Here is a 90,324-nt window from a genome sequence, read left to right on the forward strand (position 1 = left end):
AACAACGAATCGGTCAGCGTCGGCAAGAACCGCAAGACGAAGGTCGGAGCGGATGAAACCGTGCGCATCGGTGCATCGCGCAAGAGCACGGTTTCACGTAACGACACCTCCACCGTAGGGCTGACTGCCATCGACTCGACCGGACTGCTCCACATCACCAACGTGGGCGCCCTGTATTCGATCAACGTGGGCGGGGTCATGAACACCGCCGTATTGGGCATGTCGATGGAAACCGTCGGCACGGCCAAGCAGATTCAGGCTGGAAAAGAACTGAACCTCAATGCCGGGGAGCGGGTGCAGATCACCTGCGGCAAATCGATGATTTCCATGGACAGCGACGGCACGATCAAGATCGTCGGGGTGCAGGTGCATATCCAGGGACAAGATATCGTGCATGCCGAAGGCGCCATCAGCACGCCTCCGCCGCCGGCACCGGCGGCCGACAACGGCCTTTCCCTGCTCTCCGGCCTGGCTTCGGGAGGCGCGGGAGACGTATTTCGTGCTGCAAGCCAGTTGCTGGGAACGGCCCAGCAGGTGGCGAGCATGGCGGGCGCCCTGTCCAGCGGCGACGTAGCGGGGATGCTCGGGGGGGCCAGCAGCATGCTCGGCCTGGGCAGCCGCGTCCTGAACGGGCCGGACGCCAGTCAACTGGAAAAAGCCTTGATCCTGTCGTTTTGAAGAGACGATCCATTTCGCGCACCTGAGCATGGCCTCGCTTCCATTCCCCCCGCCTGCCGAATTCATGCCATACGAAGAATGGCTCGCCCAGCTCCAGTACCTCGGCGTACCGGCCGCGCTGGCGGCCTATCTGGTCGCCATGCTGCCCTCTCACGGCACACCCTCCTGGCGGATCCGCCCGGATGGCCCATGCCAGCGCGAGATCGTCCATGCCTGCCTGGCGCAGTGCAAGCACCCCGGCTGGCACCGTGCAGTGCACGACGACCCCTTGCTTGAAAGTGTCGAAACGGCGCTTACCGACCTGCTTGCAAGCCCGCATATGGACACCCCTCGCGCAGCCCATCAGCCGGCCGATTTCATCGTCCGGCGCTTGGCGGACGAACTGGGATCTACGCTGATCAGCTCGGCACTCATCCATAGGCAGGCCGAATCCATTGCGCGTCTGGCCGGCTGGCTGCGCCAGCTGGAGGACGATTCGCCAGAGGCGTATCCATGAACGGCACACTCCTGCCCTTGCCGCAGTGGCTGTCCGGGTATGCCGAACTGCGCCCGCAAGGCACTCACCCACATGCCGGCCGTTTCACCTTCATCGTCTCCCAGCTGCTTCCTGGCGCCGCACAAGGCCTGGAGCAGGAAGAGCAGCCCTGCGTGGAGGCCCTGCTCATTGCCCGCTTGATGCTCGACGCTGGCGGGCTGCCCGCGCGCAGCGGCCTGCTCGATCAGCTCGACGCCTGGCTGGCCGCGAGCCTGCTGCGCCTGGCCGGATGGGCGCCTGTCCAGCGCCGCGCCTGGTGGCAGGCGGAAACCCTCTCCATCATCGCCGAGGTGCTGTCGCGCTGGACGCGCCAGCACGTGTTGCTGCCGGTATCGCACGGGCAGCCCGCCCCGGCCAACCCGGACATCGTCCGCCTGTGCGGCCACTGGGCGGAATTCCACAGCCTGGCCCAGGCCGCCGGCCCGCAACTGAGCAATCTGTATGCGGTGGAGATTTCCGAAAGCCTGCTCGACTGCGCGTTCGCCCTGGGTTTCACCCAGGCTCAAAGCCTGCGCGGCGCGGCCCTGCGCCGCCGCCTCCACCATGCCCATTCTCCGGAGCCGTCCCATGCCGCACGTAGCCCGCAACGGTGACCGGGGCCCCAAGGGCTTCATCCAGACCCGGCCCCGCAGCCACCGCAACCTCTCCGACACACAGCCCACCGCCATCGTGGGCGATCCTTACGAGTGTGAGAAGAAAGGCCACTCGGGCGCCACGCTCAAGAACGGCTGCTTCTTCTTCAAGATCGACGGCCAGCCGGTGGCCATGCAGTACGCCACGGTGGCCACCTGCGGCTGCCGCATCCTCCAAGGTTCGCCGGTGCACCGCTGCTGCCCGCATCTGGACGCCAAGGCCCGGCGGCTGGCCGAGCGCGAGATGAAGATCGAAGCCGCGCGCGACCTGCTTGCCGATGCCGAACGCAGGCCGGGCGAGAGCGTGGCGGACTGGCGCAAGCGCACCGGCCTGCCGGCCAACCAGATGCGCCACGACGCGCTGGCCGGGGCGGCCGACGAACTGGAGCGCCTGAACCGCGACGTGCGCCGCGCCGAGGCCAGCCTGGCCGTGTATGGCGCCAAGGCGGACGACCCCCGGACCTTCGGCGGCAACGCCGGCCTGGACGGCGACCCCGCGCACAACGCCCCCGAGGCCATGCTCAACCTGCGCCGGGAGGAGTTCCGCGATCTGGGCCTGCTGCCGGAAGAAATGCTCAACGATGACGAACTCTGGATCAACAACGATACCAACTACTACGCCGCCCCCTACTACGACGAACTGACCGGGGAAGTCACCATCGCCTTTCGCGGCACCGAGCTGGACGGCAGCCTGAACGACCCGGAAAGCAAGGCGCACAAGGACATGGTGCTGACCAATGTGCCGCAGGGCGTGGGCGAACAGACCGCCCAGTACGATGCCGCGATGACCCTGGGCGAGAGCATCCAGGAGAGTGGGGACAAATACGCCGAGCGCGTCACCTTCGCCGGCCACAGCAAGGGCGGCGGCCAGGCCGGCGCGGCGGGCATCATCGGCAATCGCCCCTTCGTCTCCTTCAACCCGGCCACGCTGTCGCCGATGACGCCTTACCGCTTCAGCGAGGGCGAGCGCACCATCGAACATGGCGGCCCGCTGGGCACCCGCTACCGCACCCATTTCGACTACGTCAGCGGGCCTCTGGATGCGGCTTCGCGCAACTTCAGGCTCGGCCTCCTGGACCGTCTCCATCAGTGGGTGCAGGGGGAGCCGGTCAGGCGTGTCGCCCGCCCGGTGGGCGACACCGTGTTCGAACTGCCGCCCCGATCTGCAAACACCCATTCGATGGGCGAACTCATCGACGCCATCGAAGCGCGCAAGGCCGCCGCGCTGGCCGTCATCGACCGCGAACTGGGCGCGGACCGGCCGGGCAGCCGGCTGCCGCCGCTCGGGGGCGGCCGATGAGCCTGCTCGCCCGCCTGCTCGCCGCCCTGCTGGCCCTGGGCCTCTTGACCGCCTGCGAACGCCCCGCCTGGGACAAGGACAGAAACATGGACATCATGCACTTTGGCGCCTTCAAGGTCGAACTGCCCCTGGAGTTTCCCGACCCCGAACAGCGCGCCTTCGTGCTCGCCGTGCTCGAAGGGCGCGTCCACGTGCTCGATCCCGATTCGGTTCGCCACCTGATCGACCGGCCCGGCGCCACCTACCACCTGACGCCGCTGATCCTGGCCGTGCGCAACAAGCAGCACACGTCGGCACGATGGCTGCTGGAGCACGGGGCCGATCCCAACTATCACGTTCCTGCGTGGCCACGCGGACGCAATCCGCTCCAGAAAAGATCGCCTTTGTTCTACGCTGTCAATCTCGGCGACCTCAGGATGGCCACGCTGCTGTTCGACTTCGGCGCCGATCCCAACCAGAAGGGGCTGGTCTATCCGATCTTCTTCGAGACCATGGACCTGGGCCGCGGCGACGGGCCGCTGTTCCGCCTGTTCATCGAGCGCGGCGCGGACATCGACCTCAGGGACAAGCCTCCCTATGGGCGCTCTGTTCTGACGTATGCGGGTACGCGCGGCCACTGCGAAGCCGCGCTACACCTGATCGGGCTGGGCGCCGACGTGCATGCAAGAACCCGGATACGCCTGGGCGGACGCTTCCGCATGAACAACCCGGTCGAGGACGACTGGATGTACATCCATCTTCTTGCGGCCGCACTCAACGGCATCGACCTGAAGGAGACGCGCAACGAAGGCCGCTGCTATGCCCGCCTCAAACGCGCGTTCATCGAGCGCGGCATCCGCTTTCCTCAATTTGATGATCGCCTTCTCAGCCGCTGGCTGCGCGCCAAGACCGACATCACCGAAGCGTTGCTGCGCGAGCACGGCGCGGACGACGATACCGTGCGCCGCGTGCTCAAGTGGTATGACGAGGAAGTCCTGCCGCCGATGCCCGGCCGCCAGATCGGCCGCTGGCTCAACGATGGCGTGCCTTTCACCGAACAGATGCTGCGCGAGATCGGCGCCAATGACGAACAGGTCCTCCAGGCTCTGGACCGGCAGGAGATATGGAAACTGCCCGAGCATGGGCGTCGCAAGTACTGGAAGATCGACGACTGGCTGCGCGACGGGGTGCCGATCACCGAGCAGATGCTGCGCGAGATCGGCGCCGATCAGCAGCAGATCGACAACGCGCTGGCACGCCAGGAAATCCATCGGCGCTACCGGCCGCCTTCCCCGCGGGAATGAGCCTGTCCGTTTCCGTTCCGGCCATCGAAGCGCGCAAGGCCGCCGCACAGGCGGCAAATTCGCATCCGCCGGCCTGCCGAAGAGGCTAACCGGCCGCTGCCCGCTCCTTGGCGGCAACGAGTTCGGCCAGACAGGCCGGGCAGTAGCACGCCCCGGTGTCGGGCACGGTCTCCACCGCCGGCACCGCAAAAGCCGGCGGAAAAGCGACGCACCAGCACACCTCCTCGCCGGCCCGCATCCCACAGCTGAAAACGGCCCCGCAGCGCGGGCAGACATTGCCCGGCGGCGTCTCATTCACAACGTGCTCCATGAAGCTCGAACCTCTCTCCGTCAGTCGTGGCCCGCATGATAGACCGGAGTCCGCCAATCCCTTCGTGTCTCCCTCTTGAATCATGGCCGCGTGCTCCCATATTCGTATCGAGACCGGAAAGACTGCCGGCCAACTCAAGCAGAAGGAGAGCAAGCGATGAGCAACAATCTGACCCGTCGTGTCGATCCGCTGGAAGATTTCTTCCGCGGCTTCTTCGTCCGCCCGGTGGACTTCGGTGGTGGCGCACTCGCCAGCGCCGGCAGCGAAGCGCCGCAGATGCGTGTCGACGTCAAGGAAACCAATACTGGTTACGAAGTCCATGCCGAACTGCCCGGCATGAAAAAGGAGGACATCCACGTCCACATCGACGGCCCGGTGGTATCGATCAGTGCCGAACGCAAGCAGGAGAAGGAAGTCAAGGAAGGCGAGAAAGTCCTGCGCACCGAGCGCTACTTCGGCAAGGTGTCGCGCAGCTTCCAGCTCGGCCAGGAAATCGATGAGGAGAAGGCGTCCGCCAGATTCAACGACGGCGTCCTCGAACTGTCGCTGCCGAAGAAGGCCGAAGCCCAGGCCAAGCGGCTGAGCATCGACTGAGGGCGCGCGCGCGGGCAGACAGGCCCGTTTCCCCTGTGCCAAGGCAGGGGAACGGGCCTGTCGGCTTTCCTGCAACAGCCATCGGTGATCACGCGCCAAACGACGGGGAGCGCAGTAAACTGGCGGCCTTCATCCGCACTGCAACCGAGGACGCCCCATGACCGACACCCAAGCCGCCGACACCGTCAGCCCCGCCCGCAAGGCCGAAATCCTCGCCGAGGCCCTGCCCTACATCAAGCGCTTCTTCGACAAGACCATCGTCATCAAATACGGCGGCAACGCGATGACGGATCCGAAGCTGAAGGACTGCTTCGCCCGCGACGTCGTGCTGCTCAAGCTCGTCGGCCTCAATCCTGTCGTGGTGCACGGCGGCGGCCCGCAGATCGAGAACCTGCTGGCCCGCGTCGGCAAGAAGGGCGAGTTCGTCCAGGGCATGCGCGTCACCGACGCCGAGACCATGGAAGTGGTCGAGATGGTGCTGGGCGGCCAGGTCAACAAGGAAATCGTCAACCTGATCAACCAGGCCGGCGGCAAGGCGGTGGGCCTGACCGGCAAGGACGCCAGCTTCATCCGCGCCAAGAAGCTGCTGATGCAGAAACTCGACGCGCCGGCGGGCGATCTGGTCGACGTCGGCCAGGTCGGCGAGATCATCAGCATCGACCCGAGCCTGATTTCCTTCCTCGACAAGGGCGATTTCATCCCGGTGATCGCGCCGATCGGCGTCGGCGAAGAAGGCGAGACCTACAACATCAACGCCGACGTGGTCGCCGGCAAGCTGGCCGAGATCCTGAAGGCCGAGAAGCTGGTGCTGCTGACCAACACGCCGGGCGTGCTCGACAAGAGCGGCAGGCTGCTGACCGGCCTGACGCCGCGCGAGATCGACGAACTGGTCGCCGACGGCACGCTGTCCGGCGGCATGCTGCCCAAGATCGGCTCGGCGCTGGACGCGGCGCGCAACGGCGTGAAGTCGGTGCATATCATCGACGGCCGCGTCGAACACTGCCTGCTGCTCGAAATCCTCACCGACCACGGCGTCGGCACGATGATCAAGAGCAAGTAGCCCCAAAAGGAAAGCCCGCCCCCGCGGCAGGCACGGGTGGGCGGGCCTTCATCGTCCGGCGCGGGCGCTCAGACGCGATGGTAGTCGCGGTACCAGGCGACGAAGCGCCCCACCCCGTCCTTGACGCTGGTGGCCGGTGCGAAGCCGGTCCACTCGTTCAGCGCATCGGTGTCGGCATAGGTGGCCGGCACGTCGCCGTCCTGCAGCGGCATGAAGTTCTTCTGCGCCGTCGTGCCCAGCGCCTCTTCGATGGCCTCGACGAAAGCCATCAGCTCCACCGGATTGTTGTTGCCGATGTTGAACACCCGGAACGGCGCCTTGCCGCGGCCCGGATGGGGGGCGTCCGAATCGAACGCGGGATCCGGCTCGGCAGTGCGGTCCAGCGTGCGGATCACGCCTTCGACGATGTCATCGACGAAGGTGAAGTCGCGCTTCATCCTGCCGTGGTTGAAGACGTCGATCGGCCGCCCTTCGAGAATCGCCTTGGTGAACAGGAACAGCGCCATGTCCGGCCGGCCCCACGGGCCATACACGGTGAAGAAGCGCAGGCCGGTGGTCGGCAGGCCGTACAGGTGGCTGTAGGTGTGGGCCATCAGCTCGTTGGCCTTCTTGGTCGCGGCGTAGATGCTGACCGGATGGTCGACGCTGTCGGCCTCGGAGAACGGCATCCTGGTGTTGCCGCCATAGACGCTGGAGCTGGACGCGTAGACCAGGTGCCGCACCCTGGCGTGGCGGCAGCCTTCGAGGATGTTCATGAAGCCGACGACGTTGCTGTCGATGTAGGCATGGGGGTTCTGCAGCGAGTAGCGCACGCCGGCCTGGGCGGCGAGATGGATCACGCGGTCGAACCTTTCCTCGGCGAACAGCCGCTCCATGCCGGCGCGGTCGGCCACGTCCATCTTGACGAAGCGGAAACCCGCGTGCGGCGTCAGGCGGGCGAGACGTGCCTCCTTCAGCGTCGGGTCGTAGTAATCATTGAGATTGTCGAGGCCGACGACTTCGTCGCCACGCTCGAGCAGACGCAGGGAGGCGTGCATACCGATGAAGCCGGCGGCACCAGTGACAAGAACTCTCATGAGGCTCTCAGAAAAAAGCAGGAAATCCGAAGGGCTTCGATTATCGCATGCCGCCGTGCCATGCCGCGCCGTTGAAACACCGATGCCGTCATCCTTGCTTATACTTGCGTGACCGATTCATCACCCGATTCGATGCTGACCCGCCTTCCCTACACGCTGCTGTGGATTCTTGCCCTGCCTCTCGTGCTGTTGCGCTTCGTCTGGCGCGGACGGCGCCAGCCGGGCTATCTCAGGCACCTCCGCGAGCGCTTCGGCCACTACGCGGTGCGGGCGCCGACCCAGGTCATCTGGGTGCACGCAGTGTCGGTCGGCGAGACCCGTGCCGCCGAACCGCTGGTCAAGGCATTGCTGCAGCGCTGGCCCGAGCACAGCATCCTGCTCACCCACATGACGCCGACCGGGCGCGAAACCTCGCAGAACCTGTTCAACGGCAATGCGCGCGTGCTGCGCTGCTACCTGCCTTATGACCTCGGCTGCTTCGCGCACGCCTTCCTGCGCCACTTCCGCCCCCAGTTCGGCGTGATCATGGAAACCGAGCTGTGGCCCAACCTGCTCGCCGCCTGCCGGCAGCGCAGGATCCCGGTGATGCTCGCCAACGCCCGGCTTTCGGAACGCTCGGCGAAGCGCTACGCCCGCCTGCCGGCACTGAGCGCGCTGACGATGGGCGCACTGAGCGCGATCGGCGCCCAGACCGCAGCCGATGCGGCGCGCCTGTCCGCGCTCGGCGCCCGCCGCGTGCTGGTCACCGGCAACATCAAGTTCGACATCACCCCGCCCGAGGATATCAGCGCTCGCACCAAGCTTTTCCGCACGCGCATCGGCAACCGGCCCGTGCTGCTCGCCGCCAGCACCCGCGACGGCGAAGAAGAACTGCTGCTCGGCGCCTTCGCCCGCCTCGCCCCGCCCGACGTGCTGCTCGTGCTCGTGCCACGCCACCCGCAGCGTTTCGACGACGCGGCACGGCTGGTGGCCCGCCACGGCCTGAAGCTGCAGCGACGCTCGGACGACGCGCCGGTCGCCGGCGACACCCGCGTCTGGCTGGGCGACTCGATGGGCGAAATGTTCGTCTATTACGCGGCAGCCGACGTGGCGCTGATCGGCGGCAGTTGGCTGCCCTTCGGCGGCCAGAACCTGATCGAGGCCTGCGCCGTGGGCACGCCGGTCGTCGTCGGCCCGCACACTTTCAATTTCGCCGCTGCCGCCGAACAGGCGATCCGCGCGGGCGCGGCGCAGCGCGCCACGGATGCGGATGACGGCATCCGCATGGGGCTTGCACTGCTGGACGACGAAGCCTCGCGCCATGCCATGGCCGTTGCCGGCAAGGCTTTCGCCGCAGCCGACCGCGGCGCGACCGCGCGCACGCTGGAAATGCTCGAAGGATTGAAAGCCTGAATGGCGGCGCTCAAGGCGCCAGCAGGGCGTTGATGGCGCGGACGTCGTCCTCGCCAAGCGTGCCGGCCGCCGCCTTCAGCCGCAGTTGCGCCAGCAGCGTGTCGTAGCGCGCCCGCGACAAGCGCTGCAGCGTATCGGCAAGCTGGGTCTGGGCGTTCAGCACGTCGATGTTGATGCGCACCCCGACTTCGTAGCCGAGCTTGTTGGCTTCGAGCGCCGATGCCGACGAAATCCTGGCGGCCTCCAGCGCCCTCACCTCGGCCATGCCGCTGGTGACGCCGAGCCAGGACTGGCGGGCCGCCAGGGCTGCGCTGCGGCGGGCATCCTCCAGGTCGGCATCGGCCTTCATGCGCAGCGCAGCGGCCTCGCGCGTCACCGAAGACACGCGCCCGCCCGCATACAGCGGCATGTTGAGCTGCACGCCGATGGTCGTGCTTTCATTGCGGTCGGTCGCCAGTTGCGGCCGATGGATCACGCCATGCGAGGCGATCAGATCCACCGTGGGCAGATGCCCGGCCCGGGCATGCTCGACTTCGCGCGCGGCAATCTCGCGCACCAGTTGCTGCGCCTGCACGCCCAAGTTGCCCGCCTCGGCGGCATTCACCCAATCGGCGATGCTGTCCGGCTGCGGCCGCTGCAGCGCGACGCCTTCGCGCAGACCGGCAAGCGTGTCGGGCTGCCTGCCGATGATCTGCGCCAACACCTGGCGCGCCACTTCGAGCTGGTTCTGCGCAGCGATTTCCTGCGCCGAGGCGAGATCGAAGCGCGACTGCGCCTCATGCACATCGGTGATCGTCACCGTACCGACTTCGAAGCTGGTCCTGGCCAGTTCCAGCTGCTCACCCGCCGCGGTGCGCAGCTGGCTCACCGCTTCCACCGCATCCTGGGCGTTGAGCACGTCGAAATAGGCTTCGGCGACGCGCAGCACCAGTTCCTGCCGCTGCGCATCGAACTGGGCGCCGGCAAGCGCGGTCTGCAGTTCGCCCTGCTTGAACTGCACCCAGTTCTGCCAGCGGAACAATGGCTGGGTGAGCTGGACGCCGTAGCCACGACTGTCGTAGTCGCCGGACGTCCTGCCGGCGCGGGCCTCGATCTCGCTGTCGTTCCAGCTTGCATCGGCATTGAGGCCGATCTGCGGCAACAGGCCGGCGCGCCCCTGTGCCACCCTTTCCTGCCCTGCCTCGAACTGCGCGCGAGCAGCGGAAAATTTCGCGTCGTTCGCCAGCGCCTCCTGATACATCTGCATCAGATCGGCCGCCAGGGCGCCACCTGAAAACAGCACGGACAGACAGATTGCCAAGATGCGATTCACTCGAGCCTCCGGAGACAGGCTGCCGCTCAGTATTGCGGCATGCCCGGATCGACCTGTGCCGCCCAGCCGGCAACGCCGCCTGCCAAGTTGATGACCCTGGTGAAGCCCTGGTGCTCGAGGAACATGCACACCTGAGCGCTGCGCCCGCCGTGGTGGCAGATCACGATCGTCTCGCGCTCACGATCCAGTTCGGCAAGACGCGCAGGCACGCTGCCCATCGGCATCGGCACCGAACCGTCGACGCGGCACAGTTCGAACTCCCAGGGCTCGCGCACGTCGAGCAGCAGCGGCGCTTCCCGGGATGCATCATTCAGGCGCTCCGCCAGGTCGCGCGGGCCGATCTGTCGCATCGGCGGCAGCTCAGAAGCTGAAGCTGTCGCGGCGCGATGCGTTCTGCAGCATCGGCACGACGGTTTCGAAGATGTCTTCGGTGCGGAAGCGCCCTTCACCTTCGCAGGTGATCAGGCGGGCCTTCATCACCGGGGCCTCGCCGACGAAGGCGAACAGCCGGCCACCGACCTTGAGCTGCTCCAGCAGCGCCTGCGGCACATACTGCACGCCGCCCGAAACGACGATCACGTCGTAGGGCGCGCGCTCGGGCCAGCCGTCGATGCCGTCGCCCTGGGCGACGATGACGTTCTCGACGCCATTGCGCGCCAGGTTGGCGGAAGCGAGCCTGACCAGTTCGGGCTCGATTTCCATCGTCCGCACCCATTCGCAGCGCGCGGCCAGCAGGGCGGCGAAGAAGCCGGAGCCGGAGCCGATCTCGAGCGCGGAGTCGGACTTCGCCGGTTGCAGCGCCTGCAGCACCTTGCCTTCGATGACCGGCTTCAGCATCACCTGGCCACAGCCGATCGGGATCTCGACATCGGCGAATGCCAACGCACGTGCCTCCGCCGGCACGAATTCCTCGCGCTTGACCGTCATCAGGAGATCGAGCACGCCCTGATCCAGCACCTCCCAGGGGCGGATCTGCTGCTCGACCATGTTGAAGCGTGCTTTTTCGAAGTTCATCAAGTGCTCCCGGCGAAAATAGGCGGACTCTTGGCGGACGCTGATTTTAAACGCCGTCCATTGTGGCAAAACCGCGTCATTCTAACGCAGTTGATGCCCCACGACGGGAATGGATCGCGGACGAAGCACGGCAAGCGAAACCGCACATGCCAGGCACGCGAACTCAACGCGACTCGAGCACCAGGCGGCCGTTGGTCGGCTGGATCGGCCGCGTATTGCGCGCATAAAGGCGGCTGAAGATGGCGAGTTGATCGGCACTCATCTCCACCGGCGTCTTCATCACCACCCACACCACGTCCTCGGTGCAGGGCGGCGTCGGCAACGAGCCCAGGTAAAGGAAATGGGCTGGATCGGACGGCACGAAGGTGGCCAGATCGATGGCCGCATCGGGCACGTACTCGCGGCCGCGATCGAGTGGCAGGTTGTTCCACAGCGTCTGCAGCAGCGCGTTGGGCTCCGTGCCGACCGTCAGTTGCACGGCCAGCATCGCGATGTCGCCGCCGGCGCTGCGATGTTCGAGGTACATCGCCATGTCGTAGGCCATGCCGCCGATGCGCTCCTGCGACGGGCGGTGAAGCGTGAAGCGCTCGAGTTCGTAGCGGACGCCCCGCACCTCCATGCCCATGCCGCCGCCGACATCGACCTGCAGCAGGTTGCCCGTATCGCTGATGCGGAAGCCGCTGGCGTGGTAATGGAACTTGACCGGGGCCAGATCGACTGCCAGGCCTTCGCGCAGATCGATCGGCGACTGGCGCTGCCCCTCGCTGCAGATGCGCCAGTCGGGCCGCAGCCGCCCCCAGGCTTCGGGGCCGGTGTCGCCGTCGTAGCTCCAGCCCGGCCCAACCGGTTTGCTGCGCTGGGCCTGCAGCAGCGCCTCCAGTGGATCATCCTCTGCCACCTCGCCCGCCGGCTTCGCCGCGAGCGCCTGCCCCGTTCCCGCTGACGGCCGGGCCGGCGGCGTGGAGCCCGGCCTGGCCGTCTCGCTCACGGGCGCTTTGCGCGCAACGCCCGGCTTCGCTTTCTGCACGGCAGCTGCAGGCGCAGGACGCCCGGCCTGGCGCTGCGGCGCGGACTCCGGAGCGCTGGGCGCCTCCCGCTCCACGGCTTGCGGATCAGGCTTGGCCGGTTTGATGCTGGGCAAGCCTGGAACGATCGACGCCTGCGGTGGCTGCGCATCCATCGCACGGAGCGGCTGCGCCGAAACGTCGCGCGCCTCGATCGGGCCGGGACGGGCAGCCTCTCCGGCAGGCTGCGGCCGCTCGGCAGACTCGGCGGCGACTGCCTGCGGCCCGGCCTTCTCGGCCAGCTTCTGGATCTCGCCCGCCACCTTCCGGATGTCGGCGGAGGATGGAGGGCCGCACACTTCGCGCCACATCCGTTCATCCACCGAACCCGGCGTCACCTGCAGGGGCTTCGCATCCGCAACCGGCTCCTCGCGCACGATGTTGTCGTCGACGTCCAGATAGACACGCTTGACGGTGGCGAAAGTCCGGTTCTGGCAGTCATAGCGGTTCAGTGCCTTGATCGTGGCGTAACCGGAAGACACCGCCTCCGCCCTGCCCAGGACCACCCTGCCCCACGACACCTTGGTGCCGCGGTCGGACGAGAAGATGCTGGCGCGATCGATTTCGACACGCCGGCTGCGATCGCTCAGCACCAGTTGCCAGTCGGCGGCAAGTGCGTCCTGCAAGGGCACGGCGGCCAGCAAAGCCACCAGAAGGAGACGGAACGGTTTCATCGAAACAGCCGGATTCGGATCGGTACGATCCTAAACGACTTCGCCGCCGAAATCTTGAGACCCTTGCCACACGCGAGCACATGCAGTATCGTCTGCCGCTCTCGTTGGGGGTGCCCGTGGCGCATGGGCTGAGATACACCCTTGGAACCTGATCCGGCTCGCACCGGCGTAGGGAAACGGAATCATGAACTCACCTGCATCATCCGCGGCTGCGGCCGGCAGCCCATCCCACATTCCGAACGTCGTCTCGATCGCCGGCATCGACCCATCCGGCGGCGCAGGCGTCTTCGCCGACATCAAGACCTTCTCCGCGCTCGGCGCCTACGGCTGCGGCGTGGTCGCGGCACTGACCGCGCAGAATACGCAGGCCGTGACCGGTGTGCATGTACCGCCGACCGATTTCCTGCGCCTGCAGATCGACACCCTGTTCGCCGACGTCCGCTTGCACGCCACCAAGATCGGCATGCTCGGCAGCGCCGAAGTCACCGCCGCTGTCGCCGACCGCCTCGCCCACTGGCAGGCCGCCAGGGTCGTGCTCGACCCGGTCATGGTGGCCAAGAGCGGCGACAGCCTGCTGGCAAAAAGCGCGATCGCGATGATGCGCGAGGCGCTGTTCCCGCGGGCTTTCATGATCACCCCCAACCTGCCCGAGGCCGGCGTGCTGCTCGAACAGCGCGCCCCGGAATCGGTCAAGGAAATGTACCGCGCCGCCGAGCGCCTGCGCGAACTGCTGCCGCTGTCGTCCGAACGCTGGGTGCTGCTGAAGGGCGGCCACCTGCCGGGCGACGAGTTGACCGACCTGCTGTTCGACGGCGACCGCATGGTCGAACTGCCCGCCCGACGCATCGACACCCGCAACACCCACGGTACCGGCTGCACGCTGAGCTCGGCCATCGCCGCACTGCTGCCCCAGACGGCGGGCGGCTTCCGCCCGGTCGAAACCGCGGTACGCCATGCCCGCCAATGGCTGGTGAATGCGATCGCGCATGCAGACCAGTTGGCGGCAGGCAGCGGCCACGGACCGGTCCATCACTTCCACGCGCTGTGGCGCGCACGGAACGGCTCGGACTGAGCGCCTCCAGCGCCCCACACCGAGAAGGTCCGCAGCGCGCCCGCTGCCCTCCCCGCCGCACCGCCATATCGCCGCATTCCGCGCTGACGATGCAGCCTGTTTTCCCGGTTCCATCCTGCAGTACACGATTCAAACACCCAACACGGAGACACCCATCATGAACGCCCCGGAAAAATTCCTCGCCTCATCCGCCCACGTCGACGAAGCCGCCATTGCGCCGCTGCCCAACTCGCGCAAGATCTACGTCGAAGGTTCGCGCCCGGACATCCGCGTGCCGATGCGCGAGATCACCCAGAGCGACACCCCGGCTTCCTTCGGCGCCGAGCCCAACCCGCCGATCTTCGTCTATGACTGTTCCGGCCCCTACACCGACCCGGCCGCGAAGATCGACATCCGCTCCGGCCTGCCCGCGCTGCGCCAAGGCTGGATCGAGGAGCGCGGCGACACCGAAGTGCTGCCCGACCTGTCCTCCGAGTTCGGCCGCCAGCGCGCCGCCGACGAGGCGCTCGACGAATTGCGCTTTCCCGGCCTGCACCGCAAGCCACGCCGCGCCAAGGCGGGCGCCAATCTCAGTGGCAATGTGACCCAGATGCACTACGCCCGCCGCGGCATCATCACCCCCGAGATGGAATACATCGCCATCCGCGAGAACCTGAACCGCGCCCGCTACATCGAGTCGCTGCGCGCCACCGGCCCCAAGGGCCAGCGCATGGCCGAGATGCTGCTGCGCCAGCACCCGGGCCAGAGCTTCGGCGCCAGCCTGGTCGCCGAGATCACGCCCGAATTCGTCCGCGACGAAGTCGCCCGCGGCCGCGCCATCATCCCCAACAACATCAACCACCCCGAAACCGAGCCGATGATCATCGGCCGCAACTTCCTGGTGAAGATCAACGCCAACATCGGCAATTCGGCGCTGGGCTCCTCGATCAGCGAGGAAGTCGACAAGATGACCTGGGCGATCCGCTGGGGCGGCGACACCGTGATGGACCTGTCGACCGGCAAGAACATCCACGAAACCCGCGAGTGGATCATCCGCAACAGCCCGGTGCCGATCGGCACCGTGCCGATCTACCAGGCGCTGGAGAAGGTCAACGGCAAGGCCGAGGAACTCACTTGGGAAATCTTCCGCGACACCCTGATCGAGCAGGCCGAGCAAGGCGTGGATTACTTCACCATCCACGCCGGCGTGCGGCTGCGCTACGTGCCGCTGACCGCCAACCGCATGACCGGCATCGTCAGCCGCGGCGGCTCGATCATGGCCAAGTGGTGCCTGGCGCACCACAAGGAAAGCTTCCTGTACGAACGCTTCGAGGAAATCTGCGAGATCATGAAGGCCTACGACGTGGCCTTCAGCCTCGGCGACGGCCTGCGCCCTGGCTCGATCTACGACGCCAACGACGAAGCGCAGCTGGGCGAACTCAAGACCCTGGGCGAACTGACCCAGATCGCCTGGAAGCACGACGTGCAGGTGATGATCGAAGGCCCGGGCCACGTGCCGCTGCACCTGATCCGCGAGAACATGGACCTGCAGCTCGAGCAGTGCCACGAAGCGCCCTTCTACACCCTGGGGCCGCTGACCACCGACATCGCGCCGGGCTACGACCACATCACCAGCGGCATCGGCGCGGCCACCATCGGCTGGTACGGCACCGCGATGCTGTGCTACGTCACGCCCAAGGAGCACCTGGGCCTGCCCAACAAGCAGGACGTCAAGGAAGGCATCATCACCTACAAGCTCGCCGCCCACGCCGCCGACCTGGCCAAGGGCCATCCGGGCGCGCAGATCCGCGACAACGCCTTGAGCAAGGCACGCTTCGAGTTCCGCTGGGAAGACCAGTTCAACCTCGGCCTCGACCCCGACAAGGCGCGCGAGTTCCACGACGAGACCCTACCCAAGGATTCGGCCAAGGTCGCCCACTTCTGCTCGATGTGCGGACCGCACTTCTGCTCGATGAAGATCACCCAGGACGTGCGCGACTTCGCCGCCGCCCAGGGCATCGCCGAAGCCGACGCACTGAAGAAAGGCATGGAGGTCAAGGCAGTGGAGTTCGTGAAATCCGGTGCCGAGGTTTACCGGAACATCTGAACGCGGCGGCCGAACCCGCAAGGTCCAGCCGTCAACGGCAAAGGGGGCTGCGCGCCCTTTGCCGCGCCGCACCTTCTGGGGCAAATGCCGCCCCACCCTCCCTGCTGGCCCCGTCTGCTAACGGCCGCGCTCGCGCTTGACCTCATTTTCCAAGCCGTACTGCCGCAGCTTCTGGTACAGCGTGCTCTTCGCGATGTCCAGTTCGCGCGCCGCTTTCGTCAGATTGCCGCGCGTAGCGGAGATGGCGCTGCGGATCAGCTCCGCCTCGCCCGTGGCGATGCTGCGCACGGCAGGTGCCGGCAACGATGTCCTGTGCTCATCGGCCGGCTCGGCGCCGGCAGCCCTCAGTTCCGGCGGCAGGGCCTCGATACCGAGCACCTCGCTCTCGCTCATCAGCAGCATGCTCTCGATGACATTGCGCAGTTCGCGCACATTGCCCGGCCAGGCATAGACCTCCAGCGCGGCGAGTAGCGGCTCGCTGAGCCAGCGCGGCCCCAGCCCATGGCGCTCCCGGAACAACTCGACGAAGTGGGCAGCAAGCAGGCGCACGTCGCCGCCGCGCTCGCGCAGTGCCGGGATGCGGATCGAGGTCACCGCCACACGGTAGTAGAAATCCATGCGGAAGCGGCCGCCCGCCACTTCCTGGCGCAGATCGCGATGGGTCGCCGCGACCAGGCGGAATGTGACCTTGCGCGGCACGTTCTCGCCCAGGCGGTAGATCTCACCCTGTTCCAGCACGCGCAGCAGATGCGGCTGCAGGTCGAGCGGCATCTCGCCGATCTCGTCGAGGAACAGGGTGCCGCCGTTGGCCGCCTCGATCTTGCCCACCAGCCCACCCTTGCGCGCGCCGGTGAACGCGCCGTCGACATAGCCGAACAGTTCGCTTGCCAGCAGCTCGCGCGACAGGCCGCCGCAGTTCAAGGCCACATAGGGGCCGTCGCTGAAAGGGCTGGCCTTGTGCAGGCCCTGCGCGAACTCCTCCTTGCCTGCTCCGGTCTCGCCCAGCAGCAGCACCGGAACCCGCGAGCGCGCGAGCTGGCTGGCCTTGCGCAGGGCCTCGCGAAGCCCGGCATCGGCCGTGACGACGCCGCCGAAGCCGGCAGGCGTTTCCGTCGCGCGCGGGCTGCGCACGGTGGCCTCCCCGGCCAACTCACGCATCGGCCCGGCCGCCCGCGCCCGGCCGAGGCGCGGCAAGGGCACGATCATCAGGGTGCCCAGGCGTTCGCCACGGCGGCTCACCGGCTGCAACCATGCAGACTGCAGCCATGCCGGCAGCGCCTGGCCGCCGCCTTCCAGCGCAAGCGCCGGAATCCGCCGCGGCGCGGCAAGATCGAGATCGGCGCCCAAGGCGGCAATCGCCGCCTGCGCGTTTTCGTTGGCCTTGATCGGATAACCACGGTGGTCGAACAGCACGACGCCGTCGGTGCCGCCAGCCCAGTGCGGCAGCGCGGCCTCCAGCAGGTGGTAGCGCCGCTCCATTTCGAGCAGGGTCAGCCGGCTCTCGATGCGGCTCGCCGTGGTGACGACCAGCGCCAAGCTCTGGCGGCTGTAGGTCTCGGACAATCCCGACACGTCCACCACGCCCAGGATCTCGCCGTCCTGCGGGTGGCGGATCACGGTGGCCGAACAGGTCCAGCGCTTGATGCCCGCACAGTAGTGCTCCGCAGAGTGGATCTGCACCGGCTGGCCCACGGCGAGCGCGGTGCCGATGGCGTTGGTGCCGCAGATACGCTCGCTCCACGACACGCCGGGCAGCAGGTGGATGGATTCGGCCGAACCCATGGTGGGGTTGTCTCCCTCCATCGTCAGGATGGTCGAGCTGGTATCGGCAAGCGCCATCACGGTACCGGTCTCGGCGAGAAAATCACGCGCACAGGCCATCACCGGCGCGCTTGCCTGCAGCAGCCCGCTGTGGCGCTGGCAGAGCGAGGCCAGCGCGGACTCCGCCACCGGCGGCGGCGCACAGGACTTGTCCGGATCGACGTTGTGCCGCTGGCAGCGCTGCCAGGAGCCGTCGACCAGGCTGCGCAGCGCATCGGAGGGCACGGCGCTACCGCTGAGGAAGCGCTCCCACGCATCCATGACGTCAGCATCATTACAGGGATCGGAAAACTTCTGCCCGTCGGGCATGCGCAATGAGTTCAATGTCTCCTCCTCGCGAAACGCGACGCGGCGGGCCGCTGTATGCGGCCAGAGGGATGGGCCCCTTGTGGATTCTGCCGCCCCGGTTCCGGGTCTTGCCGTCGGAGTCGTCGGACGACGACGCGATGAGCCGCGCCGCAACCGTACCGGCGGCGGCGCGCGGCTCGTGCTGAAGCATAGCAAACCAGATGCCAGGAGCCATGTGCCGGGCGATCTCCCCCGGCAACACGCGCGGAAGCCCAGCAGTTCGGGCATCTCAAGCCGCAGGAGCGGACGGCGCAAGCCCGATGGACGGCGGGAACACCCTGCGGCGGGCGGACGGCCGTACGGAAATCGGACGGTCATCCGCCCGCCGGCGTTCGAATACCGTACGTTTCAGGCGTTCGGCGCGGACGGCGGAAGGCAGGCACGGATCGCCTCCAGCGCGGCCGGGTCCTCCAGCGAACTCAGGTCGCCCAGCGCCTCGCCGAGATAAACGGCGCGCACCAGGCGGCGCAGGATCTTGCCGTTGCGCGTACGCGGCAGTGCCGCCGCACGATGCACCCGGGCAGGCGCCAGCGGCTTGCCGAGGCGTTCGCCGACATGCGCGCGCAGGGCGCGCTCGGACGCGCCCCAGTCCTCCGCGCCTCCGGCTGCCGCCAGCGTCACGAAGCACACCACCGTCTCGCCCTTGAGCGGATCGGGCACGCCGACCGCGACCGCCTCCTTGACCAGCTCATGATCGACCAGGGCCGATTCGTACTCGGCCGGGCCCACGCGCTTGCCAGCGATCTTCAGCGTATCGTCGCTGCGGCCCTCGATGAACCAGTGGCCGCCGGCATCAACCCGCGCCCAGTCGCCATGCACCCACAGGCCGGGAAAGCGCGACCAGTAGGCATCGAGGTAGCGTGCCTCGTCCTGCCAGAAGCCGGCCGCCATGCCCGGCCAGGGCGCGCGCAGCACGAGTTCGCCGACCTCGGCGCCGGTGCCGCTGCCCGGCAGCGCGCGCAGGCTCCGCCCGGCGGCATCGACGACATCGGCGACCATTCCCGGAATCGGCCCGGCGAAGCCGCAAGGCTTCTGCGGCAGACCGGCGAAACAGCCGAGGATGCCGCCGCCGATCTCGGTGCCGCCGGAATAGTTGATGATCGGGCAGCGCCCTTCGCCGACGCGCTCGAAAAGCCAGCGCCAGGGCGCCTCGTTCCAGGGCTCGCCGGTGGAGCCGAACATCCGCAGGCCGGCGAGCGCGCCGGGTGCCGGCAGCCCCGCCTCACCTTCGGCCATCAGCAGCCGGACCAGCGTCGGCGACAGGCCAAGGTGGCTGAGGTGGTGGCGCTCGGCCAGTTGCCACAGGCGATCCGGCCGCGGATGGTCGGGCGTGCCTTCGAACAGCATCAGGGTGGCGCCGCGCAGCAGGCCGCCGAACACCAGCCAGGGGCCCATCATCCAGCCCATGTCGGTGATCCAGCAGATGCGGTCGCCCGCCCCCAGGTCGAAGGCCATCATCATGTCCTGCGCCGCCTTCAGCGGGAAACCGGCATGGGTGTGGATCACGCCCTTCGGCCGCCCCGTCGTGCCCGAGGTGTACAGGATCATCAGCGGCGTCTCGGCGGCGTGGGACGCTGCCCCCTGCTGCGGGGCGCTGCGCGCGATCAGCGCCCGGTAGCCGGTTTCGCGCCAGCGCCGCGCGCCCTGCGATGGCGCCACCCCGCCGCCCTTGCGGCCGACGACCAGCAGATCGGCGAGCGCCGGGCAGTCCGCTGCCGCCCTGCGCGCTTCGCCGAGCATGTCGACCCAGCGCCCGCGGCGCAGATAGGCATCGGCGCACACCAGCAGCCTCGCGCCGCTGTCCCGCAGCCGGCTCGCCACCGCGTCGGCGCCATAACCTGAAAACAGCGGCAGCGCGATGGCACCGAGGCGGGCGCAGGCAAGCAGCACGGCCGCCGTCTCCGGCACCATCGGCAGGTACATCGCCACACGCTCGCCGTGACCGACGCCGAGCGCCGCCAGCCCGGTCGCGAGCCGCCGCACTTCCTCGTCGAGCGCGGCATAGTCGAGCAGCCGCAGGCTGCCGTCGTCGCCTTCCCACGACAGCGCCGGGCGTCCTGGGTCGTCACGTGCTATACGGCCGAGCAGATTGTCGTGCAGGTCGAGTTCTCCGCCGACGAACCAGCGCGGCCAGGCCGGCCCGCCGTCCAGGTCGAGCACCTGCCGGTATGGCCGCGTCCAGCGCAGGCCGAGCGCCTCTTCGACCTCGGCCCAGAAGCGCGCCGGCTCTTCGGCGGCGCAGGCATGCAGGCCGGCGAGGTCGACGTGGCCATAGTGCCGGATGAAGCGTGCGAGTGCGGTGTCCTCGAAGTAGATGCCGCTGCCGACACAGGTTTCCATGCTGTCTCCTTTCGCGAAATCGAAAGCGGCACGGCGCCCCACCAGGCCCGCCGTGCCGCGACATGGACCTCAGTCGGCGCGTTCCGGCACCGGCAGGCCCACCCACTCCTCGTAGAAGGCCTCGATGTCCGGTTCGAAGTCGTGGATCACCGGGTACCACGGCGTCGGCGCCTCGACGTCGTGCATCGTGCCGCAGCTCGGGCAGTAGTACTCACGGTACACCTGCCACTGCGTGTCCGGCGCCATCAGCCTGGGATAGACCTCGGTCATCGCCTCCTCGGTGTCGCGCACGTAGATCGCCGCGTGCAGCTTCCAGTTCTCGCGGTAGTCGCAGAACGCGTGGCCGCAGTCGCACTGGGTGACCCACTGCTTGTTCGCGTTCTGCACGATGTGGAGGTGCGGACCCAGCGGCAGCACGATCCGCTCCTTGAAGCCCACCTTGGCCTGCAGCGCCTTCAGGTACTGCTCGAAGCGGCTGTTGTCCTTGGGCATCGACAGCATGCGGAAGGTGGTTTCCCAGTTCAGGGTGCCATCGACGAGATGGGCGACCTGTTCATCGGTATAGGTAGACATGTTCCAGCTCCTTGATTCGGTGATTACTCTTCGACCTGGACGACGGTGGTGACGTCCGGCAGCAGCGACAGGTCCATGCGGTGCTTGGCACCGTAGGACGGCACGCCCAGCTCGGATTCGAGCAGTTGCCAGTCGGCCGGCAGGCTCCAGAAGGCCTTGAACTCCCTGGTGAACTTCTCCGACAGCGCGAAGCTGGTGGCGAACATGTGCTGCACCTGGGGCGAAGCGCTCTTGTTGATGATCTTTTCCCGCTCGCCCCGCATCCAGTCGCGCACCGGCATCGCGCGGGCCAGGCGCTCCTTGCGGAGCGCGGCGCGGCGCGCCTGGGTCCTGGCCGCGTCCACCGTGAACACGCCCTTCGCATCCTGCGTGAACTCCGCGCCATAGACCTTTCGCGCGTACTCGGGCAGCAGGAACTTCTGGTTCAGGTCGTTCTCGATCGCCTTCGGGTCACGGTCGATCGGGTCGCCGAAACCGGGGCCGCCGCGCAGGTAGTTGAGGTAGAGGTCGTGGTTGCCGTAGCAGTCCTCGGTGGTGATGCACTGCTTGTCGCGCTTGACCGCCGCGGTCGCATCGATGTGGCGCTCGTAGTCCGGGTCCGAGGGGTCGAAGTCGCCGCCGAGCGGCAGCGAATCGCCGATCTCGATGCGCTTGTCGAGGCCGGTGCCGTGTGCCTCGAAGCGGTAGCCGGTGGCCGACGGATAGCCGCCCATCAGGCCCCAATCGCTGTTCATGAAGCCATTGCCCATGAAGAACATGGTCCAGTCCTGGGCGTTCCAGACCATGCGCAGCGTCTCGAAGCCGCAGCCGCCGCGGTACTTGCCGTAGCCGCCGGAGTTGGCCTTGACGTTGCGGCCGAGGTACAGCAGCGGCTCGGCCATCTCCCAGATCTCGATGTCGCCCATGTCGCCTTCGGGGTTCCAGATCGCCGCGGCGTGGTTCAGGCCGTCCTTGATGGCGCAGGCGCCGGTGCCGCAGCTCGAGGCTTCGAAACTATTCACCGCGTGGATCTCGCCGTCCTGGTTGATGCCGCCGCCCTGCAGCCAGTTCGAGGTGTTGGCGTTGCCGGCGTTGACCTCTTCCAGGTAGCCGCGGCTGAAGTAGGACTGGGACAGACCGCGCCACAGCGCCGCCCAGCCGGAGACGAGGAAGTGCCAGGCGTAGGCGTGGCCGGTGCGGCGGTCGTCCGGGTTGCACCAGGTGCCCTTGGGCAGGCGGAACTCGGTGGCGAAGTAGGCGCCGTCGTTGATGCGCTGGGTCGGCACCAGGGTCTGGCACATCATCACCCAGATACCGGAGGTGAAGGCCACCTGGTGGGCGTTGAAGGTATGCCAGCCCCAGCGGCTGGCACCCTCGAAGTCGAGCCGCCACTTGCCGTCCGGCCGGATCGTCATCTCGACCGGCGAGTGCATGATGGAGTCGAGCTTGGCGAAGGCGTTGGACACCTGCACGTCCTCGTGCTTGTAGGGCACGTCGACGAAGGACACCTTGCGGTAGGTGCCCGGCAGCGTCATCGCCTTGATCCGGCTCATCAGCCCGCGGCGGCCCTCCTCGATGACCTCGAAGGCGAACTTCTCGTAGGCCTCGATGCCGTCGGCGCGGATCACTTCCTCGACCAGCTCGCGGATCATGTGGCAGCCGGCGATGCGGGTCTTCTCGTCGAGGATCCAGTACTTGGGCGTGCGCACCGAGCGTTGCGATTCGTGCAGCCAGTCGCGCAGCGGCTCGTCGTTGATGCCGGTCTTGCGGCAGGTGATCATGTAGCCGTCGCCGAAGCGCTGGGTCTGGCCGGTGGACATCGAGCCCGGCGTCACCGCGCCGGTGTCGATCACGTGGGTCACGCCGCCGACCCAGCCGATCAGCCGGCCTTCCCAGAAGATCGGCACGATGGTGGCGATGTCGCAGGGGTGCACGTTGCCGATGGCGCAGTCGTTGGTCGTGAACATGTCACCGGGATTGATACCGGGGTTGGCCTCCCAGTTGTTCTCGATCATGTACTTGATCGCCGCGCCCATCGTGCCGACGTGGATGATGATGCCGGTCGAGGTCAGCACGCAGTCGCCGGCGGCGTTGTACAGCGTGAAGCACAGCTCGCCTTCCTGTTCGACGATCGGGCTGGCGGCGATCTTCTTGGCCGTTTCGCGGGCATGCACCAGGCCGCCGCGCAGCTTGGAGAACAGCTTCTCGTAGCCGATCGGGTCGCTGTCGCGGAGCGCGAGCTTCTCGAGGCCGTTGTAGTGGCCGGTCGCTTTCGTGCGTTCGATGATGCCGTCACGGTACTGCTTCAGCGTCTGGCCGTTCTTCAGCAGGTCGGCAAAGCCGACTTCCTTGCTTGTCATCATGTTCATGGCGCGTCTCCTCCTTATTTCACTTCTTTCAGATGGAACAGGCGGTGCTTGTCGACCGTCGTCTCGAAACCTTCTGGCACGACGAAGGTGGTGGCGTCGGATTCGATGATCGCGGGGCCGACGATGTGGTTGCCGGCCTTGAGCGACTCCATCTTCCACAGCGCGGCATCGACCCATTTCTTGTGGCGGTAGAACGGACGGGTGCCGAGAAAGGCCTCCTTCGGCGGCGTCGGCCCGGCATCGGCGTCCTCCGGCAGCACCGGCTTCTGCGTCACCACCATGCCGCGCAGGATCGCGCCGGTGATCGAGAAGCCCAGTTCCGGCGAACGCGCCGAGCTGGCATAGACGCGGCCGTAGGTGGTCTCGAAGGCGTCGACGATGCGGTCCCAGTCGGCGGCGGTCGCGGCCGTGGACACCGGCGAAACGATCTCGAGATCGTTCAACTGGCCCATGTACTGCATCTTGTAGCCGGGGATCAGGATCACGTCCTCGGCCTTGTAGCCGTTGATGACGAACTCGTCGATGACCTTCAGCGCCAGTTCTTCCCAGGCCTGCTGCAGCGTCGCGCAGGCCGCTGCCTTGTCGGTGCCGGGGGCGAGCTGGGCCACGCCGAGATCCACCGACTTGTCGTAGCGGTACTCGAAATCCGCGCAGGCGCAGCCGAAGGCCGAGAAGCCGGCGGCCCAGGCCGGCACGACGACGTCCTTGAAGCCGACGCCTTCGGTGTAGCCGTAGGTGTGCACCGGCCCCGCGCCGCCGTAGGAGAAGCAGGTGAACTCGGCCGGGTTGTAGCCCTTGGCGCTGATGTTGGCGCGCAGGTATTCCGACAGCGTCAGGTCGAGCAGCTCGATCACGCCGGCTGCGGCATCCTCGACCGACAGGCCGAGCGGGTCGGCGATCTGGGCCTTGATGTGGTCTCGCGCGCGCTGCACGTCGAGCTTGATCGCACCACCGAGGAAGTTGTCCGGGTTGAGGTAGCCGAGCACGACGTGGCAGTCGGTGACCGACACCGTATCCAGCCCGCTTTCCGGCCAGCTGGTGCCGACGCGGTAGCCGGCGCTGTCGGGGCCGAGCTTGATCGACTTGCTATAGGGGTCCAGCCGCACGAAGCTGCCAGCGCCCGAGCCGACCGAGTCCATCGCCACCAGCGGCAGCGACAGGACCAGGCGGGCCATGTCGGGGTCGGACTTGATCGCGAAGTTGCCCTTGGTGATCAGGGCGACGTCGAAGGAGGTGCCGCCGATGTCCGAGCAGGCGATGTTCTCGTCGCCCAGGCATTCGCCCAGCAGCCTGGAGCCGATCACGCCGCCGATCGGGCCGGAAACGATGGTGCGGGCCAGTTCCTTGGCCTTCCACGAGATCGTGCCGCCATGGGTCGCCATCACCCGCAGGTCGAACTTCGCGCCGTGCTTCTTGAAGCGGTCGCTGACCTTCTTCAGCGTCTGGCGCGAAGGCTCGGCGCCGTAGGCTTCGAGGATCGTCGTGTTCATGCGGTGGCTTTCCTTGCGCGACGGGTAGTAGTCCACCGACGCGAACACCGGGATGTCGACTTTCAGCTTCTTCAGTTCGTCGAGCACCAGATCGCGCGCGCGCTCCTCGTTGCTGCCGTTCTTGTGCGACTGCAGCAGACAGATCACGATCGCCTGGGCGCCGGCCTCGACCAGTTCGCGGGTCGCCTGGCGCACCTCCTCGGCACGCAGCGGGATCACGACCTTGCCCTGCACGTCGGTGCGCTCGGTCACGCCGCGGGTGCGCGACACCGGCACCAGCGGCTCGTCGTAGCGATGGGTGTTGAGATGGATGCGGTCTTCCAGCGCATAGCCGAGATAGCTCTGCAGGGCGCGGCCCATCGAATGAATCTGCTCGAAGCCGCGATTGCAGATCAGGCCGACGTCGAGGCCCTTTCGCATGAGGACGCGGTTGAGCATCGCCGTGCCGGAATAGACGCAGGTCGCAAGCTCGGGGTAGACATCGTCGACGCCCCGCCCCCAGTGGGCAAGCGCATCCTGGGATGAGTTGAAAATGGCGAGCGACTCGTCCGCCGGATTGCTCTGCGCCTTGCCGACGACGAAGCGGCCGTCGTCGCGCACGAAGAAAGTGTCGGTCATCGTGCCGCCGGCATCGATTCCCATCACCTGTACCCGTGATGCGGTCTGGACTTCCATGGTTGTCTCCGTTCCTTCTGGTTGGATGAACTGGTCGGTGCGTGGCACCGCTTCGTCCATTGCAACCCCCATGCCATGGCAGCGCCTCCGCAACGCAGCATCCAGACAGCCCGCTGCGGGACTGCCCCCTGGCCGCGCCCACCCCGCAGCGCAACATGGTGTACGAACGGAGTTGAGCGGCCGGATTCGGTATCGTCGTCCGGAATCCGGACGTTCGATGAATACGGAAACGCGTCCTGAAGCAGTCGCGGGCACACCGTACGCACAGGCAGGGCACGGCGCCCTTCGCCATGCGCCGAACCAGCGGCCATGGGCACGGTCACGCCCGGAGGCAGGGCGGCGCAGGCCCGAAGCGGGCGGCAGCAGCCGGGTGTTGATTCAGCTACGGAAGAAGCCCGCCCATCGGGAACGAAGACAGCGGCATCGGGGGCGGGATGGCCGAGGGCGCGAACGGCCCTGGCGGGTCCGGCGTTCAGACCGCACGTACCGTGTCTGAACGCCGCCTGCGGAATGGGAAAGGAAACGGGCGCCTATTTACTGCGCGGCTTCGCCGACGAAAATCTCGACGCGGCGGTTCATCGCGCGGCCGGACACGGTCGAGTTGTCGGCGATCGGCTGGCGCGAGCCGCGGCCGTCGATGGCGATGCGCTGCGCCGACACGCCGCGCGCCGTCAGGTAGTCCCGTACTGCGGCGGCGCGGTTGATCGACAGGGGATTATTGACCGCATCGCTGCCGGTACTGTCGGTGTGGCCGATGATGGTGACGGTGGTGACAGGGTGCTGATTCAGGCCGCCCGCCAGGCGGTCGAGCACCGGGCGCATGTTCGGCTTGATGTCGTAGCGGCCGGTGTCGAAAGAGACATCGCTCGGGATATCGACCTTGAGCTGGTTGTCGGCGGTCTGGCTGACGCCGATGCCGGTGCCCTGGGTCGCCTGCTCCATCTCGGCCTTCTGCTTCTGCATGTGCTGCGACCACAGATAGCCGCCCGCGGCACCCACCGCGGCGCCCACCGCCGCCCCGGTCGTGGTGCTCTTGCCCTTGTTGCCGCCGGCCGTCGCACGCCCGATCGCGGCACCGGCCACGGCGCCGATGCCGGCGCCGATGCCGGTATCGCGCTGGGTTTCGCTCATGTTGGCGCAGCCGACCAGGCCGCCGGCGGCAAAGGTGAGCGCAGCCAGGGAAACGATGATCTTCTTCATGATGTCCAGCCTCCAGATTTGTAACAGGCCCGGCGATTATCCACGCCCAACGCACGCGCCTCGCCAAGCGGGTGTGCAACAAAGGATGACCGGCTCCACGCCGGCCATCCGCGCAAATGGAAATCGAATCGATTGCCATGTTGCCAGAACCGCGCCGCATGCATGCGGGAAGAGGCGCAAGCCGGCGGACAGGCTCGCCGCCGGCGTGTCATGCGTCACACCCGAAAGATTGCCGCCTGGCGCTGCCGCATCCCCGGACGTCCGAAGCCGGCGAGCACAGGCAGCTTCATGCGTGTTCCCTGTCGATCACCGCCCGGCCGGCGTCGACGCCGAGCTGGAAGCCTTCCGATGCCCGCAGGCCGCGGCCGAGCGCACGCATGTCGGCGCCACTGGGATGCTGGAACACGCGCAGGCCGAACTCCGGCAGGATGGCCAGCAGATGGTCGAAGATGTCCGACTGCGTACCTTCGTATTCGGCCCACACGACGGTGTTGGAGAAGCAGTAGATCTCCAGCGGCAGGCCGTCCGAAGTCGGCGCCATCTGGCGCACCATCAGCATCATGCCCTGATGCACGCCGGGATGATGGCGCAGGTAGCGGTCCACATAGGCGCGGAAGGTGCCGATGTTGGTGACGCGGCGGCGGTTGACGATGTCACGCTCGCCGCCCGGCAGGCTGGCGTTCCAGGCTTCCAGTTCGGCCTCCTTGGCCGGCAGGTAGCCGTCGAGCAGCGCGAAGCGGTCGAGACGATGGCGCTCCTCGTCGGTCAGGAAGCGGATGCTGTGCTGGTCGATGTACAGGCTGCGCTTGATCCGCCGCCCGCCGGATTCGCGCATGCCGCGCCAGTTGCGGAACGAATCCGAGATCAGGCGCTTGGTCGGAATGGTCGTGATGGTCTTGTCGAAGTTCTGCACCTTCACCGTGTGCAGCGCAATGTCGACGACGTCGCCATCCGCATTCAGTTGCGGCATCTCGATCCAGTCGCCGATGCGCACCATGTCGTTGGACGCCAGCTGGATGCTGGCGACGAGCGACAGCAGGGTGTCCTGGAAGATCAGCATCAGCACCGCTGCCATCGCCCCCAGGCCGGACAGCAGGATCAGCGGCGAACGATCGACCAGGCTCGCTGCCATCAGGATCGCGGCGATGAAGTAGATGATGATCTTCGTCACCTCGACATAGCCCTTGATCGGCCGGATCCTGGCGCTGGGACGGCGCTGATAGCGCGCGCCGAGAATGTTCAGCAAGCCACCCAGCGCCAGCGCCACCGTCAGCACGATGAAGGCGCTGCACACGTTCTCGACCACCGCCACCAGCGCTTGCGGAAGATGCGGCACCATGCCGACGCCGATCATCAGCACCAGCGCGGGAACGGTATTCGACAGCCGCGACACCACCCTCATCGGCGTCGTGCCGCCCGGCTCGCCATCCCGGGCGAGCACGCTCGCGCCCAGCAGCTTGCGCAGGCCGCGCAGCAGGACGTGCTTGGTCAGCCAGTTCGCCAGCCAGGCGAGGGCCAGCAGGCTGCCGGCCGCGACCAGCGTGTACAGCAGCGGGTGCTGCTCCAGCACACCGACCGCAGCATCGAAATCCTCTTGCATTCCATCTCCACGAAAACGCGCCCCAGCGTATATCCGAACGCCGTCCGCCGGCGAACCGCATTTGGCGCAAATTATATCCAGCCGATTTCCTGCCCTTCCGTCTCCCCAACCCGACGGGTGGAACCAATCGGCTACAATCCACCCCAATCGCAAGCATCCACGGGCCATGCCGGCAGGCTGCCCGCAACTCTCCAGCTCCCTTGAATCCGATGAATCACCCCGACCACAAAGCCGGCGCCGAAGCCGCCGCACCGAGCAACTTCATTCGCAACATCATCGACGAGGACCTCCGCAGCAACAAATGGGGCGGCCGCGTCGAGACGCGCTTCCCGCCCGAACCGAACGGCTACCTGCACTACGGCCACGCCAAGTCGATCTGCCTGAACTTCGGCCTGGCCGAAGCCTATGGCGGCGTCTGCCACATGCGTTTCGACGACACCAACCCCGAGAAGGAAGAGCAGGAATACGTCGACGCCATCATCGAGTCGGTGCGCTGGCTCGGCTTCGACTGGGGCGAACACCTGTATTTCGCCTCGGACTACTTCGACACCATGCACGCCTGCGCCGTCAGCCTGATCAAGGCCGGCAAGGCCTATGTCGACTCGCAGTCGGCCGAGGAAATGCGCGCCAACCGCGGCACGCTGACCGAAGCCGGCAAGAACAGCCCCTGGCGTGACCGCAGCGTGGCCGAGAACCTGGAGCTCTTCGAGCGCATGCGCGCCGGAGAGTTCGCCGAAGGCAGCCACGTCCTGCGTGCGAAGATCGACATGGCCAGCCCCAACATCAATCTGCGCGATCCGGCGATCTACCGCATCCGCCACGCCAGCCACCACCGCAGCGGCGACAAATGGTGCATCTACCCGATGTACACCTTCGCCCATCCGATCGAGGACGCGATCGAGAACATCACCCACTCGGTGTGCACGCTCGAATTCGAGGACCAGCGGCCCTTCTACGACTGGCTGCTCGACGCGCTGGCCACCGAAGGCCACTTCCCGCGCCCGCTGCCGCAGCAGATCGAGTTCTCCCGCCTCAACCTGACTTACGTCGTGCTGTCCAAGCGCAAGCTGATCCAGCTCGTCAACGAAGGCCACGTCGACGGCTGGGACGACCCGCGCCTTCCGACCCTGATCGGCGCACGCCGCCGCGGCTTCACGCCGGCCGGCTTCCGCCGCTTCGCCGAGCGCATCGGCGTCTCCAAGGCCGACGCCTGGATCGACATGAGCGTGCTCGAAGAGTGCATGCGCGACGACCTCAACGAAGCCGCCGAACGCCGCGTCGCCGTGCTCGACCCGCTGCGGCTGGTCATCACCAACTACCCGGAAGGCCAGTCCGAGCTGTGCGAAGCGCCCAAGCACCCGCTCAAGCCCGAGCTCGGCAAGCGCGAAATGCCTTTCGGCCGCGAGCTGTGGATCGAGCGCGAGGACTTCATGGAAGAACCCGTCAAGGGCTTCCGCCGCCTCTACCCCGGCAACATGGCGCGGCTGCGCTACGGCTTCGTCGTCAAATGCACCGGCTGCGAGAAGGACGCCGATGGCAATGTCACCGCGGTGCTGGCCGAATACATGCCCGACTCCAAGTCCGGCACGCCCGGCGCCGACGACTACAAGGTCAAGGGCAACCTGCACTGGGTCTCGGCCGCGCACGGCTACCAGGCCGAAGTGCGCCTGTACGACCGCCTGTTCGCCCACCCCCACCCCGGCCAGCGCCGCGAAGGCGACGCCCCGGACGCCGAGCGCGACTTCCTCGACGACATCAACCCGGACAGCAAGCGCACCGTCACCGCCTGGCTGGAACCGGCGCTGAAGGACGCCCAGGCCGAGGACCGCTTCCAGTTCGAGCGCCACGGTTACTTCGTCGCCGACCGCGTCGATTCGAAACCCGGCGCGCCGGTGTTCAACCGCACGGTCACGCTGAAGGATTCGTGGGCGAAGGGCGGGAAAGCTTGATCGAAAGCCTGCTAACCTGAGCCATTGAATGGCGAGCCAAGAGATGCACACCGACCCGATCACAGCCAGGGTAGGATGGGTAGAGCCGCAGGCGAAACCCATCGTTTGCGGGGAGCAGGGGTGATGGGTTTCGCTACGCTCTACCCATCCTGCTCGTGCTCAGCAACGAGGCATTCGAGCAAGAACGTAGCCTCCCCAACACACTTGCTTGGCGCGCTGCCCGTGAGGGGCAGGTTCATGAGTTCCAGCACTGATCCCGCCTCTCATACCGGTCGACAAGCTACGGCGGTTCCAGGAAGCGTGTGTGGTGTTCCTGGAGAAGCGAGGACTGTCCGAGCGCAGCGAGTTCCGCAGCCTCGGAAGGAATTCCACACACGCTTCCCCCGCACGAGCATCCAGAAACACGATTCCAGACAGCCGTCGAAAGTACCAAGCGTTTTACTTTCCATGCGCTCTACCGGCAAACACTGGCCATGAAGATCCTCCGCCGCCTCCTGCCCCTGATATTGATTGTCAGCCTCGTGGCGGCAGCCGGCTGGTGGCTGACGCGGCCCAAGCCGGTGGCGGTGGTGGTGCATGAAGTGGGGCGCGGGCTGGTCGAGGCGACGCTGTCGAACACGCGCGCCGGCGAAATCGAAGCCTGCCAGCGCAGCAAGATGGCAACCATCGTCGGCGGCCGCATCGACTATCTGGGCGTCAAGGAAGGCGACCGCGTCGAAGCGGGCCAGGTGCTGATGCGGCTGTGGCATGGCGACCTCGAAGCACGGCTGACGGTGGCCAGGGCCCAGCTTGCGACCGCGCGCCAGCGCGTGCGGGAAGCCTGTACCGTCGCCGACAACGCCGAACGCGAGGCGGCACGCCAGGCACAACTGGTCAAACGCGGCTTCGTCTCGGCCAGCGCCGAGGAAAGGGCCCGCACCGAAGCCCATGCCCGGCGCGCCGCCTGCGACACCGCGCGGGCCGACGTCCTCACCGCCCAGGCGCAGGTCGACGCCACCGAGATCGACCGCCAGCGCCTGGTGCTGGTCGCGCCCTTCGCCGGCACCGTGGCGCTGATCACCGGCGAACTCGGCGAGATTTCCATCCCCTCCCCGCCCGGCGTGCCGACACCGCCGGCGATCGACCTGATCGACGACACCTGTCTGTACGTCAAGGCACCGATGGACGAAATCGATGCCCCGCGGATCCGTCCCGGCCAGCCGGTGCGGATCACGCTCGAAGCGATGCCGGCCACCGTCTTCGAAGGCCGCGTCAAGCGCATCGCGCCTTACATCACCGCGGTCGAGAAGCAGGCGCGCACGGTGGAGGTGGACATCGACTTCGTCCGCCCCGACGAGGCGCGCGGCATGCTGGTGGGCTACAGTGCCGACGTCGAGATCGTGCTCGACACCCGCGCCGACGCGCTGCGCATTCCCACCGCGGCGCTGCGCGAAGGCCAGCGCGTGCTGGTGGAAACGAACGGCCGGCTGGTCGAACGCGAAGTGCGTACCGGATTGTCGAACTGGGAGCACACCGAGATCGTTGACGGCCTGAACGCCGGCGAGCGCATCGTCACCTCGCTGGAGCGCGCAGGTGTCGTGGCTGGCGCACGGGTCAGCGTCGAATCCACCGCCCGCTAGCCCGGAGCACGGCATGGCACAGATCGAACTGGAAGGCATCGAACGCATCTTCCGGCTCGGCGACAGCGAGGTGCATGCGCTGAACGACGTGTCGCTGCGCATCGAGGCCGGCGAATACGTCGCGGTCATGGGCCCTTCCGGTTCGGGCAAGTCCACGCTGCTGAACCTGCTCGGCCTGCTCGACCGCCCGAACAGCGGCCACTACCGGCTCGAAGGCCGCGACGTCACCACCTTGTCGGCCGACGAGCAGGCGGCGGTGCGCAGCGCGCGCATCGGCTTCGTGTTCCAGAGCTTCCATCTGGTACCGCGCCTGACCGCCGCCGAAAACGTTGCCCTGCCGCTGATGCTGGCCGGCGTCCCGGCGGCCGAGCGCGGCGTACGCGTGGAGCGGGCATTGAAGGATTTCGGCCTCGAATCGCGCGCCCACCACCGCCCGGACGAACTTTCCGGCGGCCAGCGCCAGCGCGTGGCGATCGCCCGCGCCACGATCATGCGCCCGGCCATGCTGCTGGCCGACGAACCCACCGGCAACCTCGACCGCGCCACCGGCCAGGAAGTCACGGCGCTGCTCGAAGCGCTGAACGCCGCCGGCACCACGCTGATCGTCGTCACCCACGACCCGGCGATGGGCGCACGCGCCCGCCGCCGCCTGCTGATGGAGGACGGCGCCATCCGCCAGGACGTGCGCAACACGCCGGCGGCAGCGCCGAATCCGCCATGAGCCCCGCCGATACGCTGCGCTTCGCCACCCGCGCCGCGCTCGGCTACCCGCAGCGCACCGCGCTGATGATGCTGGCGATGTCGATCGGCGTCGCCGCGGTGGTGATGCTGACCGCGCTCGGCGACGGCGCGCGGCGCTTCGTCGTCGAGGAGTTCTCCGCGCTCGGCGCCAACCTGCTGATCGTGCTGCCCGGCCGCACCGGCACCGGCGGCGTCAACCCGGGCAGCTTCGTCAGCAGCACGCCGCGCGATCTCACCACCGACGATGCCGCCGCGCTGCTGCGCGTGCCGCAGGTCAAGCGCGTCGCCCCGCTGGCGATGGGCAGCGCCGAAATTTCCTTCGGCGGCCGCCTGCGCGAAGTCATGGTGCTGGGCACCAGCGCCGACTATGTCGACATCCGCGGCTTCGGCGTCGCCCGCGGACAGTTCCTGCCGCGCGAGGACTTCCGCCGCGCTTCGGCAGTCGCCGTCATCGGCGAGACGATCCGTGCCGAACTGTTCGGCAACCAGAATGCCATCGGCCGCATGATCCGGCTGGGCGACCGCCGGCTGCGCGTGATCGGCGCCATGGGGCCGGCCGGCCGCGGGCTGGGCATGAACTCGGACGAACTGGTGCTGGTGCCGGTCGCCACCGCGCAGGCGATGTTCGACACCAACTCGCTGTTCCGCATCATGATCGAGACGCGCGACCGTGAATCCCTGTTGCCCGCCCAGCGCGAGGTCGAGAAGCTGCTGGGCGCACGCCGCCAGGGCGAGCTCGATTTCACCGTCATCACCCAGGACGCAGTGCTGGGCACTTTCGACCGCATCCTCGGCGCACTGACGCTGGGCGTCGCCGGCATCGCCGCGATCAGCCTGGCAGTGGCGGGCATCCTGGTCATGAACGTGATGCTGGTCGCCGTCACTCAGCGCACCGGCGAAATCGGCCTGCTGAAGGCACTGGGCGCCAGCCGCCGCGCCATCCGTTTCGCCTTCCTGGCCGAAGCCGCGCTTTTGTCGCTGGCAGGCGCACTGGCCGGCTTCATCCTCGGCCATGCCGGTGCGTGGGCGATCCGGCTCGCCTTTCCCGCCCTGCCCGCCTGGCCGCCGGACTGGGCGGTGAGCGCCGCGCTCGGCACCGCACTCGCCACCGGCCTGCTGTTCGGCGTCATGCCGGCACGCCGCGCCGCCGCGCTGGACCCGGTCCAGGCGCTGACGAAGCGATGAACACGGGGACGATGCCATGAGCTGGCGCGACCTCCTGCATCTGGCCCTGCGCTCGATCACCGCCCACCGCCTGCGCAGCATGCTGACGCTGGGCGGTATCGCGGTCGGCATCGCCGCAGTGATCCTGCTGACTTCGCTCGGCGAAGGCCTGCACCGCTTCGTGCTGCGGGAGTTCGGCCAGTTCGGCACCAACGTCATCGAAGTCGCCCCCGGCCGCGAAGGCGCACGCGGCGGCCCGCCGGGCCTGCCCTCCTCCGCGCGCGAACTGACGCTCGACGATGCCGCGGCGCTCGCCCGCCTGCCGCATGTCATCCATGTTTCCGGCAACGTCAGCGGCAACGCCGAAGTGCGCGCCAATGGCCGCGTGCGGCGCACCACGGTGCTGGCGGTGGGTTCCGGCATGCAGGACATCTACGCGATGCGGGTCCGCATCGGCCGCTTCCTGCCGCCGGACGACAGCGACAGCGCACGCGCCTTCGTCGTGCTCGGCGCCAAGCTCAAGCGCGAACTGTTCGATGCCGGCAACGCACTCGGCGCACGGGTGCAGATCGGCGACGAGCGCTACCGGGTCATCGGCATCATGGAAGAAAAGGGGCAGTTCCTCGGCTTCGATCTCGACGACACCGCCTTCATCCCCACCGCGCGCGGCATGGCGCTGTTCAAGCGCGACGGCCTGATGGAGATCGGCCTCAGCTACGACGAGAACGTGCCGGCCGCGCGCGTGGTCGATCAGGTCAAGCGCAGCCTGATGGCACGCCACGGCCGCGAGGACTTCACCGTGCGCACCCAGGAAGACATGCTGGCGACGCTGTCGAACATCCTCGGCATCCTCACCGCGGCGGTCGGCGCGCTGGGTGGCATTTCGCTGCTGGTCGGCGGCGTCGGCATCGCCACCATCATGACCATCGCCGTCACCGAACGTACCAGCGAAATCGGCCTGCTGGTCGCGCTCGGCGCGCGCCGCCGCACCATCCTCGGCCTGTTCCTGGGCGAAGCAGTGGTGCTTGCCGCCGCCGGAGGCCTGGCCGGCCTGGCCGCGGGCATGGGCCTCGCCCAGTCGATCGGCCTGCTGCTCCCCAACCTGCCGGTCAGCACGCCCTGGGCTTTCGTCCTCGCTGCTGAAAGCATGGCAGTGCTGATCGGCCTGCTGGCCGGCATCCTGCCCGCCAGCCGCGCCGCCCGCCTGAACCCCGTGGAGGCCCTGCATGCCGAATGAACTCGGCGGCACACGCCGCGCCGCGCTGCTCGCCATGCTGCTGCTGACGGCCTCTGCCGACGCCGCGCCGGCACCATGGCATGTCTGGCGCAGCAAGCTGGACGGGCAGGAATTCTGTGCCCAGACGTCGCCTGGCCCCGGCTGGACACACGAACGCGGCCCCTTCGCCGACCTCCATTGCCGCAAGCCCAGCAAGCCGGCAGGCCCGTCAGGCAAGGCGAATATCCCTCCCGCATCCCCTTCGGTTGACCCAGGTCAAGCTTTGCCCAGATTGCCCGGCAAACCCGCTTCGACCCGCTAGACTGGAATCAAGGATTCGCTGTGACGTATTTCACGCAACATTCCGGATGCTTTCGGAGCCGCAGCAAGCTTGACCAGCATAAAAAAGGAGACAGCCATGAGTATCCTCGATTCCCCGCTCGGTCGCTGCGAAGCCATCCGTGAAATGGTTCTTCTCGACGAAACGCAACAGGAATGCGCCTGTGAACACGGTTGTCCGCCGGGCTGCGATTGCCCGCTCGCCGGCTGCTTCGCCGAAGTGAGTGGCCTGAGCGCGGAGCACGCAGCCGAGCTGAAACAGGTCGACGAGCGCATCAGGCAGACGAAGGCTCGGGCGCGCGAACTCCTGGCTGCCTGAACACCCCGGTCCAGGCATCTGCGGCCATCATTCCGATGGCCGCATTCATTTTGCTGCGTTCCGCTCAGGCAGGCCGAATCAGAAGGATTCGTCCTCGCGCAGGTAGCGCCATTGTCCGAGCGGCAGGTCGCCAAGCTTCACCTTGCCGATGCGCACGCGCTTGAGGCCCACGACTTTCAAGCCGACCAGTTCGCACATGCGGCGGATCTGGCGCTTTCGCCCCTCGCGCAACTGGAAACGCAGCTGATCGTCGTTGATCCACTCGACTTTCGCCGGGCGCAGCCTGACTCCATCGAGTTCGAGGCCATGATTCAGCAAGGCCAAGCCATCCGCCTGAAGCCTGCCTTCGACACGGACCAGATACTCCTTGTCCACCCTGGAATCGTCGCCGATCAACTGGCGGGCAATGCGGCCATCCTGGGTCAGCACCAGCAGACCGGTCGAATCGATGTCGAGCCGCCCGGCAGGCGCAAGGTTCTTGAGCTGGCTGGGATGGAAGCGTTGCGCGATGTCGCGATCGAACTGGTTGGCCGCGCCGATCAGGCTCACCGCCGGCGCATAGCCCGGCTCCGGCTGGCCGGACACATAGCCGACCGGCTTGTGCAGCAGGATCGTGACGCGCTGGCGCTGGGCCCGGCTGGCTTCCGGCGCGAGATCGATGCGCACCTCCGGTTCGACGCGGATACCCAGCTCGGACACCCGCTTGCCATCGACGAAGACCCAGCCGCGCTCGATGAACTCATCGGCCTCGCGGCGCGAACAGATGCCGCGCTCGGCCATGATCTTGGACAGGCGCACGCCCTGGGGCGCGGGTTCTCCTCCCTGCTCCCGGTCGGCAGGCCCATCATCGGCTCGCGGTTTCCGCCCCGTCGAAGCCGGACGGGAGGCCGAGCCCGCCGCCTTGCCCCGTCCGCCAGGCCGCGCTGCGCCAGCGGCTGGTGCCCGGCGCCGGACGGCGGGCTCGGCCTCCCGGGGCCCGGCATCCTTGCGCTCTTCGCCATCGGCAACTTCCGCCGTACGCGGACGCAGCTTGAGCGTACCGCTGATCTGCGAAGGCGCAGGCGTGGGAGGGGTTCGGCGAATCGTGTTCAAGACGGCTCCCGGCTGAGGGGTCGATGGAGACAAGGCTGCATTATCGCCCACAATCGGGACGGCACGCGTGCCATGGGGTCGCACTTCATTTCATTAGGCGAAATCAAGGTGGGCGGGTAAGATTCGCACTCCTGACAATCCATCGAATGCTCGTATAGAGCACTGCCGTGTCCACCAAGAAGATCGACCCCGCTCCCGCTGCAACCGAAGGCAAGAACTCGATTCAGGTCATCGACCGCATGATGAAACTGCTGGACGTCCTCGCCCAGCATGCCGACCCGGTTCCACTCAAGCAGCTTGCCCTGGAAACCGAACTCCATCCCTCGACGGCCCACCGCATTCTCGGTGCGATGACCCAGAGCGGCTTCGTCGACCGCACGGATGCCGGCATCTACCGCCTGGGCATCCGCCTGCTGGAACTGGGCAGCCTGGTGAAGTCACGCATCTCGCTGCGCGAAACCGCCATGCCGATGATGGTGAAGCTGCATGCAGCCACCGGCGAGAGCGTAAACCTCGGTATCCGTGCAGGCGACGAGATCGTCTATGTGGATCGGACTTCGAGCGGGAGATCTTCGGTGCGCGTGGTACATATCGTCGGTGCCCGTGCGCCCCTGCACACGACGGCGACCGGCAAGCTGTTCCTGGTCGAAGACGGCCCCGAACGCATTCGGGAGTATGCCCGGCGCACCGGACTGCCGCCTTCGACACCGGCTTCCATCACCACCTTGCCGGCGCTCGAAAAGGAGCTCGAACGGGTCCGCCGCCACGGCGTGGGTTTCGACCTGGATGAGGTCGAGGCCGGCGTGCGCTGCATTGCCGCCGGCATCCGCAACGACAGCGGCGAGTTGATCGCCGGCCTGTCGCTGTCGACGCCGTCCGAGCGCTTCAACCCCGACTGGGCGCCGCTGGTGCGCGAAACCGCGGACGAAATCTCGCGTGCCCTGGGCTATGGCGCCGCACGCGCCGCCCGGGAGCATCGCTGACGCGAATCGATCAGCCTTCGCGGCGAACCGCCGCCGCCGCCATGCGCGGCGCGCTGTCGGCCTGCTCCAGCCATTTGCGCACGCGCTTGGCATCCGCCGTGCGGGTGTAGAGCCCGCTGGAATCCATCAGTACCATGACCACCGGCTGGTCATGCAGCCAGGTCTGCATGACCAGGCAGCGGCCGGCCTCGGAGATGTAGCCGGTCTTGGACACGCTGATCGACCACTCGGGACTCTTGACCAGGCCGTTGGTGTTGCCGAAGCGGGTCAGGCGGCCACGGACATCGACGTAGCGCTCGGCCGAGGTCGAGAACTCCCGGATCAGCGGATAGGACGCCGACGCCGACACCATCTTGGCCAGGTCGCGCGGGCTGGAGACGTTGGCCGGGTTCAGTCCGGTGCTGTCGTGGAAGCGGGTATTCCAGAGTCCGAGCAGGCGCGCCTTGACGTTCATCGCTTCGATGAAGGCCCTCTCGCCACCCGGGTAGTGGCGCGCGAGCGCCGAGGCAGCACGATTTTCGGACGACATCAATGCAAGGTGCAGCATTTCTTCGCGCGTCAGCGTGGTGCCGATGGCCAGGCGCGACCCCGTACCCTTGAGCGTATCGATGTCGGCGTTCGTGATCGTGATCGGTTCGGACAGGCTCTGCCCGGCATCGAGCACGACCATCGCGGTCATCAGCTTGGTGATGGAAGCGATCGGCACCACCACGGCGGCATTGCGCTCGAGCAGCACTTCGCCATTGGCCGGGTTGACGATGTAGAAGGCACTGGAGCCGAGCTGCGGGAAGCCGTTGGCATCCAGCGCCAGCGCAACCTCTTCCGCAGCGGCCGCTGCCGCGGCGGCCGTCGCAGCGGCAGCAGGTGCCATCCGCACCGAAACACGCTGGGCCTTTCCGGTCGGAACGGCCTTGCTCCTGGCATTCCGTGTCGTCTTGCCGGCAGACGGTTTCACTGCAGCCTTCTTCTTCGGTGCAGCCGTCTTCGCAGCAGGCTTCTTTGCCACGGACTTCTTGGCAACAGGCTTCTTCTGGGCGGCCTTGGCACTGGTTCGCGCGGGCTTGCTGGCTGCAGCCTCGGCAAGATTCGAAACCGGTTGCAACATGAACAGGCCGATCACGGCAGCGGCAAGCAGGAAACGTGGTTTCATGGCAGGGCGTGCAACAGGAAATTACCTTCCTTGAATCTGCAGTAAAAATAATCAGATAACAAGGCTATTTGAAGCAAATTCGCAGGCAGGTGCGAATTGTCACACGAACACAGCCACGCGGCATCGCCTGATACAAAAAATGCCGCCATGCCTGGCCGCTGCACGGCCGTAGACGGCGGCCTCACGCAGCCGAACCGTTCCGCTCCATGAAATCCATGCGCCGCCGGCGCCACTAGAGGCGAAGGAAATCGCTCACTTCGCCGCGCCGCGCCATCGTGTCCTCGTAACCCAGCCCGATCAGCGCATTCGTGAATGCCGGCTCGAACAACAGGTAGGACAGCAGCGCCGAACCCTCGCTGCGCATCGCGCCCAGGCTGCGCAGCACGGTACGCAGGGTACGCGGCAAGGCCAGGCGATGCTGGCCGGCGATGGTGTCGAGCCGGCGCGAAGGCAGCATCACCAGCGTTTCGATGGGCTTCAGGCCGGCCGAAGCTCTCCGCTCTTCGGCCGTCATCAGCGCCAGGCTCCGGTTGATCCGGTCGAGCCGCTCGAGATCGACCGCGAGCGTATCGAGAAAGATGCTCGACATCGCATGCCCGGCGATCTGGGCCGGCGATGGATAGTCCTCCCCCCGCTGGCGCACCTCCTCCGCGAGCCGCCCCGCACCGACCACCATGATCCGGTCGGCCCCCAGGTGGATTGCCGGACTGACCGGCGCCAGCTGGCGCATCGAGCCGTCACCGAAGAACTCGCGATGAATATGCACCGCCGGAAAGACGAAAGGCAGGGCACTGCTGGCCATCAGGTGATCGACGCCGATACAGCTGCGCACACCCATGCGATGCGTGCGCCGCCACGGCTGGATGTCGGGCGCGGCCTCGAAGAAGGCCAGGCTCTCGCCCGAGGAGTAGCCGGAGGCCGTGACGCTCAGCGCCCGCAGATGGCCACGCTCGATGGCTCGGCCGATTTCGGTGAAATCCAGCACCCGGCCCAACAACTCGCCCAAGGGCGCGTTGTCGAGCAGCGAACGGGGGGTCTGGCGCACGGCCCAGCCGGTCGTCAGCGCCAGGCCCCAGCGCCCGATGCTGCCGAGCACGGCAGGGGCATCGGCACGATAGATCTGATCTACGTGGAGATTGCGCCAGATGTACTCGAGCCGCGAGACGCCATACTTGAAGCTGCGTGAGAACACCGCCAGCGCAGTTGCGTTGATCGCGCCGGCCGAGGTGCCGCACAGGATGGGAAAGGGGTTGCCCGCGCGACGGCCGCGCAGTTCACTGACCGCGGCCAGCACGCCGACCTGATAGGCGGCGCGCGCGCCGCCGCCCGTCAGCACCAGCGCTGTCTGCGGCCTCCCCGCCGTCATCGTCCATCATGCCCACGTGTTGCCATGCGCAAAGGATGAACGATGAAGGCGGCAGGCGGCAAGCACATCAGTCTCGCTGGCCGGCTTCGACGACGGTCAGCGCCGTCATGTTGATGATGCGCCGGACGGTGGCGGAAGGCGTCAGGATATGGACCGGCTTGGACGCCCCCAGCAGGATCGGCCCCACGGTCATGCCTTCGCCCGCGGCGTTCTTGAGCAGGTTGAAGGCGATGTTGGCCGCATCCAGGGTCGGGAAGATCAGCAGGTTCGCATCCTCGCGCATCCTGGCGTTGGGGAAGATCTGCAGGCGATGCCTGGCATCCAGCGCCGAGTCGCCATGCATTTCGCCTTCGACGGCGAGATCGGGGTGCTGCTCGTGCAGCGTGTGCAGCGCGGCGCGCATCTTCCCGGCGGTCGGCGAATCGGCCGAACCGAAGGACGAATGCGACAGCAGGGCCACCTTTGGCTCGACACCGAAGCGCTTCATTTCCTCGGCCGCCAGCAAGGTCATCTCGACGATCTGCTCCGAGGTCGGGTCGTAATTGACGTAGGTGTCGGCCAGGAACAGGGTGCGGCCCGGCAGGCTGAGCAGGTTGACCGTGTAGAGATGCTCGACGCCTTCGCGACGGCCGAGCACGGATTCGACGAACTCGCGGTGCAGGCGGTGCATGCCGTAGGTGCCGCAGATCAGCCCGTCGCCGTAGCCGAACTTGAGCAGCAGCGTGCCGATCAGCGTCGTGCGGCGGCGGACTTCCTTCTTGGCGTACTCCACCGACACCCCGTGGCGTTCCATCAGTTCGTGGTAGTGCTGCCACAACTGGTTGAAGCGCGGGTCCGAATCGGGGTTGACCAGTTCGTAGTCGCGATCGGCCAGCATGCGCAGGCCGAAGCGTTCGATGTTGGACTTCACCACCTCGGGACGGCCGATCAGGATCGGCCGCGCCAGGCCTTCGTCGACCACCTGCTGCACCGCGCGCAGCACTTTCTCGGACTCGCCTTCGGCAAAGATGATGCGCTTCGGATTCGCGCGTGCGGCGGCGAACACCGGCTTCATGATCAGGCCGGACTGCCAGACGAAATTGTTGAGCTGGGCACGGTAGGCATCCCAGTCGGTGATCGGCCGCGTCGCCACGCCCGAGGTCATCGCCGCCTCGGCCACCGCGGGTGCGATCTTGACGATCAGGCGCGGGTCGAAGGGACGCGGAATGATGTAGTCGGGGCCGAAGCCGCCGACCTTCTCGCCGTAGGCGGCCGCGACGATGTCGCTCTGCTCGACGCGCGCCAGTTCGGCGATCGCCTTCACCGCGGCAAGCTGCATCTCGTCGGAAATCGTGGTGGCGCCGACGTCGAGCGCGCCACGGAAGATGAAGGGGAAGCACAGCACGTTGTTGACCTGGTTCGGGTAATCCGAACGGCCGGTGGCGATCAGCGCGTCGTCGCGCACTTCCTTGACCTGCTCCGGCAGGATCTCGGGCGTCGGGTTGGCCAGCGCCAGGATCATCGGCCGCGGCGCCATCTTCGCCACCATCTCCGGCTTGAGCACACCGCCCGCCGACAGGCCGAGGAAGACGTCGGCGCCTTCGATGATCTCGCCCAGCGTACGGGCATCGGTGCGCTTGGCGTAGCGCGCCTTGATCGGGTCCATCAGCGCCGTGCGGCCCTCATAGACCACGCCCTCGATGTCGGTGACCCAGATGTTGTCGACCGGCACGCCGAGCTTTTCGAGCAGGCCCAGGCAGGCCAGCGCCGCAGCGCCGGCGCCCGAGGTCACCACCTTGACCTGATTCAGCGCCTTGCCCTGCAGGTGCAGGCCGTTGAGGATGGCGGCGCCGACCACGATCGCGGTGCCGTGCTGGTCGTCGTGGAAGACCGGAATCTTCATGCGCTCGCGCAGCTTCTTCTCGATGTAGAAGCACTCCGGCGCCTTGATGTCCTCGAGGTTGATGCCGCCGAAAGTCGGCTCGAGCGCGGCGATCATGTCGATCAGCTTGTCGGCGTCGGGCTCGTCGATCTCGAGATCGAAGACGTCGATGCCGGCGAACTTCTTGAACAGCACGCCCTTGCCTTCCATGACCGGCTTGGACGCCAGCGGGCCGATGTTGCCCAGCCCCAGCACCGCCGTGCCGTTGGTGACGACACCGATCAGGTTCGAACGCGCGGTGAGCTCGGCCGCCTGCGCGGGATCCTCGACGATCGCGTCGCAGGCAGCCGCGACCCCGGGCGAATAGGCCAGCGACAGGTCCCGCTGGTTGGACAGCACCTTGGTCGGCGTGACCGAAATCTTGCCCGGGCGCGGATAGCGATGATAGTCGAGGGCGGCACTGCGGATCAGTTCATCCATGGTCTCTTTCCTGTCTCGTCTTCTGGTATGGAGCGCGCGACACGCGCCATCGACCGCTCCCGGCATCAGAGCAGGCAGGGCAGCACTCGCGCGGCTCTGCCGAGGATACCGCGATTACCAATTTTCCGCATTCCGAAAACGCGATTTGCGATGTGAAAGGAAACTGAAAGGGAAGCAATGCACCCCGCGGCATCATCATAAACGTCCCCGGACGAGCCAATCACTTACGAGCATATCCAATTCATGATCCGGCATCGGCCGTGGCATAATTATGGGCTTTCGCCGGTCGCGGCCCGCCTTCGCGAAACCGTGACCGGACATCGGGTGCCGCCGGCACCCACGCAGCCCGCCGGCCAGGCAGCAGACCGCCTCGACGATGGCCGACCGACGGGAATGGTTTCGCATCACAGCACGGGAGAGCTGTACACATGTCTCAGAACCACGCCCAGGCGGCCATTGCCGCTGCCCCCGAATACGTTCGCCACGAAGGCCTCAAGAAGTGGGTCGGCGAAATCGCCGCCCTCACCGAGCCCGACCAGGTGGTCTGGTGCGACGGCTCGCAGGAAGAATACGACCGCCTGTGCGCCGAAATGGTCGAATCCGGCATGCTGATCAAGCTCAACCCGGAAAAGCGCAAGAACTCCTACCTCGCCTGGTCCGACCCCTCCGACGTCGCCCGCGTCGAAGACCGCACCTTCATCTGCTCCCGTGACAAGGCCGACGCCGGCCCCACCAACAACTGGGAGGACCCGGCGGTGATGCGCGAGACCCTGAACGGGCTGTTCAAGGGTTCGATGCACGGCCGCACGATGTACGTGATCCCGTTCTCGATGGGCCCGCTCGGCAGCCCGATCGCCCACATCGGCATCGAGATCTCCGACAGCCCCTACGTCGTCACCAACATGCGCACGATGACGCGCATGGGCCGCGGCGCGCTCGACGTGCTCGGCGCCGACGGCGAGTTCGTGCCCTGCGTGCATAGCGTCGGCGCGCCGCTGGCGCACGGCGAGAAGGACAGCCGCTGGCCGTGCAACCCCACCACCAAGTACATCGTGCATTTCCCCGAAACGCGCGAGATCTGGTCCTACGGCTCGGGCTACGGCGGCAACGCGCTGCTGGGCAAGAAGTGCTTCGCGCTGCGCATCGCCTCCACCATGGCGCGCGACGAAGGCTGGCTGGCCGAGCACATGCTGATCCTCGGCGTCGAATCGCCCGACGGCGAGAAGAGCTACGTCGCCGCCGCCTTCCCATCGGCCTGCGGCAAGACCAACTTCGCCATGCTGATCCCGCCCAAGAGCTTCGACGGCTGGAAGATCACCACCGTGGGCGACGACATCGCCTGGATCAAGCCGCGCAAGGAAGCCGACGGCAGCACCCGCTTCTACGCCATCAACCCCGAAGCCGGCTTCTTCGGCGTCGCCCCCGGCACCTCCGAGAAGACCAACTTCAACGCCATGGCGACGCTGAAGGAAAACATCATCTTCACCAACGTCGCGCTGACCGACGACGGCGACGTGTGGTGGGAAGGCATGAGCAAGGAAGCCCCCGCCCACCTGATCGACTGGCAGGGCAAGGACTGGACGCCCGAGATCGCCAGGGAAACCGGCCGCAAGGCGGCGCACCCGAACTCGCGTTTCACCGCGCCGGCCGGCCAGTGCCCGTCGATCGACGCCGCCTGGGAAGAACCCGCCGGCGTGCCGATCTCGGCCTTCATCTTCGGCGGCCGCCGCGCCACCACGGTGCCGCTGGTGTACCAGGCCTTCAACTGGAACTTCGGCGTCTACATGGCCTCGACGCTGGGCTCCGAAACCACCGCCGCCGCCTTCGGCGCGCAGGGCGTGGTGCGCCGCGACCCGTTCGCGATGCTGCCCTTCTGCGGCTACCACATGGGCGACTACTTCAACCACTGGCTGCGCATGGGCCACGCCGTCGAAGACACGCCGAAGATCTTCTGCGTGAACTGGTTCCGCATGAACGAGAAGGGCGAATTCATGTGGCCCGGCTTCGGCGACAACATGCGTGTGCTGAAGTGGATCATCGACCGCTGCAAGGGCCGCATCTCCGCCAAGGAAACCGCACTGGGCTGGATGCCGCGCTTCGAGGACCTCGACTGGACCGGCACCGACATCAGCCGTGAAGAATTCGAGGCCCTGACCCAGGTCGACGCCGACGCCTGGCGCACCGAGCTGAACGCCCACAAGGAATGGTTCGACAAGCTGCAGGACCGCCTGCCGCGCCAACTGGCGCTGAAGCGCGAGCTGTTCGAGCTGGCGCTGAACGCCGACTGAACACCGGCCGGCTCCACGACGAAAAAGCGCCGCGGGTCGGCGCTTTTTCGCTTTCCGGGGAATGCCACCCCACCTTCACCAGGACGATCAAGCCATGCACCGCTCGAGCCGCCTCGACGACATCCAGCCCTTCCACGTCATGGAACTGCTGCGCCGCGCGCGCGAACTTGAAGCGCAGGGCCGCGACATCATCCACATGGAAGTCGGCGAACCGGACTTCCCCACTCCGCAGCCCGTCATCGACGCCGCAACACGCTTCATCGCCAGCGGCGACGTGCATTACACTGCCGGCCTGGGCCTGCCCGCACTGCGTGAAGCCATCGCCCGCTTCTATCACGACCGCTTCGGTGCGGACGTCGCGCCCGAACGCATCGTCGTCACCGCCGGCGCCTCGGGCGCGCTGATGCTGGCGCTGGCGGCGACGACCGAGCCGGGAGACGTATGGCTGCTGCCCGATCCGGGCTACCCGTCCAACCGTCATCTGGTGCGCAGTTTCGAAGGCCGGGCGCGAGGGCTGCCGGTGGATGCCGCGAGCCGCTATCAGCCCACGCCGGAGCAGGTCGAGGCCGCCTGGGGCAGCCACTGCCGCGGCCTGATGGTGGCAACGCCTTCGAACCCGACCGGCACGCTGCTGGAGGTCGACGAAATCGCCGCGCTGCATGCCGTCACGCATGCCCGACGCGGCGTGCTGATCGTCGATGAGATCTACCAGGGCCTCAGCTACGGCGTGGAGGCGGCGACCGCCCTCGCCCATCCGGCGCTGAATGCCGCCGACGACGTATTCGTGGTCAACAGCTTCTCGAAGTACTTCGGCATGACGGGCTGGCGCCTGGGCTGGCTGGTGGCACCGGCCGGCATCGTGCGCGACATCGAGAAGCTCGCGCAGCATTTCTTCATCTCGCCATCGACGCCGGCGCAGCATGCGGCGCTGGCGGCTTTTCGCCCGGAAACGCTGGAGATTCTGGAAGCGCGCCGGCACGCGTTCGGCGAGCGCCGCGACACCCTGCTGCCGGCGCTGCGCAGCCTCGGCTTCACGGTGGCGACCGAGCCGCAGGGGGCGTTCTACATCTACGCCGACGTGTCGAAGCTGGCGGACGATGCCGAAGCGCTGGCGCACCGCCTGATCGAGGAAGCCGGCATCGCTGCCACGCCCGGCCTGGACTTCGGCCATCACCTGCCGCACCGGCACCTGCGCATCGCCTACACGACGCGGCGCGAACGCCTGCTGGAAGCGGCCGAGCGCATCGCCCGGCTCAGGTAGGCTGCTGTCAGCCGGCGGACGCCGGCGTTTCGTTCCGCACCACGGCCTCGCGACCCGAAGCCGCCACCAGGCGCTTCTTGATCGCCATCACCTTGCGCGTATAGCGCGCATTCGGATCCTTCAGCGAGCCGTTGTAGTACTGCAGGGCACGTTGCAAGGAACCGTAGCGCTGCAGCCCCTCCTGCAGCACCAAGGTGCCCACGCGCACGTTCAGGGTCGGGTCGAACAGCGCGTACTTGCCGCGTCCCTGGCCGATCTTGTCCTGGTGATAGCGCGGGATGACCTGCATCAGGCCCTGGGCGCCCATGTTGCTGACCGCGCGCGGGTTGAAGCTGGACTCGACCGCCATGATCGCGACGATCAGCAAGGGATCGAAGCCATGCTCCTCGGCCGATTCCTCGGCCGCCATCAAGGCCGGCTCGATCACGTCCCCCGACACCCGATAGGTATCGGTGATCCAGTCGCGCACCCGGAGCATCTCGGGTGACAGCCCGTCGTCTCCGTCTTCCAGATCGAAGGCCGGCATGCGGAGCGACGCAAGCGCCGGCGATGGCTTGCGAGCGCTCGGCGCGGACAAGCCCGGTTCCGGCTTCTGCGTCGCGACCAGCGCCGGCTGGGCGCGATGCGCATCCGCCAGCACCATCGCCGCTTCGCTCACCGTCGGCGCCGCCTTGCCCTGCACGCGCAGATCGGCATAGCCGATCACGGGGCGGCTGCCGCCGTCGTGCCCCAGGTAAGCCATGCCCGCAAGGCCAAAGAAAAGAACGGCACCGTGCGCAATACCGAACGCGGCCCCGCTCGCCTGGCGCGCGAGCGCGTTGATTCGAGTTGCGTGTTTCATGGTGTCCTCCATGCTGTGGCCTGAGGGCTGCGCAGGATTGCCATGGTGGGCATCCAGAAGCCCGCGCAGGTATCGCGCAAGCCGTCTCCGAAGCGGCGGATCAGCCGCTCCTGAGTGCAGTCACACTCGGTCGCCAGTAGGTGTTCAAGCCCGTCGCCGCAACCAGACAGCGGGCCCCGCGGTGCGTGCGTCCATGAAACTGCGTCTCCCCTGGAGGAAGGCGCCGCACCGAGATCGATTTATGAGTCAATAAGATTGCTGCAAAGCAACATCGGGCGGATTCTATTGTGGCAAAAACATTTTGTCAAAACTTGGTGCGCTCGCCTGAACTACCAGACGCCCGTCGCATACCTCATAATTACCCGGATCGGATCGTGAGAGAATCGGCCAGCCTGTCAGTTGCCTTCCGCCCCCCATGCGGCTGAATCGGCGAGCACGGCAGCCCAGGATGCGGGACGGGCGGCGCAAGCAGGGCAGACAAGCACAAGGTGGTGCCGATGACCCCTGCTCAGAACGGAGCAAAACCCCGCAAAGGGTCAGGGCCTCAAGACAAGTAAGCACGGGAAAATTCATGAAAATCGCTATCGCCGGTACCGGCTACGTCGGCCTTTCCAACGCCATCCTGCTTGCCCAGCACAATGAAGTGGTGGCGCTGGACATCGTCCCCGAGAAGATCGCCCTGCTCAACCAGGGGAAATCCCCTATCGAAGACGAGGAAATCGAAGACTACCTGACCAACATGCAGCTCGACTTCCGCGCCACGCTGGACAAGCGAGAGGCCTATGAAGGCGCCGATTTCGTCGTCATCGCCACGCCCACCGACTACGATCCCCAGACCAATTACTTCAACACGGCATCCATCGAAGCCGTCGTCAGGGACGTGATGGCCATCAACCCGGAGGCAACGATGGTCATCAAGTCCACCGTGCCGGTTGGATATACCACCAAGACCCGGCAGGCGATGGGCACGGACAAGCTCGTCTTCTCCCCCGAATTTCTGCGTGAAGGCAAGGCGCTCCACGACAACCTCCATCCCAGCCGCATCATCATTGGCGAAAAATCGCCCCGCGCCGAGGCTTTTGCCAGGCTGCTGCAGCAAGGTGCGATCAAGCAGGACATCCCTACGCTATTCACCGGCAGCACCGAGGCCGAGGCCATCAAGCTCTTTGCCAATACCTACCTGGCCATGCGCGTCGCCTACTTCAACGAACTGGACACCTACGCCGCCACCCACGGCCTGGATACCCGCCAGATCATCGATGGCGTCTGCCTGGATCCGCGCATCGGCAATCACTACAACAATCCCAGCTTCGGCTACGGAGGCTACTGCCTGCCCAAGGACACCAAGCAGCTACTGGCCAACTATCATGATGTACCGCAAAACCTGATCCATGCCATTGTCGAAGCCAACACGACCCGCAAGGATTTCGTCGCCGATGAAGTCATTCGACGCAATCCGAAAGTCGTCGGCATCTATCGTCTCGTCATGAAAGCCGGCTCGGACAATTTCCGCGCCTCCAGCATTCAAGGGATCATGAAACGGATCAAGGCAAAAGGCATCGAGGTCATCGTCCACGAGCCGGAACTCAAGACTCCTCTTTTCTACAACTCCCGGGTGGAGAACGATTTCGAAGCCTTCAAGCAGCAGGCGGAGATAATCATCGCAAACCGCTACACCGAGAAGCTGTCGGACGTCAAACACAAGGTTTACACGAGAGACCTGTTCGGCTGCGATTGAAGGCCCCGCAGGCATGGCATCCGTACGCCCCCTCCCCCCGCGGATCAATCGGGGGTCATGTCTTCTCGAGATAGAGATCGAGACGCCCCCAGTCAAAAAAAGGTCCCGGATCCGTCTTGCGGCCCGGCGCGATGTCGGCATGCCCGACCACCGTCTCGATCGGGTAGCGCTGCTTCAAATCGCCGATCAATCCGGCTAGTCGCCGATACTGGATATCCTCGAATGGCAGCGTATCGCAGCCTTCCAGCTCGATTCCGATCGAAAAATCGTTGCAGCGCTCCCGTCCGTTCCAGCTCGAAACCCCCGCATGCCAGGCCCGCAGGTCCGGATCGACGAAGCGGATCACCGTGCCATCGCGGCGGATGAAGTAATGGGCCGACACCCGTAGATGATGGATCGAGGCGTAGTAGGGGTACTCGTCCGGGTCGAGCGTATTGGTGAACAGTTGCGCCACCCCTGGCCCGCCGAACCGCTCCGGCGGCAGGCTGATCGCGTGCACGACGATGAGGCGAATACTTTCGCCCTCGGGACGCTCGTCGAAGTTTGGTGAAGGCAGGTAAAGGTTCACAATGCTCACGGCGGTCCTGAACGACAATGGCGCAGCGACGTTAACAGCAAACCCCGCGTGCGCCAAGGTGACCGGCGCGTTGTGCCTCACATGCCGAGGCGCTACCCTATGCGTTGCGCAATTTTCCAGCCTGTCCGAACAATCTGAAATGAACCACACCCACCTGCTGCACCAGCTCATCCTCGCCTCGGCCGAACGCAACGCCGAAGCTCCCGCGCTCAGCTTCGGCGCCGAACACAGGAGCTATGCGCAGCTCGCTGCCGAGCTCCAGGGTTTCGCCTCGGGCCTACGGCGGTTGGGGCTGGAGCGAAGCGAGCGCGTCGGCATCTATCTGGACAAGCGCATCGAAACCGTCGTCGGCATGTTCGGCACCACTGCCGCGGGCGGCGTGTTCGTGCCGGTGAACCCCATCCTGAAAGCCGAACAGGTCAGCTACATCCTGCAGGACTGCAACGTCCGCGTATTGCTGACCTCGCCCGAACGCTTCGCCTCCCTGGCCGACACACTCGGCACTTGCCACGACCTGCGCCACGTCGTACTGACCGGCGCGCCGGCCGAACTGCCTTCCCTGCCCGGCGCCTCGGTGCACCGCCTGGGCGATCTGCTCGCCGCACCCGCCACCCCTGGCCACCGCGTCATCGACGCCGACATGGCCGCCATCCTGTATACTTCGGGCAGTACTGGCCGGCCGAAGGGCGTCGTGCTGTCGCACCGCAACATGGTCGCGGGCGCGAAGAGCGTCGCCCAGTACCTCGAGAACCGCGCCAGCGACACCCTGCTGGCAGCCTTGCCGCTGTCCTTCGACGCCGGCTTCTCGCAACTGAGCACCGCCTTCCACAGTGGTGCGCGCGTGGTGCTGCTCAACTACCTGCTGCCGCGCGACGTGCTGAAGGCGGTCGAAAAGGAAAAGGTCACCGGCCTCACCGCCGTTCCGCCGCTGTGGATCCAGCTTTCGCAGCTCCAGTGGCCCGACACCGTCACCGAACATCTGCGCTACATCGCCAACACCGGCGGACGCATGCCGCTGGAGACGTTGACCAAGTTGCGCAGCATGCTGCCGAAGACCAAACCCTTTCTGATGTACGGCCTCACCGAAGCCTTCCGCGCCACCTACCTGCCGCCCGAGGAAGCCGACCGCCGGCCCGACTCCATCGGCAAGGCCATCCCGAACGCCGACGTGGTCGTGCTGCGCGAGGACGGCAGCGAATGCGCGCCCAACGAACCGGGCGAACTCGTCCAGCGCGGCGCGCTGGTGGCGATGGGCTACTGGAACGACCCGGAGAAGACCGCCGAACGCTTCAAGCCGCTGCCCAGCCATGCGCCCGGCCGCCAGAGGGGCCTCGTCCTGCCGGAACTGGCGGTATTCTCGGGTGACACCGTGCGTCGCGACGAGGAAGGCTTCCTGTACTTCATCGGCCGCCGCGACGAGATGATCAAGACCTCGGGCTACCGCGTCAGCCCCACCGAAGTCGAGGAAATCCTCTACGCCACCCGGCTGGTCGGCGAATGCGCCGCCTTCGGCGTCGAACACGACACGCTCGGCCAGAGCATCACCGTCATTGCCACCCCGCCGCAGGGCGGCACGCTCGACAGCGCAGCCCTGCTGGCGGAATGCCGCCAGCGCATGCCGGCCTACATGGTGCCGAGCCGCATCGAAGTTCGCGACGGACCACTGCCGCGCAACCCTAATGGCAAGATCGACCGCAAGACGCTGGCGAGCGAGGTCTGAACGCACACCTACAACTTCAGTCCAGTGTTCACCAAACACAATCCGGTAATCGCACCCCTGATCCGAGTTGGTGCAGCCAAGACTCTGAGCGCTTGCTTGCTCACCTTGGCGGCCACCCTGTCGTTCGATCTGAGCGCGGCTGTCATCCGCGTCGGCCCCGGCGAGCAATTCGAACGCATCGCCGACGCTGCCAGGGCTGCTCAGGACGGCGACGCCATCGAAATAATGCCAGGAGAGTACAGAGGCGACGTCGCGGTCTGGAAGCAGAAAAGGCTGCACATTCGCGGAGTTGGCGAACGTCCCGTACTCCTTGCCGACGGCAAGACCGCCGAAGGCAAGGGTATCTGGGTCATCCGCAACGGCGATATACAGGTCGAAAATCTCGAATTCCGTGGCACTCGGGCCAGAGCTGGCAACGGTGCAGGCATCCGCTTCGAACGCGGCCGTCTTGAGGTGCGCAACTGCGTTTTCATGGACAATCAGACTGGCATTCTCACCTCCAACGTCGAGGATGCAACGCTCATCGTCCGCGACAGCCTCTTTGCCCAGGCACCGCATCAGGAGCACTCACTTCCCCATCTGCTCTACGTCGGCCGCATTGCCCGCTTCGAACTCAGCGGCAGCCGCTTCCATCAAGGCTACCGTGGCCATCTGGTCAAGACCCGTGCTCGTTACAATGACATCCGCTACAATCTGCTGTATGACGGTCCACTCGGCGAAGCCTCCTACGAGCTTGAGTTTCCCAACGGCGGTGTGGCAGTCGTCATCGGCAACATCATCGGCCAGAGCGCCAAAACGCAAAACGCCACCGTGGTTGCCTATGGCGCCGAAGGCCATGTCTGGCCCGAGAATGCACTCTTCCTGTCGCACAACACATTGCTCAGCGACCGGATGACCGGCACCTGGTTCCTGCGCACATTCACCGACAGGCTGCCACCTGACGTCGAAATTCTTGGCATCAACAACATTACGGTTGGCATCGGCGCATTCGCACTCAGCGCCAGCGGTGACTTCCAAGGCAATATCCCATTGCCGCCAAGGGGGCTGCGTGATCCCGAAATGCTGGATTTCCATCCTCGCGGAGCAAGCCTGTTGCGCAGATTCACCGTACCGCCCGGCATGGCTCGCGGCCTGCCGCTTGCGCCAGAAGCCGAATTCTCCCTGCCCCTGGGGACGCGGCCGCTTGCTCCCCCGCAGAACTGGCTGCCCGGCGCACTGCAAGGAGACAACTGAGCATCGCGGCGAACCAATGTCGCGAGGAGATAACGAGCATCACTGACAATTCATGTCCCATGCGGCATCATCCGTGGGTTTTCGATCTTTCTCGGCCCCAACGGCCAACGGAGTACGGTGTGCTAGAGCGGTTTTGTGGTGTTCTTCATGCTTCCGACGGAATCACGGATGCAAGCAATGGCTTCTCCGACCAACTGGCGCGGCTCCAGCTTCCGCGAGGCGCAATCGGCTACAGGGCCGACGTGGCAGTGTTCCAGGACGGCGGCCAAATCTGCCTTGCACTCGGTGATCCTCACTTCAAGGATCCTACCCTGCAGCAGACCAGGGAGCAACGCGGAGCCGCAGCAGCCTGGGCACAGGCCTTTCGCAGCCACGGCGACGATGCCCTGCAGCAAGCGAACGGCCGCTTCAGCGTCCTCCTCGTCGGGCTGGAAGGTCGCCAAGCACTGCTCGCCACCGACCGGTTCGGCACCTGGCCGGTTTGCTATGCCGAGCGCGACGGACGGCTACACTTCTCCGACCGTGCCAACGCCGTTCCCGGCATCCGCCGGCAAGCCTCATCCCAAGCAGTATTCGACTACCTCTTCTTCCACATGATTCCGGCACCCACGACCATTTTCGAAGGCGTGTATCGGTTGCCGCAGGGGTATCTGCTCAAATGGCAGGACGGTAAGGCAAAATGCAAACGCTGGTGGCAACCCCGTTTCGACGAGGACGCCCGGCCGAATCTCGAAGCATCCAAGGCGCGATTCCTGCAGATCATCGAAGACGGCGTGCGCCGCGAAGCCGAAGGCGCTAACGTCGGTTGCTTCCTGTCCGGCGGCACCGACAGTTCCACCGTCACCGGCATGCTGTGCAAGGTCCTCGGCCAGCCCGCCCGCAGCTACTCGATCGGCTTCGATGCCAGCGGCTACGACGAGATGGAGTACGCCCGCATCGCCGCCAAGCGCTTCGGCGCCGATCACCGGGAATACTACGTCACACCTGACGACCTTCTCGACGGCATCCCCAAGGTCGCCACCCACTACGACCAGCCCTTCGGCAATTCGTCGGCAGTGCCGGCATGGATCTGCGCCAGCCGGGCCCGCGAGGACGGCATCGACAAGATGCTCGCCGGCGACGGCGGCGACGAACTCTTCGGCGGCAACACCCGCTATGCCAAGCAGCGCGTGTTCGGCTGGTACGAAGGCATTCCGGGCCTCGTGCGCCGCGGCCTGCTCGAACCCACGCTGGCGCTGCCGGGGATGGACCGCATCCCGGTGGTGAAGAAGGGCGTCAGCTACGTCGAACAGGCGCGCGTGCCGATGCCCGACCGCATCCACATGTACAACATGCTGGTGCGCCTGGGCATGGACACCGTATTCGAGCCCGACTTCCTCGCCCGCATCGATCTCGAACAGCCAAAACGTGAACAGCGCGAAGTCTGGCAGGCGACCAACGCCCGCTCGCACATCAACCGCCTGCTCAACTACGACTGGAAATACACCCTCGCCGACAACGACCTGCCCAAGGTCATCGGCACCACGCAGCTGGCGGGCGTGGATGTCGCCTTCCCGCTGCTCAGCGACGAACTCACCGACTTCTCCACCGGTCTGCCGCCGGAATGGAAGCTCAAGCGCCTGACCCTGCGCTGGTTCTTCAAGGAAGCCCTGCGCGGCTTCCTGCCCGACGAGATCATCGCCAAGAAAAAACACGGCTTCGGCCTGCCTTTCGGCGTATGGGTCTGCCAGCATGCCGGCTTGAAGGCGCTGGCCAACGACGCCTTGAACAGCTTCCGCAGCCGCGGCGTCGTCCGTCCGGATTTCATCGATGAGCTGTTGCGAACCCACCTTCCGGCTCACCCCGGCTACTATGGTGAAATGGTGTGGATCATCATGATGATGGAATTCTGGATGCGTGAGCATCTGAACGACTGACCGATCGTCCTCTGAAAACGAAACCCATCCCGACATGACCGAAGCACGCCAGGCCCCCGTCCATACTCCGATGTCGCAGTTCCTTCGTGAAGGCAGCGAGCTCCTCATCAACGGCCAGCCGATCAGCCGCATCGCCGCCCGCGTCGGCCGCACACCGTTCTATGCCTACGACCGCAATCTGCTCGACACCCGCGTGGCTCAGTTGCGCGCTGCACTGCCCAAGGCCGTCAAGCTGCACTACGCGATGAAGGCCAACCCGATGCCCGCCCTGGTGGGCCACATGGCGCGCCTGGTCGACGGCATCGACGTGGCCTCGGCCGGCGAACTCATGGTGGCGCTGGACGCTGGTGCCGATCCGCGCGAAATCAGCTTTGCCGGACCGGGCAAGACCGAGGCCGAACTGCACCAGGCCGTCGCCGCCGGCATCCTCATCAACGTCGAATCCTTCCGCGAAGTGCCCTTGCTGGCCGCCGCGCAACAGGCGCTCGGCTTGCCGGCACGCGTTGCGGTGCGCGTCAATCCCGATTTCGAACTCAAGTCCTCCGGCATGAAGATGGGCGGCGGCCCCAAGCAGTTCGGCGTCGACGCCGAACAGGTACCGGAATTGCTTGCCGGAATCGGCCGCGCCGGACTGGCTTTCGAGGGCTTCCATCTGTTCGCCGGCTCGCAAAACCTCAAGCCTGAGGCCATCATCGAAGCACAACAAAAGAGCTACGCGCTGGCCCGCCGGCTGGCGGAACACGCGCCCTCGCCCGTCAAGTTCCTCAACCTCGGCGGCGGCTTCGGCATTCCCTACTTCCCCGGCGAACAGCCGTTGGACCTCGCCCCCATCGGCGCCAACCTTGCCGACATCATCGAACAAGCAAGGCAGGTTCTGCCTGAAGCTGAAATCGTCATCGAACTGGGCCGCTATCTGGTCGGTGAAGCCGGCCTTTATGTCGCCAAGGTTATCGACAAGAAAATCTCACGCGGCCATACCTACCTCGTCACCGACGGCGGCCTGCACCATCATCTGTCGGCTTCCGGAAACTTCGGCCAGGTCATCCGCAAGAACTATCCCGCCGCCATCGCCAACCGCATGGGCGCCACCAGGCAGGAAACCGTCTCCATCGTCGGCCCGCTGTGCACGCCGCTCGATCTGCTGGCCGACCGCATGAACCTGCCGGCTGCCGAGCCGGGCGATCTGGTCGTCATCTACCAATCGGGCGCCTATGGCGCCAGTGCCAGCCCGCAACGCTTCCTGGGACATCCCTCGGTAACGGAAGTGCTGGTCTGAGGACCGTTGCACCAAATGGGGGCCTTGCTCGTACTCATTGCCGTACTGATTGCGTACGGCTCGGTATACCCTTTCGACTTCTCGCCACACGCGGCCGGTCTGGAGGAGTTCATTGCGCTCTTCACCAGTCCTGAGCTGGCGATGGGGCGCGGCGATCTCGTTGGCAACCTGCTGCTGTTCGCCCCCTACGGCTTCATCGCAGCCTTGCACGCCCGTACGAAACCGGCGCTCATGCGCCTGCTCTGGCTGGGCGCCGCGCTGGCGCTGGTATTGCAAATCGTCCAGCTGTGGCTGCCCAGCCGCGTGCCGGTCCTGGGCGACGTCGTCATCAACATTGCCGGCATGGCATTGGGCGTCGCCGCAGCCCGCCTGGCCGCGCCCTTGCTCCCCTCCACAGCCGGCAGCAAAAGCCCATCGACGCTTTTTCCCGCCAGCCTCATGCTATGCTGGTTTACCTACCAGTGGTTTCCACTCGTACCGACGATCGATCTGCAGAACGTCATCAACGCATTGAAGCCGCTCCTGCTGTCACCCCAGCTGGACATCGCCCGCACGCTGCACACTGCTGTTGCCTGGGCCGCCTTCTTCAAACTGTCGGAACATGTCCTCGTCAAGCACGGCACTGCCCCGACTCTGGCCGCAGCGGCCCTTGCCATCGTTGCCGCCAAGGCCATGATCGTCGGCGCCAGCATTTCGCTCAACAATGTGCTCGGACTCGGCCTGGCCATCGCCATGCTGCCCTGGCGCAGCAAACCAACCGCATTGCCCGCCCTGATCGTCGCCATGCTGCTCAGCCTGTTCGTATCCGGCCTGTCGCCCTTCTCCATGCAGAGCACTCCCCAGGCATTCCACTGGATTCCCTTCACCGGCATGCTCGAAGGCGACATGGGCAACAACCTCATGAGCTTGGTCGAAAAGGTCTACTTCTACGGCGCACTGATCCTGCTCATGGCCTGGCACGGCGCCCGACCGATGCCCGCCGCTTTTGCGGTGGCAATTTGTCTCGCCATCATCGAGGCTGCCCAGATCTTCATCGTCGGCAGGACAGCCGAAAGTACCGATCCAGCTCTGGCGCTCATTTTGGGTTTCGTCATCCGGCCCGGCATGCCTTCGCGGAAACAGTAAGCAGCAGCCCCCTACCACATCCCATCTGCACAGGGCCCGTGTTCCCCCTGCTGACAAACACATCTGCATCAGCGATCATCGCCTACTCGAAATGCAAGCTCAGTAACCATCGAGACACAGGCCGATGCTCTTCAACTCCTACGAGTTCCTTTTCCTGTTCCTGCCTGTCACCTTCGCCATCTATTTCTGGATTGCCCGCAAAGGACGTGAACCGGCCATCGCATGGCTCGTACTGGCATCGCTTTTCTTCTATGGCTGGTGGAAGCCGATATATCTGTTGTTGCTGCTGGCATCGACTATCGCCAACTTCGGCTTCGGCCTGATACTGGGCCAGGCCCATCGGCTCGGCCGTCAAACAGCCGGCAAGCGCTGGCTGATAGCAGGTGTCGTCTTCAACCTGGGGCTGCTGGGCTACTTCAAGTACGCGAATTTCGCCGTCGACAGCCTGAACGCTGTCGCAGGCACTCAATTTCACCTCGAAACCGTTATTCTCCCGCTGGCAATCTCGTTCTTCACTTTCCAGCAGATTGCTTACCTGGTGGATGCCTTCCAGGGGCAGGCGCGCGAATATCGTTTCGCTCACTACGCTCTTTTCATCACTTTCTTTCCCCAACTCATCGCTGGACCGATCGTACATCACCGCGACATGTTGCCGCAGTTCATGCGGCCTGGCGCCCTGAGTCCTCAGGCATGGAACATCGCAATCGGGCTCAGCATCTTCGCCCTCGGCCTGTTCAAGAAAACCGTGCTGGCCGATGGCGTCGCCCAATATGCCAGTCCAGTTTTCAACTCTGCAGCAACTGGTGGCACGCTGACTTTCTTCGAAGCATGGGGTGGCGCACTCGCCTACACACTTCAACTGTATTTCGACTTCTCCGGCTATTCCGACATGGCAGTCGGCGCTGCCCGGATGTTCGGCATCGTTCTGCCGGTCAACTTCCATTCGCCTTACAAGGCAACCAACATCATCGAATTCTGGCGTCGCTGGCACATGACCTTGTCGGCCTTCCTGCGCGACTATCTTTACATCGCGCTCGGCGGCAATCGAGGCGGCAAGCTCAAGCGCTACCGTAATCTCATGCTGACCATGCTTCTCGGCGGACTCTGGCATGGTGCAGGCTGGACCTTCATCGCGTGGGGCGCCCTCCATGGACTCTACCTCTGCATCAATCATGCCTGGCGTCACATTGCCAACCGACTCTTCCCTTCTCCCGCAGTACCAGCCAGCGTGACCAGAGCACTTTCATGGACACTTACTTTCATCGCAGTCGTCATCGGCTGGGTGTTCTTCCGTGCAGGCAGTGTTGACGCAGCAGCAGCGATCTTGAGGGGGATGGCCGGTGTCAATGGCATCGCTTTGCCCAACGCACTGGCGGCGCAGCTAGGCAGCCTGTGGCCCCTGCTCGCAAATATCGGCTTCCAGACCTATCTCGGCGGGGGCTCCCTCTTCGTGCTCAATTGGTTGTGGATCATCATCCTGACTCCCATCGTGCTGGTCATGCCGAATACCCAGGAAATCATGCGTAATTTCTATCCGGGCCTGCATCTTCATCAGACCAAACACGACGACGAAATACAACCCTTGCGTACCTTCAAGAATCGGATCGCATGGCAAGCCACTTCATACTGGGCGATCGCTCTGAGCGCGCTGGCAAGTCTTGGCGTGCTCGCAATGACCAGTATCTCCGAATTCCTCTATTTCCAGTTCTGAGCTGTCATGGACACTGCATCTCAGTACCGCCGCTTCCTGATCGTACTCGCCGCCAGCTTTGCAATCAGCTGCGCCCTGGCCGCCGGCATCAATTACCTCATCGACCCCTACGGGTTGTTCGGAACACCCCGAGTGGATGGTATCAACGCCCGCAAACCCACTGCCGGCGAGCGCGTCCGCACGACCAAGCCCTACATGGCATCGGTCCTTGGCCCTACAACCGTCATCGCGGGAAACTCCCGCCCTGAACTCGGCCTCGACCCACAAAGCGCGTGCTGGTCCGAAGAAGACAAACCCGTGTTCAACAGCGGTATCCCGGGCGCGGGCTTCTACATGCAGACGCAGTACGCCAAGCACGCGCTCTCTGCTGGCAAAGGCAAGAAAGTTCTGCTCGCCGTCGACTTTCTTGATTTCCTGACCGACACTACCACCCCAAGCGACACATTTCCGCCAGACTGGGCTCACATGTCGGCGAGCTATGCCGGCCGGCTCGACATCCCCGGTGAAAACAGCAGCCCCTGGAAGATCATCAGTACCCAGGCACAAGACAAGTTGAGCGCGCTTTTCTCACTCAGCACCTTGGCCGACTCACTTCTGACCGTCATCCAGCAACGTACGCCCTTCATCACCGACCGACGCACTGATGGCTTCAATCCCGGAAACGACTACGAAGCAATCGTCCGCAATGAAGGGCAGTTCGTGCTCTTCAAGCAAAAAAACGACGAACTGGCTGCGCGCTTGGACAAACCGGGTCTTGGCCTTTTCCCCGCGGGTCAGGAGCACTCCACCGACTTTGAAGCTCTAAAAAACTTTCTCGCCTGGTCTGAAGCCGAAAAGGTGGAAATCATCCTGTTCATCAATCCCTATCATGTGGACTACTTCCGAACCATCTACTCTGCGGGGCTGTGGACCGAGCTTGAGAGCTGGAAAAGACACATCACCCGGATTGCCAACGATTTCAGCGTGCCGCTCTGGGACTTCAACAGTGTGGACGCCTACTCTAACGAAACACCTCCGGAGCGCAGTGAGCGCGGCACAAGTATCCACTGGTACTGGGAACCTGCCCACTATAAACGCGAGATGGGAGAGTTGATGCTAGCAAAGCTGCTAAACCGAAGCTGTGTGACTGAAGATTTCCCGCTCTCCCCAGGCATCCGCTTGTCGATTGAGAATCTCGAGCAACATCTCGCCGAACTTCGATCAAGACTCCTCACCTCGGTCGGGCAGGACTGAACCGTTCCGTGCTCCGCATACCAAATGCATGACTACCGTCCCATGCATGCCTGGCTCAGCTGGGCGCCCACAGAGCACTGGAAGCCCTCCAACGGGCCGTTCTGGCCGTGGCTCCTGAATCTGCAACGCAGATCCGTAATAGATTGGTGCTTTTCATTCAAAGCAAGGCGCTGTGCAGGTCTTTCGCCCCACTTTTGCACCTTGGCTACGCTATCAGGACACACCTCGAGCACATTGCGGCAACAGCTCGCCCAAGTGACGACGCAGCGCCCCGAATACCCGCTTCTTGCGTCGCTTCGGGATAAACACCACGTGGTACTTACAGTCCCATCTCGTTTCGCTCAGGCTCTGATACTCTTTCATCGTGAATCTCCTTTCTCTTGGCAGAGATCAGAAATTCACGCCGACCGTCGTAAAGGTCAAACCTTGGGGAGTCCCCCGGCACAGCCGGGGGCTTACCTCTATGAGTTAAGCCTCATGAACGAGCTTGCCGACGTGACCGAAACCCTCGGTAACGGCAGGGACATTGGCACCAACTTGCGCACGCAAACCCACCATACCCATGGCACGGTTGACTCAGGGCTCGCGCCATGCACCGACACGCACCAGCTTGTTCTTCAGGCCAGGCAAGGGAAAACCCATCCGGTACGCTGCATGGGCATTCGCCAGGGCTTTGTCATACTGTTTGAGATCGAAATACGCCAGACCGAGGTTGTAATGCACATTGGCATTGTCGCCCGCCTGCGCCAGCGCCGCTTCGAGTTGCGCGATGGCATCGTTGTGCTTGTTACGCTTGATGAGATAGAGACCATAGACCGTCTTGACCATCGCGTCGTCGGGCGCGAAGCGCAACGCACGATCGAACCAGCATTCCACGGTGTATTGAGCACCAGGAGGCGGGTTGAGCTTCACCTTAAACGAATAGTTTCCCATCGTCATCAGCGCCTCATGGTGATTGGGAAATTTCCGCAAGGTGTAGGCGATATCGGCGGCGATCTGGTTGGTGGACCCGCCCCGCCGCATCATCCTCACATCGTCAGTGAAATGTACACGTTCGACGAGCCGCCGCGCCGCCTCCGATGCCGTCCGGTAGTCCGCCGGCGAAGAACCGTCGGAGAATGGGTCGGCACATGCCGTCTGGCCGAATGCAAACGGCGATGCCGCGCAAAGCACAACCGAGACGATCCACGCTCGGGCGTGTCGGCTTAGGTTGGTCATCTTCAACTCCGTTTCCAAATTATGATGGCGGTCGAGTAGGAATTCCTACCCGCCAGATTTGCCGACCATCATACAATAGGCCGACGGTGCGCCAGCCCGACGTAACGAAACCAATCCAAGATCCATCCATGACCTTGTACACCTCGCTGGTCAGCAGGCTGCTGTTTCCACTTCACGAACACCTCAAGCGGCACGACACACGTGCCATCCTCGGCGAACTGGAGCAGAGCCAGTGGCACAAACGGGAGCAGCTCGAAGCCATGCAGCTTGCTCGGTTGCGCGAGCTTCTTGCATCGGTTTCCGCACGTGTTCCCTACTTCCGTGAACACTTTCGCAAAAACGGGCTCGACATTGCCGACTTCGGCACGCGCGAGGCGCTTGCACTGCTGCCGCCCACCGACAAGGCGCTCATACGTGCTCACTCGGCAGATTGGCAGGCGGAAGGGGCGCAGGGCCTTGCACGCCACTCCACCAGCGGCTCTTCCGGCGAGCCGCTCCATTTCCTGCTCGGCAAGCACCGCATCAGCTTCGACATCGCGGCAAAGTGGCGGGCGACGCGCTGGTGGAACGTAGACATCGGCGACCGCGAGTTGGTGCTGTGGGGTTCGCCGCTCGAAGCCGCCACACAGGACCGCCTCCGCGCCCTGCGCGACCGCGTGCTGCGCTCGCGCCTCGTTCCGGCCCGCGACCTCAATCCCGGCCGCCTCGACGCGATCCTCGACGAAATGCGTGAATTTCGCCCTGCGATGCTGTTCGGCTACCCTTCGGCGCTCTCGCGCGTTGCCTTCAGGGCACGCGAGCAAGGCCGCCGCATGGACGACCTCGGCATTCGCGTCGCCTTCTGCACCTCGGAAGTCCTTCGCCCCGAATGGCGCAAGGTCATCAGCGAAGTCTTCGGCTGCGGCGTCGCCAACGAATACGGCGCGCGCGATGCCGGTTTCATCGCACGCGAATGTCCACATGGCGGATTGCACATCACGGCGGAGGAAGTGATCGTCGAGATCGTGGACGAGGCCGGACACCCCGTGCCCGCAGGTGTGGAGGGCGACATCCTGGTCACCAACCTCGCCGGCCCCGAGTTTCCCTTCATCCGCTACCGCACCGGCGATCGCGGCGTCCTGAGCAACCGCCCGTGCCCCTGCGGACGCGGCCTGCCGCTCATCGAGCACCTCAGCGGGCGTGCCAATGACGGCCTGGTCGCGCTCGACGGCAGTTGGGTGCACGGCAGTGCGGTCAACCACGCCCTGCGCGAACTCCCGGGCCTCGAGGCCTACCGCATCGTGCAGGAAGCGCGCGAGCGGGTAAGCGTCCGTCTCTCCGCCAGCGCGCCCCTGCCGGCCCCCTCGCTGGACGGTCTCGCCCAGCACCTGCGCAACCTGCTGGGGACGTCGCTGCAGGTGGATATCGAGCAGGTCGCCGAAATCCACGCCGAAGGCAACGGCAAGTTTCGCCATATCGTGTGCAAGGTCGAACCCGCCGCACCAGCTCAGTCCACATCCGGCGAGGTAATGGCATGACGCGTACCACAATCACCGTTCCCGGCCTCAAGACCGCACTCGGTCTGGCCTCACCCGGCGGCAAGCGGGGCAAGCTTTCCATCCTGATCTACCACCGTGTGCTACCCACCCCCGACCCGCTGCGCACCGGCGACCCGGATGCCGGCACCTTTCGCTGGCAGATGGGCCTGCTCGCCAGCCACTTCAACGTACTGTCACTGCGCGAGGCGGCACACCGGCTGCGTGAGGGGAGCCTGCCGCCGCGCGCAGCCTGCATCACCTTCGACGACGGCTACGCCGACAATTTCACCGTCGCCCTGCCGATCCTGCGCGAGTTCGGCCTGTCCAGCACCTTCTTCATCGCCACCGCCTACCTCGACGGCGGACGGATGTTCAACGACACCCTGATCGAGTTCGCCAAGGCGGTGCCGTCCGGTCCCTGCGACCTGAGCTCGATCGGCCTCGGCGTGCACTCGGTCGACACGGTGCAGGACCGTCGCGCACTGATGAGCAGGCTGATCGGCCATTTCAAGTACCAGCCGCCCGAGCAGCGCCTGCCGGCGGTGGAAAAGCTCGCCGCCGACTTCGGCATCCGGCTGCCGGACGATCTGATGATGAGCAGCGACCAACTGCGCGCGCTTCACGCCGCCGGCATGGAGATCGGCGGTCATACCGACACCCACCCGATCCTTGCACGGCAGACGGCGGACGAGGCCCGGCACGAGATCCAGCTCGGCAAGGAAAAGCTCGAGGCCCTGCTCGGTGAGCCGATGCGTGTTTTCGCCTATCCCAACGGCCGGCCGGTGAAGGATTACGATGGCACCCATGCAGACATCGTCGCCGGCTGCGGCTTCGAAGCGGCGGTGTCGACCCGCCCGGCGGCGGCCGACCGTCACAGCGGCATCCACGAACTGCCACGCTTCACGCCGTGGGACGAGACACCCGCCCGCTTCGGCCTGCGCCTGCTGCGCAGCCTGGTGCTTCCTCATGGAGTGGGCGGCTGAGGATGGTGGCGAACGCGGCGCTCGATTCCCTGCTCAATCGACTCACCGCTGCGCTGGGCGAGCAGATCCGGCCCGGCATCGGCTTGTTCGATCCGGCCGACGACAAGCCCAGCCCGGCCGACCACTACGGCCAACTGTACGCGGCCCTCGCGCTCGCCTGCCGCAGTGAGAACGACTGGGCAGTCGGCCGGAAGGCACTGCAAGCCTGGCTCGCGCTCGACGCCAAACGTCTGGGACATCTGCCCTTCAACCGGCTCGCGCTGCTGCTGTTGCGCATCGTGCTCGCCGGGCGCGGCCTCACTGCGAGCGACGAGGCGATGATCGAGGCCGGCCTTGCCCGCTGCCGCCTGCGCCGCCGCTACCCCTCGAACAACTGGTCGCTGCTCGCACAGACCTGCCGCCTGATCGAGGCGCCCGCCCACCGCAAGGCGCTCGAAAGCCGTCGCCTATGCAAGCTGCTCGAGCGCTGGACAACGACCAAGGGCGGCTTCATCGATTTCCCTGCGAAGCCGCGCGAGCACTTCTCGACACCACTCGCCTACCATCATAAGGCGCTCTATCTCACCGCCCTGGCCTGCTGGTTCCACGACGATGCGGAACTCGCTCATCATGCCTGTCGCATGCTCGACTGGCTGGTGCATTGCTGGGATCCGGCAGGCTACGCTGGCGGCTTCGGTCGTACCACACATGGGCTGTTCGGCGACGGCTGCCTGATCGCGAGCCTGATCCTGATGGGCAGCGAGGACGATGTCTGGCAGCAGCCGATCGCCGCGCTATGTGATCGCCTTGAAGCCCAGCATCGTCCCGACGGCCTGCTCTGGCTGACTCCTGCGGGCCCCCGGTCGGGCACGGCGAGCTGGGACGGCTACATGCACCTGTCGGTCTACAACGCCTGGGCGGCCGCGATCATCGCTGCCGCGCGCACCCTCAAGGACAGGCGTGCGCGCCCCACTCCGCTCTGCGACACGCGCTGGACGGCAGCACGCACGGGCCTGTTCCACGATGAGGAGGCTGGACTGGCCTACCTTCGGACCGAAGACGGGCTGAACGCCCTGGTTTCGACCCGGGGGCAGCCTCCCCAGGCCTACAGCCGCAACGAAGCCGATTTCCGCTACGCGGGGGGGGTACTCATCCATCTTCGCCTTCGAGACGGCCCTCCGCTGGCGGCCCCGCCTGTCAGGACGGCGCGCAAGGCACTGACCACCTCGCCAGTGCTCGCAGGATGGACACCGTTGTTGAAGGTGCGAGATACGATCTACGCGATCGACAGTTTCGAGCGTGTTGCGATCTCAGAAAGTGCGGCGATGACGACCATAGCGCTCATGGGCCAGCCAAACGAGCTCTTTCGTCCAACACCCGGAACTCCCTGGCAACGCGCTCTCGCCACGCTGGACTGGCGTATTCTGGGAGGAGCGCTCGGTCGCAAGACGGCGCTTCGCCGCCGGAAACTCGAGCGGCTCACGGCACATTTGGAGATCAATTTCTCACGGACCGGGCTCGCCATTGCAGTTAACCTGGACCTCGATAACGGGGTCTTGGACGACGTCGTATATCTGAACCCTTTGGGGCATACGACAGGGAAGGCGCTCACCGAATGGATAACGGCTGGCCCAGGCGAAGCAGGCGAGCACTCTTCCATCTGGATCGACAGTTTGCCGCCTTCATCCTTGTCTGAGCTCCCGGCGCGGGCACTGGCACCACAAGTGCTTGCGCAGGGACGCAGCACCTGGATGTTTCAGCTCAAAAGGGGCGACCCACCATCGTCCATTTCCGCGCTGCAAGCTACAGCGGCCCCCTGAAGGAAGGAGCACGCGCAGTGACATTGAAGAAACTGACAAGAGTCGCGGCACTGATCGCCTGCAGCATCCTGTCGATGGGCGCATCCGCCACCACATCGCTCGAACAGACCGAAATTGGCCGCCTCGCCCAATCGCTCCAGCCAGGCGAGTTCGGCCGGCTCGAAACCGTGGTCCCTCCGAAATACAAGCGCTTGCACGATTTCATGCGGGTCGAGGTCGCCGACGGGCGCAAGCTCGAGATCGACGGCTGGACGGATACCGCCCACTGGGATCCCAAGCGCCAGAAGGTATTCTTTCTAGGGAAAAGGCAGCACAAGAAGTTCATCAGCTACGATGCGCGGACGAATACTTGGGAAGAACTCGGCTGGGCGGGAGAACCCCCTCCACAGTTTGAGCAGTTCGGCCGCCCCTACGGCCGCAATGCGCTCGACTGGGAGAACGGTCATTACTACCACTTGTCCCTCGTTGACGGTTACTCGAAGGGGCTTTACCGCTACCTCATCGACCAGAAGCGCTGGGAGCGCCTACCGGATCTACCGAGCGGCGGCGAGAAGACCGTGGCTGCGGTCTCGATGGAGTGGCATCGCGGAATGAAGATGCTGATTCTGCTCGATCGAACGGGGAAAGGCCATCAACTGTGGGGATTTGACGGCAAGGCATGGAAGAATTTGGGTCGCTCGGCCGTCCACGGCTACCATTCACAAATGCAATACAACGAAAAGCGCGGAGATCTTCTCATCGCGGGCGGATCGCACACGATGCAGAAAGTCGACCTGATCACGCGAAATGGCGAACTGAAGCATCTCCCGGATGCTCCGTTCAAGATGACGATCAGGAACAGCGATCTTTTTTACGACCCGGTATCCGGAAACTACCTTTACCTGATTACCGAGGAACGAGAGCTCTGGGAGATGAATCCAGATAGCCACGAGTGGAAACGCATACGTACCTGGACCAAGGAAAACTGGCCATTCGGGGAATACGGCTACGTCGTACCCGCACCGATCGACGAGCTAGGAGCGGTTCTCTGGCTCCACCAGAGAGCGCCACTACTCTACCGCCACACCTCGCGGTGAAGCGTTTCGCCCCCTTCTGGATCAGACTTTGAGGGCTTCCGCCTTGCCGAAGCGAGCCCGCAGATCAGCCAATGCAGAAACCGCAACATAAGCCCAGGATTTCAGGTGGAGCGGTTTTTCCTTCACGGCAGAGCGGAATTCGTCGAGCGCCTTGGCGGCCATTCCGCGCTTCAGGAAAAGATACCCGCACATGAAGTGAATCTTGTGCAGGCGCTCGCGGATCTCGGACTCCGTGATCGCTTCGCCGTTCGGACTGGCCAGCCCCCACTTCGCCCGCGCCCGCCCGATGACGTCTGCGGCATAGTTGTGATCCCGCCCGACTGCGGTCGCGCTGCCCGGATGCTGACGATAAAGCGCATAGGCACGCGACAGGCGATGGATTTCGGTTTCCCGCGAGGCTCGCAGGAAATATTCGTAATCTTGGCCCAAGCGGAAATGCTCATCGTAGAGGCCGATCTTGTCGATCAGGCTGCGGCGCATGATCACCGTCGTGGTCCATACGAAATTGCGCAACAGCAGCTTGTGGTAGACCCAGCCCGAGAACTCGCTGTCGATCGCATCCACCGGCACTTTCCCCTGATCGGGAATCACCGAGGAAGGATCCGGAAACACGCCCTTCTCGTCCGACACCCATTGCGAAAAGCCGGTGCAGTTCATCGCCACAGCGGGATGGGCGCGGAAGTAGTCGATCTGCGCCGTGAGCTTGCCCGGCAGCCAGATATCGTCGGCGTCGAGAAAGGCGACGAACTCGCCGCGGGCCGCACGGATCCCTGCGTTTCGCGCAGTGGCCGCGCCGCCGTTCTCCTTGCGGATCAGGGAGACCTGCGGATAGCGGGTGGCGACGACCTCGACGGTATCGTCCTTCGAGCCATCATCGACGACGATGATCTCGACCTGGGGATAGTCCTGCGCCAGGACGCTGTCGATCGCCTCGGCAATGTGTGAGGCGACGTTGTAGGCGGGAATGACGACGCTCACAAGACCGGTGATGCTCATGCTGACCTCTGAAATTGTACGACCCCCTGCGCGGCATGCGGCTCGTCGCAGGGCTGAGTCACGGATGATGCAAGGCGCGCCCGCAACCAGTCGAGCGTCCTCTGCTCGATGGCGTGCTTCCAGTCACGGGAGGAGAAAGTATGGTCGGCATCCGCAAGCTCGAAAAAGTTCGGCCCCGGCTCGACCGCCTCGCGCCACATGGGGTGCGCGTGGCAGAAATCGGCGAATTCACGCGCGGTGAGATCATTGCCGCTGAGCCCCACCAGCACGCGGCCACGCAGCCGCTGCCAGCCTTCGCCCATGCGTTCGATGAAGGTACGTGCTGGGGCTGAGCCACGGGCTGCATTACGCGCTTTTCCCTTCAGCCGCTGCTTCAGTGCCCCAGCCAGCCCGGCGAGCGCGTGCCCGACCCTGACTTCGCCGCCGAACAGGCGTCGCCAGAACTGCACAGAAAGCAGTTTGCCCTTGTAATAATGATCGATCCGTGCCGCAGCAAGCGAGGCCTCGGTGCGCACCCATGGATTTAGCGCAACCACCCCTTCCACTCGCACATCCAGCGGTGCATACATCAGCGCCGCTGATGCCCCGTCGCACAACCCCCACAGGACGACACCATCCAGTTCCGGCACAGCCTCGAACAAGGCATCGATCGCCGCCTTCAGGTCGGCGTCCACGCTCTCGAAGCGGCGTTGCGGAGCGGCACTGTCGCCCATGCCACGGTAGTCGAAGCGCAGGCAGGCAAAACCGCCGGCCGCCAGCGCGCGGGCCAGCGAAACGAACTGCCGGTGGCTGCCGGCCCGGTACTGCGGGCCGCCGACGACGATCAGCACGCCCAGGCGCACCGGCCGATCCGGCCGACTGAGCACTCCGACCAGGGGCGAGCCTTCGCAATGGAACACCAGTGGCAGTTCGCTCATGCTGCAGCCTTCCCGGTCAGTGCCGCAGCCGAGGCAGCGAGCAACTCCGGCGCGAGTTCGATTTCCTGGGTCTGCCAGAACGGGGGCCCGCTCACCGCATGCATGCTCACCGCCACCCCGGCCGCCTGCCACTTCGCGACCAGGCGTTCGATCACAGGCGATACGGTGGTCGCCGCAGCGGAGATCTGGAACCAATGCACTCCGTGTGGTGCATGGATCGCATCGAACTGTGCCCGCTCCATGCCGACGGCGAGCGCTGGCGCAAGCTCGTAGCCGGCGACCTCGACGGCCTGGCCCGCCGCGAGCCGCTGCTGCGGCGAGGCCTCCTGCGCTACGCCGGCCTTGCCCATGATCCTCGCCGCCTGCCACAAGCGCAGGAACTGCTGCAGATGCTGTTTTCCGCTCAGCACCGCTTGCCACATCAGCAGACCGCAGTCGAGACGCCACCGAGCTGCCGCCTCACAGGCCAGCAATGCACCGAGACGCAAGCCCCAGAGCCAGACCGGCCCCTCACAGTGGCGCTCCGCCCATTCATGGGCAAGTCGTACGTCCTCAAGCCAGCCTTCCCAGTTCGCCTCGCCGAACTCGCCTTCGCTGTCGCCACAACCACCCAGGTCGAGTTGAAGGACATTCCAGCCTTGTTGCGCCCAGGCTTCGGCCGCCAGCGCAATCATGTGGCGCGACTTGTTCAACTCTTCGGCAAAGGCAGGGACATGAATGACGGTTCCGCGCCCGGACTCGCCGCAGGCAGGACGACGCAAAAGGCAGAAACGAAAACCTGTCGGCGTGGGGAGATGGAAAGCTTCGATTACCGCCGGCATGCGCGCCTCAGGCGGCGATTTTGAGCCCGACCGCCTCGATCAGCGAACCAACGGTCGCGAAGGTCTGACCGTCGATCTCGTCGTCGTCGAAGAAGATCCCGAAACGCTCCTCGATCGCCCCGATCACGCCGACTACGGCCATCGAGTCGAGTTCAGGCACCGCTCCGAGCAAAGGAGTTTCCGGTGTCATGGCCGCCGAGCGGCCTTGGAGGCTGAGGATTTCGTCCAGGATGGACAGGATTTCTGCTTGAATATTCAACATCAACTCCCAAACGTGCGGATCTGCGCTGCACTGCAATAACGCGTGAGTATAATCTCTCTTCTCGTGACAGAATACGCCGAGCCACATTGCGGTAAAACATCACGGATACCAAATGCCCGAACCCCCCCGATCTTCTACCGCCGTCGTGGTCGGCCTGTGTGCACACGGCGTGGGCATGGCTCGCAGCCTGCACCGAGACGGCATCCAGGTGGTCGCGCTCGAAGCCAACGCAGCGCTGCCCGGCGTACGCACCCGCTGCGCATCCGTGCGCATTGTGGCCGACATCAACGGCGATGGTCTCATCGATGCGCTGCTTGCGCTCGCGCGGGAACTCGGCGAGCCTGCGCGGCCGGTGCTGCTGCTGACCAACGATCGAATGGTCGAAACGGTGAGTCGGCACATCGCCACCCTCGAGGAACTCTTTCGCCTGAGCTGGGGGCACGCGGCCGCAACCCTTGCCCCACTGCTGGCGAAGGACCGCATCGAGGCGCGCTGCCGCGAAACGGGGCTGAACTATCCCAGATCCGTCCTCGTCTCGGACTTTGCCGAGGCGCAGGAGAAGCTTACATCGACCGCCTTTCCGGTGATCGCCAAGCCGACCCGGCCGGTTTCGGCGTTCAAGACCCAGGTCTCGGCCTCCTTCGAGGCATTTCTCGCGGCACGTGCCCGCATGGAAGCCAGCCTGCCGATCGTGGTGCAGGAGTTCATCCCCGGCGACGACACGGTGATCCGCTTTGGCGCCCTGTATCTGGACGAAGGCCGCGTCCTCGCCCGCTTCGAGGGCCGCAAGCTGCGCTCGCGGCCGATGGGGCATACCACGATCGCGGTGTCCGAACCGGATGATCAGGTGCACGCACTCGCATTGCGCTTCTTCGAAGGGCTGAATCTCTCCGGTCCGGTATCGCTAGAAATCAAGCGGGATCCGCAGGGGCGCTACTGGGTGATCGAGCCGACCGTCGGCCGCACCGACTTCTGGGCCGGGCTGTGCGCCGCCAACGGCGTCGACATGACTCTCATCGAGTATCGCGCACAGACCCGGCAGCCGCTGCAAACGCCGTCGCAGCGACGCAGCCATCTGTGGATGAACGGCGAGCGCGACCCAGGCGCCGTGCTCTGGCTGCTGCGACATGCGCCTGCTCAACTTCTGCGACACCGGATCCGTGGCGTCTATGCCAGCCTGTCCGACCCGGGTCCCTGGCTGCTGTCGCTCGGCCGCTTCCTCGGCAATCTGCCGTCGCGCGCGGTCCGCAAGGTCAGCCGCGCCGTGACTGGCGGCGCGTGAGCACGCAGGTATAGCGCGGCGCGCGCCCGGGCGCCTGACCGGGCTGGCGCTGCCGGGTTTCCCGGTCGGCTGCGCGCCGGCCCGGCACGCAGCGGCTTTTCACTTGCGAGTCTGATCCTTCCCCGCCCTTTCGAGCAGCGCAATGGTCAGCAACGCACCGACCCCGTCAAAAGAAAGCCCTCGGCCGAAACGCTGGCCCTCCACGACCTTGATGATGTCCCAGCCGAAAATCTCTTCGATCCAGCTGGACCCGGAAATCACATCATAAACTTCCGTGCGGAAGGCTTCATCAGCCCGCAACATCCGCTCGAACGCAGTTTCCTTGCCCTTGAGCAGAGGCTTACCCGGCCACACCCGATTCACATAGTAGGTGACGTACTTCGCAATCTTGCGCTTTCTCGACACCTCGGCACCAGCGGTAAGCGGCAGGCCGGTCTTGTCGTGGTCGATCGCCGCAAGCCTGGGATCGATCATACCAATGATTTTCTTGTACGCAATCGCCCCCTTACGCAGGCTCCAGGGCAAGCGCATTGCATAATCGATGAGTCCGCTGTCCATTCCCGGAGTCCGGACATCGAGGTAGTTTGCGTTCAAGCGGACGATGCCGAAGACCATCCTTCGGCTGCGATTCTCCATGATGAACTGCTGGCTCGCATCCAGCCCATGACGGCCACCTGGAAAGGTCGCCTCGTAGTCTTCACGAAATTGGCGGAACAGCGCGCCCTGCAGATCGAGCTTGAACATCTCTGCACGGAAACTGGCCATCTTGAAGCAGCGCTCGCGTGCATCCGACACAGTTCCTTCATGGAAGAACATGCCCGGGTTCATCAGGATGCCCTGCAGGAAGCCATCAACGGTGGACGAATAGCCGAGCTCTTCGGCGAGTTCCTGCGCCGTGCCCCGCAAACGCCAGTGCCCCACGTTGAGATCACCCGAATCGAGATCGAGGTCGGACCGTGCAGCTTCGCGCATCGACTTGGAGGAATGGAACTCGCGGACCGTCTTGCCGTACACGCTGGCAAGCCGCCGCGCAATCGGCAACTCGAAGTCACCCATGTCCTCGACGTGGAAGAACAGGTCGTCGGGGCCGATCAGGTCGGCGCAACAACCGGAATTCCCGCGCGAATCGAGGCCGCCGGTCAAGGGCCAGGCGACCTTGCCGGGAATCGCCGTCCGCACCGCCTTCCGGTTCGCCTCACGGATCACTTCAAGGCCTTCATCCAACCACTGTTGCTCATTGGCAACCGCCTCGTCAGTGACGAAGGGGGTCCAGTAGCGGCAGGCCGTGCTCGTTCCCTGGACGGACAGTGCCACCGTCGAGGCGCAGGGCAGCAACGAGACCCCCTCGAGCACCGTGCGCACGCCCGTTGACTGATTCAGCATGACCATCTGCATCACGCCCAATGCATCCGGGCTGTCGAAGCCGAAACGGACCATGTCGGTAAGCCGGCTGGCAAAGAAAGCCCTGCCGTCCCTGAGCCCCCAGTAGATCGGGATCGTCCCCAGGCGATCCGTTGTAAACACCAGCTGTCCGGCTTGCGGCCAGTCGACCTGGAGCCACGAGCCGCTTCGCTCCTTCAACGCTCCGGCAAAATCATCGACACGGCCATCATGAATGAGCAAGCCTTTCTGGCTGCGCATCGCACGGCCGGAGCGATCGAGCGAGAATTCGAGCTGCCATCCCTCCCCTTCGGCCCGCTCCCACTTTCCACCGACAGTTGGCACGCCGCTCAGCTTCGGCTCGCATCCGCCAGGGCCGATCACCCCTCTAATCAAAATCATTTTGCCGTACTCGAATAGATCGTTAAGGAAACACCGATTATTTTACCGGCATGCCTGCTCCCCGGGCTTGACGGCGAGGAGCCGTCCGGAAACAGCGGGAGTCGCATCAAGGAGGCCCGCCGTCGTCCTGAGCAGTCCACCGCCACCACCCAGCTCCTTCTACGTGCCATTCGGTCACGGCCTCTCGCTGAGCCAGTTCGACGGAACATGCCGTTTGAGCTTGGGGTGATTCAGGAAGCGCTGTTCGATACCTTGCGGCCTGCCGACGATCAGCCATGCGACCAGCGTCACGAAAACATAGACGAAGGCTCCGACGAGGGCCGACACCACCATCACGCCGAACGCCGCCAGTGCCGAGCCGCTTTCCGGCAGTGCGTGCTGCACGGACAGTACGGCAAAGGACATCGCCGCAGTGCTCAACAAGGGGCGCCACATGACCTTCATGAGCTCGAAACGGCCGAGACCCAAGGCACGCGTGACCAGTCCGACACCGGCAGGCAGGGTCAGGGCGGAGCCAAGCACCCTCGCCCACGCCGCCATCTCGATGCCGTGGCCATTCATCAGCCAGTAGATCATCAACGGATACATTATCGCGAGTTCGAGCACCGTCATGATGCCAACCCAGTATGGACGTCCGAGCGCCATGAACAGGCTGTGCCGGTTGCCGTGGAAGATCTTGGTGGCGCCGTACAAGCCGAGGATCTGAATCAAGGGAACAGCGGCATCCCAGCCCGGGCCCAGCAGGATCTGGACGATCTGTTCGGCAAGCAGGATCACGCCGACCGCGGCCGGCAAGGTCACGGCAATGACCGCGCCTTGTGAAGCCACGTAGGCACGCTGAAGCGCCGGCCGATCATCCACGAGTTTCGAGAACCCCGGAAAGACCGCCTTCATGATGGGGCCGTAGAGTTCCGTGGTCGGCAACGACGCGATCTCATTCGAAACCCGGTAGGCCCCCAGGGGTTGTGGGCCGAGGAAGCGACCAAGGACGAAATCGGCCCCCCTGTCGCGCAAATAGACGGTGAAATTGTTGAAGACGAGCCACGAGGAGAAGCCCAGCATCTCGCGCCACGCGCTGACACGGAGCTTCGGGCGATACGGATGCATCACGTAGCTCAAGCCGACGCCGATGACCTGGGAAAGCAGCGTGCCAAGCGCCAGCGCCCAATAGCTGCGGAAATAGAGCGCGAGCGCTACCGTACCCCCGACCGCGAGAAGCTTCTTCGCCAACTGGAAGCGAAACTCCCGATTGAACTCGAGCTCCTTCCTGAAAGCAACGATCCCGATGTTCTCGAGCCCGCTGATGAAGGCGATCGCAGCATAAACGTACATCACCTCCGTCAACCGCGGTTCCGAGTAGAACGCGGCTACATGCGGGGCGCCAATCACGATGACGAAGGCAGCAACGGTCCTGAAAACGAGGCCAAGCGTCCAGGCCGTGTCGAAATGCTCGCGTGTCGCATTCTGCTTGCGGATCAAGGCGAGGTCGAAGCCGAGGATGGTGATGAGTTCCACCAGTGCGGCCACCGAAAGCGCCATCGCGATGAGACCGAAATCGGCCGGCACCAGCAAGCGGGCAAGCACCGCGGTGCTGATCAAGCCCAGGCTGCGCTGCAGCAAGCGCAGCCCGACCATCCACGCCGCCCCCGCGGCGACCTTGGAACCCAGATTCTTCACACTGATACTCGATGGAGGCGCCTGTCGATGGTCGCCCCGGTAAATGGAAGTGAATGTTCAGGCCGGCGGACTTGGCCTGCACCCTCCGCCAGTCGACTAATGCATCTGCCTTGACGCCCAGGCGCGCCGAAGAGCCATCGCCCACGACGAACCGCGATGAGCGCGCCAAACTCACTCATTACGCCCGTGGCCACGTCCCGAGCGGTCAAGCGGGGGCAATGATGCAGGACGGGTGGTACGATGTCGATGTATCCTTTCACGTTTTCGTTGCAGATGCACCTTCTGCCCGACCTGGATGGCACAGGCTCCACGGCCCCCAAGGTCGGCAAGCGCGCCGATCGGCGGCGCGGCTGCGAAGATGCCGCGCCGCGGTTCGACATTGCACGCATGGCGCACCGGTCTTTCCCACAGAGCCCCCTTCAGCATGATGACACCCATGTACAACGTAGCGCGCCTGCAGCGATCCTCAAGCGAGCAAGCTCGCCGCCTCTCGGGCACACTGGAAAATCGATCGGAGAGCGGCCAGTGAGCTCGCTGTTCGTACGCCTGAAAGACCTGATCGATGCCAATCACGGGACGCATCGAGGATGGGTACGCTATCTGCTGGGCCAGGCCGAGGGCATCATCGGCCCGAGCGACCGCTTCCGCCGCATTGCACCCCCAAAGGTCGGCCGTCTCGTCTTCGTCTGTCTCGGCAACATCAACCGCAGCGCGTTTGCGCATGTGGTCGCTGCGCACGAAGCAGCGGAATGCATCTCGATCGGCCTGTCAACAACTACCGGTGCGCCTGCCACCAGCATGGCGCAGGAGGTTGCACGCGAGTTCGGGCTGTCGCTCGAGCAGCACACCGCCACCGACATCAGCAAGTACGAGCCGCGAGAGGACGATCTGCTGCTGGTGATGGAGCTGCGCCATGCACACCGCCTGGTGAGCCGCGGCATTCCGCCCGGGCAGATCGCCCTGCTCGGTCACTGGGCGCGCCCCATCCGCTACCATATCCACGACCCGGAAAAGCTCTCGCGCGAATACTACCGCAGCTGCTTCAGCGTGATCCGCTCCGCCGTGGTCAATCTGGTATCCGAGCTCGAACGGGCCGGCAGCCCGAGCATCCCGCGATGAATGTGTTCCTGACCTTCGATATCGAGATCTGGTGCAACGACTGGAATGCGCTCGATGAACGCTTTCCCGGCGCCTTCCGGCGTTACATCTACGGTCGTTCGCCGGCCGGCGATTACGCTCTGCCGAAGACCCTGGAGATTCTCAACCGCCATGGCCTGCAGGGCGTGTTCTTCGTCGAGCCGCTCTTCGCCGCGCGCTTCGGTGTCGAGCATCTCGCGGAAGTCACCGCCTTGATTCGCGATGCGGGCCAGGAGGTGCAGATGCATCTGCACCCTGAATGGACCGACGAGATCAGCCCGCCGGTCTTCCCCGACAAACCCTTCAAGCGCCAGCACCTGATCCATTATTCGCGCGAGGAGCAGACCGAGTTGATGCGCCGTGGCCTGGCCCTGCTTGCCGCAGCGGGAAACCCGGAGATCACCGCTTTTCGGGCCGGCAGCTTCGCGGCCAACGCCGACACGCTGGCTGCGGTAAAAGCATGCGGCCTCGGTGTGGATTCGAGCCTCAACATGCTCTATTCCTATTCCGGCCAGGATGTTCGCACGGAAGGGGATTTCTACTTCCCGTACGAGCGGGACGGGCTGCAACTGCTGCCGATGAGCATCTTTCGCGATGGCAGGGGACGGCTGCGCCATGCCCAGGTGGGGGCCTGCGGCGTTGCCGAGCTTCGTCACGCAGTCGAGCACTCGGCCGAACACGGCCATCCCTGCTTTACGATCCTGTCCCACAACTTCGAGATGCTGCGCGCCGGTGCGAGCCAGCCGGATCGCATCGTGGCAGGCCGCTTCGAAAGGCTATGCCGATTCCTCGGCGCGAACCGGGACGATTTCCCGACTGCCGGGCTCCGGTCAGTGCCGACCTTCGGCAAGGCGCCGGCGAACATGCCCCTTGCCGAGGCAGGGCGGCTCGCCACCCTTTGCCGCCTCGCCGGCCAGGCTGCCCGGCGACTGCCGATCTGACAGACAAGAACATTGATGAGCGAAACACCCCTAGCGAGCGATCCGCCGTGCTTCGTACTCGGCATCGAAACCCAGATCGGCGTCGGCGTGATCCGCGAGCTGGCCCGGGCGGGCGTTCGCGTCATCGGTCTCGCCAGCCGCGAACGCTCGATCGGGCTCGCTTCGCGCCACCTCGAGCGCGGCGTGGTGGTCGGGCCGGCCCGCAACGATGCCCTCGTCCAGCGCATCCGCGCACTTGGCGAGGAATACGGCGGCGCCATCCTGCTGGGCATTTCGGAGACCGACCTGCAGTGGCTCATGACGCACCGCGACGCCTTCGGCCCGGTCAAGGTGATCGCCCCGCAGCCCGACACTTTCGCCCGCGTGCTCGACAAGGCCCGGACCCTGGCGCTGGCAGAAAGCGTGGGGATCCGCGTACCTCGCACCCGCGCTGCCGGGAGTCTGGAGGAATGGAAGACAGCCTGCGCGGAACTGAACTATCCAGTAGTGGTGAAGTGGGCAGACCCGATTGCCGCCATGCCCCGCCTGCGCGAGCATGGCCTCGCCTTGCAGAAGCTGGAATACGCTGCCGACGCGCCGAGCCTGTGCCGGATCGGCGAGCGCTTCGCCGCTGCCGGGATCTGGCCGCTGATCCAGGAATACTGCCCGGGGCGCGGTCTCGGCCAGTTCTTCTTCATGCACGAGGGTCGGGTGGTCCGCCGCTTCCAGCACCTGCGCATCGCCGAATGGCCACCGGAGGGCGGCTTTTCCAGCGTCTGCGACGCAGTGCCGCTGTCGCAGCATCAGGCGCTGCAGGAGCGCTCGGTCGCCCTCCTGCAGGCAGTCGGCTGGGAAGGTTGCGCCATGGTGGAGTACCGCCTGGATGAAGCCACCGGAGAAGCGGTGCTGATGGAGATCAACGGCCGCTTCTGGGGCAGCTTTCCGCTTGCGGTGCAGGCCGGCGCCAGCTTCGCCAGCCTCGCCTACCACCTGCAGGGACTCGGCCGCACACCGGCGCTGCCGCCACTGCGCGAGGCCTTGCGTTGCCGCATGGTATCGACCGAAGTGAAGCGTCTGGTGCGCCTCCTCTTCCAGCCCGGCAGGATCCGCGACCCCTTCTTCAGCATCCGGCCAGGCCGGGAGCTGTGGCGCTTCGCCAGCGACTTTCTCCGTCCGAACACCTGCTACTACCTCTGGGATCGGCGCGATCCCGGCCCCTTTCTCGCCGATATGCGCAACTACGCGCTACGCCTGTCCAAGTCTTGAGCCCTGCGGTGTGACGAGGCGATCGCCGAGAAAGAGCGGGATACCGAAAATACGCCGCTCGGGCACGACGGAGGGTTCACTCTGCCACCCCTTGCTCGCCACCCACACTCGCGCCGCCACGGCGAGCGCCAGCAGGTTGTAGGGCAAGTCGAAATAGGCAAGGCTGAGAAAGGCACCGCCGATGGCGAAACCGACCAGGGACACCTGAATCATCGAGCCGAGTTGGACACACCATTCGGTTTCGGCTTGCGCGCGGCCATGCTTGCGCAACCAGCCGGCAGTCCTCCAGGTGGACAGCCACAGGCAGAGGTAGATGATCAGGCCCACGAAACCATGTTCACCGAGGATGTGGAAGTAGATGCTGTGGGCCGACACGATCATCGTCGGATCGGGTGCATACAAACCATAAACGAACTCGTTGTAGATGCTGAAACCACCGCCGAAGAAGTTCTCCTTGGCAATGTTGAACGCCATCCACCAGGCGTTGAGGCGTCCCATCGCCGAACGATCCTCCTCGTAGGTGCGGAGCGTGCCCATGCGATCCCACCAAGTGTCGGGCATGAAGGACAAGAAGACCACGCCGCACAGCAGCATGACGACCGCCGTAGCGAACTTGTTCTTGCCCCGCCACCAGAGCAGCATCAGCATCGCGCTGACCCCAAGCAAAGCGCCACGCGATTGCGAGCCCAGAATCGACACCCCGCAGAGCACCATCGCCGCCGTCATCGCGTGCTTGTGCCAGGTCTTGTGCAGCGTGGTCTGAAGGAAGCGGAGCAGGGGCAAGGTCATGATCAGCGCCACCGCCAGCGAGTTGTTCTCCTCGATGTAAGACCCCGAAGGCCCGCGCACGTGGAACGCCCCACCGGTAGACAAAGTGAAGATGCCGCCCTTGACGCCGAAAAACGCCACCGAGAGCGCGAGCACCCACGCAAATACCATCATTTCCCGCTTGGTCCGAACCAGCATCAGCGTGACAAGGATCATCAGGTCGATCTTCAGCACCTTCTCGAGCATGCCCAGACTCGCCGCGGTATCGAAGGCGAACACCGTGGTGATGCACATCCAGCCGATCAGGATCACCAGCCAGGTCACCGGAGCGCCGATGAAGGGACTGCGCCTCTCCTTCGACGCAAGCAACCCGACCAGGGTGCAGAGGGCGATGAACATCGCCACCGGCGCATCGAACATGAAACCCCAAGACAAACGGTGCGGGTTCATGATGCTGAACCAGGTCCACATCATGGCGCCGACGAAGGGATGCCGGAGCGCCAGCAGCCCCCCCGGAACGACGATCATCAGCAGGATCAGGTCACGCATTCGAACTCACCCTCGACTCTATTCAGCCGCGGTCGCGGCGTGCAACCGCGCGGTAAAGACGAAACCACTGCTCGCGTACGGTAGGCCATGCGTAAGTGCCAGCCGCCTCCCTTCCGGCTGCGCGCAGCCGGCCGGCGAGTGCAGGATCGCGCAATATATCGACTGCCGCCCGGCCCATGGCCTCGGCATCGCCCACCGGCACCAGCAGGCCGGACACACCCCGCTCGACCACGTCAGGAATGCCCCCCGCGTCGGTGCTGACGACCGGCACGCCGCTGGCGAAAGCCTCCAGAATCGAAATCGGCATGTTGTCGACGGTACTCGGGTTGAGCATGCAGTCGGCCACATCGTAAAGGGAGGGGATGTCGGCATTATCCACCCGGCCGCAGAAATCGACGCTGTGCGCGAACCCGAGTTCCACCACCAGGGCCTGCAGCCGCGCCAACTCCGGCCCGCTGCCGGCGACCGTGAGGCGGGCGCCAGGAAAGGCTTCGCGAACGATGGCAAAGGCCCGGATCGCGGTCGGAATGTCGTAGATCGGCTCGAGGTTGCGGGTGACGATCAGGTGAGGGGCATCGCCGAAGAGCGGGCGCTCGCGCAGATGAAAGCGGGACAGGTCGACGATGTTCGGGACGATCATCGCCTCGAGCCCATAGCGGGCGAAAACGCGCTGCAGGAAGCCCGAGGGCGTGACCCGCGCATCCGCCCGGGCAAGCGTGCTCAGGACGTGACGCGGTGCATTGGCAAAGAAGCGATCGGCATTGCCGCCCCGGTAGTTGATGATCACGCCGGCGCCCCGGGCACGGCCGATCCAGGCCGCGGGCGCGGCGAAAAGATGCCAGGCCCAGCCGGAATTGGCGAGGATGTGCATGACCTCGACCCGCCCCGCCGCCGCCCATAGCTGCCACAGGTAGGGAAGGAGGCGGAAAAGCGCACGCAGCACCGGGACACGGCCGACCCAGTGCGGCCGATAGGGCGGATTGTGGCGCACGAGCTCGACCTCGAGCCCATCACCGCGGAGCAGGCGAACGAGCTGTTCGCACTGGTTTGCCATACCTCCGGACGGCGGCGGCAGCGGCCCCACGACACATACCGTGGGCATGGCTTCGCCCGCGGCCATGGGCGAGGAGGCGTCAGACATCCTGGGCTGCGTCATGCCGCCCCTCCGGCGGCCGCGGCCGCCTCCTCGGCGAGGACTTCGTCGAGCAGGCCGAGATGGGCCTGCCAACTGTAGTGCTTCAATACACATTCGCGCGCCGCGCGCCCCATGTCCTGCCGCCCGCTGGCGTCGGCCAGCAAGCCGACCACGCCTTCGGCGAATGCCGCAGCGTCCTCGGCCACCACGCAATCCCGGCCGTCCTCCGCGGCGAGCCCCACCGCAGGCGCCGCAGACAGCACCACCGGGCGTGCCATCGCCATCGCCTCGAGCACCTTGTTCTGGATGCCGCGCGCGATGCGCAGCGGCGCCACCACGACATCGGCATGGGCGAGGTAGGGACGCACGTCCGGGACGGTGCCGGTGACGGTGACCGCCTCGCCCGCCAGTTCGAGCACCGCCGGCGCCGGGTTCATGCCGACGATCCAGAAGCGAACCTCACCGATCCGGGAGCGCACCAGGGGCAGGATCTCCTTGGCGAACCAGCTCACCGCGTCGATGTTGGGCCAGTAATCCATCGCCCCGGTAAACAACAGCACCGGGCCACCGGGCGAATAGGGTGAGGCAAAGCCGACATCGGGCGAAAAATAGGTGGAATCGACCCCGTTCTGCATCACGCAAACCCTGTCGCCAGCTTCCGGGGCCGCGCGCCGGAACAGCGCGGCCTCGGCTTCGGTGACGAACAGACTGCAGTCGGCCTGGCGCGCGGCGGCGCGCTCGAAGGCAAGCAGCCGCGCGCCCTCGCGGCGGTAGAGCCAGGACAGGGGCCAGGGACGCTCGGCCGCATACTGGGTCCATTTGGCGGAATCGACGTCGCAGAAATCGACCACCGTGCGCTCGAGCCGCAGAGGCTCGAGATACTGCGCCATCGGCCCCGAGAAGGTGACCGCCCGGGCGATGCGCTCGCGGTTCACGGTGGCGCGCACCCACTCGGCGAGACGCGCATCCCGATAATAGGGCAGGCTCAATGCCTCACTGCCGAGCAGCGCAGGCAGGCTCGCGATGCGCTTCCAGCGCGGGCTCAGCTCGATGGCGCAGACGTCCTCGCACCATTCCTTGAGCCGCTCGACATGCACGCGGTCATCGGGATGATCGACGAAGGTGCCGAGGAAGACCCGGTGCCGCTGCGCGAGCTGGCGCAGGATGTTGAAGGAGCGCACCTTGTCGCCCTTGTTCGGCGGATAGGGGATGCGGTGCACCAGATAGAGAATGGGCGGGCGCACGTCACTCATCCCTGCCCCTCGACCAGTCGACGATAGACCGGTACGTAGTTGGCCACGCTGTTCTTCCAGTTGCGCACATTCTCGACGAAAGCACGGCCTGCGGTACGCATCCCGGGCCAATGTCCGCGATGCGCAAGCATGTCGTCGATCGCCGCGGCAAGGGCATCGGCGGAACCCGCCTTGAACAGCTTGCCGGTTTCACCATCGCTGATCAGTTCCTTGTGGCCACCAACGTCGGAAGCCACGAACAAGCGGCCCTGTGCCATCGCCTCCAGCGGCTTGAGCGGCGTAACCAGCTCGGTCAGGCGCATCGAATGGCGCGGATAAGCCAGCAGATCGATCTGGTCGTAGTAGCAACTGACTTCGCTGTGCGGCACACGGCCGGTGAATACCACCTTGTCGGCGACACCGAGCCGCTGTGCCTGAGCCTTGAGATTGGCGTCCTGCGGCCCCCCGCCGACCAGCAGCAGGCGCAGATCAGGGCGCTTCTGCAACAACGCGGGAAAAGCATCGAGCAGCAGATCGAGGCCTTCGTAGGCATAGAAGGAGCCGACGAAGCCCACGGTGGTGCAACCTTCCAAGCCGAGTTGGCGGCGCAGCTCGGGGTCGGCTTCGCCGGAGAGCTGGAAGCCTTCTACATCGACCGCGTTGGGAATCACGGTGACCTTGCTTGCCGGGTTGCCGCGCGCCACGATGTCGGCCCGCAGACCTTCACAGATGGTGAAAGCATGATCGACGCGCTTGAGCGCCCAGCTTTCCAGTGCCCGCGTGGCACGGTAGCGCAGGCTGCCTTCGGGGGTCGTGCCGTGATCGACGGCGGCGTCTTCCCAGAAGGCACGAATCTCATACACCACCGGAATACCCAGCCGCCTGCCGACCCGGATCGCCGGAATGGCATTGAGCACCGGCGAATGGGCGTGCAGCACATCCGGCTTGAGTTCGCGCGCGAGTTGCTCCAGCCGGGTTTCGGTGGCGCGGATCAGCCGCAATTCGTTGATGCCTGCCGGCCCGGCTTCAGGAACGCTGCTGCGGTAGAAGCGCAGCCCGTCGACGTCCTCGACCTCAGCTGCGGTCGTGCCCTGCTTGGGCGAAGTCAGGTGAAATGTTTCCCAGCCCAGCGCCCGCTGCTCGCGCAGGATGGCCGCAGTGCGGAAGGTGTAGCCGCTGTGCAGCGGAATGGAATGATCGAGGACATGGAGGATACGCATCGGATGGTCTCGGAGCGACTCGAGAAAGGGTTTGGTGGGCGTCGAGCAGACATGCTCAGTGGCACTCAGTCGGTCCACTCACATCTTTCCGCCTCATGTATGACGCCGGTCAAATCAAGCAAGTGCTGCGGCGGCCGGTTCAATCGTCGGAAACATGTCGTCGCGATGCAGATTCCGCGTAAACGCCTCGAACATCAGCAGACTCCACAAAGGTGCGCTGTAATCGCGCGCACCCGACTGATGGGCATCGACAAGATGCTGCAGGTAATCGCGGTTGAACATGCCTGTTGCGGCCAGCGTGTCACCCAACACGGCCTCTTGCACACGCTGCTTGAGTGGGCCGCGGAACCAGCGCGCGAGTGGTACTGCAAAGCCCATTTTCCGCCTGTAGAGCACGTCATTGGGCAACAACGGCTCCATGGCCTTCTTGAACAGGTACTTGCCTTCGTTGCCCTGGATCTTCAGCGAGGACGGCAAGGTGGCGAGCCATTCGACCAGCTTGTGATCCATCAGCGGCTCGCGCACTTCCAGCGAATGCGCCATGCTGGAGCGGTCGACCTTGGTGTTGATGTCTCCGACCAGATAGGTCTTGAGATCCAGGTACTGGATCAGCGCCAGTGCATCGTCGGTGTCGGCCTTGGCCGCATGGCGGCGGAACACGTCGAGCGCATCGTAGCCACCGAGCTTGCGATGGAAATCGGCACTGAACAGCTTGCTGCGCATCTCGCCGCGCAGAATCGACACGCTGTGGAAATAGGCTTCGACGGAATCGCGCGCCATGGCCTGGAACGTGGTCTTGGCGCGGAACACGCGTGGCGCCCAGTCGGCCTTGGGGTAGACGCGGCCCAGCATACCGAAGAGCGGCTGCCGGACGGCTTGCGGAAACGCCGCACGCAGACGCTCCTCCATCAGGTGCGAACGATAGCGCCGGTAGCCACCGAAACTTTCGTCGCCGCCATCGCCCGACAGCGCCACCGTGACCTTCTTGCGCGCAAGCTGGCACACACGGTAGGTGGGGATCGCCGAACTGTCGGCGTAGGGCTCGTCGTATAGCGCGGCCAGGGTATCGATGAGGTCGAAGTCGTCGGACTTCACGATCTCGACAAAGTGATTGGTGCGGTAGCGGTCCGCGACCATCTGCGCGAATTCGGATTCGTTGAACTTCGGATCGTCGAAGCCGATCGAGCAGGTATTGACCGGCTCGTCCGACAAGCCCGCCATGGTGGCGACGACGGCGCTGGAATCCACCCCACCCGACAGGAAGGCGCCCAAGGGCACTTCGGAAATCATGCGCAGGCGCACGGATTCACGCAGGCGCTCGGTGAGTTCGGCAATGGCATCGTCGAGCGACATGGGGTTGTCGAGCGTGAAGCGGACATCCCAGTACTGCTTCGGCTCAGGCACCGGCTGGCCGCGGCGGATGCACAGCGATTCGCCCGGCCCGAGCTTCTTCGCGCCGAGGAAGATGGTGCGCGGCTCGGCGACGTAGCCCAGGGCGAAATATTCCTCCACCGCCAGCGGGTCGATGCGGCGGTCGAGCCCGGGGTGCTGCATCAGCACCTTCAGCTCCGAGCCGAAGGCCAGCGTGCCATCGTCGAGCAGCGCGTAGAAGATCGGTTTGACCGCGAGGCGGTCGCGCGCCATGAACAGCGTGTCGCGCTTGCGGTCGTGAATCGCGAAGGCGAACATGCCGCGCAGGCGCTGCACGCAGTCCTCGCCCCAGGCCTGCCAGGCATGGACGATGACCTCGGTGTCGCTGCGGGTGCGGAACACGTAGCCCAGCGCCTCGAGCTCGGGAACGAGTTCCTGGAAGTTGTAGATCTCGCCGTTGAAAACGATGGCGACCGAGCCGTCGTCGTTGAACAGCGGCTGCTGGCCGGTGGCAAGGTCGATGATGGACAGCCGGCGATGCGCCAGCGCGACACCGGGCTCGAAGTGGTAGCCCCCTTCGTCCGGGCCGCGATGGTGTTGGATATCATTCATGCGCAGCATCAGTTCGCGATCGAAGTCGCGCTTGCCGCGCGTGTCGAAAAGGCCGGCAATGCCGCACATGCTCAGTCATCCTTGCTCAATGAGAACGCCGCTGCAACAGACGTTCGTAAAGTTCGGTATAGCGCGCCACCATGCCATCGAGGCTGAAGCTCTGCTCCACCCGCAGGCGGCCGGCCAGTCCATGTGAATTCTGCAGCGCAGCATTCGAAGCGTAGCACATCAGCGCCTCGGCCATCGTGACCGGTTCCTCCGCCGGAACCAGAAGGCCTGTGCGCTCCGTCTCAACCAGTTCGCCATTTCCGCCCACATCGGTCGCCACCACCGGCAAGCCACTGGCCATTGCCTCGAGGATGGTGTTGGAAATGCCTTCCGCTCTGGATGGCAGCGCGAAGATGCCCAGGCTGCGCATCACATCGGGCACGTCCTTGCGCTCACCCGCCATCCATACGACGTCGGCCAGATCCTGCTGCCTGATCTCGTCCTCGATCGCTGGCCTGAGCGGGCCGTCTCCGGCAATGGCGAGCCGCAGGCGCGCCGCAGCCTCGCCCCCGTTCCGGCGCGCAATGGCAAAGGCACGGACGAGGTTGAGCTGGTCCTTGACGACCTGCAGGCGACCGACAGTGCCGACGACGAGCACATCCCTGCTACCAAAGGGGCTATCCGCGAGCGGAATGCGTGCGCCCCCGGGAGCGGGATGAAAGCGAGCCGTATCCACACCGTTACAGATGCGCTCGATGCGCTCCGCCGCCACACCGACGCGCTCCACCAGATAGCGCTCGATATGCCCTGACAGTGCGACGTAACGCTTGACGAAAGGACTGTAAGCGCGGCGAATGCGCTGGTTCTTGCGCAGCATGCCACCGGGATCGGACACATCCCAGCCGTGTTCTCCATGCACACGTGTCCGCACACCAGCCGCCCAGGCCGGTACCGCTGCTTCCAATGCGGCGAGGTTGCGCGTATGGACGATTGCCGGCCGGTACTGGCGAAACAGCCGGAACAGGCGCGGATACAGCTTAATCCCATGGCCAGGCGGCTTGTTCAGAGAGATGAACTCGACACTGGGAACATGCACCCGATGCGTGAAGTCCGGATCGCATTCGGTCAGCGCAACGACGCAATGCCTGAAACGCGATTCAGGCATGTGATTGATCAGGTTCACCACCCCATTTTCAAGGCCACCGACGCTGAAACGATAGACCACGTGCATGAGCAGTACCTGCTGAACACTCACCTTCGCTCCTCGACGTCATGCAGTTGCGCCTGCAGAGCAATCCAATGGTGTGCAAGGAAATCCTCGATCATCTCCCTCGTATCGCCTGCTCCAGCCTCATTCTTGACCGTGATGACGATCACCGCGGAATCATCCTTCCGCCCCGTCAGTCGGTCGATGGCCAAGAAGATCTTGGCCAAATAATCGTTGGCGACAATCCGATCATTGATCCAGTACCAGCTCCAGAGATTCAGAACATCATTACCGCGACGCAGCCCTGCGTGGCGAACCTCACCAATGGACAGTTTCGCATTGGCACTGGCAGTTCTCACCCAACCTGACTCCTGCCGGCCATTCAAGCTATTGCCGAACATGACGAGTTCATAACCGTCACGTTGTTCCGCATAATATGCGAAATAAAGCCCAAGCTCGGCGCCGTCATCACGCCGATAAGTCTGGAAGATGTCGCCACGATGTCCATGGAAGCTCGGCCGGAAATCATGTGTCGCCCTCTCCTCGACGGCTTGCCAGTTACCTGCTGCAGGTGGAGCCTGAAGGCCAATAGTAAAGGGCTCGACCGGTGCATTCAGCGAAGCTGCGATCAGCGGGAATATGGCAACACAGACGGCAAGAGGTGCCAACGGCCACCACCTGGATTTGGCGGTCACAGCCTGATCAGGCTCTCCGGCTCCAACCACAGCCAGGATCTTTGGTTGTTCTTCCCTCCAGCGGGCTCCGATCAGGAACATGAGGAAAATGACAATGCCAAAGAACACCCAGCCATAGATTATGTGGATGAAACCTTCAACGAATTCACTGCCAAAATGGTATCCCACCATGACTGTGATGTAGGCACGTATCCAGTTGGCGACAATCGGCACTGCAAGCGCCACCAGCATGAACATGAGCCGCCGCTTGAGGCTCACGTAGTTGATATACGCATAGAGCGAGCCGACCATCAACGAAGCAATGAGATAGCGCAAACCACTGCATGCCTCGACCACCGACCAGCGTCCGTTGGGAACGATGAAGTGCAAGCCTTCCTGGTAGACCGGTACGCCGGTCGCACGCAAGGCTATGACGGTGAAGTCGGCCGTATGAGCCATCAGTACCGGAAGCAGAAACTCGCCAACGGGCACACCAAAGAACAGAAACAGCAGGGGAAACAACAGCACTCGGGACAATCGCCAGCCAAGCACGGCAACGAATGCCGCAACCAGCATGGAGACGAGCGCCACATGAGAAACCGCGGCAACACTTACGACTTCCCCAATGAGCCATGCCAGGCCAATCACGAACATGGCCCCGATCAACGAGACAGCAGGCTCCGGCATGTTGCGCGCAACCAGTTCACGCTTCTGCCAGACAAGCCAGGCAAAGATCGGCAGCACCACCAGGCCATGTGCAAAAGTATCCGATTTCCACCAGATGGCCGCCATGTCTGCTGCCGTCTTGAAGTACCAGCCAACCACCCAGGCAAACGTCGCCAGCATCAGTCCTGCAACGAGCCAGAATTGCCCTCCGATTCCGGCACGGTCGACCTGGTTGTGCGATGCAAGTGCTTCGTTTCGAAACTGCATGAAAGGAACCTTTACCCCAGGTTGCGCACGATGTGCGGACCGACGGCATTCGCCACCCCCAACGGCAGCCGCTTCCACAAGGCGATGAAGGCACGGTACTTGGGGTTCATCGGATTGTTCTGCGGCACGCCGTCGCGCTTATACAGGCAGTACTCGTATGACAGCGGCCGAGGCTCGAACCCCCAGTTCTTCTTGAAGCTGTACGGGCCGGTGCCGATTTTGCTGCGACCGTAGTCGAACACCTTGCAGCCGCGCTCGCAGGCGCGGCGCATCAATTCCCAGTACTTGAAGTCGTTGGCCGCGAGCTCGCGCGCGGCAACATCGTCGCCGGCGTAATAGGGCAGCACCTCGTCGCGAAAGTAGAAGCTGAGCACGCTGGAAAGCGGCCGGCCGTCGGCATCGGTGACGGTGAGCACTTCGCAATCATCGCCGAACGTGGCCTTCAGGCGCTGGAAGAACTTCTTCGGCAGCGCCGGCGTGCCGTGGCGCAGCACGTTGTCGGAGTACAGTGCGAAGAAGCGCTCGACGTCCGCATCGATGTGGCTGACGAGTCCGTTCTTGATGCCCTTGCGCACCATGGCGCGCTGCTTGCGTGGAATGGCGAGCATGTTGGCTTCGACCTCGGGCAGGATTTCCTTGCGGAAAGTCACGTAGAGATCCTGGCGCGGCCAGTCCTCGTGGCGAATACGGTCGAGATTGCGGTATTCCAGATGCTGCACGCCGAGTTTGCGGGCAAGGGCGTCAGCCTCCTGCTCGAGCAGGGCGACGGCCTCGTCGCCCGCCTCCTCGGACGCGGCGATGCCGCCGTACACGCAGAACGGCAGCGAAGTCAGGGCGTGGCCGAAGAGCCGGCTCTTGACCTCGGCCAGCGGCAGCACGGCAATGATGTCGCCGTCGCGCTCGGCAAACAGGAAGAAGGTTCGATGACGGAACACCGTGCGCACGATGTCCTGCCACGCCGACAGGTGGAAGAAAGTCGCCTGCGGGCATTCACGCACGAAGGCGTCCCAGCGCTCGGCGTGCTCGGGTGAAAGCGGTTTGACCTTGATTGGCATGCGGTACCCCTGTTCTGCCAGCCATTCAGGCCGCGTCGCGGAAAACCTCATCCGCACGCCCCCAGGCAAAGTCGGACAACAGGCGGTCGAGGCGCGCGGCGGTGCGCTCCAGATTCACGTAATGGCGGAAGCGCGTCTTGGCGCTGGCTTCCCGTACGCGGGGCTGCTCGGGGTCGATTTCCCACGGATGGAAATAGAAGATCGCCGGGCGCCTGTCATCGGCATTGACGCGCGCGATCTGCCAGCGCGACAGCGAATATGGCAGCAGGCGGAAAAAGCCGCCGCCGCCTGCCGGCCAGTTGCGGCCGAAGGCGCGCACCGTGGTGACCGGCACTTCCACCAGGCCATTGGCGAGCCGCCACGGAAAGCGCGGCGCGTCGGGAATGCCGTAGTGGTCGTGCTTGACCGGATAGACGCTGGAACTGTAGGCGTAGCCGGCCTCGGCAATGCAGTCGTGTGCCCACAGATTGCCGGCGCCGATCGAAAAGCTCGGCGCGCGGTAGCCGGAGACGGACTGGCCGATGATGTCTTCCAGCACGGCCTTGGCCAGGCGGATGTCGGCAGAAAACGCTTCGGGCATCATCGCGCTGGCACGCTCGTGGCTGTAGCCGTGGCTGGCCACTTCGTGGCCGTTGTCGGCAATGCGGCGAACCAGTTGCGGGAAGCGCTCGGCAATCCAGCCGAGCGTGAAGAAGGTACCGCGCGCACCATGGCCATCGAGCATCTCGAGAATGCGGTCGACGTTGCGTTCGACCCGGCAGGGCACGGCGTCCCAGCCTTCGCGCGGGAAATGCGGCGACAGCGCGGAGACCTGGAAATAGTCCTCGACGTCGCAGGTAAAGGCGTTGGTGATGCGATCGTTCATGTCAGGCCTTCGTCGCATGGGCTTCGGCCGCCGCCAGCCAGCCATGCAGGTGGGCAGCGATGCGCTCCGCGGCATGCCCATCCCAGAATTCAGGAATGCGCCCTGCCTTGCCGCCCGTACCCAGCACTTCACGTGCGGCAACGGTGATGGCTTCCGGGTCGATGCCGACAAGCGTATTCGTACCCTGCTCGACCGTGATCGGGCGTTCGGTATTCTCGCGGATCGTGACGCAGGGCACGCCGAGCGCGGTTGTCTCTTCCTGGATGCCGCCCGAATCGGTCAGCACCAGACGCGCGCCGGACATCAGGCCGAGCATTTCGAGATAACCCTGCGGCGGCAGGAGCAGGAAGTTGCCCTGCTCCACCCGGTCGAGCATGCCGAAACGTTCGAGGTTGTTGCGGGTGCGCGGATGCAGGGCGAAGACCAGCGGCAACGATGCGCTGACCTGTTTCAGCGCATCGATGATCGGGCCGAGGGTGTCGGCATCGTCCACATTGGACGGCCGATGCAAGGTGACCACGCCGTAGCCGCCAGCGATCCGGCCGGCATCGAGGCCCGCTGCGGCAAGCAGATCGGCCGCCGGCACCGCCTTGGGCAGGCTGGCGCGCAGGCTGTCGATCATGACGTTGCCGACGAAGACGACGCGTTCGGCCGCAATCCCTTCGCGAACGAGATTGTCGTGGGCGCTGCGTTCGGTGGTGTACAGAATGTCCGAGAGCTGGTCGGTCAGGATGCGGTTGATTTCCTCCGGCATACGGCGGTCGTTGCTGCGCAGGCCGGATTCGACATGAACCACCGGGATGTGGCGCTTGCTGGCCACCAGCGCGCAGGCAAGCGTCGAATTGACGTCGCCCACCACCAGCACTGCCCGGGCACCATGCTCATCGATGACGGGCTCGAAGCGCTTCATGACTTCGGCCGTCTGCACGGCGTGCGAGCCCGAGCCGACGGCCAGATTGACGTCCGGTTCGGGCAGATCGAGATCGGCGAAGAGGCGATCCTTCATCGCCGGATCGTAGTGCTGGCCGGTATGCACCAGCAGCGTCGGGATCGGCGGCTGATGGGCAGCGCAGGCACGAATGATCGGCGCCACCTTCATGTAGTTGGGGCGCGCGCCGACGACGCAGATGACGGGCGCGCTGGATGAAGCGGAAACGGTCATGAGGCCTTCTCTTCGGCAGGCGCATCGTTGCGCACCGCCTGCAATAACTGATTGAGTACGTTCAGAGTGGCGGACACCGAATGTTCCAGACTGGTCAGGCGCGCCTCGATGCGCTGGATATCGGTGTTGGCGGCCATCTCCGCGACCTGGTTCACGAGTTCGGGCATACCTGCAGCCGCTCGAGCGCAAGGCCCTGGGGCAGTTGCACAGGCGTTGCGGCATCCG

At 65.1% G+C, this 90,324-nt stretch carries 72 protein-coding genes, 2 pseudogenes and 1 riboswitch; of the genes and pseudogenes, 36 read left to right on the plus strand and 38 right to left on the minus strand.

The window, feature by feature from the left end:
* The 5 genes from TBU01S_RS11900 to TBU01S_RS11920 form a co-directional block, all read left to right on the plus strand.
* The coding region (locus TBU01S_RS11900; RefSeq protein WP_439654546.1) for a bacteriophage T4 gp5 trimerization domain-containing protein at positions 1–678 on the plus strand (678 nt) is incomplete at its 5' end.
* Between the two features lie 64 nt (positions 679–742).
* The gene (locus TBU01S_RS11905) at positions 743–1,174 is read left to right on the plus strand and encodes a hypothetical protein (RefSeq protein WP_157659134.1); all 432 of its coding nucleotides are present in this window, start codon (positions 743–745) and stop codon (positions 1,172–1,174) included.
* Positions 1,171–1,806 (plus strand): hypothetical protein, encoded by a 636-nt coding sequence (locus TBU01S_RS11910; protein WP_068636850.1) that lies wholly within the window; start codon positions 1,171–1,173, stop codon positions 1,804–1,806. The genes TBU01S_RS11905 and TBU01S_RS11910 overlap by 4 nt, the downstream gene beginning before the upstream one ends.
* Positions 1,781–3,145 carry a Tle-like phospholipase domain-containing protein gene (locus TBU01S_RS11915; RefSeq protein WP_157659135.1) on the plus strand — a complete coding sequence of 455 codons (1,365 nt, stop codon included), beginning with the start codon at positions 1,781–1,783 and terminating at the stop codon, positions 3,143–3,145. Before TBU01S_RS11910 ends, TBU01S_RS11915 begins: the two co-directional genes overlap by 26 nt.
* Positions 3,142–4,428 carry an ankyrin repeat domain-containing protein gene (locus TBU01S_RS11920; RefSeq protein WP_068636852.1) on the plus strand — a complete coding sequence of 429 codons (1,287 nt, stop codon included), beginning with the start codon at positions 3,142–3,144 and terminating at the stop codon, positions 4,426–4,428. The genes TBU01S_RS11915 and TBU01S_RS11920 overlap by 4 nt, the downstream gene beginning before the upstream one ends.
* Positions 4,429–4,513: 85 nt before the next feature.
* On the opposite strand, the gene TBU01S_RS11925 is transcribed toward TBU01S_RS11920, so the two are convergent.
* On the minus strand, positions 4,514–4,822 hold the full coding sequence (locus tag TBU01S_RS11925) for a cysteine-rich CWC family protein (RefSeq protein ID WP_369404205.1): 309 nt from the start codon (positions 4,820–4,822) through the stop codon (positions 4,514–4,516).
* 72 nt (positions 4,823–4,894) lie between these two features.
* On the opposite strand from TBU01S_RS11925, the gene TBU01S_RS11930 reads away from it, so the two are divergent.
* Both TBU01S_RS11930 and argB read left to right on the plus strand, forming a co-directional pair.
* Positions 4,895–5,332 (plus strand): Hsp20/alpha crystallin family protein, encoded by a 438-nt coding sequence (locus TBU01S_RS11930; protein WP_068636853.1) that lies wholly within the window; start codon positions 4,895–4,897, stop codon positions 5,330–5,332.
* A gap of 157 nt (positions 5,333–5,489) precedes the next feature.
* Complete coding sequence (gene argB, locus TBU01S_RS11935; RefSeq protein WP_068636854.1) at positions 5,490–6,392, plus strand: acetylglutamate kinase; 903 nt, start codon at positions 5,490–5,492, stop codon at positions 6,390–6,392.
* Between the two features lie 68 nt (positions 6,393–6,460).
* Here the strand turns inward: argB and TBU01S_RS11940 are convergent, their stop codons facing one another.
* Positions 6,461–7,468, minus strand: coding sequence for an NAD-dependent epimerase (locus TBU01S_RS11940; protein WP_068636855.1), 1,008 nt, complete (start codon positions 7,466–7,468; stop codon positions 6,461–6,463).
* Positions 7,469–7,600: 132 nt separating this feature from the next.
* On the opposite strand from TBU01S_RS11940, the gene waaA reads away from it, so the two are divergent.
* Positions 7,601–8,860, plus strand: a complete 1,260-nt coding sequence (gene waaA / locus TBU01S_RS11945; protein WP_068636856.1) for a lipid IV(A) 3-deoxy-D-manno-octulosonic acid transferase — start codon at positions 7,601–7,603, stop codon at positions 8,858–8,860.
* Positions 8,861–8,870: 10 nt separating this feature from the next.
* Here waaA and TBU01S_RS11950 read toward each other — a convergent pair whose 3' ends face one another.
* The 4 genes from TBU01S_RS11950 to TBU01S_RS24780 all read right to left on the minus strand — a co-directional run bounded on the left by TBU01S_RS11950 (position 8,871) and on the right by TBU01S_RS24780 (position 12,924).
* Positions 8,871–10,172, minus strand: a complete 1,302-nt coding sequence (locus tag TBU01S_RS11950) for a TolC family outer membrane protein (RefSeq protein ID WP_068636857.1) — start codon at positions 10,170–10,172, stop codon at positions 8,871–8,873.
* A 26-nt stretch (positions 10,173–10,198) separates the two neighbouring features.
* Positions 10,199–10,522, minus strand: a complete 324-nt coding sequence (locus TBU01S_RS11955) for a rhodanese-like domain-containing protein (protein WP_068636858.1) — start codon at positions 10,520–10,522, stop codon at positions 10,199–10,201.
* Positions 10,523–10,532: 10 nt separating this feature from the next.
* On the minus strand, positions 10,533–11,186 hold the full coding sequence (locus tag TBU01S_RS11960) for a protein-L-isoaspartate O-methyltransferase family protein (protein ID WP_068636859.1): 654 nt from the start codon (positions 11,184–11,186) through the stop codon (positions 10,533–10,535).
* A gap of 163 nt (positions 11,187–11,349) precedes the next feature.
* Positions 11,350–12,924, minus strand: a complete 1,575-nt coding sequence (locus tag TBU01S_RS24780) for a carbonic anhydrase (RefSeq protein ID WP_068636860.1) — start codon at positions 12,922–12,924, stop codon at positions 11,350–11,352.
* 96 nt (positions 12,925–13,020) lie between these two features.
* Positions 13,021–13,116: riboswitch (TPP riboswitch) on the plus strand.
* Here TBU01S_RS24780 and thiD point away from each other — a divergent pair.
* On the plus strand, positions 13,109–13,996 hold the full coding sequence (gene thiD, locus TBU01S_RS11970) for a bifunctional hydroxymethylpyrimidine kinase/phosphomethylpyrimidine kinase (RefSeq protein WP_068636861.1): 888 nt from the start codon (positions 13,109–13,111) through the stop codon (positions 13,994–13,996). Its footprint overlaps the riboswitch before it by 8 nt.
* Before the next feature lie 157 nt (positions 13,997–14,153).
* Entirely contained in the window at positions 14,154–16,082 is a 1,929-nt protein-coding gene (gene thiC, locus TBU01S_RS11975) for a phosphomethylpyrimidine synthase ThiC (RefSeq protein ID WP_068636862.1), read from the plus strand.
* A 117-nt stretch (positions 16,083–16,199) separates the two neighbouring features.
* On the opposite strand, the gene TBU01S_RS11980 is transcribed toward thiC, so the two are convergent.
* The 7 genes from TBU01S_RS11980 to TBU01S_RS12010 all read right to left on the minus strand — a co-directional run bounded on the left by TBU01S_RS11980 (position 16,200) and on the right by TBU01S_RS12010 (position 28,477).
* Complete coding sequence (locus TBU01S_RS11980; protein ID WP_245650906.1) at positions 16,200–18,227, minus strand: sigma-54-dependent Fis family transcriptional regulator; 2,028 nt, start codon at positions 18,225–18,227, stop codon at positions 16,200–16,202.
* Between the two features lie 372 nt (positions 18,228–18,599).
* Positions 18,600–20,591, minus strand: a complete 1,992-nt coding sequence (locus tag TBU01S_RS11985) for an AMP-binding protein (RefSeq protein ID WP_068636864.1) — start codon at positions 20,589–20,591, stop codon at positions 18,600–18,602.
* A gap of 69 nt (positions 20,592–20,660) precedes the next feature.
* Positions 20,661–21,164, minus strand: coding sequence for an acetone carboxylase subunit gamma (locus TBU01S_RS11990; RefSeq protein WP_068636865.1), 504 nt, complete (start codon positions 21,162–21,164; stop codon positions 20,661–20,663).
* Positions 21,165–21,187: 23 nt separating this feature from the next.
* Positions 21,188–23,512, minus strand: a complete 2,325-nt coding sequence (locus tag TBU01S_RS11995) for a hydantoinase B/oxoprolinase family protein (protein ID WP_068636866.1) — start codon at positions 23,510–23,512, stop codon at positions 21,188–21,190.
* 14 nt (positions 23,513–23,526) lie between these two features.
* The gene (locus TBU01S_RS12000; RefSeq protein WP_068636867.1) at positions 23,527–25,677 is read right to left on the minus strand and encodes a hydantoinase/oxoprolinase family protein; all 2,151 of its coding nucleotides are present in this window, start codon (positions 25,675–25,677) and stop codon (positions 23,527–23,529) included.
* Between the two features lie 534 nt (positions 25,678–26,211).
* A complete protein-coding gene (locus tag TBU01S_RS12005; protein ID WP_068636868.1) occupies positions 26,212–26,877 on the minus strand; it encodes a YiaD family glycine zipper/OmpA-like lipoprotein in 666 nt (221 codons plus the stop codon).
* A gap of 286 nt (positions 26,878–27,163) precedes the next feature.
* Positions 27,164–28,477: a mechanosensitive ion channel family protein gene (locus TBU01S_RS12010; protein ID WP_068636869.1), complete on the minus strand. Its 1,314-nt coding sequence runs from the start codon at positions 28,475–28,477 to the stop codon at positions 27,164–27,166.
* Positions 28,478–28,686: 209 nt separating this feature from the next.
* Here TBU01S_RS12010 and TBU01S_RS12015 point away from each other — a divergent pair, with 209 nt between their 5' ends.
* From TBU01S_RS12015 to TBU01S_RS12040, 7 genes are all read left to right on the plus strand, one after another.
* On the plus strand, positions 28,687–30,426 hold the full coding sequence (locus TBU01S_RS12015; protein ID WP_068636870.1) for a glutamine--tRNA ligase/YqeY domain fusion protein: 1,740 nt from the start codon (positions 28,687–28,689) through the stop codon (positions 30,424–30,426).
* Positions 30,427–30,899: 473 nt separating this feature from the next.
* Entirely contained in the window at positions 30,900–32,045 is a 1,146-nt protein-coding gene (locus TBU01S_RS12020) for an efflux RND transporter periplasmic adaptor subunit (protein WP_068636871.1), read from the plus strand.
* 13 nt (positions 32,046–32,058) lie between these two features.
* A complete protein-coding gene (locus TBU01S_RS12025) occupies positions 32,059–32,766 on the plus strand; it encodes an ABC transporter ATP-binding protein (protein WP_068636872.1) in 708 nt (235 codons plus the stop codon).
* Positions 32,763–33,971, plus strand: a complete 1,209-nt coding sequence (locus TBU01S_RS12030) for an ABC transporter permease (protein WP_068636873.1) — start codon at positions 32,763–32,765, stop codon at positions 33,969–33,971. Before TBU01S_RS12025 ends, TBU01S_RS12030 begins: the two co-directional genes overlap by 4 nt.
* 16 nt (positions 33,972–33,987) lie before the next feature.
* Positions 33,988–35,187 (plus strand): ABC transporter permease, encoded by a 1,200-nt coding sequence (locus TBU01S_RS12035; RefSeq protein WP_068636874.1) that lies wholly within the window; start codon positions 33,988–33,990, stop codon positions 35,185–35,187.
* Complete coding sequence (locus TBU01S_RS23040; RefSeq protein WP_083953587.1) at positions 35,177–35,488, plus strand: hypothetical protein; 312 nt, start codon at positions 35,177–35,179, stop codon at positions 35,486–35,488. The genes TBU01S_RS12035 and TBU01S_RS23040 overlap by 11 nt, the downstream gene beginning before the upstream one ends.
* 96 nt (positions 35,489–35,584) lie before the next feature.
* Positions 35,585–35,824 (plus strand): hypothetical protein, encoded by a 240-nt coding sequence (locus TBU01S_RS12040; RefSeq protein WP_068636875.1) that lies wholly within the window; start codon positions 35,585–35,587, stop codon positions 35,822–35,824.
* Positions 35,825–35,902: 78 nt separating this feature from the next.
* Here TBU01S_RS12040 and TBU01S_RS12045 read toward each other — a convergent pair whose 3' ends face one another.
* Positions 35,903–36,622, minus strand: a complete 720-nt coding sequence (locus TBU01S_RS12045; RefSeq protein WP_245650907.1) for a pseudouridine synthase — start codon at positions 36,620–36,622, stop codon at positions 35,903–35,905.
* A 461-nt stretch (positions 36,623–37,083) separates the two neighbouring features.
* Between TBU01S_RS12045 and TBU01S_RS12050 the strand changes: the two genes are divergently transcribed.
* Positions 37,084–37,899 carry an IclR family transcriptional regulator gene (locus tag TBU01S_RS12050; protein ID WP_068636876.1) on the plus strand — a complete coding sequence of 272 codons (816 nt, stop codon included), beginning with the start codon at positions 37,084–37,086 and terminating at the stop codon, positions 37,897–37,899.
* A 10-nt stretch (positions 37,900–37,909) separates the two neighbouring features.
* On the opposite strand, the gene pbpG is transcribed toward TBU01S_RS12050, so the two are convergent.
* From pbpG to TBU01S_RS12065, 3 genes are all read right to left on the minus strand, one after another.
* Positions 37,910–39,049 carry a D-alanyl-D-alanine endopeptidase gene (gene pbpG, locus TBU01S_RS12055; protein ID WP_068636877.1) on the minus strand — a complete coding sequence of 380 codons (1,140 nt, stop codon included), beginning with the start codon at positions 39,047–39,049 and terminating at the stop codon, positions 37,910–37,912.
* A 232-nt stretch (positions 39,050–39,281) separates the two neighbouring features.
* Complete coding sequence (locus TBU01S_RS12060; protein ID WP_068636878.1) at positions 39,282–40,415, minus strand: patatin-like phospholipase family protein; 1,134 nt, start codon at positions 40,413–40,415, stop codon at positions 39,282–39,284.
* A 67-nt stretch (positions 40,416–40,482) separates the two neighbouring features.
* Complete coding sequence (locus TBU01S_RS12065) at positions 40,483–42,756, minus strand: NADP-dependent malic enzyme (RefSeq protein WP_068636879.1); 2,274 nt, start codon at positions 42,754–42,756, stop codon at positions 40,483–40,485.
* A gap of 428 nt (positions 42,757–43,184) precedes the next feature.
* Here TBU01S_RS12065 and TBU01S_RS12070 point away from each other — a divergent pair, with 428 nt between their 5' ends.
* Entirely contained in the window at positions 43,185–45,044 is a 1,860-nt protein-coding gene (locus TBU01S_RS12070; RefSeq protein ID WP_068636880.1) for a phosphoenolpyruvate carboxykinase (GTP), read from the plus strand.
* A gap of 94 nt (positions 45,045–45,138) precedes the next feature.
* Positions 45,139–46,305, plus strand: coding sequence for a pyridoxal phosphate-dependent aminotransferase (locus tag TBU01S_RS12075; protein WP_083953588.1), 1,167 nt, complete (start codon positions 45,139–45,141; stop codon positions 46,303–46,305).
* Positions 46,306–46,312: 7 nt separating this feature from the next.
* Here TBU01S_RS12075 and TBU01S_RS12080 read toward each other — a convergent pair whose 3' ends face one another.
* Positions 46,313–47,158: a lytic transglycosylase domain-containing protein gene (locus TBU01S_RS12080; RefSeq protein WP_245650908.1), complete on the minus strand. Its 846-nt coding sequence runs from the start codon at positions 47,156–47,158 to the stop codon at positions 46,313–46,315.
* A gap of 436 nt (positions 47,159–47,594) precedes the next feature.
* Here TBU01S_RS12080 and TBU01S_RS12085 point away from each other — a divergent pair, with 436 nt between their 5' ends.
* Positions 47,595–48,884, plus strand: a complete 1,290-nt coding sequence (locus TBU01S_RS12085; protein ID WP_245650909.1) for a nucleotide sugar dehydrogenase — start codon at positions 47,595–47,597, stop codon at positions 48,882–48,884.
* A 55-nt stretch (positions 48,885–48,939) separates the two neighbouring features.
* On the opposite strand, the gene ampD is transcribed toward TBU01S_RS12085, so the two are convergent.
* The gene (gene ampD, locus TBU01S_RS12090) at positions 48,940–49,461 is read right to left on the minus strand and encodes a 1,6-anhydro-N-acetylmuramyl-L-alanine amidase AmpD (RefSeq protein WP_088178869.1); all 522 of its coding nucleotides are present in this window, start codon (positions 49,459–49,461) and stop codon (positions 48,940–48,942) included.
* Positions 49,462–49,600: 139 nt separating this feature from the next.
* Here ampD and TBU01S_RS12095 point away from each other — a divergent pair, with 139 nt between their 5' ends.
* The 7 genes from TBU01S_RS12095 (at position 49,601) to TBU01S_RS12125 (ending at position 59,675) form a co-directional block, all read left to right on the plus strand.
* Positions 49,601–51,181, plus strand: a complete 1,581-nt coding sequence (locus TBU01S_RS12095) for an acyl-CoA ligase (AMP-forming), exosortase A system-associated (protein WP_068636884.1) — start codon at positions 49,601–49,603, stop codon at positions 51,179–51,181.
* A gap of 96 nt (positions 51,182–51,277) precedes the next feature.
* Positions 51,278–52,414 (plus strand): right-handed parallel beta-helix repeat-containing protein, encoded by a 1,137-nt coding sequence (locus TBU01S_RS12100; protein WP_245650910.1) that lies wholly within the window; start codon positions 51,278–51,280, stop codon positions 52,412–52,414.
* 242 nt (positions 52,415–52,656) lie between these two features.
* Positions 52,657–54,330: an asparagine synthetase B family protein gene (locus tag TBU01S_RS12105; protein ID WP_245650911.1), complete on the plus strand. Its 1,674-nt coding sequence runs from the start codon at positions 52,657–52,659 to the stop codon at positions 54,328–54,330.
* 34 nt (positions 54,331–54,364) lie between these two features.
* Entirely contained in the window at positions 54,365–55,606 is a 1,242-nt protein-coding gene (locus tag TBU01S_RS12110) for a pyridoxal-dependent decarboxylase, exosortase A system-associated (protein WP_088178870.1), read from the plus strand.
* Positions 55,607–55,621: 15 nt separating this feature from the next.
* On the plus strand, positions 55,622–56,731 hold the full coding sequence (locus tag TBU01S_RS12115; protein WP_068636885.1) for a VanZ family protein: 1,110 nt from the start codon (positions 55,622–55,624) through the stop codon (positions 56,729–56,731).
* A gap of 124 nt (positions 56,732–56,855) precedes the next feature.
* The gene (locus tag TBU01S_RS12120) at positions 56,856–58,442 is read left to right on the plus strand and encodes an MBOAT family O-acyltransferase (RefSeq protein WP_068636886.1); all 1,587 of its coding nucleotides are present in this window, start codon (positions 56,856–56,858) and stop codon (positions 58,440–58,442) included.
* A gap of 6 nt (positions 58,443–58,448) precedes the next feature.
* The gene (locus TBU01S_RS12125; protein WP_068636887.1) at positions 58,449–59,675 is read left to right on the plus strand and encodes a hypothetical protein; all 1,227 of its coding nucleotides are present in this window, start codon (positions 58,449–58,451) and stop codon (positions 59,673–59,675) included.
* Positions 59,676–59,903: 228 nt separating this feature from the next.
* Here TBU01S_RS12125 and TBU01S_RS23045 read toward each other — a convergent pair.
* Positions 59,904–60,038: pseudogene (locus TBU01S_RS23045) on the minus strand (IS200/IS605 family transposase); the annotation flags it as partial.
* A 213-nt stretch (positions 60,039–60,251) separates the two neighbouring features.
* Positions 60,252–60,893 carry a tetratricopeptide repeat protein gene (locus TBU01S_RS12130; RefSeq protein WP_083953590.1) on the minus strand — a complete coding sequence of 214 codons (642 nt, stop codon included), beginning with the start codon at positions 60,891–60,893 and terminating at the stop codon, positions 60,252–60,254.
* Between the two features lie 128 nt (positions 60,894–61,021).
* Here TBU01S_RS12130 and TBU01S_RS12135 point away from each other — a divergent pair, with 128 nt between their 5' ends.
* From TBU01S_RS12135 to TBU01S_RS12150, 4 genes are read left to right on the plus strand one after another with little or no spacing between them, the layout of a single operon-like run.
* Positions 61,022–62,410 (plus strand): phenylacetate--CoA ligase family protein, encoded by a 1,389-nt coding sequence (locus tag TBU01S_RS12135; protein WP_068636889.1) that lies wholly within the window; start codon positions 61,022–61,024, stop codon positions 62,408–62,410.
* Positions 62,407–63,393, plus strand: coding sequence for a polysaccharide deacetylase family protein (locus tag TBU01S_RS12140; protein WP_068636890.1), 987 nt, complete (start codon positions 62,407–62,409; stop codon positions 63,391–63,393). Before TBU01S_RS12135 ends, TBU01S_RS12140 begins: the two co-directional genes overlap by 4 nt.
* Before the next feature lie 2 nt (positions 63,394–63,395).
* Complete coding sequence (locus tag TBU01S_RS12145; RefSeq protein ID WP_068636891.1) at positions 63,396–65,192, plus strand: hypothetical protein; 1,797 nt, start codon at positions 63,396–63,398, stop codon at positions 65,190–65,192.
* 17 nt (positions 65,193–65,209) lie between these two features.
* The gene (locus tag TBU01S_RS12150) at positions 65,210–66,268 is read left to right on the plus strand and encodes a hypothetical protein (RefSeq protein ID WP_068636892.1); all 1,059 of its coding nucleotides are present in this window, start codon (positions 65,210–65,212) and stop codon (positions 66,266–66,268) included.
* 21 nt (positions 66,269–66,289) lie between these two features.
* On the opposite strand, the gene TBU01S_RS12155 is transcribed toward TBU01S_RS12150, so the two are convergent.
* From TBU01S_RS12155 to TBU01S_RS12170, 4 genes are read right to left on the minus strand one after another with little or no spacing between them, the layout of a single operon-like run.
* On the minus strand, positions 66,290–67,264 hold the full coding sequence (locus tag TBU01S_RS12155) for a glycosyltransferase family 2 protein (RefSeq protein WP_083953591.1): 975 nt from the start codon (positions 67,262–67,264) through the stop codon (positions 66,290–66,292).
* Positions 67,261–68,181 carry a hydrolase 1, exosortase A system-associated gene (locus TBU01S_RS12160; protein WP_083953592.1) on the minus strand — a complete coding sequence of 307 codons (921 nt, stop codon included), beginning with the start codon at positions 68,179–68,181 and terminating at the stop codon, positions 67,261–67,263. The genes TBU01S_RS12155 and TBU01S_RS12160 overlap by 4 nt, the downstream gene beginning before the upstream one ends.
* Positions 68,178–69,002 (minus strand): hydrolase 2, exosortase A system-associated, encoded by an 825-nt coding sequence (locus TBU01S_RS12165; RefSeq protein ID WP_068636894.1) that lies wholly within the window; start codon positions 69,000–69,002, stop codon positions 68,178–68,180. The genes TBU01S_RS12160 and TBU01S_RS12165 overlap by 4 nt, the downstream gene beginning before the upstream one ends.
* Positions 69,003–69,009: 7 nt before the next feature.
* Positions 69,010–69,264, minus strand: a complete 255-nt coding sequence (locus TBU01S_RS12170; protein WP_068636917.1) for an acyl carrier protein — start codon at positions 69,262–69,264, stop codon at positions 69,010–69,012.
* A 112-nt stretch (positions 69,265–69,376) separates the two neighbouring features.
* Between TBU01S_RS12170 and TBU01S_RS12175 the strand changes: the two genes are divergently transcribed.
* A complete protein-coding gene (locus TBU01S_RS12175; RefSeq protein ID WP_068636895.1) occupies positions 69,377–70,546 on the plus strand; it encodes a carboxylate--amine ligase in 1,170 nt (389 codons plus the stop codon).
* Between the two features lie 99 nt (positions 70,547–70,645).
* Here the strand turns inward: TBU01S_RS12175 and TBU01S_RS12180 are convergent, their stop codons facing one another.
* A complete protein-coding gene (locus tag TBU01S_RS12180; RefSeq protein WP_068636896.1) occupies positions 70,646–72,328 on the minus strand; it encodes an asparagine synthetase B family protein in 1,683 nt (560 codons plus the stop codon).
* 174 nt (positions 72,329–72,502) lie between these two features.
* Entirely contained in the window at positions 72,503–74,005 is a 1,503-nt protein-coding gene (locus TBU01S_RS12185) for a lipopolysaccharide biosynthesis protein (RefSeq protein ID WP_068636897.1), read from the minus strand.
* A 240-nt stretch (positions 74,006–74,245) separates the two neighbouring features.
* Between TBU01S_RS12185 and TBU01S_RS12190 the strand changes: the two genes are divergently transcribed.
* From TBU01S_RS12190 to TBU01S_RS12200, 3 genes are read left to right on the plus strand one after another with little or no spacing between them, the layout of a single operon-like run.
* On the plus strand, positions 74,246–75,124 hold the full coding sequence (locus tag TBU01S_RS12190; protein ID WP_083953593.1) for an arsenate-mycothiol transferase ArsC: 879 nt from the start codon (positions 74,246–74,248) through the stop codon (positions 75,122–75,124).
* Positions 75,121–76,083, plus strand: a complete 963-nt coding sequence (locus TBU01S_RS12195) for a polysaccharide deacetylase family protein (RefSeq protein ID WP_068636899.1) — start codon at positions 75,121–75,123, stop codon at positions 76,081–76,083. The genes TBU01S_RS12190 and TBU01S_RS12195 overlap by 4 nt, the downstream gene beginning before the upstream one ends.
* Before the next feature lie 15 nt (positions 76,084–76,098).
* Positions 76,099–77,328, plus strand: a complete 1,230-nt coding sequence (locus TBU01S_RS12200) for a carboxylate--amine ligase (protein WP_068636900.1) — start codon at positions 76,099–76,101, stop codon at positions 77,326–77,328.
* Here TBU01S_RS12200 and TBU01S_RS12205 read toward each other — a convergent pair.
* The 11 genes and pseudogenes from TBU01S_RS12205 to TBU01S_RS23050 form a co-directional block, all read right to left on the minus strand.
* Positions 77,308–78,645: a putative O-glycosylation ligase, exosortase A system-associated gene (locus tag TBU01S_RS12205; protein WP_068636901.1), complete on the minus strand. Its 1,338-nt coding sequence runs from the start codon at positions 78,643–78,645 to the stop codon at positions 77,308–77,310. The genes TBU01S_RS12200 and TBU01S_RS12205 overlap by 21 nt on opposite strands.
* Positions 78,646–78,667: 22 nt before the next feature.
* On the minus strand, positions 78,668–79,801 hold the full coding sequence (locus TBU01S_RS12210; RefSeq protein WP_245650912.1) for a glycosyltransferase family 4 protein: 1,134 nt from the start codon (positions 79,799–79,801) through the stop codon (positions 78,668–78,670).
* Positions 79,798–81,033 (minus strand): TIGR03087 family PEP-CTERM/XrtA system glycosyltransferase, encoded by a 1,236-nt coding sequence (locus TBU01S_RS12215; protein WP_068636903.1) that lies wholly within the window; start codon positions 81,031–81,033, stop codon positions 79,798–79,800. Before TBU01S_RS12215 ends, TBU01S_RS12210 begins: the two co-directional genes overlap by 4 nt.
* Entirely contained in the window at positions 81,030–82,232 is a 1,203-nt protein-coding gene (locus TBU01S_RS12220) for a TIGR04063 family PEP-CTERM/XrtA system glycosyltransferase (RefSeq protein WP_068636904.1), read from the minus strand. The genes TBU01S_RS12215 and TBU01S_RS12220 overlap by 4 nt, the downstream gene beginning before the upstream one ends.
* Positions 82,233–82,346: 114 nt before the next feature.
* On the minus strand, positions 82,347–84,284 hold the full coding sequence (locus TBU01S_RS12225; protein ID WP_068636905.1) for an XrtA/PEP-CTERM system amidotransferase: 1,938 nt from the start codon (positions 84,282–84,284) through the stop codon (positions 82,347–82,349).
* Positions 84,285–84,300: 16 nt separating this feature from the next.
* Positions 84,301–85,434 (minus strand): TIGR03088 family PEP-CTERM/XrtA system glycosyltransferase, encoded by a 1,134-nt coding sequence (locus tag TBU01S_RS12230; protein ID WP_068636906.1) that lies wholly within the window; start codon positions 85,432–85,434, stop codon positions 84,301–84,303.
* 20 nt (positions 85,435–85,454) lie between these two features.
* Positions 85,455–87,017 (minus strand): exosortase A, encoded by a 1,563-nt coding sequence (gene xrtA / locus TBU01S_RS12235; RefSeq protein WP_083953594.1) that lies wholly within the window; start codon positions 87,015–87,017, stop codon positions 85,455–85,457.
* Positions 87,018–87,028: 11 nt separating this feature from the next.
* Positions 87,029–88,072, minus strand: coding sequence for a FemAB family XrtA/PEP-CTERM system-associated protein (locus TBU01S_RS12240; protein ID WP_088178872.1), 1,044 nt, complete (start codon positions 88,070–88,072; stop codon positions 87,029–87,031).
* Positions 88,073–88,097: 25 nt separating this feature from the next.
* Complete coding sequence (locus TBU01S_RS12245; protein ID WP_068636909.1) at positions 88,098–88,937, minus strand: XrtA system polysaccharide deacetylase; 840 nt, start codon at positions 88,935–88,937, stop codon at positions 88,098–88,100.
* A gap of 1 nt (position 88,938) precedes the next feature.
* On the minus strand, positions 88,939–90,099 hold the full coding sequence (gene wecB, locus TBU01S_RS12250) for a non-hydrolyzing UDP-N-acetylglucosamine 2-epimerase (RefSeq protein WP_068636910.1): 1,161 nt from the start codon (positions 90,097–90,099) through the stop codon (positions 88,939–88,941).
* Positions 90,096–90,324 (minus strand): annotated as a pseudogene (locus TBU01S_RS23050) (hypothetical protein); the annotation flags it as partial. The pseudogene TBU01S_RS23050 and the gene wecB, both read right to left, overlap by 4 nt.

The sequence above is a fragment of the Thauera butanivorans NBRC 103042 genome, assembly GCF_001591165.1.
In the GTDB taxonomy this organism is placed as follows: Bacteria; Pseudomonadota; Gammaproteobacteria; order Burkholderiales; family Rhodocyclaceae; genus Thauera; species Thauera butanivorans.

Excerpts from the sequence above, each read along its gene's own strand:
- TBU01S_RS12240 (WP_088178872.1), bottom strand. The coding sequence starts at position 88,072 with ATGCCAATCAAGGTCAAACCGCTTTCACCCGAGCACGCCGAGCGCTGG.
- TBU01S_RS12030 (WP_068636873.1), top strand. The coding sequence starts at position 32,763 with ATGAGCCCCGCCGATACGCTGCGCTTCGCCACCCGCGCCGCGCTCGGC.
- TBU01S_RS12160 (WP_083953592.1), bottom strand. The coding sequence starts at position 68,181 with ATGAGCGAACTGCCACTGGTGTTCCATTGCGAAGGCTCGCCCCTGGTC.
- TBU01S_RS12130 (WP_083953590.1), bottom strand. The coding sequence starts at position 60,893 with ATGACCAACCTAAGCCGACACGCCCGAGCGTGGATCGTCTCGGTTGTG.
- TBU01S_RS12065 (WP_068636879.1), bottom strand. The coding sequence starts at position 42,756 with ATGGATGAACTGATCCGCAGTGCCGCCCTCGACTATCATCGCTATCCG.
- TBU01S_RS12040 (WP_068636875.1), top strand. The coding sequence starts at position 35,585 with ATGAGTATCCTCGATTCCCCGCTCGGTCGCTGCGAAGCCATCCGTGAA.
- thiC (WP_068636862.1), top strand. The coding sequence starts at position 14,154 with ATGAACGCCCCGGAAAAATTCCTCGCCTCATCCGCCCACGTCGACGAA.
- TBU01S_RS24780 (WP_068636860.1), bottom strand. The coding sequence starts at position 12,924 with ATGAAACCGTTCCGTCTCCTTCTGGTGGCTTTGCTGGCCGCCGTGCCC.
- TBU01S_RS12230 (WP_068636906.1), bottom strand. The coding sequence starts at position 85,434 with ATGCACGTGGTCTATCGTTTCAGCGTCGGTGGCCTTGAAAATGGGGTG.
- TBU01S_RS11940 (WP_068636855.1), bottom strand. The coding sequence starts at position 7,468 with ATGAGAGTTCTTGTCACTGGTGCCGCCGGCTTCATCGGTATGCACGCC.
- TBU01S_RS11985 (WP_068636864.1), bottom strand. The coding sequence starts at position 20,591 with ATGGAAACCTGTGTCGGCAGCGGCATCTACTTCGAGGACACCGCACTC.
- TBU01S_RS12195 (WP_068636899.1), top strand. The coding sequence starts at position 75,121 with ATGAATGTGTTCCTGACCTTCGATATCGAGATCTGGTGCAACGACTGG.
- TBU01S_RS11960 (WP_068636859.1), bottom strand. The coding sequence starts at position 11,186 with ATGAACTTCGAAAAAGCACGCTTCAACATGGTCGAGCAGCAGATCCGC.
- TBU01S_RS12145 (WP_068636891.1), top strand. The coding sequence starts at position 63,396 with ATGGTGGCGAACGCGGCGCTCGATTCCCTGCTCAATCGACTCACCGCT.
- TBU01S_RS12005 (WP_068636868.1), bottom strand. The coding sequence starts at position 26,877 with ATGAAGAAGATCATCGTTTCCCTGGCTGCGCTCACCTTTGCCGCCGGC.
- TBU01S_RS11925 (WP_369404205.1), bottom strand. The coding sequence starts at position 4,822 with ATGATTCAAGAGGGAGACACGAAGGGATTGGCGGACTCCGGTCTATCA.
- TBU01S_RS12115 (WP_068636885.1), top strand. The coding sequence starts at position 55,622 with ATGGGGGCCTTGCTCGTACTCATTGCCGTACTGATTGCGTACGGCTCG.
- argB (WP_068636854.1), top strand. The coding sequence starts at position 5,490 with ATGACCGACACCCAAGCCGCCGACACCGTCAGCCCCGCCCGCAAGGCC.
- TBU01S_RS12095 (WP_068636884.1), top strand. The coding sequence starts at position 49,601 with ATGAACCACACCCACCTGCTGCACCAGCTCATCCTCGCCTCGGCCGAA.
- TBU01S_RS12245 (WP_068636909.1), bottom strand. The coding sequence starts at position 88,937 with ATGAACGATCGCATCACCAACGCCTTTACCTGCGACGTCGAGGACTAT.
- TBU01S_RS11930 (WP_068636853.1), top strand. The coding sequence starts at position 4,895 with ATGAGCAACAATCTGACCCGTCGTGTCGATCCGCTGGAAGATTTCTTC.
- waaA (WP_068636856.1), top strand. The coding sequence starts at position 7,601 with ATGCTGACCCGCCTTCCCTACACGCTGCTGTGGATTCTTGCCCTGCCT.
- xrtA (WP_083953594.1), bottom strand. The coding sequence starts at position 87,017 with ATGCAGTTTCGAAACGAAGCACTTGCATCGCACAACCAGGTCGACCGT.
- TBU01S_RS12180 (WP_068636896.1), bottom strand. The coding sequence starts at position 72,328 with ATGATTTTGATTAGAGGGGTGATCGGCCCTGGCGGATGCGAGCCGAAG.
- TBU01S_RS12110 (WP_088178870.1), top strand. The coding sequence starts at position 54,365 with ATGACCGAAGCACGCCAGGCCCCCGTCCATACTCCGATGTCGCAGTTC.
- TBU01S_RS12165 (WP_068636894.1), bottom strand. The coding sequence starts at position 69,002 with ATGCCGGCGGTAATCGAAGCTTTCCATCTCCCCACGCCGACAGGTTTT.
- TBU01S_RS12175 (WP_068636895.1), top strand. The coding sequence starts at position 69,377 with ATGCCCGAACCCCCCCGATCTTCTACCGCCGTCGTGGTCGGCCTGTGT.
- TBU01S_RS12070 (WP_068636880.1), top strand. The coding sequence starts at position 43,185 with ATGTCTCAGAACCACGCCCAGGCGGCCATTGCCGCTGCCCCCGAATAC.
- TBU01S_RS12225 (WP_068636905.1), bottom strand. The coding sequence starts at position 84,284 with ATGTGCGGCATTGCCGGCCTTTTCGACACGCGCGGCAAGCGCGACTTC.
- pbpG (WP_068636877.1), bottom strand. The coding sequence starts at position 39,049 with ATGAAACCACGTTTCCTGCTTGCCGCTGCCGTGATCGGCCTGTTCATG.
- TBU01S_RS11915 (WP_157659135.1), top strand. The coding sequence starts at position 1,781 with ATGCCGCACGTAGCCCGCAACGGTGACCGGGGCCCCAAGGGCTTCATC.
- TBU01S_RS11955 (WP_068636858.1), bottom strand. The coding sequence starts at position 10,522 with ATGCGACAGATCGGCCCGCGCGACCTGGCGGAGCGCCTGAATGATGCA.
- TBU01S_RS11990 (WP_068636865.1), bottom strand. The coding sequence starts at position 21,164 with ATGTCTACCTATACCGATGAACAGGTCGCCCATCTCGTCGATGGCACC.
- TBU01S_RS12120 (WP_068636886.1), top strand. The coding sequence starts at position 56,856 with ATGCTCTTCAACTCCTACGAGTTCCTTTTCCTGTTCCTGCCTGTCACC.
- TBU01S_RS12020 (WP_068636871.1), top strand. The coding sequence starts at position 30,900 with ATGAAGATCCTCCGCCGCCTCCTGCCCCTGATATTGATTGTCAGCCTC.
- TBU01S_RS12035 (WP_068636874.1), top strand. The coding sequence starts at position 33,988 with ATGAGCTGGCGCGACCTCCTGCATCTGGCCCTGCGCTCGATCACCGCC.
- TBU01S_RS12155 (WP_083953591.1), bottom strand. The coding sequence starts at position 67,264 with ATGAGCATCACCGGTCTTGTGAGCGTCGTCATTCCCGCCTACAACGTC.
- TBU01S_RS12220 (WP_068636904.1), bottom strand. The coding sequence starts at position 82,232 with ATGCGTATCCTCCATGTCCTCGATCATTCCATTCCGCTGCACAGCGGC.
- TBU01S_RS23040 (WP_083953587.1), top strand. The coding sequence starts at position 35,177 with ATGCCGAATGAACTCGGCGGCACACGCCGCGCCGCGCTGCTCGCCATG.
- TBU01S_RS12075 (WP_083953588.1), top strand. The coding sequence starts at position 45,139 with ATGCACCGCTCGAGCCGCCTCGACGACATCCAGCCCTTCCACGTCATG.
- TBU01S_RS12000 (WP_068636867.1), bottom strand. The coding sequence starts at position 25,677 with ATGGAAGTCCAGACCGCATCACGGGTACAGGTGATGGGAATCGATGCC.
- TBU01S_RS12135 (WP_068636889.1), top strand. The coding sequence starts at position 61,022 with ATGACCTTGTACACCTCGCTGGTCAGCAGGCTGCTGTTTCCACTTCAC.
- TBU01S_RS12025 (WP_068636872.1), top strand. The coding sequence starts at position 32,059 with ATGGCACAGATCGAACTGGAAGGCATCGAACGCATCTTCCGGCTCGGC.
- wecB (WP_068636910.1), bottom strand. The coding sequence starts at position 90,099 with ATGACCGTTTCCGCTTCATCCAGCGCGCCCGTCATCTGCGTCGTCGGC.
- TBU01S_RS12190 (WP_083953593.1), top strand. The coding sequence starts at position 74,246 with ATGTCGATGTATCCTTTCACGTTTTCGTTGCAGATGCACCTTCTGCCC.
- thiD (WP_068636861.1), top strand. The coding sequence starts at position 13,109 with ATGAACTCACCTGCATCATCCGCGGCTGCGGCCGGCAGCCCATCCCAC.
- TBU01S_RS12215 (WP_068636903.1), bottom strand. The coding sequence starts at position 81,033 with ATGAGTGACGTGCGCCCGCCCATTCTCTATCTGGTGCACCGCATCCCC.
- TBU01S_RS12140 (WP_068636890.1), top strand. The coding sequence starts at position 62,407 with ATGACGCGTACCACAATCACCGTTCCCGGCCTCAAGACCGCACTCGGT.
- TBU01S_RS11910 (WP_068636850.1), top strand. The coding sequence starts at position 1,171 with ATGAACGGCACACTCCTGCCCTTGCCGCAGTGGCTGTCCGGGTATGCC.
- TBU01S_RS11995 (WP_068636866.1), bottom strand. The coding sequence starts at position 23,512 with ATGAACATGATGACAAGCAAGGAAGTCGGCTTTGCCGACCTGCTGAAG.
- TBU01S_RS12085 (WP_245650909.1), top strand. The coding sequence starts at position 47,595 with ATGCGGGACGGGCGGCGCAAGCAGGGCAGACAAGCACAAGGTGGTGCC.
- TBU01S_RS12080 (WP_245650908.1), bottom strand. The coding sequence starts at position 47,158 with ATGGAGGACACCATGAAACACGCAACTCGAATCAACGCGCTCGCGCGC.
- TBU01S_RS11905 (WP_157659134.1), top strand. The coding sequence starts at position 743 with ATGCCATACGAAGAATGGCTCGCCCAGCTCCAGTACCTCGGCGTACCG.
- TBU01S_RS12060 (WP_068636878.1), bottom strand. The coding sequence starts at position 40,415 with ATGACGGCGGGGAGGCCGCAGACAGCGCTGGTGCTGACGGGCGGCGGC.
- TBU01S_RS12015 (WP_068636870.1), top strand. The coding sequence starts at position 28,687 with ATGAATCACCCCGACCACAAAGCCGGCGCCGAAGCCGCCGCACCGAGC.
- TBU01S_RS12200 (WP_068636900.1), top strand. The coding sequence starts at position 76,099 with ATGAGCGAAACACCCCTAGCGAGCGATCCGCCGTGCTTCGTACTCGGC.
- TBU01S_RS12170 (WP_068636917.1), bottom strand. The coding sequence starts at position 69,264 with ATGTTGAATATTCAAGCAGAAATCCTGTCCATCCTGGACGAAATCCTC.
- TBU01S_RS12125 (WP_068636887.1), top strand. The coding sequence starts at position 58,449 with ATGGACACTGCATCTCAGTACCGCCGCTTCCTGATCGTACTCGCCGCC.
- TBU01S_RS12210 (WP_245650912.1), bottom strand. The coding sequence starts at position 79,801 with ATGACGCAGCCCAGGATGTCTGACGCCTCCTCGCCCATGGCCGCGGGC.
- TBU01S_RS12205 (WP_068636901.1), bottom strand. The coding sequence starts at position 78,645 with ATGCGTGACCTGATCCTGCTGATGATCGTCGTTCCGGGGGGGCTGCTG.
- TBU01S_RS12010 (WP_068636869.1), bottom strand. The coding sequence starts at position 28,477 with ATGCAAGAGGATTTCGATGCTGCGGTCGGTGTGCTGGAGCAGCACCCG.
- TBU01S_RS11920 (WP_068636852.1), top strand. The coding sequence starts at position 3,142 with ATGAGCCTGCTCGCCCGCCTGCTCGCCGCCCTGCTGGCCCTGGGCCTC.